108 protein-coding genes and 1 other RNA gene (2 of these 109 cut by a window edge) are annotated in these 112,018 nt (G+C 71.9%); 49 read left to right on the top strand and 60 right to left on the bottom strand.

Features of this window, described 5'->3' with window-relative positions:
• The 3 genes from glgB to ACEN8D_RS04560 form a co-directional block, all read right to left on the bottom strand.
• Window positions 1-536, bottom strand: the 5' portion of a protein-coding gene (gene glgB / locus ACEN8D_RS04570) for a 1,4-alpha-glucan branching protein GlgB (protein ID WP_495601172.1). It extends 2,221 nt beyond the left edge of the window; 536 of the gene's 2,757 nt are visible here — the first part of the coding sequence; it begins with the start codon at window positions 534-536; the stop codon falls past the left edge of the window.
• A complete protein-coding gene (locus ACEN8D_RS04565; RefSeq protein WP_413399580.1) occupies window positions 533-2,533 on the bottom strand; it encodes an alpha-1,4-glucan--maltose-1-phosphate maltosyltransferase in 2,001 nt (666 codons plus the stop codon). Before ACEN8D_RS04565 ends, glgB begins: the two co-directional genes overlap by 4 nt.
• 141 nt (window positions 2,534-2,674) lie before the next feature.
• Window positions 2,675-4,693 (bottom strand): glycogen debranching protein, encoded by a 2,019-nt coding sequence (locus ACEN8D_RS04560; protein WP_309779821.1) that lies wholly within the window; start codon window positions 4,691-4,693, stop codon window positions 2,675-2,677.
• A gap of 58 nt (window positions 4,694-4,751) precedes the next feature.
• On the opposite strand from ACEN8D_RS04560, the gene ACEN8D_RS04555 reads away from it, so the two are divergent.
• The 8 genes from ACEN8D_RS04555 to ACEN8D_RS04520 all read left to right on the top strand — a co-directional run bounded on the left by ACEN8D_RS04555 (window position 4,752) and on the right by ACEN8D_RS04520 (window position 12,682).
• Window positions 4,752-5,915, top strand: coding sequence for a cysteine desulfurase family protein (locus tag ACEN8D_RS04555; RefSeq protein WP_309779820.1), 1,164 nt, complete (start codon window positions 4,752-4,754; stop codon window positions 5,913-5,915).
• A 61-nt stretch (window positions 5,916-5,976) separates the two neighbouring features.
• Window positions 5,977-7,086 (top strand): peptide chain release factor 2, encoded by a 1,110-nt coding sequence (prfB, locus tag ACEN8D_RS04550; protein ID WP_070419094.1) that lies wholly within the window; start codon window positions 5,977-5,979, stop codon window positions 7,084-7,086.
• Window positions 7,087-7,137: 51 nt separating this feature from the next.
• Complete coding sequence (gene ftsE / locus ACEN8D_RS04545) at window positions 7,138-7,893, top strand: cell division ATP-binding protein FtsE (RefSeq protein ID WP_070416382.1); 756 nt, start codon at window positions 7,138-7,140, stop codon at window positions 7,891-7,893.
• Complete coding sequence (gene ftsX / locus ACEN8D_RS04540) at window positions 7,890-8,804, top strand: permease-like cell division protein FtsX (protein ID WP_070416381.1); 915 nt, start codon at window positions 7,890-7,892, stop codon at window positions 8,802-8,804. The genes ftsE and ftsX overlap by 4 nt, the downstream gene beginning before the upstream one ends.
• Window positions 8,805-9,009: 205 nt before the next feature.
• Window positions 9,010-9,486, top strand: a complete 477-nt coding sequence (gene smpB, locus ACEN8D_RS04535) for an SsrA-binding protein SmpB (protein WP_022907777.1) — start codon at window positions 9,010-9,012, stop codon at window positions 9,484-9,486.
• 96 nt (window positions 9,487-9,582) lie between these two features.
• Window positions 9,583-9,960, top strand: a transfer-messenger RNA (tmRNA) gene (gene ssrA, locus ACEN8D_RS04530).
• Between the two features lie 157 nt (window positions 9,961-10,117).
• A complete protein-coding gene (locus ACEN8D_RS04525) occupies window positions 10,118-10,891 on the top strand; it encodes a hypothetical protein (RefSeq protein ID WP_413398886.1) in 774 nt (257 codons plus the stop codon).
• Between the two features lie 126 nt (window positions 10,892-11,017).
• The gene (locus ACEN8D_RS04520; protein WP_413398885.1) at window positions 11,018-12,682 is read left to right on the top strand and encodes an APC family permease; all 1,665 of its coding nucleotides are present in this window, start codon (window positions 11,018-11,020) and stop codon (window positions 12,680-12,682) included.
• A 25-nt stretch (window positions 12,683-12,707) separates the two neighbouring features.
• Here the strand turns inward: ACEN8D_RS04520 and ACEN8D_RS04515 are convergent, their stop codons facing one another.
• The 11 genes from ACEN8D_RS04515 to aroA form a co-directional block, all read right to left on the bottom strand.
• Complete coding sequence (locus tag ACEN8D_RS04515; RefSeq protein WP_261647060.1) at window positions 12,708-14,012, bottom strand: LLM class flavin-dependent oxidoreductase; 1,305 nt, start codon at window positions 14,010-14,012, stop codon at window positions 12,708-12,710.
• A 3-nt stretch (window positions 14,013-14,015) separates the two neighbouring features.
• On the bottom strand, window positions 14,016-15,425 hold the full coding sequence (locus ACEN8D_RS04510; RefSeq protein ID WP_413461607.1) for an O-acetylhomoserine aminocarboxypropyltransferase/cysteine synthase family protein: 1,410 nt from the start codon (window positions 15,423-15,425) through the stop codon (window positions 14,016-14,018).
• A gap of 208 nt (window positions 15,426-15,633) precedes the next feature.
• The gene (locus ACEN8D_RS04505; protein WP_495601171.1) at window positions 15,634-16,167 is read right to left on the bottom strand and encodes an NUDIX domain-containing protein; all 534 of its coding nucleotides are present in this window, start codon (window positions 16,165-16,167) and stop codon (window positions 15,634-15,636) included.
• 216 nt (window positions 16,168-16,383) lie between these two features.
• Window positions 16,384-17,097, bottom strand: a complete 714-nt coding sequence (locus tag ACEN8D_RS04500; RefSeq protein WP_413399827.1) for a M50 family metallopeptidase — start codon at window positions 17,095-17,097, stop codon at window positions 16,384-16,386.
• Window positions 17,094-17,228: a hypothetical protein gene (locus ACEN8D_RS04495; protein WP_261647065.1), complete on the bottom strand. Its 135-nt coding sequence runs from the start codon at window positions 17,226-17,228 to the stop codon at window positions 17,094-17,096. The genes ACEN8D_RS04500 and ACEN8D_RS04495 overlap by 4 nt, the downstream gene beginning before the upstream one ends.
• Before the next feature lie 29 nt (window positions 17,229-17,257).
• On the bottom strand, window positions 17,258-19,072 hold the full coding sequence (glmS, locus tag ACEN8D_RS04490; RefSeq protein WP_413461834.1) for a glutamine--fructose-6-phosphate transaminase (isomerizing): 1,815 nt from the start codon (window positions 19,070-19,072) through the stop codon (window positions 17,258-17,260).
• A gap of 417 nt (window positions 19,073-19,489) precedes the next feature.
• The gene (locus tag ACEN8D_RS04485; protein WP_413461730.1) at window positions 19,490-22,186 is read right to left on the bottom strand and encodes a helix-turn-helix transcriptional regulator; all 2,697 of its coding nucleotides are present in this window, start codon (window positions 22,184-22,186) and stop codon (window positions 19,490-19,492) included.
• Window positions 22,187-22,849: 663 nt separating this feature from the next.
• The gene (locus ACEN8D_RS04480) at window positions 22,850-23,632 is read right to left on the bottom strand and encodes an inositol monophosphatase family protein (protein WP_083294964.1); all 783 of its coding nucleotides are present in this window, start codon (window positions 23,630-23,632) and stop codon (window positions 22,850-22,852) included.
• 20 nt (window positions 23,633-23,652) lie between these two features.
• On the bottom strand, window positions 23,653-24,765 hold the full coding sequence (locus ACEN8D_RS04475; RefSeq protein WP_413399310.1) for a hypothetical protein: 1,113 nt from the start codon (window positions 24,763-24,765) through the stop codon (window positions 23,653-23,655).
• A gap of 157 nt (window positions 24,766-24,922) precedes the next feature.
• Complete coding sequence (gene rsgA, locus ACEN8D_RS04470; RefSeq protein ID WP_070416372.1) at window positions 24,923-25,969, bottom strand: ribosome small subunit-dependent GTPase A; 1,047 nt, start codon at window positions 25,967-25,969, stop codon at window positions 24,923-24,925.
• Window positions 25,970-25,973: 4 nt separating this feature from the next.
• Window positions 25,974-27,335 (bottom strand): 3-phosphoshikimate 1-carboxyvinyltransferase, encoded by a 1,362-nt coding sequence (aroA, locus tag ACEN8D_RS04465; RefSeq protein WP_495601170.1) that lies wholly within the window; start codon window positions 27,333-27,335, stop codon window positions 25,974-25,976.
• 126 nt (window positions 27,336-27,461) lie between these two features.
• Between aroA and ACEN8D_RS04460 the strand changes: the two genes are divergently transcribed.
• The 3 genes from ACEN8D_RS04460 to ACEN8D_RS04450 are packed head-to-tail and all read left to right on the top strand — an operon-like array spanning window position 27,462 to window position 29,015.
• The gene (locus ACEN8D_RS04460) at window positions 27,462-28,283 is read left to right on the top strand and encodes a sigma-70 family RNA polymerase sigma factor (protein WP_413399205.1); all 822 of its coding nucleotides are present in this window, start codon (window positions 27,462-27,464) and stop codon (window positions 28,281-28,283) included.
• Window positions 28,280-28,522 (top strand): zf-HC2 domain-containing protein, encoded by a 243-nt coding sequence (locus ACEN8D_RS04455; RefSeq protein WP_070416370.1) that lies wholly within the window; start codon window positions 28,280-28,282, stop codon window positions 28,520-28,522. Before ACEN8D_RS04460 ends, ACEN8D_RS04455 begins: the two co-directional genes overlap by 4 nt.
• Window positions 28,523-28,574: 52 nt before the next feature.
• Window positions 28,575-29,015, top strand: a complete 441-nt coding sequence (locus ACEN8D_RS04450) for a GNAT family N-acetyltransferase (RefSeq protein WP_309888810.1) — start codon at window positions 28,575-28,577, stop codon at window positions 29,013-29,015.
• 19 nt (window positions 29,016-29,034) lie between these two features.
• Here the strand turns inward: ACEN8D_RS04450 and ACEN8D_RS04445 are convergent, their stop codons facing one another.
• Entirely contained in the window at window positions 29,035-32,784 is a 3,750-nt protein-coding gene (locus ACEN8D_RS04445) for a multifunctional oxoglutarate decarboxylase/oxoglutarate dehydrogenase thiamine pyrophosphate-binding subunit/dihydrolipoyllysine-residue succinyltransferase subunit (RefSeq protein ID WP_175475879.1), read from the bottom strand.
• A 212-nt stretch (window positions 32,785-32,996) separates the two neighbouring features.
• Here ACEN8D_RS04445 and guaB1 point away from each other — a divergent pair, with 212 nt between their 5' ends.
• A complete protein-coding gene (guaB1, locus tag ACEN8D_RS04440) occupies window positions 32,997-34,436 on the top strand; it encodes a GMP reductase (protein WP_070416368.1) in 1,440 nt (479 codons plus the stop codon).
• Window positions 34,437-34,741: 305 nt separating this feature from the next.
• Here the strand turns inward: guaB1 and ACEN8D_RS04435 are convergent, their stop codons facing one another.
• The 4 genes from ACEN8D_RS04435 to ACEN8D_RS04420 form a co-directional block, all read right to left on the bottom strand.
• A complete protein-coding gene (locus ACEN8D_RS04435) occupies window positions 34,742-35,779 on the bottom strand; it encodes a hemolysin family protein (RefSeq protein ID WP_070416367.1) in 1,038 nt (345 codons plus the stop codon).
• Complete coding sequence (locus tag ACEN8D_RS04430; protein ID WP_413399354.1) at window positions 35,776-37,155, bottom strand: hemolysin family protein; 1,380 nt, start codon at window positions 37,153-37,155, stop codon at window positions 35,776-35,778. The genes ACEN8D_RS04435 and ACEN8D_RS04430 overlap by 4 nt, the downstream gene beginning before the upstream one ends.
• Before the next feature lie 146 nt (window positions 37,156-37,301).
• On the bottom strand, window positions 37,302-38,384 hold the full coding sequence (locus ACEN8D_RS04425; protein WP_413399355.1) for an NADH:flavin oxidoreductase/NADH oxidase: 1,083 nt from the start codon (window positions 38,382-38,384) through the stop codon (window positions 37,302-37,304).
• On the bottom strand, window positions 38,381-39,022 hold the full coding sequence (locus tag ACEN8D_RS04420; RefSeq protein ID WP_309888798.1) for an HAD family hydrolase: 642 nt from the start codon (window positions 39,020-39,022) through the stop codon (window positions 38,381-38,383). Before ACEN8D_RS04420 ends, ACEN8D_RS04425 begins: the two co-directional genes overlap by 4 nt.
• On the opposite strand from ACEN8D_RS04420, the gene ACEN8D_RS04415 reads away from it, so the two are divergent.
• A complete protein-coding gene (locus ACEN8D_RS04415; protein ID WP_413461504.1) occupies window positions 39,021-39,908 on the top strand; it encodes an ADP-dependent NAD(P)H-hydrate dehydratase in 888 nt (295 codons plus the stop codon). The two genes, ACEN8D_RS04420 and ACEN8D_RS04415, sit on opposite strands and share 2 nt — an antisense overlap.
• Before the next feature lie 97 nt (window positions 39,909-40,005).
• Here ACEN8D_RS04415 and ACEN8D_RS04410 read toward each other — a convergent pair whose 3' ends face one another.
• The gene (locus ACEN8D_RS04410; protein WP_413399668.1) at window positions 40,006-40,716 is read right to left on the bottom strand and encodes a YceI family protein; all 711 of its coding nucleotides are present in this window, start codon (window positions 40,714-40,716) and stop codon (window positions 40,006-40,008) included.
• A 64-nt stretch (window positions 40,717-40,780) separates the two neighbouring features.
• Between ACEN8D_RS04410 and ACEN8D_RS04405 the strand changes: the two genes are divergently transcribed.
• From ACEN8D_RS04405 to ACEN8D_RS04390, 4 genes are all read left to right on the top strand, one after another.
• The gene (locus ACEN8D_RS04405) at window positions 40,781-42,058 is read left to right on the top strand and encodes a hypothetical protein (protein WP_413399669.1); all 1,278 of its coding nucleotides are present in this window, start codon (window positions 40,781-40,783) and stop codon (window positions 42,056-42,058) included.
• Complete coding sequence (locus tag ACEN8D_RS04400) at window positions 42,055-42,363, top strand: thiamine-binding protein (protein WP_413399670.1); 309 nt, start codon at window positions 42,055-42,057, stop codon at window positions 42,361-42,363. Before ACEN8D_RS04405 ends, ACEN8D_RS04400 begins: the two co-directional genes overlap by 4 nt.
• A 94-nt stretch (window positions 42,364-42,457) precedes the next feature.
• Window positions 42,458-42,637 carry a hypothetical protein gene (locus tag ACEN8D_RS04395; protein ID WP_139199272.1) on the top strand — a complete coding sequence of 60 codons (180 nt, stop codon included), beginning with the start codon at window positions 42,458-42,460 and terminating at the stop codon, window positions 42,635-42,637.
• Window positions 42,638-42,898: 261 nt separating this feature from the next.
• Window positions 42,899-44,164: an MFS transporter gene (locus ACEN8D_RS04390; protein WP_413399672.1), complete on the top strand. Its 1,266-nt coding sequence runs from the start codon at window positions 42,899-42,901 to the stop codon at window positions 44,162-44,164.
• Between the two features lie 170 nt (window positions 44,165-44,334).
• On the opposite strand, the gene ACEN8D_RS04385 is transcribed toward ACEN8D_RS04390, so the two are convergent.
• From ACEN8D_RS04385 to ACEN8D_RS04360, 6 genes are all read right to left on the bottom strand, one after another.
• Window positions 44,335-45,006: a response regulator gene (locus tag ACEN8D_RS04385; RefSeq protein ID WP_070416359.1), complete on the bottom strand. Its 672-nt coding sequence runs from the start codon at window positions 45,004-45,006 to the stop codon at window positions 44,335-44,337.
• A gap of 114 nt (window positions 45,007-45,120) precedes the next feature.
• Window positions 45,121-46,443: a hypothetical protein gene (locus tag ACEN8D_RS04380; RefSeq protein WP_083294960.1), complete on the bottom strand. Its 1,323-nt coding sequence runs from the start codon at window positions 46,441-46,443 to the stop codon at window positions 45,121-45,123.
• On the bottom strand, window positions 46,440-47,597 hold the full coding sequence (locus ACEN8D_RS04375) for a sensor histidine kinase (RefSeq protein WP_071296181.1): 1,158 nt from the start codon (window positions 47,595-47,597) through the stop codon (window positions 46,440-46,442). Before ACEN8D_RS04375 ends, ACEN8D_RS04380 begins: the two co-directional genes overlap by 4 nt.
• Before the next feature lie 148 nt (window positions 47,598-47,745).
• Entirely contained in the window at window positions 47,746-48,948 is a 1,203-nt protein-coding gene (metX, locus tag ACEN8D_RS04370; RefSeq protein ID WP_413398753.1) for a homoserine O-acetyltransferase MetX, read from the bottom strand.
• Window positions 48,949-49,273: 325 nt separating this feature from the next.
• Window positions 49,274-50,605: a bifunctional o-acetylhomoserine/o-acetylserine sulfhydrylase gene (locus ACEN8D_RS04365; RefSeq protein WP_336696622.1), complete on the bottom strand. Its 1,332-nt coding sequence runs from the start codon at window positions 50,603-50,605 to the stop codon at window positions 49,274-49,276.
• Window positions 50,606-50,890: 285 nt separating this feature from the next.
• Complete coding sequence (locus tag ACEN8D_RS04360) at window positions 50,891-51,979, bottom strand: acyltransferase family protein (RefSeq protein ID WP_413400136.1); 1,089 nt, start codon at window positions 51,977-51,979, stop codon at window positions 50,891-50,893.
• A gap of 80 nt (window positions 51,980-52,059) precedes the next feature.
• Here ACEN8D_RS04360 and ACEN8D_RS04355 point away from each other — a divergent pair, with 80 nt between their 5' ends.
• From ACEN8D_RS04355 to ACEN8D_RS04335, 5 genes are all read left to right on the top strand, one after another.
• A complete protein-coding gene (locus ACEN8D_RS04355; protein ID WP_413461457.1) occupies window positions 52,060-52,836 on the top strand; it encodes an SDR family oxidoreductase in 777 nt (258 codons plus the stop codon).
• Between the two features lie 111 nt (window positions 52,837-52,947).
• Entirely contained in the window at window positions 52,948-53,481 is a 534-nt protein-coding gene (locus ACEN8D_RS04350; RefSeq protein WP_175473674.1) for a phosphoribosyltransferase, read from the top strand.
• Complete coding sequence (locus ACEN8D_RS04345; protein ID WP_309779784.1) at window positions 53,478-54,197, top strand: Type 1 glutamine amidotransferase-like domain-containing protein; 720 nt, start codon at window positions 53,478-53,480, stop codon at window positions 54,195-54,197. The genes ACEN8D_RS04350 and ACEN8D_RS04345 overlap by 4 nt, the downstream gene beginning before the upstream one ends.
• A 4-nt stretch (window positions 54,198-54,201) precedes the next feature.
• Window positions 54,202-54,885 carry a uracil-DNA glycosylase gene (locus ACEN8D_RS04340; protein ID WP_413400287.1) on the top strand — a complete coding sequence of 228 codons (684 nt, stop codon included), beginning with the start codon at window positions 54,202-54,204 and terminating at the stop codon, window positions 54,883-54,885.
• Between the two features lie 10 nt (window positions 54,886-54,895).
• A complete protein-coding gene (locus ACEN8D_RS04335) occupies window positions 54,896-55,498 on the top strand; it encodes a GNAT family N-acetyltransferase (RefSeq protein WP_070416352.1) in 603 nt (200 codons plus the stop codon).
• Between the two features lie 613 nt (window positions 55,499-56,111).
• On the opposite strand, the gene ACEN8D_RS04330 is transcribed toward ACEN8D_RS04335, so the two are convergent.
• Window positions 56,112-56,810, bottom strand: a complete 699-nt coding sequence (locus ACEN8D_RS04330) for a FadR/GntR family transcriptional regulator (RefSeq protein ID WP_495601169.1) — start codon at window positions 56,808-56,810, stop codon at window positions 56,112-56,114.
• Window positions 56,811-57,016: 206 nt separating this feature from the next.
• Here ACEN8D_RS04330 and ACEN8D_RS04325 point away from each other — a divergent pair, with 206 nt between their 5' ends.
• Genes ACEN8D_RS04325 through ACEN8D_RS04315 form a run of 3 tightly spaced genes read left to right on the top strand, consistent with a single transcriptional unit; the run spans window position 57,017 to window position 59,505 of the window.
• Window positions 57,017-58,579 (top strand): GntP family permease, encoded by a 1,563-nt coding sequence (locus ACEN8D_RS04325; RefSeq protein WP_413399622.1) that lies wholly within the window; start codon window positions 57,017-57,019, stop codon window positions 58,577-58,579.
• Window positions 58,580-58,617: 38 nt separating this feature from the next.
• Complete coding sequence (locus ACEN8D_RS04320) at window positions 58,618-59,097, top strand: gluconokinase (protein ID WP_309780442.1); 480 nt, start codon at window positions 58,618-58,620, stop codon at window positions 59,095-59,097.
• 39 nt (window positions 59,098-59,136) lie between these two features.
• The gene (locus ACEN8D_RS04315) at window positions 59,137-59,505 is read left to right on the top strand and encodes a YciI family protein (protein WP_413399623.1); all 369 of its coding nucleotides are present in this window, start codon (window positions 59,137-59,139) and stop codon (window positions 59,503-59,505) included.
• Window positions 59,506-59,546: 41 nt separating this feature from the next.
• Here ACEN8D_RS04315 and ACEN8D_RS04310 read toward each other — a convergent pair whose 3' ends face one another.
• A complete protein-coding gene (locus tag ACEN8D_RS04310) occupies window positions 59,547-61,211 on the bottom strand; it encodes an ABC-F family ATP-binding cassette domain-containing protein (protein ID WP_413461760.1) in 1,665 nt (554 codons plus the stop codon).
• A gap of 65 nt (window positions 61,212-61,276) precedes the next feature.
• Complete coding sequence (locus ACEN8D_RS04305) at window positions 61,277-61,582, bottom strand: putative quinol monooxygenase (RefSeq protein WP_413400336.1); 306 nt, start codon at window positions 61,580-61,582, stop codon at window positions 61,277-61,279.
• Between the two features lie 119 nt (window positions 61,583-61,701).
• On the opposite strand from ACEN8D_RS04305, the gene ACEN8D_RS04300 reads away from it, so the two are divergent.
• Both ACEN8D_RS04300 and ACEN8D_RS04295 read left to right on the top strand, forming a co-directional pair.
• Window positions 61,702-62,262, top strand: a complete 561-nt coding sequence (locus ACEN8D_RS04300) for an RNA polymerase sigma factor (protein WP_071302559.1) — start codon at window positions 61,702-61,704, stop codon at window positions 62,260-62,262.
• Window positions 62,259-63,119: a hypothetical protein gene (locus tag ACEN8D_RS04295; protein WP_495601168.1), complete on the top strand. Its 861-nt coding sequence runs from the start codon at window positions 62,259-62,261 to the stop codon at window positions 63,117-63,119. The genes ACEN8D_RS04300 and ACEN8D_RS04295 overlap by 4 nt, the downstream gene beginning before the upstream one ends.
• 1 nt (window position 63,120) lies before the next feature.
• On the opposite strand, the gene ACEN8D_RS04290 is transcribed toward ACEN8D_RS04295, so the two are convergent.
• From ACEN8D_RS04290 to ACEN8D_RS04270, 5 genes are read right to left on the bottom strand one after another with little or no spacing between them, the layout of a single operon-like run.
• Window positions 63,121-64,005 carry a 5-oxoprolinase subunit C family protein gene (locus tag ACEN8D_RS04290; protein ID WP_495601167.1) on the bottom strand — a complete coding sequence of 295 codons (885 nt, stop codon included), beginning with the start codon at window positions 64,003-64,005 and terminating at the stop codon, window positions 63,121-63,123.
• Entirely contained in the window at window positions 64,002-64,655 is a 654-nt protein-coding gene (locus tag ACEN8D_RS04285) for a 5-oxoprolinase subunit B family protein (protein WP_413400038.1), read from the bottom strand. Before ACEN8D_RS04285 ends, ACEN8D_RS04290 begins: the two co-directional genes overlap by 4 nt.
• Window positions 64,652-65,419 carry a LamB/YcsF family protein gene (locus ACEN8D_RS04280; protein WP_413400039.1) on the bottom strand — a complete coding sequence of 256 codons (768 nt, stop codon included), beginning with the start codon at window positions 65,417-65,419 and terminating at the stop codon, window positions 64,652-64,654. Before ACEN8D_RS04280 ends, ACEN8D_RS04285 begins: the two co-directional genes overlap by 4 nt.
• Before the next feature lie 25 nt (window positions 65,420-65,444).
• Window positions 65,445-66,335 carry a universal stress protein gene (locus ACEN8D_RS04275; protein WP_413461440.1) on the bottom strand — a complete coding sequence of 297 codons (891 nt, stop codon included), beginning with the start codon at window positions 66,333-66,335 and terminating at the stop codon, window positions 65,445-65,447.
• Window positions 66,332-66,898: a DUF308 domain-containing protein gene (locus tag ACEN8D_RS04270; protein WP_413398505.1), complete on the bottom strand. Its 567-nt coding sequence runs from the start codon at window positions 66,896-66,898 to the stop codon at window positions 66,332-66,334. Before ACEN8D_RS04270 ends, ACEN8D_RS04275 begins: the two co-directional genes overlap by 4 nt.
• 114 nt (window positions 66,899-67,012) lie before the next feature.
• Between ACEN8D_RS04270 and ACEN8D_RS04265 the strand changes: the two genes are divergently transcribed.
• The 3 genes from ACEN8D_RS04265 to ACEN8D_RS04255 are packed head-to-tail and all read left to right on the top strand — an operon-like array spanning window position 67,013 to window position 68,803.
• Window positions 67,013-67,447, top strand: a complete 435-nt coding sequence (locus ACEN8D_RS04265) for an HIT family protein (protein ID WP_413398506.1) — start codon at window positions 67,013-67,015, stop codon at window positions 67,445-67,447.
• A gap of 31 nt (window positions 67,448-67,478) precedes the next feature.
• The gene (locus tag ACEN8D_RS04260) at window positions 67,479-67,778 is read left to right on the top strand and encodes a hypothetical protein (RefSeq protein WP_413398507.1); all 300 of its coding nucleotides are present in this window, start codon (window positions 67,479-67,481) and stop codon (window positions 67,776-67,778) included.
• Window positions 67,779-67,780: 2 nt separating this feature from the next.
• Window positions 67,781-68,803, top strand: a complete 1,023-nt coding sequence (locus tag ACEN8D_RS04255) for a S66 family peptidase (RefSeq protein WP_413398508.1) — start codon at window positions 67,781-67,783, stop codon at window positions 68,801-68,803.
• A 59-nt stretch (window positions 68,804-68,862) separates the two neighbouring features.
• Here ACEN8D_RS04255 and ACEN8D_RS04250 read toward each other — a convergent pair whose 3' ends face one another.
• Entirely contained in the window at window positions 68,863-69,450 is a 588-nt protein-coding gene (locus ACEN8D_RS04250) for an acetyltransferase (protein WP_413398509.1), read from the bottom strand.
• A gap of 41 nt (window positions 69,451-69,491) precedes the next feature.
• On the opposite strand from ACEN8D_RS04250, the gene ACEN8D_RS04245 reads away from it, so the two are divergent.
• From ACEN8D_RS04245 to ACEN8D_RS04225, 5 genes are all read left to right on the top strand, one after another.
• The gene (locus tag ACEN8D_RS04245; RefSeq protein ID WP_309888750.1) at window positions 69,492-70,070 is read left to right on the top strand and encodes an NADPH-dependent FMN reductase; all 579 of its coding nucleotides are present in this window, start codon (window positions 69,492-69,494) and stop codon (window positions 70,068-70,070) included.
• Between the two features lie 74 nt (window positions 70,071-70,144).
• Entirely contained in the window at window positions 70,145-70,549 is a 405-nt protein-coding gene (locus ACEN8D_RS04240) for a GNAT family N-acetyltransferase (protein ID WP_413398510.1), read from the top strand.
• Between the two features lie 109 nt (window positions 70,550-70,658).
• The gene (locus ACEN8D_RS04235) at window positions 70,659-70,877 is read left to right on the top strand and encodes a hypothetical protein (RefSeq protein ID WP_309888746.1); all 219 of its coding nucleotides are present in this window, start codon (window positions 70,659-70,661) and stop codon (window positions 70,875-70,877) included.
• Window positions 70,878-71,128: 251 nt separating this feature from the next.
• Entirely contained in the window at window positions 71,129-71,353 is a 225-nt protein-coding gene (locus ACEN8D_RS04230) for a cold-shock protein (protein ID WP_309888744.1), read from the top strand.
• Between the two features lie 119 nt (window positions 71,354-71,472).
• Window positions 71,473-72,555, top strand: a complete 1,083-nt coding sequence (locus ACEN8D_RS04225; protein ID WP_413398511.1) for a hypothetical protein — start codon at window positions 71,473-71,475, stop codon at window positions 72,553-72,555.
• Window positions 72,556-72,614: 59 nt separating this feature from the next.
• Here the strand turns inward: ACEN8D_RS04225 and ACEN8D_RS04220 are convergent, their stop codons facing one another.
• A complete protein-coding gene (locus ACEN8D_RS04220; RefSeq protein WP_413398512.1) occupies window positions 72,615-73,043 on the bottom strand; it encodes a hypothetical protein in 429 nt (142 codons plus the stop codon).
• A 145-nt stretch (window positions 73,044-73,188) separates the two neighbouring features.
• On the opposite strand from ACEN8D_RS04220, the gene ACEN8D_RS04215 reads away from it, so the two are divergent.
• Window positions 73,189-74,100 carry a phosphotransferase gene (locus ACEN8D_RS04215; RefSeq protein WP_413398513.1) on the top strand — a complete coding sequence of 304 codons (912 nt, stop codon included), beginning with the start codon at window positions 73,189-73,191 and terminating at the stop codon, window positions 74,098-74,100.
• 8 nt (window positions 74,101-74,108) lie between these two features.
• Here the strand turns inward: ACEN8D_RS04215 and ACEN8D_RS04210 are convergent, their stop codons facing one another.
• The 3 genes from ACEN8D_RS04210 to ACEN8D_RS04200 all read right to left on the bottom strand — a co-directional run bounded on the left by ACEN8D_RS04210 (window position 74,109) and on the right by ACEN8D_RS04200 (window position 76,422).
• Window positions 74,109-74,654 carry a cysteine hydrolase family protein gene (locus ACEN8D_RS04210; RefSeq protein ID WP_413398514.1) on the bottom strand — a complete coding sequence of 182 codons (546 nt, stop codon included), beginning with the start codon at window positions 74,652-74,654 and terminating at the stop codon, window positions 74,109-74,111.
• Between the two features lie 114 nt (window positions 74,655-74,768).
• Window positions 74,769-75,347, bottom strand: coding sequence for a hypothetical protein (locus ACEN8D_RS04205; RefSeq protein ID WP_139202001.1), 579 nt, complete (start codon window positions 75,345-75,347; stop codon window positions 74,769-74,771).
• Window positions 75,348-76,251: 904 nt separating this feature from the next.
• On the bottom strand, window positions 76,252-76,422 hold the full coding sequence (locus ACEN8D_RS04200) for a hypothetical protein (RefSeq protein ID WP_175475883.1): 171 nt from the start codon (window positions 76,420-76,422) through the stop codon (window positions 76,252-76,254).
• A 455-nt stretch (window positions 76,423-76,877) separates the two neighbouring features.
• On the opposite strand from ACEN8D_RS04200, the gene ACEN8D_RS04195 reads away from it, so the two are divergent.
• From ACEN8D_RS04195 to ACEN8D_RS04185, 3 genes are read left to right on the top strand one after another with little or no spacing between them, the layout of a single operon-like run.
• Window positions 76,878-77,183 carry an EthD domain-containing protein gene (locus tag ACEN8D_RS04195; RefSeq protein WP_071296209.1) on the top strand — a complete coding sequence of 102 codons (306 nt, stop codon included), beginning with the start codon at window positions 76,878-76,880 and terminating at the stop codon, window positions 77,181-77,183.
• A complete protein-coding gene (locus tag ACEN8D_RS04190; RefSeq protein ID WP_071296210.1) occupies window positions 77,180-78,079 on the top strand; it encodes an NmrA family NAD(P)-binding protein in 900 nt (299 codons plus the stop codon). The genes ACEN8D_RS04195 and ACEN8D_RS04190 overlap by 4 nt, the downstream gene beginning before the upstream one ends.
• 41 nt (window positions 78,080-78,120) lie before the next feature.
• Window positions 78,121-78,729, top strand: a complete 609-nt coding sequence (locus tag ACEN8D_RS04185; protein ID WP_413398515.1) for a dihydrofolate reductase family protein — start codon at window positions 78,121-78,123, stop codon at window positions 78,727-78,729.
• Between the two features lie 59 nt (window positions 78,730-78,788).
• Here the strand turns inward: ACEN8D_RS04185 and ACEN8D_RS04180 are convergent, their stop codons facing one another.
• From ACEN8D_RS04180 to ACEN8D_RS04165, 4 genes are all read right to left on the bottom strand, one after another.
• Window positions 78,789-79,460, bottom strand: coding sequence for a response regulator (locus tag ACEN8D_RS04180; RefSeq protein ID WP_071296212.1), 672 nt, complete (start codon window positions 79,458-79,460; stop codon window positions 78,789-78,791).
• Window positions 79,457-80,863 carry a sensor histidine kinase gene (locus ACEN8D_RS04175; protein WP_495601166.1) on the bottom strand — a complete coding sequence of 469 codons (1,407 nt, stop codon included), beginning with the start codon at window positions 80,861-80,863 and terminating at the stop codon, window positions 79,457-79,459. Before ACEN8D_RS04175 ends, ACEN8D_RS04180 begins: the two co-directional genes overlap by 4 nt.
• Window positions 80,850-81,818, bottom strand: a complete 969-nt coding sequence (locus ACEN8D_RS04170; RefSeq protein ID WP_413400222.1) for a CPBP family glutamic-type intramembrane protease — start codon at window positions 81,816-81,818, stop codon at window positions 80,850-80,852. The genes ACEN8D_RS04175 and ACEN8D_RS04170 overlap by 14 nt, the downstream gene beginning before the upstream one ends.
• 152 nt (window positions 81,819-81,970) lie before the next feature.
• Complete coding sequence (locus tag ACEN8D_RS04165; protein WP_495601165.1) at window positions 81,971-82,966, bottom strand: glycoside hydrolase family 16 protein; 996 nt, start codon at window positions 82,964-82,966, stop codon at window positions 81,971-81,973.
• 308 nt (window positions 82,967-83,274) lie between these two features.
• Between ACEN8D_RS04165 and ACEN8D_RS04160 the strand changes: the two genes are divergently transcribed.
• Complete coding sequence (locus ACEN8D_RS04160; RefSeq protein WP_413461588.1) at window positions 83,275-84,720, top strand: amidase; 1,446 nt, start codon at window positions 83,275-83,277, stop codon at window positions 84,718-84,720.
• A 24-nt stretch (window positions 84,721-84,744) separates the two neighbouring features.
• On the opposite strand, the gene ACEN8D_RS04155 is transcribed toward ACEN8D_RS04160, so the two are convergent.
• Genes ACEN8D_RS04155 through ACEN8D_RS04145 form a run of 3 tightly spaced genes read right to left on the bottom strand, consistent with a single transcriptional unit; the run spans window position 84,745 to window position 88,323 of the window.
• Window positions 84,745-86,400, bottom strand: coding sequence for an extracellular solute-binding protein (locus ACEN8D_RS04155; RefSeq protein ID WP_413399217.1), 1,656 nt, complete (start codon window positions 86,398-86,400; stop codon window positions 84,745-84,747).
• A gap of 49 nt (window positions 86,401-86,449) precedes the next feature.
• Window positions 86,450-87,343 (bottom strand): carbohydrate ABC transporter permease, encoded by an 894-nt coding sequence (locus ACEN8D_RS04150; protein WP_413399218.1) that lies wholly within the window; start codon window positions 87,341-87,343, stop codon window positions 86,450-86,452.
• Window positions 87,340-88,323, bottom strand: coding sequence for an ABC transporter permease (locus ACEN8D_RS04145; protein ID WP_413399219.1), 984 nt, complete (start codon window positions 88,321-88,323; stop codon window positions 87,340-87,342). Before ACEN8D_RS04145 ends, ACEN8D_RS04150 begins: the two co-directional genes overlap by 4 nt.
• A 120-nt stretch (window positions 88,324-88,443) precedes the next feature.
• Here ACEN8D_RS04145 and ACEN8D_RS04140 point away from each other — a divergent pair, with 120 nt between their 5' ends.
• From ACEN8D_RS04140 to ACEN8D_RS04125, 4 genes are all read left to right on the top strand, one after another.
• The gene (locus tag ACEN8D_RS04140) at window positions 88,444-89,565 is read left to right on the top strand and encodes a substrate-binding domain-containing protein (protein WP_413399220.1); all 1,122 of its coding nucleotides are present in this window, start codon (window positions 88,444-88,446) and stop codon (window positions 89,563-89,565) included.
• An 83-nt stretch (window positions 89,566-89,648) separates the two neighbouring features.
• Complete coding sequence (locus tag ACEN8D_RS04135) at window positions 89,649-90,725, top strand: hydroxyacid dehydrogenase (protein WP_413461587.1); 1,077 nt, start codon at window positions 89,649-89,651, stop codon at window positions 90,723-90,725.
• 14 nt (window positions 90,726-90,739) lie between these two features.
• The gene (locus tag ACEN8D_RS04130) at window positions 90,740-92,608 is read left to right on the top strand and encodes a heparinase II/III domain-containing protein (protein WP_413461586.1); all 1,869 of its coding nucleotides are present in this window, start codon (window positions 90,740-90,742) and stop codon (window positions 92,606-92,608) included.
• Window positions 92,605-93,273: a ThuA domain-containing protein gene (locus tag ACEN8D_RS04125; protein WP_495601164.1), complete on the top strand. Its 669-nt coding sequence runs from the start codon at window positions 92,605-92,607 to the stop codon at window positions 93,271-93,273. Before ACEN8D_RS04130 ends, ACEN8D_RS04125 begins: the two co-directional genes overlap by 4 nt.
• Window positions 93,274-93,325: 52 nt before the next feature.
• On the opposite strand, the gene ACEN8D_RS04120 is transcribed toward ACEN8D_RS04125, so the two are convergent.
• From ACEN8D_RS04120 to ACEN8D_RS04090, 7 genes are all read right to left on the bottom strand, one after another.
• Window positions 93,326-94,861: a DUF4832 domain-containing protein gene (locus ACEN8D_RS04120; RefSeq protein ID WP_413399594.1), complete on the bottom strand. Its 1,536-nt coding sequence runs from the start codon at window positions 94,859-94,861 to the stop codon at window positions 93,326-93,328.
• Window positions 94,862-94,968: 107 nt separating this feature from the next.
• Entirely contained in the window at window positions 94,969-95,751 is a 783-nt protein-coding gene (locus ACEN8D_RS04115; RefSeq protein WP_413399595.1) for an ABC transporter ATP-binding protein, read from the bottom strand.
• Window positions 95,748-96,566: an ABC transporter ATP-binding protein gene (locus ACEN8D_RS04110; RefSeq protein ID WP_413399596.1), complete on the bottom strand. Its 819-nt coding sequence runs from the start codon at window positions 96,564-96,566 to the stop codon at window positions 95,748-95,750. The genes ACEN8D_RS04115 and ACEN8D_RS04110 overlap by 4 nt, the downstream gene beginning before the upstream one ends.
• On the bottom strand, window positions 96,563-97,462 hold the full coding sequence (locus ACEN8D_RS04105; protein WP_229085666.1) for an ABC transporter permease: 900 nt from the start codon (window positions 97,460-97,462) through the stop codon (window positions 96,563-96,565). Before ACEN8D_RS04105 ends, ACEN8D_RS04110 begins: the two co-directional genes overlap by 4 nt.
• Complete coding sequence (locus ACEN8D_RS04100; RefSeq protein ID WP_495601163.1) at window positions 97,459-98,412, bottom strand: ABC transporter permease; 954 nt, start codon at window positions 98,410-98,412, stop codon at window positions 97,459-97,461. Before ACEN8D_RS04100 ends, ACEN8D_RS04105 begins: the two co-directional genes overlap by 4 nt.
• A gap of 37 nt (window positions 98,413-98,449) precedes the next feature.
• A complete protein-coding gene (locus ACEN8D_RS04095) occupies window positions 98,450-99,985 on the bottom strand; it encodes an ABC transporter substrate-binding protein (protein ID WP_413399909.1) in 1,536 nt (511 codons plus the stop codon).
• Window positions 99,986-100,042: 57 nt separating this feature from the next.
• The gene (locus tag ACEN8D_RS04090; protein ID WP_413399908.1) at window positions 100,043-100,990 is read right to left on the bottom strand and encodes an alpha/beta fold hydrolase; all 948 of its coding nucleotides are present in this window, start codon (window positions 100,988-100,990) and stop codon (window positions 100,043-100,045) included.
• A 65-nt stretch (window positions 100,991-101,055) separates the two neighbouring features.
• On the opposite strand from ACEN8D_RS04090, the gene ACEN8D_RS04085 reads away from it, so the two are divergent.
• Both ACEN8D_RS04085 and ACEN8D_RS04080 read left to right on the top strand, forming a co-directional pair.
• On the top strand, window positions 101,056-101,952 hold the full coding sequence (locus ACEN8D_RS04085; RefSeq protein ID WP_336696577.1) for a siderophore-interacting protein: 897 nt from the start codon (window positions 101,056-101,058) through the stop codon (window positions 101,950-101,952).
• A complete protein-coding gene (locus tag ACEN8D_RS04080) occupies window positions 101,949-102,776 on the top strand; it encodes an ABC transporter ATP-binding protein (protein WP_413400299.1) in 828 nt (275 codons plus the stop codon). The genes ACEN8D_RS04085 and ACEN8D_RS04080 overlap by 4 nt, the downstream gene beginning before the upstream one ends.
• Window positions 102,777-103,129: 353 nt before the next feature.
• Here the strand turns inward: ACEN8D_RS04080 and ACEN8D_RS04075 are convergent, their stop codons facing one another.
• The 5 genes from ACEN8D_RS04075 to ACEN8D_RS04055 form a co-directional block, all read right to left on the bottom strand.
• Entirely contained in the window at window positions 103,130-103,486 is a 357-nt protein-coding gene (locus tag ACEN8D_RS04075) for a Fe-S oxidoreductase (RefSeq protein ID WP_309779732.1), read from the bottom strand.
• Between the two features lie 2 nt (window positions 103,487-103,488).
• Complete coding sequence (locus ACEN8D_RS04070; RefSeq protein ID WP_413399772.1) at window positions 103,489-104,892, bottom strand: dihydrolipoyl dehydrogenase family protein; 1,404 nt, start codon at window positions 104,890-104,892, stop codon at window positions 103,489-103,491.
• A gap of 88 nt (window positions 104,893-104,980) precedes the next feature.
• Window positions 104,981-105,802, bottom strand: a complete 822-nt coding sequence (locus tag ACEN8D_RS04065; protein WP_071296230.1) for an arginase family protein — start codon at window positions 105,800-105,802, stop codon at window positions 104,981-104,983.
• Between the two features lie 45 nt (window positions 105,803-105,847).
• On the bottom strand, window positions 105,848-106,573 hold the full coding sequence (locus ACEN8D_RS04060) for a PspA/IM30 family protein (protein ID WP_070416310.1): 726 nt from the start codon (window positions 106,571-106,573) through the stop codon (window positions 105,848-105,850).
• Window positions 106,574-106,629: 56 nt separating this feature from the next.
• Window positions 106,630-108,573 (bottom strand): TPM domain-containing protein, encoded by a 1,944-nt coding sequence (locus ACEN8D_RS04055; protein ID WP_495601162.1) that lies wholly within the window; start codon window positions 108,571-108,573, stop codon window positions 106,630-106,632.
• Window positions 108,574-108,847: 274 nt separating this feature from the next.
• Here ACEN8D_RS04055 and ACEN8D_RS04050 point away from each other — a divergent pair, with 274 nt between their 5' ends.
• Together ACEN8D_RS04050 and ACEN8D_RS04045 are read left to right on the top strand one after the other, a co-directional pair.
• Window positions 108,848-109,051: a hypothetical protein gene (locus ACEN8D_RS04050; protein ID WP_022905704.1), complete on the top strand. Its 204-nt coding sequence runs from the start codon at window positions 108,848-108,850 to the stop codon at window positions 109,049-109,051.
• Window positions 109,052-109,075: 24 nt separating this feature from the next.
• Entirely contained in the window at window positions 109,076-109,639 is a 564-nt protein-coding gene (locus ACEN8D_RS04045; RefSeq protein ID WP_495601161.1) for a 4'-phosphopantetheinyl transferase family protein, read from the top strand.
• Here ACEN8D_RS04045 and map read toward each other — a convergent pair.
• A complete protein-coding gene (gene map, locus ACEN8D_RS04040) occupies window positions 109,623-110,390 on the bottom strand; it encodes a type I methionyl aminopeptidase (RefSeq protein ID WP_071296232.1) in 768 nt (255 codons plus the stop codon). The two genes, ACEN8D_RS04045 and map, sit on opposite strands and share 17 nt — an antisense overlap.
• A 45-nt stretch (window positions 110,391-110,435) precedes the next feature.
• On the opposite strand from map, the gene ACEN8D_RS04035 reads away from it, so the two are divergent.
• Window positions 110,436-110,732 (top strand): helix-turn-helix domain-containing protein, encoded by a 297-nt coding sequence (locus ACEN8D_RS04035; RefSeq protein WP_071296233.1) that lies wholly within the window; start codon window positions 110,436-110,438, stop codon window positions 110,730-110,732.
• 25 nt (window positions 110,733-110,757) lie between these two features.
• Here ACEN8D_RS04035 and ACEN8D_RS04030 read toward each other — a convergent pair whose 3' ends face one another.
• Window positions 110,758-112,018 carry the 3' portion of a M1 family metallopeptidase gene (locus ACEN8D_RS04030; RefSeq protein ID WP_495601160.1) on the bottom strand. Its footprint extends 59 nt past the window's final position, so 1,261 of the gene's 1,320 nt are visible here — the last part of the coding sequence; its start codon lies off the right edge, out of view; it ends in the stop codon at window positions 110,758-110,760.

The following is a 112,018-nucleotide window of genomic DNA, read 5'->3' as shown; positions in this document are numbered from 1 at the left end:
CCCGCCTCGCTCGTCGCGACGAGCGGGCTGCCGCCTTCGCTGGTGGGCGCGTCCGCCCCGTCGCCGGGGCCGTCCGTGTCGCCCGCGTCGGCCGACGTCGCGACGCCGGTCGCGCCTCCTGTGCCGTCACCGGCGGCCGCGGACCGCTCGACGGACTCGACCGCCTCGACCGTGACGTGCCGCGGGTGGGCCGCGTCGGACGCGTGTCCGGCGAGCGTGGCCGATTCGGCGACGTCGCGGTCCGGCGCTTCCCGTCGGGCCGGGGGTGCACCCGGCAGGTCCTCGCCGGGCGCCGAGACACGCGGCTCGTAGCGGGGCGCAGCGGGCTCCGGGGAGGCGGTCGGACGCGGTCCTCCGGCTGCCGGCGTCTCCGGTGCGACGTGCTGTGCCGGGTGCGTCGGGCGCGGGGTGTCGGCCGGCATGCGGCGGGGCAGCACGGGCGGCGGGGGCGGCGGCACCGGCGGAACGCTCGGCCCCTGCCCGCGGTCGTTCGGCGCTGCCGTCGATGCGTCGTCCTCGGGGTGGGTGTCGGTCATCGGTGGGGTCCCTCCACGACGAGCAGGTGCACGGGTTCCTGGAACGCGTCCAGGCGGACGTAGTTCGACGATCCCCAGACCCAGCGCTGCCCGGTCACGACGTCGCGGACGTCGAACGCCTGCTCCGGGTCGAGGCCGAGGGCGGCGAGGTCGAGGTGGACCGTGGTCTCACGGGCCGAGTGGGGGTCGACGTTCGCGACGACGATCACGGTGTCGTCGCGCCCGGAGCGGATGAACCGTCCGGGCAGGTGCTTGGAGTACACGACGATCGCCGGGTCCTCGGCGTCGTGCACGTGCAGGTTCCGGAGCTGGCGGAGCGCCGGGTGCGCCTGCCGGAAGCGGTTGAGCATCGTCACGTACGGCGCAAGGCTCGCACCCTCGGCCTCGGCCAGGGCGAAGTCACGAGGCTTGTACTCGTACTTCTCGTTGTCGATGTTCTCTTCCGAGCCGGGGCGTGCGACGTCCTCGAACAGCTCGTACCCGGAGTACATCCCCCACGTCGGCGCACCGGTGGCCGCGAGCGCCGCACGGATCTTGTACCCGGCGCGGCCGCCGAACTGCAGGTACTCGGTGAGGATGTCGGGCGTGTTCACGAACAGGTTCGGACGCAGGTACGCGCTCGTCTCGTGCGAGAGCTCGTCGAAGTAGTCGGCGATCTCGTCCTTCGAGTTCCGCCACGTGAAGTACGAGTACGACTGCTGGAACCCGACCTCGGCGAGGGCGCGCATCATCGCCGGGCGCGTGAACGCCTCGGCGAGGAACACGGTGTCGGGGTGCTCGTCGCGGATCTCGCGGATGACCCGCTCCCAGAACCAGAGCGGCTTGGTGTGCGGGTTGTCCACGCGGAAGATCCGGATGCCGAGTGCGATCCAGTGGCGCAGGACCCGCAGGACCTCGGCGACGATCCCCTCGGGGTCGGTGTCGAACTGGATCGGGTAGATGTCCTGGTAGCGCTTCGGCGGGTTCTCGGCCGTGGCGATGGAGCCGTCCGCGCGCACCGTGAACCACTCGGGGTGCTCGGTGACCCAGGGGTGGTCGGGCGAGCACTGCAGGGCGAAGTCGAGCGCGACCTCCATCCCGGTGTTCTTCGCCGTCTCGACGAAGTCGCGGAAGTCGTCCTCGGTGCCGAGGTCCGGGTGGATGGCGTCGTGCCCGCCGTCGGGGCCGCCGATGGCCCACGGGCTGCCGGGGTCGTGCAGGCCGGGGGTGAGCGTGTTGTTCGGGCCCTTGCGCGCGGTCGTGCCGATGGGGTGGATCGGCGGGAGGTACACCACGTCGAAGCCCATGCGGGCGACACCCGGGAGCCGTCGTGCCGCGGTGCGGAAGTCGCCGCTCTTCCACGAGCCGTCGGGGTTCTTCTTCGCGCCTTCGCTGCGGGGGAAGAACTCGTACCAGGCGCCGACACCGGCGCGGGTGCGCTCGACGTCGAGCAACTGCGTGGGCGAGTGCGTCCGGAGCGAGGTGAGCGGCGCTTCTTCGACCTCGCCCGTGATGCGCGGGTCGTCGACGGCGGCGAGTCGTTCGGCCGGGTCGAGGTCGGTGTCGCGGATGCGCGCCGCCGCACGCGTGGCGGCGGGGGAGTCGGTCTCGTCGGCGAGTCGGTCGAGGAGCGCCGCCCCGTCGAGCAGGGTGGCCTCGGTGTCGACGCCCGCGGCGATCTTCAGGCGGGCACCGTGCAGCCAGGACGACCAGTCGTCGGCGTAGGACTCGACGTGCCACGTCCACACGCCGGTGTGGTCGACCTGGACGGTCGCTTCGTAGCGGTCGGTGCCCGGGGCGACGAGCACCATCGGGACCGTCCGGGTGCCGCCGTCCGGTCGTTCGAGGACGAGGTCGGCGCCGATGACACCGTGCCCTTCGCGGAAGACGGTCGCACCGAACGTGATCACCTCGCCGTCGAACGCCTTGCCGGGGAACCCGTTGGGCGTCGTGGGGGCGAGCTCGGTGATCGGGATGCGCCCGATCTTCGGTCGGCGGGGTCGGTCTGCAGTGGCCACGGAGCCGACGCTACCCGGCGAGCGCCTCCGCGTTCCCCGGAACGTGCCGTCCGTGGAGACCCGGGCGCGCCGTGGCGCTGTGGAGGAGCACCGCGCGACCGTCGTGCCGGAGCCGACCCGCGCCTCCTGGACGGGCCGCCGTCAGGCGATCTCGAACACGTGGATGCCCGGCCCGTACGCCGTGAACACCTGACCCGCGGGCCGGAGCCGCTCGTGGTCGCGGTGCTTCTCGCTGGACCAGGCGAGCCGGTACCCGAGCACGTCCTCGCGCACGGGCAGCGTCATGTCCCGCGTGCGCCCGCTGCCGTGCACCACCACGAGGACGCGGTCGAACGGCTCGTGCTCCGGCGTCGACTCGACGAAGTACTGCAGTGCGCGGTGGATCGGCTGGTCCCACCCCTCGGCCGTCATCGGGTGGCCGTCGGGCCCGTACCAGGACATCCGGGACGCGCCGGGGGTCTCCTGCCCCTCGACGCCGAACCGGGTCGGCCGGAGCGCGGGGTGCGCGGCGCGGAGCCGTGCGAGCGCCGAGACGGCCTCGGTCATCGCCTCGGCGTCCTCGTCGTCCGACCAGTCGACCGGGGTGAGGTCCTCGGACACGACGTAGGCGTTGTTGTTGCCGTGCTGCGTCCGGCTCCGCTCGTCGCCGGCGGTGAGCATCGGCACGCCCGCGGAGAGCATGAGCGTCGCGACGAGGTTCCGCATCGATCGGCCCCGCGCCGCCCGCACGCCGCGGTCGGCGGTGTCGCCCTCGATGCCGTGGTTGAACGAGCGGTTGTCGTTCGAGCCGTCGCGGTTCTCCTCGCCGTTCGCCTCGTTGTGCTTGCCGTCGTACGACACCAGGTCGAGCAGGGTGAAGCCGTCGTGGGCGGTGACGAAGTTGATGCCGGCGAGCGGCCCGCGTGCCGTGTCGAAGAGGTGGCGCGAGCCGGTCAGGGCCCCGGCGAGCGCGCCGATGCCGGTGGCGGGGGCGCCGTGGCGTCGCTCCTCGGCGATGTCGGTGAGCCAGAACTGCCGCACGGTGTTCCGGAAGCCGTCGTTCCACTCGCTCGTCCGCGCGCCGAACGAGCCCGTCTTCCACCCGTCCGGTCCGACGTCCCACGGTTCGGCGATGACCAGGGTGTCCTGCAGGTCCGGGTGGTTCCGGATCCGCTCGAGCAGCGGGTGCGACGGGTCGAACACGTGGTCGGCGTCGCGGCCGAGCGCCGCCATCAGGTCGAACCGGAACCCGTCGACCTGCACCTCGCGCGCCCAGTAGCGCAGGCTGTCGACGATGAGGTCGGCCGTGGCCTCGACCGAGGTGTCGAGGGTGTTGCCGCAGCCGGTGGTGTCGTAGTACGAGGCGCCGTCGGCGGTCCACCGGTAGCGGTTCGCCCCGTCGATGCCCCGGAGCGAGGTCGTCGGGCCGCCGAGGCCCTCTTCCGCGGTGTGGTTGTAGACGACGTCGAGGACGACCTGGATCCCGGCGGCGTGCAGGAGCCGGACCATGCCCTTGAACTCGCGCAGCACCGCGGAGGCGCCCTCGGCCCGCGCACCGGGGGAGGCGTGGGCCGCGTGCGGCGCGAAGAACCCGAGCGTGTTGTAGCCCCAGGCGTTCTCGCGTCCGGCGTCCCGCAGCCACCGTTCGGTGTCGAAGGCGTGCACGGGCAGCAGCTCGAGCGTGGTCACGCCGATCCGGTGCAGGTGCGCGATGGTGCTCTCGTGGGCGACGCCGGCGTACGTGCCGCGGAGGTCCTCCGGGACGGCCGGGTTCGTCGCGGTCAGGGTCCGGACGTTCGCCTCGTACACGACGACCCGGTCGAGCGGCGTCGTCGGCTTGACCACCCCGCCCCAGTCGAACGCGTCGTCGACCACGACACCCGTCCAGCGTGGTCCGGTGCCGCGCACGATCCCACGGGCGTACGGGTCGAGCAGCGGACGCTCCGCGTCGAACTCGTCGAACGGACCGGCGGGACCGTCCACGAGCAGGTGGTACGTGTCCCCGGGTTCGACTCCCGGCACGGCACCCGCCCAGACGTCGCCGGACCGCGTCAGCGGGAACGTGCCGCGGCCGTCGACCACGACCGACACGGCCGTCGCCGTCGCCGTCCGCACCGAGAACCGCGGGACGTCGGCGGTCAGGAGGAACCCCGGGGTCTCGTCGATCGCCGTCTCGTGCATGGCACCAAGGGTACGAGGACCGACGAGTATCCTGGAAACGCTCGTTCAGGGGGTGCAGATGCCGGTCTACCTCGACCACGCCGCGACGACGCCGATCCTGCCGGAGGCGCTCGCCGCGTTCACCGCCGCGCTCGGCACCGTCGGCAACCCGTCGTCGATCCACAGCGCGGGGCAGCAGGCGAAGATGCTGCTCGAGGACGGCCGCGCCGCCGTCGCCGCCTCGCTCGACGCCGACCCGGTCGAGGTCGTCTTCACCTCCGGCGGCACCGAGAGCATCAACCTCGCCGTGAAGGGCATGTTCTGGGCGCGGCAGCAGGACCGTCCGCGCCCGCGCATCGTCGTCCCCGGCGGGGAGCACCACGCGACGGTCGACACCGTCGAGTGGCTCGAGCGCCACGAGGGCGCGGTCGTCGACGTGGTCCCGTTGGACGCGCAGGGTCGCGTCGACCTGGTTGCCCTGGAGGCGCGGCTCGCCGACGCCTCGGACGTCGCCCTGGTCACGTTCCTGTGGGCGAACAACGAGGTCGGCACGATCGCGCCGGTGTCGCGGATCGTCGAGCTCGCGCACGCCGCGGGCGTGCCCGTCCACAGCGACGCGGTCGCCGCGTACGGCCAGGTACCGGTGTCGTTCGCCGCCTCCGGGCTCGACGCGTTGAGCGTGTCGGCGCACAAGATCGGCGGCCCGGTCGGCATCGGCGCGCTCGTGCTCGGCCGTCGTGCGACCGTCGAGCCGCTCATCCACGGGGGCGGGCAGCAGCGCCAGGTGCGGAGCGGGACGCAGGACGCCCCGGCAGCGGCGGCCTTCGGGGTCGCGGCCGCGATGCCGCACGCGGACGTCCGGGCGCTGCGGGACCGGCTCGTCGCCGGGGTGCGGGCAGCGGTGCCCACCGCGGTGCTGATGGGGGACCCGGTCGACCGACTCCCCGGCAACGCGCACTTCACGTTCCCGGGCTGCGAGGGGGACTCGCTGCTCTTCCTGCTCGACGCGGCCGGGGTCGCCGTGTCGACCGGTTCGGCGTGCCAAGCCGGCGTGCCCGAGGCCTCGCACGTCCTGCTCGCGATGGGCCTGTCGGAGCAGGACGCCCGCGGTGCGCTCCGGATCACGCTCGGGCACACCACGACCGACGCCGACGTCGACGCGTTCCTCGCCGCCCTGCCGGACGCGGTGGCGCGCGCCGGAGCCGCGGGGATGGCGTCGAGGGAACCGCTCCTGGGACGCTGACCGGTCCACCGGGGCCGAGCCGCGCCTCCCGGGCTGGGAAGCACCGGTAGGATCGGTGATCATGGTCGAACTGGACTTCACCGAGCAGCTCTCCGCCCTCCGCGAGACCTTCGGCAACATCCGCTCGGTGGTCGACGTCGACCGCCTGCAGCGTGAGATCGCCGACCTCAGCGAGCAGGCCGGGGCCCAGGACCTCTGGGACGACGTCGAGCACGCGCAGCAGGTGACGAGCGCGCTCTCGCACCGGCAGTCGGAGCTGAAGAAGATCACCGACACCGAGCGCCGCATCGACGACCTCGAGGTGTTGGTCGAGATGGCGAACGAGGCCGACGACCAGGACTCCGCCGACGAAGCTGCTGCCGAGCTCAAGGCGATCCAGAAGACGATGGGCGACCTCGAGGTGCAGACGCTCCTCGACGGTGAGTACGACGACCGCCCCGCGGTCATCACGATCCGTGCCGGTGCCGGTGGTGTCGACGCCGCGGACTTCGCCGAGATGCTGCTGCGCATGTACCTCCGCTACTCGGAGCAGCACGGCTACAAGACCACCGTGATGGACACGTCCTACGCGGAAGAAGCGGGCATCAAGTCCGCCACGTTCGAGGTCGACGCCCCGCACGCGTTCGGCACCCTGTCGGTCGAGGCCGGCACCCACCGCCTCGTCCGGATGTCGCCGTTCGGCGCCGCGGGCAAGCGGCAGACGTCGTTCGCCGCGGTCGAGGTCATCCCGCTCATGCCGGAGACCGAGTCGATCGACATCCCCGAGAACGACATCCGCGTCGACGTGTTCCGCTCGTCGGGCCCCGGTGGGCAGTCGGTCAACACGACGGACTCCGCGGTCCGCCTGACCCACATCCCGACCGGCACCGTCGTCTCGATGCAGAACGAGAAGTCCCAGATCCAGAACCGTGCCGCCGCCATGCGCGTGCTGCAGTCGCGCCTCCTGCTCCTCAAGAAGGAAGAGGAGAACGCGAAGAAGAAGGAACTGGCCGGCAACATCACGGCGAGCTGGGGCGACCAGATCCGCTCGTACGTGCTGGCGCCGTACCAGATGGTCAAGGACCTGCGGAGCGAGCACGAGGTGAACAACCCCTCAGCCGTGTTCGACGGTGACCTCGACGGGTTCATCAACGCGGGCATCCGCTGGCGCAAGCAATCCGACGATTCCTGAGCCGCGCGCCTCGGTTGATTTCCGGGCGACGCGACCTACCCTGATCCGGTCATGATCAAATTCGACCAGGTCACCAAGGTGTACTCGGGCAACCCGAGCCCCGCCCTCGACGCCATCTCCCTCGAGATCCTCAAGGGGGAGTTCGTCTTCCTCGTGGGCGCGTCCGGGTCCGGCAAGTCCAGCTTCCTCCGCCTCGTGCTGAAGGAGGAGAAGCCGTCGCGCGGGCAGATCCACGTGCTCGGGCAGCGGCTCGGCGCCCTGTCGTCGCGCAAGGTCCCGTACTTCCGTCGCAACCTCGGCGTGGTCTTCCAGGACTTCCGGCTCCTGCCGAACAAGAACGTGTTCGACAACGTCGCGTTCTCGCTGCAGGTGATCGGCAAGAGCAAGGGCTTCATCAGCGAGGCCGTCACCGACGTGCTGAAGCTCGTGGGCCTCGCCGGCAAGGCGACCCGCATGCCGCACGAACTCTCCGGCGGTGAGCAGCAGCGCGTGGCGATCGCCCGAGCCGTCGTCAACAAGCCGGCGATCCTCCTCGCCGACGAGCCCACCGGCAACCTCGACCCGACGACCTCGGCCGGCATCATGGCGCTCCTCGAACGCATCAACCAGGGAGGCACCACCGTGCTCATGGCGACCCACGACGCCAGCATCGTCAACCAGATGCAGCGCCGCGTCATCGAGCTCTCGAACGGGACGATCCTGCGCGACGAGCAGTCCGGCGGCTACCAGACCCAGGCCGTGCCGATCCAGCGCGCGGGCGTCTCGAACACCACCGGCATCCAGACCATCCCGGGGATCATCCGATGAGGCTCGGGCTCGTCATGTCCGAGGTCGGCTCGGGCCTGCGGCGCAACGCGTCCATGGTCGTGTCCGTCGTCCTCGTGACCTTCATCTCGCTCACCTTCGTCGGCACCGCGATCCTGCTCCAGATGCAGATCAACCAGATGAAGGGGTACTGGTACGACCGGGCGCAGGTCGCGGTCTACCTCTGCACCGACACCGACACCACTGGTAACTGCACGGGGGCCAAGGCCACCGACGACCAGCGCAAGCAGGTCCAGGAGCAGCTCGACTCGTCGACCCTCAAGCCGTACATCGAGAAGACGTACTACGAGGACCAGGACCAGGCGTACGACCGGTTCAAACAGCAGTTCAAGGACTCGCCGGCGACGGAGTTCGTCAAGCCCGAGTACCTCAACGAGACGTTCTGGGTGAACCTGAAGAACCCGTCGCAGGCGGACGTCCTCGTCGAGAGCCTGTCGAAGGTCGCCGGCGTGCAGAGCGTGGTCGACCAGCGCGGGTACCTGCAACCGATCTTCAACCTGCTCAACGCCTCGTCGTACACGGCGATCGGCATCGCGGCGCTCATGCTCGTCGCCGCCGTGCTGCTCATCGCCACCACGATCCGGTTGTCCGCGTTCAGTCGACGGCGAGAGCTCGGCATCATGCGCCTGGTGGGGGCGTCGAACCGGTTCATCCAGACACCCTTCGTGCTCGAGGGGGTGATCGCCGCTGCCATCGGGGCCGTCCTGGCCGGTGGCGCGATCACTGCGGTGGTCTGGTTCTTCGTGCGGAACTACCTCGCGCAGCGGTTCTCGGGCACGGCGTTCATCGGCATGGGGGACGCGGCCGTCGTGGTGCCGTCGGTGATCGTGATCGGCATCGTGCTGGCGGGACTGTCCGCCTTCGTCGCGATCCGCCGCTACCTGAAGGTCTGACGCGTCGGCGGTCGTGCTGGCCGAGTCTCGGGCCGGCGGACACTTTCGTGCCTCCGGTGCCGCGAAGGTGTCCGCGTGGCCGAGTCTCGGCGGCAGCCGATCCCGCCCCGGCGCGGGCGGCGCGCCGGGAAGGTGCGGTGGGCGCCGCGCGTTGGGTAGTCTGTGGGGCTGCGCATCCGCAGCGACCGCACGGAAGGAGACACGCATGGCGAAGGAACGCGGCGAGAAGATCGTGGCGACGAACCGTCGCGCGCGTCACGACTACCTGATCGAGGACACGTACGAGGCCGGCATGGTGTTGTCCGGCACCGAGGTGAAGTCCCTCCGCGAAGGGCGCGCCTCGCTCGTCGACGGGTACGCCTTCATCGACGGCGGCGAAGCCTGGCTCGACGCCGTGCACATCCCCGAGTACACCGAGGGCACGTGGAACAACCACGCTCCCCGGCGCAAGCGCAAGCTGCTCCTCCACAAGCAGCAGATCGTGAAGATCTCGCACAAGACGGCGCAGGGCGGCTACACCCTCGTGCCGCTGCAGATCTACTTCCACGACGGCCGGGCCAAGGTGGAGATCGCGGTCGCGAAGGGCAAGCGGGAGTTCGACAAGCGCCAGGCCCTGCGCGAGAAGACGGACAAGCGCGAGGCCGAGCGGGCCATGCGCACCCGGAACCGCGTCGGCGAGTAGCGCCGGTGCACCTCGGTCGGCTAGACTGAGGGACTGCTCCGATCGGAGCATTGGCAACTCAAGAGCGTGACAGCGGTTCGCACGTCCGGCCCGCATGGGGATGATCGGTTTCGACATTGCCTGTGTGCCGACGGGAAGCGGGCCGAGGACCCACGGTCATCTCGTCAACGATCCGTGGAAAACAACAAGTGCCAATTCCAAGCGCACTGACTTCGCTCTCGCTGCGTAAGCAGCCCAGCACATGAAGTCCGTCGGCCAGGTGATCGTCTTCTAACCTGAGTTCCGGCGTCATCCAGAGGACTTGCTGCACGGTTGCGCCTCAGGGCCGTGCGGGACTTGCACTGAGACTGGGCCCGTCGTCCTAGAAGCCGGTAGCAAAGGACGGGGCCGAGCAGAACGAACCATCCGGATACGCCCGTAGAAGACGTCGAATTGCAGCGATGGACGGGGGTTCGATTCCCCCCATCTCCACCATTCGTCGGACGCCGCACCGCTGTCACGCACTGCCACACCGAACGCCCCGACACCCGTCCCCGGACGATGCCGGGGCGTTCGCTGTCCGGCCACCTCCGAGGACTACGATCCGCAGCAGGCGCGGGAACACGCCCGTGCCCACGAACGGGAGGTCCACGTGGTGCAGGAGATCGCGATCCGAGTCCGTCTGCGCGAGCAGGAGCGAGTGGTGCTCGCCGACTACGAGCGGGCGGTGGCCTCGGTCGCGACCGTCGCTGCGCTGGCCGCGTGGCTGCCGACGCCGGACGCCCGGTTGGTCATCCGCGGGCGTGGGGCCGAGCCGGTCCGCCTCGAGACGGTGACGTACGGCTCGGTGATCGAGATGCTCGTCGTGCTCGACCAGCGATCCGCAGCCGTCGAGCGTGGGGCCGCCGCGATCGCCGCGCTCATCGAGTCCGTGCGGCAGGCGCACGTCGAGGACGACGTGTCCGGTGTGGCCGGTGAGCTCGACCGCCTCGACCGTTCGGCGCCGCGGGGTCGTTCGGTGGTCGAACGGTCACTCCGTGCCTTCCTCGAGGGTGCCCGCGCCGACGTGCTCGCCCGGAAGACGACGACCCGCGTCCGGGCAGCCCAGGCGCTCGTCCGGCTCGCCGAGGACGGTGCGTCGATCGTCGTCGAGCGAGTGGAGGACGCCCTCGCGCCGACGCTCGAGGAGCACGAGGTCGACGTCCTCGCCGACACGGGGAGCGCGGTGGTGGTCGAGCCCGTCGACGGGGTCGAGTCGCCCGAGCCCGAGCCCGAGCCGGACAAGAAGGGCAAGCAGAAGTCCGACAAGAAGAAGTCCGGCAAGAAGCAGGACGCGAAGAAGAAGTCGGACAAGAAGTCGGACAAGAAGCCGGACGACAAGAAGAAGTCGGACAAGAAGAGCAAGAAGAAGCCCGAGAAGAAGTAGCCTGAGGGCTTGTACAGCACGTTTGTTTCCATTGTGTTAAACAATCCGACCAAAGTGCTGTCACGGTGCCAGAGTCGATGAGCGCAGCCCCCGTCCGAGGGGCGGCGCTCATCGACAGGAGCAACAGTGGCTACAACGACACAGGCGCTGCCGGACTCCGGCCTCAAGCGCAACGTCGGCTTCATCGGGCTCATCTGGGCCTCGACGGGGTCGATCATCGGCTCCGGCTGGCTCTTCGGTTCGCAGGAGGCCCTGAAGACCGCCGGGCCCGCCGCGATCATCTCGTGGCTCATCGGTGGCGTGGCGATCCTCGTCCTCGCACTCGTGCACGCCGAGCTCGGCGGCATGTTCCCGATCGCGGGTGGAACAGCGCGGTTCCCCCACATCGCCTTCGGTGGCATCGCCGGAGCCTCCTTCGGGTGGTTCTCGTGGCTGCAGTCCGTGACGGTCGCCCCGATCGAGGTCGAGGCGATGATCAAGTACGCGCAGCACTGGCAGTTCGCCCACCCGTGGCTGCACACCGTGGTCATCGAGGGGGAGACCCAGCAGCTGCTGACCGGCGCCGGGATCGCGGTCGCGATCGTCCTGATGGCCGTCGTCACGGTGATCAACATGCTCAGCGTGAGGATCCTCGCGAACACGAACTCCGCGGCGACCTGGTGGAAGGTCGCCATCCCCCTGCTGGTCATCATCGTCCTGGCGTTCAGCGGGTTCCACGGCTCGAACTTCACGGCGGCGGACGGCTTCATGCCCGAGGGTGCGAAGGGCATCCTCGCCGCGGTGTCGACGTCGGGCATCATCTTCGCGTTCCTCGGCTTCGAGCAGGCGGACCAGCTCGCCGGCGAGGCCAAGAACCCGAAGCGCGACATCCCGCGCGCTGTCATCGGCTCGGTGCTCATCGGGCTCGTGATCTACCTGCTGCTGCAGATCGTGTTCCTCGGCGTCCTGCGCTCCGACGCGATCCAGGGCTCGTGGGCGACCGCGGACTTCACGAAGTACACCGGACCGTTCGCCGACATCGCGATGGCGGCCGGCATCACCTGGCTCGCCGTGGTCATCTTCATCGACGCGATCATCTCGCCCGCCGGCACCGGCCTCATCTACGTGACGGCCACGAGCCGCATCTCGTACGGCCTCAGCCGCAACGGGTACTTCCCGAAGGCCTTCGAGTGGACGACGAAGCAGGGCGTGCCCTGGGTCGGCCTCATCGTGGCGTTCGTCGTCGGGTGCGCGTGCTTCGCGCCGTTCCCATCGTGGCAGGGGCTGGTCAGCCTCATCACGAGTGCGTCCGTCCTCATGTACGCGGGTGCACCGTTGGCCCTCGGCGCGTTCCGGAAGCGGATCCCCGAGGTCGAGCGCCCCTACCGGATGCCGGCCGCGACGCTGCTCTCACCGATCGCGTTCGTCGTCGCGAACCTCATCATCCTCTGGACCGGGTGGGACACCGACTGGAAGCTCGGGGTCGCGATCCTCATCGGTGCCGTGGTGATCATCCTGAACAACGTGTTCCGCGGCGCCTCGAGCGTCCGCCCGCGCTGGGACTGGAAGGCGGCCCAGTGGCTGCTGCCGTACCTGATCGGCATGGGGCTCATCGTGTTCCTCAGCGACTTCGGCCCGCTGACGCACCCGGTGTTCCCGCTGTGGATCGACATCGTCGTGGTGGCGGTGTTCTCCCTGGTGATCTACTACTGGGCGATCAACTCGGCGTCCGACCGCAACGAGATCCTCCGCACCGCCGAGGACGTCCGAGACGTCGAGGAGAGCGGCGTCGTGGAGCCCGTCCACCACTAGGACCCGCGCCACGGGGCGCGCGGTCTCAGAAGTCGAACAGGTTCTGCCGGATGCCTCCGGCGCCGTACTCCCGTCGCAGGAGCCCACGGCGCCGGAGCACCGGCACGAGGTCGCCGAGCATCCGGTAGACCTGCGCCGGGTGCAGGTCGCCCGAGAAGATGATGCCGTCGTTGTCCGCGTCCGCGCCGAGCTCCTCGATGAAGTCCGCGAACTCGTCGGCGGTCCCGACGAAGCCCTCGCGCGAGGACACCCGACCCTTCCGGGCCTTGCGCTCCAGGAGCGTGCGCAGCGGTGCGTCGGGGGTGTCGCCGACGAGGCCGCGGATCGTCCCGGCCGAGACGTGGTCGCCGAACGTGCCGGCCGGGATCGGCGCGTCGAGGTCGAGCGCGAGCAGGTCCGTCTCGGAGTCGCTCGACCACGCGATCGCCGCGGTGCGGAGGTCGTCGTCGGACGGGTGCCGGGAGGCGTCGACGACGCGGTCCGCCTCGGCCGCCGACGACACGATCTCGGGCTTGAGGACGAACAGGATCCGCAGGGCGTCGGCAGTGCGTCCGGCGTCGGCCGCGGCGGAAAGCACCCGCGCGCGGTAGTCCCGCACGGCTGCCGCGGACAGCGGTGCGAGCGCGAGCTGCACGTCCGAGTGCGTGCCGGCGAACCCGAGCCCGCGGCCGGAGCCACCGGGGGAGACCACGATCGGGTCGGAGTCGAGCGGGAGGGCGTTGAGCGGGCCGTCCGCGGTGAAGTAGGCGCCCTCGTGGTGGAACGCGTCGAGGGCGTCGCCGTCGGCGAAGTGCCAGTCGGAGCGGTCCCCGACGTACCCGGAACCCCACGAGTGCCAGAGCCGCCGCACGAGCTGCAACCACTCCTCGGCGCGGTCGTACGCCGCGTCGTGCGGGAGCGGGGCGAGCCCGGCGTGCCGAGCGCTCCCGGTGTCCGTCACGACGTTGACGCCGAAGCGGTCGCCGGAGAGGTGCGCGAGCGTCGCGAACTGCCGTGCGGCGAGGTACGGCGGAGTGAACCCGGCGTTCACGGTCGGGGCGATGCCGATGTGCGAGGTCGCGGCGAACAGGTACGGCGCGAGCAGGAGCGGGTCGTGCTTCGGGCCGCCGTACGCCTGCCGGATCCGCAGGTCGAGCGTCGACGGGTTGCCGAGCGAGATCGCGTCCTCGGCGATGACGAGGTCCATGCCGGCCTGCTCGAGGGCGCGGACGGACTGCTGGTACAGGTCGGGCTTCGTCCAGTCGTGCCCCCAGTCCCAGTCGGACCGGCCCCACGCCTGCGGGCCGAACCCGCGCGAGAAGAAGTACCCGAAGTGCTGCAGTCCGGCCATTGCCTAGAGTTCCTCCGCGATGACGTGGTTGCCGGGAACGGCGTGTTCGAGGGAGGCGAGCTCCGAGTCGGAGCCGACCCGCGCCTCCTGGCCGACAGCGCCGACAGCGCCCGCCCCCGCGCCGCGCACCGCGGCGAACCCGCGCGAGAGGTCGCGGACCAGGTCCGCGACGTCCTCGATGCCAACCGACAGTCGGATGAGGCCGTCGTCGATGCCCTGGTCGGCCCGTTCCTGGGGCGTCTTGCCGGCGTGCGTCGTGGTGGCGGGGTGCAGGATCAGCGAGCGGACGTCACCGAGGTGGGTCATCCGGCTGAACAGCTGGACGCTGTCGATGAAGGTCCGCGCGGCGGCTTCGCCGCCGTCCAGCGTGAACGCGAAGACGGACCCGGCACCGCGCGGCAGGTAACGCTGGGCGAGGTCGTGGAACGGACTGGAGGCGAGACCCGCGTAGTCGACGCTCGTCACCTCCGGCTGCTGCTCCAGGAAGGACGCGACGGCCAGCGCGTTCGCGCTGTGGCGTTCAACGCGCAGCGACAGCGTCTCGATGCCCTGGCGGAGCAGGAAGGAGTTGAAGGGGGAGGGCGTCGGGCCGATGCGCGAGGCGACGACGTCGCGTGCGAAGACGACGAACGCGCGGCTGCCGTAGCGCTCGACGTAGCTCTCGCCGCCGAGCGACCGTTCCGGGCTGGTCAGGTGCACCCAGCGGTCCGGAGTCGCCGACCAGTCGAAGGTGCCGCCGTCGACGACCACGCCGCCGAGTCCGGCACCGTGGCCGGAGAGGAACTTCGACGCCGAGTGGACGACGATGTCGGCGCCGTGGTCGACCGGACGCACGAGGTACGGCGTCGCGAGGGTGTTGTCGACGATGAGCGGCACACCCGCACGGTGCGCGGTGTCGGCGACGCCGGTGATGTCGAGGACGTCGTTCTTCGGGTTCGGGATCGTCTCGGCGAAGAAGGCCTTCGTGTTCGGGCGGACGAGTCGCGCCCATTCGTCGAGGTCGCGCTGGTCCGCGACGAAGTCGACCTCGATCCCGAGGCGTCCGAGGTTCTGCACGAGCAGGCCCTTGGTGCCCTCGTAGATGCTGCGCGCCGCGACGACGTGGTCGCCGGCCTGCAGGATGCCGAGGAACGCGACGGTGGCGGCGGCCTGCCCACTGCCCACCAGGATCGCCTCGACGCCGCGCTCGAGCAGCGCGACCCGGCGCTCGACGTCGGCGTTCGTGGGGTTGCCGAGCCGCGTGTAGGTGTAGCCGTCGTCGGTCCCGGCGAAGCGGTCGCGGGCCTGGTCGAAGTCGTCGAACAGGAAGCCCGAGGACATGTGGATCGCGGGGACCCTCGCACCGTGGCCCTGGTCGGGCTGGAACCCGCCGTGCACCTGCTCGGTCGCGAAACCGTGCGCCTCGTCCGTCACGGGACACCTCCTGCCGTCGTCGTGCCGGTACTCTCGCAGGCTTCTCCCCACGGTTCCCGTTTGCGGCGTTCCGTTACGGCGGGCGGCGGGCGCGTTCGCGCGGCGATCGCGACACTGCACCCGTCGATCGACGCGTGTGACGTCGGAAGGTGCGCACGCACCGGACTGGAGGCGCGGGTCGGCGCCGACCCGCGCCTCCCGTCCGGTGTCAGTCGCGGTGCGCGACCGTGGCGACCACCGCGGCCAGGCGTGCGGGCAGCCCGGGCGCGAGGCCCTCGGGCAGTGCGTCGAGGGCGAACCACCGGACGTCGTCGCTCTCGTCGCTGACGGTGGTCGCCCGAGCGGGATCGACCGCGGCGACGAAGCCGACGTCCCAGTGCGCGGCGCAGGTGAAGCCCCCGTGCAGGTCGTGCCGGTCGAGGTCGGCCACGGAGGTGTCGAGCAGGTCGAGGTCGGCGATGCCCGACTCCTCGCGGGCCTCGCGACGGGCGGCCTCGGCGAGGTCGCGGTCGCCCGGTTCGAGGTGTCCACCGAACTGCACCCAGAACCGGCCCTTGCGGTGCAGGCACAGCAGCACGCTCCCGAGGTCGGGCGAGAACACGAAGCACGACGCGGTGAGGTGCTCCGGGCCGCCGTCGCGTCGGAGTGCCGCGTCGCCGTGGGTCCGCACGAACTCGAGGAAGCGGTCGCGGTGCGGAGCGGTCGTCGCGGCGAGGGCGGTGGTCACGTCGTCGAGGTGCACGTCGTCATCCTCGCAGCGGTCGTTGCGCGTGCGGGGTTGCGACGACGTCGATGTCGTACGACGGCGGGCTCGTCGTTGCCGCGCGTGCGCAACTGTTGCGCGCGCGGGGTTGCGACGACGTCGATGTCGTACGACAGCGACGATGTCGTTCCGAGTCGGCCGCGGCCCACGGCCCACGGCCCACGGCCCACGGCCCGCCGCCCGCCGCCGCACGCGTCAGAACAGCGCGCGGACCCCGTCTGAGACGGTCGCCCACACCTCGAGCAGCGGACCGCGCGCGAGCCACACCGCGACCGCGTTCACGGCGACGAACAGCACGAACCAGACCGACGCCGGCACCCGCATCTCGGCCGCGGCGATGTGGAAGTCGGTCTGCACACGGGCCCCGGTCGCGAGCCACCGGGCGACCTGCACCACCGAGCGCAGCCCGTCCACGACGAAGAACGCCCCGACCGCGGCGACGACGAGCACGGTCGTCTCGGACGGGCGCAGGGCGACCCAGAGCGCGAGCGCGTCGAAGCCGAGGACCACGAGGATCCCGAACCAGTTCCGCACGAACGCGAGCGCGACGAGCCCGACGACGCCGAGGACCACGACGGGCACCCACCGTGACCCGTGAAGCACCCCGGTCACGAGCAGCACGCCTGCCCAGAGCGGCGCGCTGTAGCCGGCGTAGAGGTTGACGATCCGCACGAGCCACCGGATCCCACCGGGGACGCGCCCGAGCTGGACCCATGCCTCGCCCGAGCCGTCCGGGTGCAACTCGATGCGCTGGATGCGTCCGCCGAACGGCACGACGACGACGGCGTGCCCGACCTCGTGCGCGATCGTCGCGGCGATGCGCGCCACCCGGCCGACGAACGGCACGAACGGCAGGACCGCGCCCACGAGGAGCGCGACGACGACGAGGGGCGGGGCTGCGGTGGTCAAGGGACCAGGATCGCAGCACCGTCCGTGACGAACCCGGCAAGACCCTGGGGGAGCAACGACGGCACCAGCGTCGCGGCGATCACGATGACCGTCGCGACGATGGCGAGCGCCGTGAGGACGGCGAGGAACACCGTCAGGCGGTTGAAGCGCGTGTGCCTGGCTATTCGACCGTCACCGACTTGGCGAGGTTCCTCGGCTTGTCCACGTCGCACCCCAGCTGGAGCGCGAGTTCGCGGGCGAGCATCTGCAGCGGGACGACGGCCTCGAGCGGACCCCACGGTGCGGTCGCGCGACCCCAGGCGAGGTCGCCGACGATGCGACGGCCGAGCGCGGGGATGTCCGACCCCTCGCCGCCGATCGTGATGACGAACCCGCCGCGGGCACGGACCTCGGCGATGTTCGCCTGCAGTCGGTGGTCGCCGTGGTCGATGACGACGACCGGGGTCCCCTCGTCGACGAGGGCGAGCGGGCCGTGCTTCAGCTCGCCGGCCGGGTAGGCCTCGGCCCAGCGGTAGCTGAGCTCCTTGAGCTTGAGCGCGCCCTCGGCCGCGTAGGGCAGCCCGGCACCGCGGCCGAGGAAGAGGAAGCCGGTCGCGTCCTTGACGCTCGAGACGAGCAGCGGGATGCGGTCGGCGGCGATCGCGGCGGCGTGGTCGATGCGGGCGGGGAGGTCGGAGAGCTCGCCGACGAGCGCGGCCGCGCGTTCGCCGTCGATCCGACCCGAGGTGACGAGCGCGGAGATCACCGCGGCGACGCCGACGACGACCTGCGCGGTGAACGTCTTCGTCGCGGCGACACCGATCTCCGGGCCGGCGTGGCAGTCGAGCACGGCGTCCGCCCGTCGGGCCAGGGACGAGTGCACGTTGTTCGTGAGCGCGAGCACCGGGTGCCGGTCCTCGAAGCGGTCGAGCGCGCGGAGGACGTCGGCGGTCTCGCCGGACTGGCTGATGGCGACCACGAGCGTGCCCGGGCCGAGCACCGCCTGGTCGGCCTCGCTCGCGACGACGATGTCCGTCGGCACGCCGCCGATCCCGCGCAGCGCGGTGGCGATCACCTGCCCGGCGTTGAGCGAGGTGCCGCACGCGACGATCGCCAGTCGGTGGAACCCGGGGAGCCCCAGGCCGACCCACATGCTGCCGTCCGCGGCCCGGCGGGCGACCCGGTCGAGGATCGAGGCGACGACCTCCGGCTGCTCCTCGATCTCCTTCGCCATGTGGTCCGGGTGGTCGCCGAGGTCGAGCGCAGTCGCGGCGAACGGGGACGGCGTCGGGAAGGGCACGGGGACCGTGACGCCGGAGGACGACCACGTCCAGGCCTCGCCGAGTTCGACGACGTCGCCGTCGCGGAGCGCCACGAAGGTCTCGCACCACTCGGCGATCGCCCCGATGTCGCTCGCCACGAAGTCGCCGCGGGCGGACCGTGCGACGACGAGGGGGGAGCGCTCGGCGGCGACGACCATGCGGCCGTCCCGGGCGTCGAGCACCACGATCGCCCACGAGCCCTCGAGCTGCGCGGTCGCGATCTGCACCGCGAGCATGAGGTCCGGGTCCACCGCGAGCGCCCGCTCGACGAGGTGCGCGATGACCTCGGAGTCGACGTCCGACGAGAACACGTGGCCCTGGCGCTCGAGCGTCGCACGGAGCCGGTCGGCGTTCTCGACGATGCCGTTGTGCACGATGCTGATCCGGCCGGAGCAGTCGGCGTGCGGGTGCGCGTTCGCCTCCCGCACGACGCCGTGCGTGGCCCACCGGGTGTGCCCGATCCCGACCCCCGTCAGCGCGTCGCCGGAGCGTGCGGCGACGAGCGTGCGCAGGTCACCGACGCGCGACACGGACCGGATGGTCTCGGTGCCGCCGTGGGCGGTCCGGACGGCGATGCCCGCCGAGTCGTACCCGCGGTACTCGAGTCGTTCGAGTCCGTCGAGCAGGTAGGGGGTCGCGTCGTCGGTGACGCGGGCCGCGATGATGCCGCACATCTGGTTTCCCTTCGGGTGGGAGGAGCAGCTCGGGTGGGGGAGGGAGGAGCCTTGCGGCACCGACCGCCGTCGGGTCTGCCGTGCGTCCGGTCCGCCGGCCCGGGGCGCCGCCCGTCCTCGGATCAGGCGAGGACGGACGACGGCGTTCGTGGGCCGACGGTTCGGGTACCGGACGGGGTACCACGGGCGGGCTCCCGGAGGAGCACGGCGGTCGGTGCAGGAGAAGCATCACCCGCCGGTCGGTGACACGGCAACGGTCGTCGCCCGCTCTTGCGGTTCACCGCGAGCGGTCCCCCGTTCGGAGGACAGGGCGTGCGGAGTCCCGCAACCCGCATCCACGGCCCGCACCGACGACGAACGGGAGGCGCGGTGCCAGCTGGCACCGCGCCTCCCGTCCGGTGGTGGGTCGCGTCTCGACTACGTGAGCAGCGCGACCAGGTGCGAACGCGAGCGCGCCCCCACCTTGCGGTAGATCTGCGTCAGCCGCAGCTCCACCGTCCGCTGCGACATGAAGAGCGACGAGGCGATCTCGCGGTTGCGGTACCCCTCCGTCACCTTCTGCACGACGGCGCGCTCCTCCGCGGTGAGCGAGGTGAGCACCGCCGACGCGTCCGGCGCGCTGCGCGGCGTCCCGGGCATCTGCGCGGACAGCACCGGCCCGGACCGGAGCGACGTCGGCGAGCCGAAGACCGGCATCGCGACCGTCGCGGCCGGGGTGGCCAGCGGACGCCGGAGCCCCGCCGCCTCGTACGCCGCCGCAGCGGCCGCACCGAGGCGCGGACGCTCCGTTGGGGTCCCCACGGCAGCGAGCGCCGCGAAGGTCCGAGCACGTTCGAACTGCGAGTCGTGCGGCTGGAACAGCTCCAGTGCACGGCGACGCGCGGTGTCACGGGTGGTGTCGTCCGCGACCAGCGCGAGGCTCCGTGCCAGGACGAGGGCGCCCCAGCGCGACGGGCGGGCGTGGTGGTCCGCCGCCAGCCGTGCGGCGATCGCCCGGGCGTCGTCGATCCGGTCGAGTCGCGTGTACGCCTCCACCAGGTCGCCGAGGTGCCGGAGCAGCGCCGGGTTCCGCAGGGAACGACCGATCGCGTCCGCCGCCTCGAGCGAGGCCGCCGCCTCGTCGAGCCGACCGTCGAGCAGCAGCACCCGGCCGCGGAGGGCGTGCAGCTTGGCGGTCGCACCCCACAGTCGGTTCGTGGAGCGCTGCGCGAGGCACCGGTCGATGACCTCGAGCGCCTCGGGGGAGCGCCCCTCGGCGAAGTGCCGCCAGGCCAGGGCGATGGCACGGGACGGCTCGCGGAGCCGTTCGACCACCGACGACCCAGCTTCCCACACGTCGATCGCGCGGAGCGCCTGCCGGAAGTTCCCGGAGCGCACCTCGTTCTCGGCGGACAGGTAGCGCGCGGCCTCGGTCCAGACCGGCATGGCCTGCTGTCCCCGTGCGAGGACGAGGGCGAACACGCGGCGTGCGCTCCGGTACCGCTCGGCGATGCTCAACGCGTGGGCGAGCAGCAGCAGCGCCGGGTCGGACATGCCGACCAGCGTCGCGGTGGACAGCCCGTCGTGCAGGGCCGTGTCGGCCGGGAGGGTCCCGTCGACCGCGGCGATGAGCTCGTGCACGGTCCCGGTGATCTCCAGGGTGTGCGCGGACGCGGACCCCTTGAGCGGCTCGGCCCGGGCGAGGAGGTCCCTGGCGTGGTCGAGCTCCCAGGCCTCGGCCCGGAAGGAGGCGACCATCGCGAGGAGTCCGCTGAGCGCGTCCGCCTCGGCGGCGTTCTCGGGGTCGACCGGCACGAGGAGCTCGTCCGCGTGCACGGCGTCGCCGCTGAGGTACTGCACCGAGTACGACAGCCGGAGCCGCCGGGTCTCGTCCGCGGTCGCTCGGAACGGCCGGATCGCGGCGAGGTACCGCGCGGCGAAGCCGAGCAGCCGGTTCGCGAGCAGGGCCTCGGCGACACCGAGGAGCGCCGCGTGCTCGTCCTCGTGCCCGGAACCGATGTGCAGGGCGCGTTCGGTGAGCACGACCGCGGCCTGGGCGTTGCCGTCCACGACGTACGAGCGGGCTGCACGGAGCAGTGCGACCACGTCCGGGACGTCGTCGACGAAGCTGCGGTGCCACGCGGCCGCACGCGGGTCGGACTCGGCGCTCGCCGCGGCGAGTTCCGTGTGCGCGGCCCGACGGTCCCGTGCCGGCATCCGCCAGTACAGCGCGGAACGGACCAGGGGATCGCGGACCGAGACGGTCTGCCCCTTGACGGTCGTGAGTCCGGCGTGTGCCAGGTCGTCGAGCTCGTCGCGGTCCCAACCGGTGGTCTTCGCCACGGGGACGAGGGCCAACCGCGCCAGGACGTCCAGATCGCGTCCTGCTGCGGAACCGAGCACCAGGGCCGCGATGGCCTCGGTGGTCGGGGTCGGTCGGAGCGGCAGCACGAGCGGCTCGGAGCCGTTCAGCTGCTCGCGACTGAGCACGGCGAGCTGCTCGCGCAGTGCGCCGGGGTTGCCACCGGTCTCCTCGGCGAGGACGGCGAGGACACCCTCGTTCGCGTCTTCCGGAGCCATGTCTCGGGCGAGCACGAGTGCTTCGTCCGAGGGCAGCGGTTCGATCCGGAGCGTCGGCAGGGCCGCGAGCGGTCCCCCCGGCGGCACGGTGCGGACCGTGGCGACGACGCGCAGTGCCGTGCCGGCGAGCCGCGACGCGAGGAACGCGATGAGCTCCTGGCTCTCCACGTCCATGCGGTCGAGGTCGTCGATCAGCACGAGCGTCGGCGGCAGGGTGAGGGCGTGCACGGCGTCGAGGAAGTCGTGCGCCGCCGCCAGCCCCGGCGTCTGCCGGTCGACGGGTGCGCTCCCCTGGAGGAGGTGCGCGATGTGGGCCGTCGCACGGGGATCGTCGAGTGCGGTGAAGAGCGAGGTCACGCCGGCCAGGGGCCAGTGGGACTCACTCCCGTTCACTCCGACGCGTACGACGGGGAGGGAGACGCGGTTGGACACCGCGTCGAGGACGCTGCTGCGTCCGGAACCAGGGTCGCCGACGACGACCATCGCGGACTCACGAGGGAGTACAGCGAGGGTCGCGATCCGGTCGACCTCGAGACGGCGACCGGTGAGTGCCATGACTCACCGGCCTCCGGGCCCGGAAGCGGATGCAACGGAGGAGAGGGACCGGTCGGAGGCACGGCGGGTGACCGCGCGCAGAGCCGGACGTGGGGCACGCAGGGAAGAACGCGTGCCGGAGCAGTCGGAAACGGAATGCGGATGACGAGTGAGGGTGCACTCGGTTCCGCTCGGGAACGATGAAGTCATCGTCTGTATCACCCCTCGGGTTAGGGTCTTCGGACGAAGCACGACCGGTCTGGCATCCCGTTCGGAGCTAGGGACTCCGAAGCGGCACCTGACCTGTCGCCTGAAAGCAAGATAACTCAGGTTCTGGCTCGGATGGCCGGTCTCCGCAATCCGATGTCCACCCTCGGTGTCCCCAGTCCGGGGGGCCACGTGCCCCCCTCGGGGGGTGTTCCGGGATCGGCTCCGGCGATCCGCGGTACGAAACCGGGGTACAGCCGGTGTCCGCCGCAGGGCCGACCCGCTGGGTGGTCGTCGGTCGAGTGTTCGTGCCGACTCGGAACGACAACGCCGATGTCGTACGACGTCGATGATGTCGCTTCCGCGCGGCCGCAACGGTTGCGCGCGCGGGACTGCGACGAGGCCGCTGTCGTACGACGTCGACGATGTCGCACCGCGGCGCGTGCAACAGTTGCACGCGCCGGGCGTTCGGGGCCGTCAGCGGCGGATGACCTCGACCACGGCGTCGTGCACGAGTCCGTTCGTCGCGAGGGCGCTGCCGTGCCAGGGACCGGGATCGCCGTCGAGCGAGGTGAACCGGCCACCGGCCTCCTCGACGATCGGCACGAGCGCCGCCATGTCCCACGGCTTGAGGTCGGGTTCGCCGGCGACGTCGAGGACGCCCTCGGCCACGAGCATGTACGACCACATGTCGCCGTAGGCCCGGGTACGCCAGACCCGACGGGAGAGCGTCACGAGGGCGTCCAGGCGGTCGTCGTCGTCCCACTGCTGGATGCTGTTGTAGCTCAGGCTGGCCTCGGCCAGGGAGTCGACGCCGGAGACGTGCAGTGGTCCGTCGAAGGAGTGCGCGCCGAGCCCCTCGGCCGCCCACCAGCGCTTGCCCAGGGCGGGGGCGCTCACGACGCCGAGGACCGGGCGCCCGTCCACCGCGAGCGCGATGAGGGTGGCCCAGACCGGGACGCCGCGGAGGTAGTTCGCGGTGCCGTCGATGGGGTCGACCACCCACTGGCGGTGGCCCTCGCTGACGGCCTCGGCGCCGGTGTCGGCGGTGGTCTCCTCGCCGAGGAAGGCGTCGTCGGGACGCTCGGCACCGAGCCGCTCGCGGAGCGCTCGTTCGACCGCCTGGTCGGCGTCGGTGACGTGCGTGCTGTCGGCCTTCTTCGACACGTGCAGGTCGGCGGCACGGAACCGCTCGAGGCTGATCGCGTCGGCGGTGTCGGCGAGGGAGCGGGCGAAGTCCAGGTCGGCGCTGAGGTCCACGGTCGCCAGCGTAGCGGGGGCTACGCCGCTACGACCTCTTCCTCCTCGAGGGCGGTGACCTCGCGCGCACGGGCGATGCGGGCCCGGCGGGCGACGAGACCGTGCACGACGACGCAGAGCAGCACGGCTGCGGCGAGCCACAGCGCAAGCACGAGCGACGACCGACCGAGCGAGGCGCCCGGGAAGTACTGCAGGTCCTGCGCTGCCTGCAGCCAGGCGGCGCCGCTCCAGAACGTGTTGAGGCCGGCGAAGAACCCCGGCTGGAACGACGGCTGGAAGATGCCACCGGAGGACGTGAAGTTCAGCATCACGAACAGCATCGTGAGGATCGGGGTCGTCCACCGACCGAGCAGCGGGTGGAGGCCGACCCCGAGCGCGACGATGATCGCGTCGTACATCCAGGCGAACAGGAAGATCTCCCACCGGTTCGTCGTGATGATGCCGTACAGCGGACCGGCGATGAGGATGCCGATGCCCGCGACCACTCCGGCCGTCGCGAGGCCGGTGACGGCGGTCCACAGCGGTCGCAGCCGGGTGGAGAAGGCGGCCACCGCGATCGCGGACGCGTAGCCGCCGACGCTCAGGGCGACGAGCAGGAAGAACAGGCCCTGTCCGGTGGTGTCCTCGTCGCCGGAGGGCACGACGTCCTGCACCGTGAAGGGCAGGTGCGACCGGTAGGCGATCGGCATGAAGATCTTCTGGGCCGCGCTGGCGGTGGTCTCCGACGCCGCGGTCGAGACGTAGAGCGTCGCCCCGGTCGTGGTCGGCGCGTACACGGCAGCGAGGTCGCGGTCACGGACCTGGCGCTCGGCCTCGGCGGTGGAGGACACGACGTGGGTGACGAGGGCGCCGTCCGACTCGTCCGTGACGGTCTGTGCGAACACCTGGGTCGCCGCACCCTGTCCGACGATGCCGACCGGGAGGTCGTGCGGCGTCGGGGCGTGGAAGGCGCCGAGGTAGGCGAGACCCATGCCGATCGCGAGGAAGAGGGGCACGAGGATGTGCGAGCCGAAGCTCAGCAGGGTGCGGCCGAGTCCCTGAGGACGGAGCGTCGACGGGCCGTTCGGCTGACGCGGGGCCCTGGAGGCCCGAGGGGCGGCGTGCGAGTGGTTGTGGGGGGAGGTTGTGTGCACGTGCGACGTCGTTGTCGTCATGGGGGAGGACGGGGCGTCGACGGCGGGGGTCGGCGCAAAGTTGTACTTTGCAACTTCAGACACGAAGGGCAACTGTACAACGTCGGTGCACACCTGTCGACCCGGGTGCCGCCGAGGACGGTGCGGTGCGGGCGCGCTACTCCGTGCCCGGGTCCTCGGCGCCCATGCCGGTCAGCAGTGCCCGGAACGAGTCGAGCCGCTCGACCCCGGTCGACCCGAGCTCGCCGGCCTGCACCCGGTCGACGATCTCCCAGTCGTGCGCCTGGGAGAGGGGGATCCCGTCCGCCGGCTCGCGGACGGGCACGGCGTGCGAGGCGAAGGCACGGAACACGTTCGCGGGGTCGACGTGTCCGAGCCCGAACGACCGGACACCCGGGGTGTCGATGATCCACCCGCCGTCCCGCACCTGCAGCGCGATCGACGACGACGAGGTGTGCCGTCCCCGACCGGTCACCGAGTTGACGACCCCGGTGGCCCGGGAGGACCCGGTCAGCGCGTTCACGAGCGTCGACTTGCCGACGCCCGAGTGCCCGACGGTCACGGTCACCTTGTCGTCGAGGACCTCGTGCAGGGCGTCGAACGGCACGTCGTCCGAGCGGCTCGTCACGATGCGCAGGTCGAGGCAGGCGAAGTGCGCGAGGAACTCGGTGGGATCGGCGAGGTCGGTCTTCGTGATGCAGAGGATCGGGTCGAGGCCCGCGTCGAACGCCGCCACGAGGTACCGGTCGATCAGTCGGGTGCGCGGCTCGGGGTCGGCGGCGGCCACGACGATGAGCATCTGGTCGGCGTTCGCCACGATGACGCGCTCGACCTCGTCGGTGTCGTCGGCGCTCCGGCGCAGCAGCGTGGTGCGCTCGGCGACCTTCACGATGCGCGCGAGGGAGCCCGGTTCGCCGGAGACGTCGCCGGCGAGGTGGACCGTGTCGCCGGTGACGACGGACTTCTTCCCCAGCTCGCGGGCCTTCGTGGCCGTGATGACCCGGTCCCCGACGAGCACGCCGAAGCGCCCGCGGTCGACGTTCGTCACCCACCCCGTGGGGGCGTCCTCGTACGTCGGACGGACCTTCGTGCGAGGGCGGTTGCCCTTCGGGTTGGGGCGGACCCGGACGCTCGACTCGTCGTACTGCCCGTACGGCTCGTCCGCGTCGGAGTCGTCGCCGTCGACGTCGTCCCACCAGCTCATCGCGTCAGACCCCTTCGTCGCCGGTCGCGACCAGGGCCGCCCACAGCTCGGGGAACTGCGGCAGCGTCTTCGTGGTCGAGCCGATGTCGTCGACGGCGACGCCGTCGACGACGAGGCCCACGACCGCGCCGGCCGTCGCCATCCGGTGGTCGTCGTACGCGGCCCAGTCGCCGCCGTGGAGCGCGGCAGGGTCGATGCGGAGGCCGTCGTCGAGCTCGTGCACCGCGCCTCCTGAACGGTTGACGTCCGACGCGAGCGCGGCGAGACGGTCCGTCTCGTGCCCACGCAGGTGGCCGATCCCGGTGATCTCGGACGGGCCGTCGGCCAGGGCCGCCAACGCGACCAGGGCAGGCGCGAGCTCGCCGCCGCGGCTGAGGTCGAGTTCGAGACCCGGGAGGGAGGCGCCACCCCGGACCCCGACGCCGCCGTCGAAGACGAGGTCGTCGCCGTCCCGCGTGACGGTCGCGCCCCACAGGGGGAGGAGCCGCTCGAGGTCGGCACCGACCTGGGTCGTCGCCGTCGGCCAGGTGCGGATGCGGACGGTGCCGCCGGCGACGAGCGCCGCCACGGCGAACGGCGCGGCGTTCGACAGGTCGGGTTCGATGGTGACGTCGCGGGCAGCGATGGGACCGGGGTGCACGACCCACTCGCCGACCGCGGGCTCGTCGACCCGGACACCGCGGGCACGAAGGGCGGCGACGGTCATCTCGATGTGCGGCATGCTCGGCAGGCGCTCGCCGACGTGCGTGAGGTGCAGGCCCTCGTCGAAGCGCGGGGCGGAGAGCAGGAGCCCGGAGACGAACTGCGACGAGGCCGAGGCATCGATCGAGAGCGATCCGCCGCGGACCGAGCCGGTGCCGGTGAAGGAGAACGGCATCGCGCCGCCGCCGTCGTCGGTGACGTCCACGCCGAGGTCGACGAGCGCCTGGATGACGGCGTGCATCGGCCGCTTGCGCGCGTACGGGTCGCCGTCGATCGTGACCGGCCCGACCGCGAGGGCGGCGAGGGGCGGCAGGAAGCGCATCACGGTGCCGGCGAGCCCGCAGTCCACCCGCACGTCGCCGTGCATCGGCGCCGGTGTGATGCGGAGGTCGGGGCCGTAGGGGTTCGGGGTCGCACCGGGCGCCGGCGCGACCTCGTCGATCCCGACGCCGAGCTGCCGGAGCGCCTCGACCATGAGCGCCGAGTCGCGCGAGTGCAGCGGCAGCCGGATGGTCGACGGACCGTCGGCGAGGGCAGCGAGCACGAGTTCGCGGTTGGTGAGCGACTTCGACCCGGGCAGCGACACGTCACCGTGCAGCGGACCCCGCGCGAGCGGGGCGATCCAGGGCTCGGTCCGGGACTGGGAATGCGTCGTGACTGCCATCGGTTCACAAGGGTACTGAACGCACCGGGAGGATCAGTGGCGACAGCGACACTCGCACGACCGCGGACGACTCTGCCCGCCGTGCCGACGACGCTCGGGAGCACCGTCGGCCTAGACTCGACGGCGATGACGACCGACGAACCGCACGCAGCACCGCACGACCTGGTCGAGGAGACCGAGGCGCAGCTCGACGCGGTGTCCGAAGAAGCAGCACTGCGCGAGGACGAGGCCAGCGACCGAGAGGACGAGGCCAGCGACGACGAGGCCACCGTGGTCGACGTCGTCGACGCGAAGACCGTCTCCGAGGCCGAGCTCCGTTCCCTCTTCGAGGACCAGGCGCTGCCCTTCATGGACCAGCTCTACGGTGCCGCGATGCGGATGACCCGCAACCCGGCCGACGCGTCCGACCTCGTGCAGGAGACCTTCGTCAAGGCCTTCGCCGCGTTCCGCCAGTTCAAGCAGGGCACGAACCTCAAGGCCTGGCTGTACCGCATCCTCACGAACACGTTCATCAACACGTACCGCAAGAACCAGCGCAACCCGTACCAGGGCACGATCGACGAGCTCGAGGACTGGCAGCTCGGCGGCGCGGAGAGCGTGACGCAGTCGATCTCGGCGCGCTCCGCCGAGGCCGACGCCATCGACCACCTGCCGTCCTCCGCCGTGAAGGACGCGCTGCAGGCCATCCCGGAGGACTTCCGGATGGCCGTCTACTTCGCCGATGTCGAGGGGTTCTCCTACCAGGAGATCGCCGACATCATGAAGACCCCCGTGGGAACGGTCATGAGCCGCCTCCACCGTGGCCGCCGGCTCCTCCGCGGGCTCCTGGCCGACCACGCACGTGAGACCGGCATCGTCCCGGACGCAGCGTCGACGGCGACGATGCGCGGACGAGGCCGGAAGGTTGCCGCGGCGTCGAGCCGCGTCGAAGGGAAGGAAGCGCGATGAGCGGCTGCGACTGCTCGAAGGCAAAGGCCGAGCTCGAGGAGTTCCTGCACGGGGAGCTCTGCCGCGAGGACGCGGCAGACATCCGTGAGCACATGGACGACTGCGAGGACTGCACGACCGAGCACCGCGTCGGCGTCGTCCTCATCGAGACGGTCCGTCGTGCGTGCAAGGAGACGGCACCCGAGGAACTCCGCACCGAGATCCTCGCCCGCATCCGCCTGGAGCAGGCCACCCACTGAACGTCCTGGCAGCCGTCGTCACACGCACGGCGCTGTCGGTAGTGTCGCGGGCATGACCCTCTCCGTCGAGTCGATCACCACCTGGTCCGACACGGACGTCGCCGACGTCGCCGCCCTCGTCCGACTGCTCGGCCACGAGGTCGACGACGCCCCCATGCGCGCCCGCCTCGAGCGGCTCACGCCCGAGGCCGGACACCGCACCTGGGTGGTGCGGGACGACGACGGTCGTGCGATCGCGGTCGCCGGCGCGCAGGTCACGTGGGCGTACGCGAGCGACGAGCCGACGGCGCAGCTGCTGCTGATGGTGGTCGACGAGTCGGCCAGGAGGCTCGGCACCGGTTCGGCGCTCATCGGCACGTTCGAAGCATGGGCGGTCGAGCAGGGCGCGCGTCGCCTCAGCGCCGTCAGTGCTGCGGCCACGGACAGCGCGCACCGGTTCTACCAGAAGCGCGGGTACCACGACGCCGGGGTGCGCTACACGAAGATCGCGTAGCGCACCCCGGCGTCGGGCGTCAGCCCAGCGCTCGCGTGATGACGTCGGTCGCTTCCTGTGCGGAGCGCTTCGACGACCCCGTGGCCGGCGCGGCACTCGCAGGACGCGCGGCGACCGACAGCGGCCGACCGTCGAGGTGCGGCGACAGGTTCATGCACACGAACGGCCAGGCGCCCTGGTTCTCCGGCTCTTCCTGCGCCCACACGACGTCGGCGCCCGGGTAGCCCGCGAGCACCTGGAGGATCTGCTCGAGGGGGAGCGGGGCGAGCTGCTCGAGCCGGACGAGGGCGACGTCGGTGGCGCCGCGCTTGTCGAGCTCGGCGCGCAGGTCGTGGTGCACCTTGCCGGAGTGCAGGACCACCCGGCGCACCGCCGACTTGTCGGTCACGCGGTCGTCGTCGAGGACCTCGGAGAAGGTGCCGCTCGTGAACGCGTCCACCGGGCTCGTCGCCTGGCGGAGACGCAGCATCGCCTTCGGGGAGAACACGATGAGCGGCTTCTGCGGCCGCTCCCACGCCTGACGTCGCAGCAGGTGGAAGTACGACGCCGGGGTCGACGGCCGGGCCACGACCATGTTGTCCTCGGCGCAGAGCTGCAGGTACCGCTCGATGCGCGCCGACGAGTGGTCCGGTCCCTGGCCCTCGTAGCCGTGGGGGAGCAGGAGCACGAGGCCCGAGCGCTGTCCCCACTTCTGCTCGGCGGAGGAGATGAACTCGTCGATGACGGTCTGGGCGCCGTTCGCGAAGTCGCCGAACTGCGCCTCCCACAGGACGAGGGCCTCGGGACGCTCGACCGAGTACCCGTACTCGAACGCCATCGCCGCGTACTCGCTGAGCAGCGAGTCGTAGATGTACAGGCGGGCCTGGTCCTCGGTGAGGTTCGCGAGCGGCAGCCACTCCTGGCCGTTCACCCGGTCGTGGAAGACGGCCTGGCGCTGCACGAAGGTGCCACGGCGGGCGTCCTGCCCGGCGAGCCGGACCGGCTTGCCCTCGACGAGGATCGACCCGATGGCCATGAGCTCCGCCATCGCCCAGTCGACGCCGCCGTTGCGGGTCATGTCGGTGCGCTTGGACAGGAGCTGCTGGAGCTTCGGGTGCACTTGGAAGCCCGCGGGCGGGTTGCTGTGCGCGTCGCCGATGGCCCGGACGAGTTCCTCGGACACGGCTGTCTCGTGCACCTCGACCTCGGAGTCGTCGCGCTGCGCTGCCGGTCGTTCGAGGCCCTGCACGGCGCCGTCATCGTCGACCGTGATGACCGGGATCGTGCCGGTCTGTGCCTCGTGCGTCTCGGCGAAGGCGCGTTCCAGGCGGTCCTGGAAGTCGCGGTGCGCCTCGTCGTACTCCTCTTGCGTGATGTCGCCGCGGCCGACGAGGGCCTCGGTGTAGAGGGTGCGGACGGAGCGCTTCGCTTCGATGAGGTTGTACATGAGCGGCTGCGTCATCGACGGGTCGTCGCCCTCGTTGTGTCCGCGGCGGCGGTAGCAGATGAGGTCGATGACGACGTCGCGGTGGAACTCCTCGCGGTAGGCGAAGGCGAGCTCGGCGACGCGGGCGACGGCCTCGGGGTCGTCGCCGTTCACGTGGAAGATCGGCGCCTGGATCGTCTTCGCCACGTCGGTGGAGTACACCGAGCTGCGGGCCGACTCCGGCGGGGTGGTGAACCCGACCTGGTTGTTGATCACGAGGTGCACGGTGCCGCCGGTGCGGTAGCCGCGCAGCTGCGACATCTGCAGGGTCTCGACCACGACGCCCTGACCGGCCATCGCGGCGTCGCCGTGGACCAGCACGGGCAGGACGCCGAACGTGCCGGGGGCCTGCCGGTCCTGCTTCGCGCGGACGATGCCCTCGAGCACGCCGTCGACGGCCTCGAGGTGGGACGGGTTCGCGGCGATCGTCACCGGGATGGCGGTGCCGTCGCTGGCGCGGAACACGCCCTCGGTGCCGACGTGGTACTTCACGTCGCCCGAACCCTGGCCGGAGACGGCGCCGGGGAGCGACGACCCCTCGAACTCGCGGAAGATCTGGCCGTAGGTCTTGCCGGCGATGTTCGTCAGCACGTTGAGCCGGCCGCGGTGGGCCATGCCGATCGCGACTTCTTCGAGGCCGGCGGTCGCCGCGCGCTGGATGAGCGAGTCGAGGAACGCGATGGTGGACTCGCCGCCCTCGAGCGAGAAGCGCTTCTGGCCGACGTACTTCGTCTGCAGGAAGGTCTCGAACGCCTCGGCCTCGTTGAGCTTGCCGAGGACGCGGAGCTGGTCGTCCTTCGACGGCTTCGAGTACGGGACCTCGATGTGGGCCTGCACCCAGCGACGCTGTTCCGGGTCCTGGATGTGCATGTACTCGATGCCCACCGTGCGGCAGTAGGCGTCGCGGAGGATCCCGAGCACGTCGCGCAGCGGGGCGTTCGTCGTGCCGGCGAGGCCGCCGGTGACGAACTCGCGGTCGAGGTCCCAGAAGGTCAGCCCGTGGCTCTCGATCTCGAGGTCGGGGTGGGTGCGCTGCCGGTACTCGAGCGGGTCGATGTCCGCCATGAGGTGCCCGCGGACACGGAAGCTGTTGATGAGCTCCTGCACGCGTGCCGTCTTGTTCACCCGGTGCGCGAGGTCGACGTTGATGTCGTTCGCCCACTGGATCGGCTTGTAGGGGATCCGGAGCGCCGCGAAGATGCCCTCGTAGAAGCCGTGCTCGCCGATGAGCCGCTCGTGCACCTTCTTGAGGTACTCGCCCGACCCGGCGCCCTGGATGACGCGGTGGTCGTAGGTGCTCGTGAGCGTGATGGTCTTGCCGATGCCGAGCTCGACGAGGGTCTTCGCCGCCGAGCCCTGGAACTGCGCCGGGTACTCGAGGGCACCGGCGCCGATGATGGCACCCTGCCCCTTCGTCAGGCGCGGCACCGAGTGGACCGTGCCGATGCCGCCCGGGTTCGTCAGCGAGATCGTCGTGCCCTGGAAGTCGGCCGGCGTGAGCTTGTTGTCACGGGCACGCTTGACGAGGTCCTCGTAGGCGGAGAGGAACTGGCCGAACGTGAGGGTCTCGGCGCGCTTGATGCTCGGGACGAGCAGGGAGCGCGAGCCGTCCTTCTTCGGGACGTCGATCGCGATGCCGAGGTTGACGTGCGCGGGAGCCACCACGAAGGGCTTGCCGTCGCGCTCCTCGTAGAAGACGTTCTGACTCGGGAAGTCCTTGAGTGCCTGCACCATCGCCCACCCGATGAGGTGCGTGAACGAGATCTTGCCGCCGCGGGCCCGGCGCAGGTGGTTGTTCACGACGATGCGGTTGTCGATCATCAGCTTCGCCGGGATCGTCCGCACGCTCGTCGCGGTCGGGACCGTGAGCGAGGCGTCCATGTTCGAGGCGAGCGTCTTCGCCATGCCCCGGAGCGGGGTCGCCACGTCCTCGTGGGTCTCCTCGTGGTCGTCGGCCTCGTCGTTGGCCTCGGCCGGGATCGGCTGCGGCGTGGGCTGGCGCGACGTGGTCTTCGCCTGGATCGGCCCGGACTTCGCCTCGCCGGGGGCGTCACCGGTCGCGGGCTGCTGGGTCGTGGACTGCTGCTGCTCCGAGGCGGCCGGAGCAGCGGGGGCGGAGGGGGACGGAGCCGGTGCGGACGCGTCGCCGCCCTGGGTGCGGTGGTAGCTCTCGAGGACCGGCCACCAGGACTTGTCGACGGACTCCTTGTCGGCGACGAACTGCTCGTAGAGCTCGTCGACGAGCCACTCGTTCGCCCCGAATTCGCCCGCGGTCTCGTCCGTTCCGGTCAGATGGCTCGACACAGCCGATCGCCCACTCTCCGTCGATAGATGCTCGTGTGTGTCGTGCGTGGCAACCCTGCCTCGCACAGGTCCCAAGCCTAGCCGCTCGCAGATGACCGTTCGGTGTCAGGCGGAGGCGGGTCGCGCCTCCCGACCGGGTGTCGCGCGTGTCGCACCGGAGGCGTGCCGAGCCGCCCAGACCGGCCACCCTGCGGAGCCGTACAGTGGGGCCCATGAGGTTCTACGAGACGCGGCCGACACACGACCTGACCTACTCCGACGTCTTCCTCGTCCCCAGCCGGTCGGCGGTGACGAGCCGGTTCGACGTGGACCTCTCGGCGAACGACGGGTCGGGTGCGACCATCCCGATCGTCAGCGCCAACATGAACTCGGTCACCGGACCGCGCCTCGCCGCGACGCTCGCCCGGCGCGGCGGCCTCGGCGTCCTGCCGCAGGACATGCACCTGCAGGACCTCGACGCCGCGATCCGCTGGGTCAAGGACCAGCCGGTCGACTTCGACACCGCCTACGACATGGGCGCGCACACCACGGTCGCCGAGGCCCTCGAGCAGCTCCTGCCCGTCGCGGGACGGGGCGTGGTCGTCCGCGACGCCGCCGGCGAGTACCTCGGCTGCGTCCCCGCCGGGCGCCTCGGCGACGCGGGTCCCGACGCCACGCTCGGCGACCTGCTGCACGGCGCCTCCACCGCGATCGACGCCGAGGACGCCGGTACGCCCCGGCACGTGTACGACGTGCTGACCGCGGCCGAGGTCGACTTCGCGCCCGTCATGCGGCACGGCAAGGTCGTCGGCACGGTCAGCCAGACCAGCGCGATCCGCTCCGACATCTACCGGCCCGCCGTCGACGCGTCCGGACGCCTGCGGGTCGCCGCTGCGATCGGCATCAACGGCGACGTCGCCGCGAAGGCACAGGCCCTCGCGGCCGCCGGCGTCGACGTGCTCGTCCTCGACACCGCGCACGGACACCAGGAGGGCATGCTCCGCGCCCTCCGCACCGTCGCCGCCCTCGGCCTCGACATCCCGCTCGTCGCGGGCAACGTCGTCACCGCCGACGCGGTCGCCCACCTCGTCGAGGCCGGCGCGACCATCATCAAGGTCGGCGTCGGACCCGGCGCCATGTGCACCACGCGCATGATGACCGCCGTCGGTCGCCCGCAGTTCTCCGCCGTGCTCGAGACCGCCGCCGCGGCCCGGTCGCTCGGCGCGCACGTGTGGGCCGACGGCGGCGTCCGGTACCCGCGCGACGTGGCGCTCGCCCTCGCCGCTGGCGCGTCCGCCGTGATGATCGGCTCGTGGTTCGCGGGCACGCTCGAGGCGCCCGGAGTCCTCCGGCGCGACGCCGCGGGCAAGGCCTACAAGGAGAGCTGGGGCATGGCCAGTGCCAAGGCCGTCCGGGAGCGCTTCGAGCGCCTCGACCCCTACGAGCGGGCCCGGAAGGCGCTCTTCGCCGAGGGGATCTCGTCGTCGACGATCTACCTCGACCCGGAGCGGCCGAGCGTCGAGGACCTGCTCGACATGATCACCACCGGTGTCCGCAGCTCGGCGACGTACGCGGGGGCGTCGTCCCTCGCGGAGTTCTCCGAGCGGGCGCTCGTCGGCATCCAGTCGGCCGCCGGCTACGAGGAGGGCAAGCCGCTCCCCGTCAGCTGGTAGCGCAGCGCCGACGCGCCGCGCGCGGGGGCGGCGAGACTCGGCGCCGCGGGGTTTTGTCGCTTTGGCGGCAGAGGCGGTGCCGCTCGGCGGCATTCTGTCGGTTTGGCGGGGTGGTCGCGGCTACGGATGGACGGGAGGCGCGGTGCCGGTCCGGATCTGCGCCTCCCGTCCGTCGCGGGCTGCGAAAGCGACAGGCTGCCGCCGGGTTCCCGCGGGGTTCTGTCGCTTTGGCGGCAGGGGCGGTGCCGCTCGGCGGCAGGCTGTCGCTTTGGCGGCAGGGGCGGCGCCGTCTGCAGGTGCGCGCGTCAGCGCCGTCGGGTCGCGTCCTCGACGGTGCCGACGAGCTCCTCGAGGATGTCCTCGAGGAAGAGCACACCGAGCGTCCGGCCCTCGGCGTCGAACGCCCGCGCCACGTGACGACCGGCGGCGCGCATCGTCGCGAGGGCGTCCTCGAGGTCCATCTCCGTGTACAGCGAGATGAGCTGCCGGATCCGCTTCGGCGGCACCGGGTCGTCGTACTCGTCCGGTCGGAGGTCGATGACGTCCTTCACGTGCACGTAGCCCGTGGGGGAGCCGTCCTCGGCCACGAGCACGTACCGCGAGAACCCGCGCTGGGCCACGGCCCGCTCGACGTCACCGGGGGTGGCGTCCTCGGGGAGGGTGACGAGCTCGGCCATCGGCACGGCGACGTCCTTGACCTTCTTCTCGGTGAACTCGAACGCCAGGGCGAGCTTGCCGTCGTCGGTGAGGGTGCCCTCGCGGCGGGACTGCTCGACGATGGTCTGGACCTCCTCGACGGTGAACGCGCTCACGGCCTCGTCCTTCGGCTCGACCCGGAAGAGCCGGAGCACGGCGTTCGCGACCTCGTTCAGGCCGACGACGACCCAGTGCAGGCCGTGGCCGATGTACCAGAGCGTCGGCACGAGGAGGAGCGCCGCACGGTCGGGCATCGAGAACGAGATGTTCTTCGGGACCATCTCGCCGAACACCACGTGCAGGAACGACACGAGCAGCAGCGTGAACACGAACGCCACGACGCCGATGACCTCGACGCTCCAGCCCGTGAGGTGCAGCGGGACCTCGAGCAGGTGGTGGATCGCCGGCTCGGAGACGTTGAGGATGAGCAGCGAGCACACCGTGATGCCGAGCTGGGTGGTGGCGAGCATGCGGGTGGCGTGCTCCATCGCCCAGAGCGTCATCTGTGCGGCGCGCGAGCCCTCTTCCGCCCGCGGCTCGATCTGCGAGCGGCGGGCGGAGATGACGGCGAACTCGGCCGCGACGAAGTAGGCGTTGCCCATCAGGAGGACGACGAGCCAGAAGATGCCCCACCAGTCGGAGCTCATCGGGTGCCGCCCTTCGCAGTGGCCTTCGAGGCCGTGGTCTTCGTGGCCGGGATGATGATGCCGGTCGCCGGGGTCTCCGGCGGTGTGGGCGTCCATCGGATCCGGTCGATGCGGCGCCCGTCGAGGCGTTCGACGCGGAACACGCCGTCCTCGAGCGGTACCTCGTCACCGACGGCCGGGAGCCGCCCGAGGGTCGACATGATGAACCCGCCGACGGTCTCGTACGGGCCGTCCTCGGGGACCTTCACGCCGGCGCGGTCCTCGAGCTCGTCCGGGCGGAGGAGCCCCGGGAACGTCAGCCAGTTGCGCGACCGGACGACGTCGATCCGTGCACGGTCGTGCTCGTCGGACACCTCGCCGACGATCTCCTCGATGAGGTCCTCGAGCGTCACGACCCCCGCGGTGCCGCCGTACTCGTCCACGACGATCACCATCTGGTAGCCGCGACCGCGGACCTCGGCGAGCAGCGTGTCGCCGGGCATGGTCTCGGGGACGCGCTCGGCGTCGGTCATGAGGGCGCCGACGGGGACCTCGGGGCGCTTCTCGCGGGGCACGGCGACGGCCTGCTTCACGTGCACGATGCCGACGACGTCGTCCGCGTCCTCCTCGATGACGGGGAAGCGGCTGAACCCGGTCTTCCGGGCGAGCGCGATGACGTCGTCGGCGGACTCGGACACGCGGATCGTGGAGAGCCGGGGACGCGGGGTCATCACGTCACTGGCGCTCAGTTCGGAGAACGAGATCGTCCGTTCGAGCAGCGTCGCGGTGTCCTGTTCGAGGGAACCCTCGGACGCGGACCGGCGCAGCAATGAGGTGAGCTCCTCGGCGCTGCGCGCACCGGACAGTTCCTCTTGCGGCTCGATGCCCATCGCCCGGAGCACGGCGTTGGCGGTGCCGTTCAGCACCGCGACGGCCGGCTTGAACACCGTGGTGAACGCGATCTGCAGCGGCACGACGAGCTTCGCGGTCTGCAGGGGGAGCGCGAGCGCGAAGTTCTTCGGCACGAGCTCACCGAGGATCATCGACAACAGGGTCGCGATGACGAGCGCCACGATCGAGCCGACGGTCTCGACGATCGCTTCGGGCAGCCGCATCGCGAGGAACGGCGCTTCGAGCAGCTTGGCGATCGACGGCTCGAGCAGGTAGCCGGTCAGCAGGGTCGTCAGCGTGATGCCGAGCTGCGCGCTGGAGAGGTGCGTCGAGGTGACCTTCAACGCGCCGATGACGGGTACGAGGCCGGTCTCACCGCGGTCTCGTCGGGCCTCGACGTCGGCGCGGTCGAGGTTGACCAGCGCGAACTCGGACGCGACGAAGACACCGGTGCCGAGTGTCAGCAGGATGCCGCCGATCAGCATGACGATGTCGATCGGACTCATGATTCACCTCCCGCAGGGCGCGAGGCAGTGCAGCTCACCGAGTGAGCGGCGGATGAGTGAGGCGAAGAACTGTTCGGGGGATCGTCCACAGTGAGGCAATCGTACTGCCTGGCGCGCTGCCAAGCCGAGAGAACGTACAGAACGGCCTACGCCGTGACGCGTGCGCGGTGGTACTGCTGCGGCTCGTAGTCCACGGAGACGCCGAGCTCGACGGCGGCGCGGAGCGGGAAGCCCGGGTCTCGGAGGAACTCGCGGCCCACCATGACGACGTCCGCCTGGCCGGTCGCCACGATCTGCTCGGCCTGGAACGCCTCCGAGATCATGCCGACCGCGATCGTGCCGATGCCGGCGTCGCGCTTGATCGCGTCGGCGAAGGGCACCTGGTAGCCCGGGCCGACCGGGATCGGGGCGCTCGCGACGTTGCCACCGGTCGAGACGTCGGCGAGGTCGGCACCGTGTTCGGCGGCCCAGCGCGCGACCTGCGTGGTCTCCTCGAGCGTCAGGCCGCCCGGGGTCCAGTCGGTCGCCGAGAAGCGGACGACGACCGGGAAGCCCGCGCCGACCTCGGCACGGACGGCGTCCAGCACCTCGAGCAGGGCGCGGGCGCGGTTCTCGAGCGAGCCGCCGTACGAGTCGGTCCGGTGGTTGCTCAACGGCGACAGGAACTGGTGCAGCAGGTAGCCGTGCGCGGCGTGGATCTCGACGAGGTCGAAGCCGGCCTCGACCGAGCGTCGAGCGGCAGCGGCGAACGCCAGGGCCACCACGCGGATGTCCTCGGGGGCGAGCTCGCGCGGCTCGGCGTACCCGTCGAAAGCGACCGCGGACGGTCCCACGGTGTTCCAGCCGCCCTGGTCCGCCGGGACGGAGCCGTGCGTCGACTCCCACGGGCGGAACGTCGACGCCTTGCGGCCGGCGTGCGCGAGCTGGACGCCCGCGGCGGCGCCCTGCGAGTGGATGAAGTCGACGATCGGGCGGAACGCGTCGCGCTGCTCGTCGTTCCAGAGCCCGAGGTCCTGCGGGCTGATCCGCCCCTCCGGCACGACGCCCGTGGCCTCGACCACGACCGCTCCGGCACCGCCCTTGGCGAAGCCGCCGAGGTGCACGAGGTGCCACGGCGTCGGCACGCCGTCCTGCGCCTCGACCGAGTACTGGCACATCGGGGAGACCCAGATGCGGTTGCGGACGGTCAGGTCGCGGATGGTGATCGGTTCGAACAAGGCGTGCGTCACGCGGGCTCCTTCTCGGCGGTCGCCCTGGTCGCGAGTTCCTGCAGGAACGCGCGGAGTCCGGCGGGCGACGTGTAGTGGTGGCCGACCGCCCCGATCGCTTCCGCGCCGGCGGCGTTCTCGGCCCTGTTGTCGACGAACACCATCTGCGCGGCGTCGATTCCCAGGCGCGCGCACGTGTCCAGGTAGATCGAGGCGTCCGGCTTCAGGACGTGCTCCTCGGCGCTCACCACGACGGTCTCGAACAGGGACCCCATCGGGGACCGGCGGTACGGGTCACCGAAGTCGAACCCGGCGTTCGACAGCAGGGCGACCCGGGTGCCGGCGTCGTGCAGCTCCTCGACGATCGCGAGGGTCTCCGGCTCGACCTCGAACCAGCCGGTGAAGTCGATCGCCCAGAACCGGTGGATGTCGGTGATGCGCCAGGTCCGGCCGGTGCGCTCGGCGATCGCCCGCCAGTAGTCCACGACGGAGAGGTCGCCGCGGTCCAGGTCGTGCCGGAGCTCCTGGTAGACGGGGAAGAGCTCGTCCGCCGGCACACCGGTCGCCGCGACGAGGGCGTCCCGCGAGGCGTGCGGCGTCCGGCTGATCACCTCGCCGTAGTCGAAGACCACCACACGACCGGGCAGGAACAGGCTCATGCGCTCCACCGTAACGTGGCGTCTCGTGAACGACTTCGTCCCCTTCGCCCCGACCGACGCCGCCGCCTGGACCACCGCCCCGCACGGCGACTCCACCAAGTACCGGCGGGGTGTCCTCGGCGTCGCGACCGGCTCCGACCAGTACCCGGGTGCCGCCGTGCTCGGCGTCGACGCCGCCGTGCACACCGGCGTCGGGATGGTCCGGTACGTCGGACCGTCCCGCGCGTCGGACCACGTGCTCGCGCGGCGTCCCGAGGTCGTCACGGGGGTCGGATGGGTGCAGGCGTGGCTCGTCGGCTCCGGGATCTCGGCGGGCTCGCTCGACGACCTGGACGACGTGACGGCGGACGGGTTCCGGCACGCCTCGGACGACGGGGTCCCCGTGGTCGTCGACGCCGGGGCGATCCCGCTCGTCGAGCTCGGGCCCCTCGCGGTGCTGACGCCGCACGCGGGGGAGCTCGCCGGCGTCCTGCACGAGTCGCGGGAGTCGATCGAGCACGACCCGGCCGCGGCCGCGCTCCGGGCCGCCGCGCAGACCGGGAGCGTCGTGCTCCTGAAGGGCTCCGCCACGCACGTCGCGACACCCGACGGGTCGGTGCGGCTCGTGGCCTCGTCGGCGACGCCGTGGCTCGCGGCCGCCGGAGCCGGCGACGTCCTCGGCGGGGTGCTCGGGGCGCTCGTGGCGGCTCGGCAGGGAGCGGCGGAGGCGACCGGGTCGTCGCTGTCGCCGTCCGACCTGGCACACCTGGCCGCTTCGGCTGCGGTGGTGCACGGGATCGCTGCGCGACGGGCGTCCGGAGGCGGACCGTTCACGATGGCGGCGCTGGTCGAGCAGCTGCCGGGCGTGGTGCGCGACCTCGTCGTCGAGGGCGACGCCCGGGGGTAGCCGCGAGCGGCGACGGACGGGAGGCGCGGTGCGGGCCCGCACCGCGCCTCCTGGCCGTCAGGTGGTCACGTCCGGGGCGTGACGCGCGTCGTGCGCGTCAGCTCGCGGGGGTGGCGTGCACGAGGAACTCGACCGCACCCGCGTCGTCGACCTGCACGAAGCCGAGGCTCGGGGCCTGCACGCCGAAATCCGAGAACGTGATCGGGATCGAGCCGGAGACGTCGACGCCGTCGCCGTTCAGCCCGACCTCGAGCGTCGCGGTGACCGACTTCGTGACGCCGTGCAGGGTGAGGTCCCCGGTGGCCTCGACCTTCGTCGTGCCGGAGCCGGACGGGACCGCGTCCGCGATCGGCTCGGTGAGCGTGAAGGTCGCAGTGGGGAACGCCGACGTGTCGAGCGCGGAGTCGCGGAAGTAGGAGTCGCGCTGGGCCGAGTCCGTGGCGATGTCGGCGACCTGCACGGTGATGGTCGCCTTCGTGATGGCGGTGCCGTCGACGGTGGCGCTGCCGGTGACGCTGTCGGTGCGCCCGGTGACGGTGACGTCCGAGCCGTTCAGGACCTCGTGGACGCGGTATCCGGCCTCGGAGTCCCCGCCGACCGTCCATGCGCCGGACAGGTCCGCGGCGTCGAGCGTGGACGGGGCGCGGCTCGCGGCGACGCTCGGGGCGGCGGAGGCCTTGGCGTTCTCGCTGCTCGTGTAGAGGTTCGTGCCGACGATCGCGGCGACGACGCCGATGACGACGACCGCGGCGACGACCGCGATCCAGATGACGGCTCTGCGGCGCGTGCGCGGGGTGTCGGAGGTCACGAGGGGAACGGTGACACGTCATGCTCGGGGGAACCTGTGACGGACGTGCCGCTACGCTCGTCCGGTGCAGAGGACGGTGCAGCGGCCGGTGTGGGCTTCGCGGTGGTTCGAGGTCGCGGTCTTCGTCGTGGCGTTCGTCGCCGTGCACGCGGTCCTCTGGTGGTTGACGACCGTGTCGGGCAACCTGCCGCTCGGCGACGTGACGATCACCTACCGGCGGTGGATCGAGACCGGCCACCTGTCCGGGTTCTGGGTCGGGATCGACGAGGACTGGGTGTACCCGATCCTCGCGATCGTGCCGATGGCGGCAGCAGCGGTCGGGGGTGTGGCCTCGATCGGCACCGGGTGGCTCGTGCTCATGGTCCTGCTCGACGCCGTCGCTTGTGCGTTCCTGTGGCGCTTCCGCGGGCTCGGCGTGCGCGTCGTGTGGTGGTGGCTCGCCTTCCTGCTCGCTCTCGGACCGATCGGCCTCGGGCGCATCGACACCGTCGCGACCGTGCTCGCCCTGGTCGGGGTCGCCTTCGTCGCGTCGCGGCCGGCCGTCGCGTCGGTGCTGTTCACCGCCGGCGCATGGACGAAGGTGTGGCCCGCGGCGCTCGTGGGCGTGCTCCTGCTGCTCCGCCGTGGCCACCGCCGCGGGGTGCTCGTCGGCGCACTCGTGCTCACGGCGCTCATCGTCCTCGTCGACGTCCTGTACGGGGGTGCGGCCCACCTGCTCTCGTTCGTGGGACAGCAGAGCGGCCGTGCGCTGCAGATCGAGGCGCCGCTCGCGACCCCCTTCATGTGGGCGGCGGCGCTCGGCGTCCCCGGTGCCGCGGTCTACTACGACCAGCAGATCCTGACGTTCGAGGTGTCCGGCGCGGGGACGAACGCGGCAGCCGCGGTGTCGACGCCGCTCATGGCCGTGGTCGTCGTCGGTGGGGTGCTGCTCGCGCTCTGGGCCGTGCACCGCGGCGCGCACCGGGCCGAGGCCGCGCCGCTGCTGGCACTGCTCCTGGTGGCCGCGCTGGTCGCCGCGAACAAGGTCGGGTCGCCGCAGTACATCGGGTGGTTCGCCGTGCCGATCGTGTGGGGGCTCGTCGCCGGTCGTCCGAGCGCCCGGCGCTTCCTGCCCGTCGCCGTCGCGGCGATCCCGATGGCGCTGCTGACGCAGGTGATCTACCCCGGGTTCTACGACCAGGTGCTCACCGTGCAGCCCTGGGTGCTCGCGGTCCTCACGCTCCGGAACGCGCTCGAGGTCGGGGTGCTGGTCTGGAGCGTCGTCGCGATCGTCCAGCTCGGCGTGCGGGCCCGTGCCATCGCTGTGCCGGTCGTCCCGGCAGGGGGCAGGATGGACGCATGATCGTCGCGTTCTCCGTCGCCCCGTCCGGTGGTCCCTCCGCGAGCTCGGACGGGTCCGTGCACGACGCCGTCGCGGCCGCCGTGCGGCTCGTCCGCGAGAGCGGCTTGCCGAACCGCACCTCGTCGATGTTCACCGAGGTCGAGGGGGAGTGGGACGAGGTCATGGACGTCGTCAAGCGCGCCACCGAGGCCGTCGGGGCGTACGGCACGCGGGTGTCCCTCGTGCTCAAGGCCGACATCCGCCCGGGGCACACCGGCGAGATCGACGGCAAGCTCGAGCGGCTCGAGGCTGCGCTCGACGACTGAGCGACACGCCGAGCGCCTCCCACGGATGTCGGTGGTCGGGTGTGTCCTGTCGGTGTCGGACGGAACGCGTCCGCACGACGACGAGGAGCACGTGATGATGCACGACGGCTGGTGCCCCGACTGCGACCTGCGAACGGTCGTCATCGACTCGGACGAGCACGGCGACACCGCCTGGGCGAGCTGCACCGAGTGCGGCGCCGGGTGGGTCCACCGTGACGAACTCCCGGGGCTCGTCGTCGCGGCCCACGCGGAGCCGGAGCGTCGCGCCGCCTGACGCGGGTCGAATCGATTCGGCCGAGCGACTTCCGTTCGGCCTTTGGAGCGGTCTACACTGCTGGGACCGGTCGCTCTCGGCGGCCGGTCGTCCACGTTCGCCGCTGAACCAGGACCACCCTCCGCCCGACACCGGTCGCACCGTCCGCGATCCCCGGGCCGGGGGCACGGTGCGGTGACCACGCGCACCGACGGTCCCAGCCGACTCACGCGAGTCGACGTCCGGAACCCGTCCCGCTCCTCCCGTCCCGAAACAGGCACCATGTCCCAGCTCACGCCTGCGCGTCGTGCACTCGCGCTCATCGCCCTCGCCCTCGGCGGGTTCGCCATCGGTTCGACCGAGTTCGTCGCGATGGGGCTCCTGCCGAACATCGCCGAGGCGCTCCTGCCGCGCCAGTACGGCCTCGACCCGGACGCCGGGATCGCGCACGCGGGCTGGCTCGTGAGCGCGTACGCCTTCGGTGTCGTCGTCGGTGCCCCCACGATCGCGGCGATGTCGGCGAAGTTCCCGCGCAAGGGCCTGATCCTCGTGCTGCTCGTCGGGTTCGTCCTGGCGACGGTCGCGAGCGCGATCCTGCCGTCCTTCGGCCTCGTGCTCGTGGCACGGTTCGTCGCGGGACTCCCGCACGGTGCGTACTTCGGCATCGCGTCCATCGTGGCGGGCGACATCATGGGGCCGGGCAAGCGCGGCAAGGGCATCGCGATGGTGCTGCTCGGCCTGTCGGTCGCGAACGTCGTGGGCGTGCCGGCGATCACCTGGGTCGGGCAGGTCGCCAGCTGGCGCATCGCGTACGGCGTCGTCGCCGTCCTGTTCGCCCTGACGTTCCTCGCGGTGTGGGCCTTCGTGCCGCGCAGCACCCGCGACGAGCACGCGACGATCGGCCGCGAGCTCCGGGCGTTCCGCGTGCCGCAGGTCTGGATGGTCATGGGCCTCGGAGCCGTCGGCTTCGGCGGCTTCTTCGCGGTCTACTCGTACATCTCGCCGCTCGTGCAGAACGTCACCGGGCTGTCGGAGTCCTTCGTGCCGCTCGTCCTCGTGGTCGTCGGCATCGGCATGGTCGTCGGTGGCGTGCTCGGCGGGCACCTGGCCGACCACAGCGTCAAGCGCACGATCTACGTCGGCATGTTCGCGCTGATCGGCGCCCTGCTCGTCACCGTCCTCACCGCGCAGTGGGTGTGGGGGGTCTTCCTCGGGGCGTTCCTGCTCGGTGCGACCTCGTCCGCGATCCCGCCGGCCGTGCAGTCCCGCCTGATGGACGTCGCCGGAGATGCACGGACCATCGCGGCGGCGCTCAACCACTCGGCGTTCAACATCGGCAACTCGATCGGTGCGGCCCTGGGCGGCGCGGTCATCGCTGCCGGGTTCGGCTTCACGGCGCCGGGATGGCTCGGCATCGTGCTCGCGCTGCTCGGTGTCCTCATGACCATGGTGAGCTACGGCGCCGAGCGCCGCAGTACCCGCCGTGCGTCGCTCCGGTCGTCGTCGCCGACCACCGGCCCGATCACCGCGCCCGTCCCGCTGGGCTGACGCGAGTCTCACCGGCCAGGAGGCGCGGGGCGGCCCCGCACCGCGCCTCCAGTCCGTCGACGGTGCGGTAGACCGCCGATCGTGAGCAGAAGAGGTCGGGTCCCGTGACGGGACCCGACCTCTTCTGCTCACGAAGCGCGCGTGGCGCGTGGCGCGGCGCGTGCGGCGCACTACAGGCCCAGCGGGCTGCCGTCCTGGACGATGATGCCGTCGGTGATCGCGCGCTTCCGCAGCGCCACCTTCGTGCCGACGTCGAAGCCCGCGACGCGGTACTTCTCGCGGATGCGCTTGAGGTAGCTCTTCGCGGTCTCCTCGGAGATGCCGAGCTGGTACGCGACGCTCTTCACCGGCTCGCCGCCGCCGTACAGCGCCATGACGCGACGCTCCTGGGCGCTGAGCTTCGGAACGCCACCGACGTCACCGCTGTTGATCGCCAGGTCGAGCTCGGCGGAGACGTACTGCTCGCCGCGCTGGGCGGAGCGGATGGCCTCGACGATCATCTCGGCGTCCTCGCTCTTCACGAGGTAGCCGAGGGCGCCGGAGGCGAGGGCCTCGCGGACGACGTTCGGCTCCGAGTAGGTGCTCATCACGACGGTCTTCACACCGGCGGTCTTGAGCGTCGAGATCTTCAGCGAGACCGGGATCGAGTCCTTGAGGTCGAGGTCGAGCAGCACGACGTCGACCGGGAACGCCGGGCTCGTGAGGAGCTCGGGCCAGGTGGTGACGGCGGCGACGAGCGTGATGTCGTCGGCTGCGTTCCGGATCCACTCGGTGAGCGCGCCGAGGAGCATCCTGTGGTCGTCGACGAGTGCGAGTCGGATCGGTTCCTCTGGAGTCGCCATGGTGGCGTCCTTTCTCGGGGGCGGTCGTGGGCCGATCCTAGGGGGACGGACCACGGGGCACGGGCAGGCTGGTCAGGGTGTCCGGCAGTCGGGCCAGCCGGTTCCGTGCGACGACTACATCGACGGATGTCGGTCGACGACGCAGTGCGCGACGACGTGCAGGACGCCGTCGCGGACGGAGTCCTGGTACGGGCCGATCCGCTGCAGGGCGCTCCACGCGGTCGGGCCGAGTCGACGCCGGGGGACACCGCGCGACTCGAAGACGACCGGGACGTCCATCGTCTCGTCGGTGACGGGGTGCCCGTCCGAGCCGACGGGGCCGAGCGTCACGGAGACGACCGGTGATCCGGCCTGGGTCTGCTTGCCGTCGCCGACCATCTGCCAGAGCGTCTGCAGCAGGCCGTCGCGCTGCGCGGGGGAGAGGTGGCCCGCGAGCGACTGCGGATCCGCGACGCTGACCGAGCGGCCGAGGTTGTCGGACTCCGTGATCGCGTGGTAGAGCCAGGTCTCGCGGCGGCCCTCGATGAGGTGCAGGCGCAGCTCGGTGGCGAGCGAGGCGGCGACCGAGGCGGACGCGTCCGAGAGCGGCAGGGGGTCGCTGCCGTTGGCGACGGCGTCGAGGAGCTTCTCGGCGGCGAGGTCGAGCCGGGCGAGTTCGTCGGAGGCGAGCATGCCCACGGCGAACTGCGGTGCCTGCACGTTGCTCTGCACGAGGACCCGGTCGAGTTCACGCTGCACGAGCTGGCGGAACCGGTGCACCACGAAGAGCGCGATCGACGGCGGGACGGTCACGAGCGCCACGGTGGACACGATCGCGGGCAGGGTGTCGCTCGTGATCGGCGTCGAGGCGACCGCCATCCCGACGAACGCGAGGCCGAGGACGGCGATGGCGGCGGCGACCTCGCGGGCCGGGCGCAGGGTCGCGACGGGCAGGAGCGCGAAGCCGGCGGCGACGGACGCGGACGCCGAGTGGGCGATGTCGTGCTCGGGCCAGATGCCGATGAAGTCGAGCGTCACGACGCAGCCGAGGACGACGCAGATCAGCGCGAAGGCGAGCCCGGTCAGTCGTTCGCCGTACGTGAGCAGGCTGAGTCCGACCCCGACGGCGGCGACGAGGTAGAGCGCCCAGGCGGCCGCGGGCAGCCACGGGTCGGTGAACTCCGTCCAGCGGATGAGGAAGAAGACGATCCCCGCGACGGCTTCGATACCGGTCAGGACCGCGGCGCCGAGTCCGAGGTAGCCGGCGCCGAGCGAGGCGCCGGGCTTGGCGGCCTGCCGCAGCGAGCGCGCGCCGGTGGAGGTGGAGGGGAGGCCGCGCGCCTGTCGACGTTCGCTGCCCCGGTACCGCTCCCGCGCCTCCCGTCGGGTCCGCGGAGCGGGCTGCACGGTCTCGCCGGGGAGCCCGCGGCTGATGGTGTCCTCGGGGACGCGGCTCATCTGGGGGCCTCCAGGACGACGGTCGTGCCGGATCCCGGCGCGGAGAAGAGCTTCGCGTCGCCGCCGACCTCGCGGAGGCGGTTCACCACGCTCTCCTTGAAGCCGAGCCGTTCGGCACTGACGTGGGTGAGGTCGAAGCCGACGCCGGAGTCGGTGACCATCGCGCGGACCATCTCGTTGTCGTGCACGATCGTGACGTGCGCCTCGCCGACCCCGGCGTGCCGACGGACGTTCTCGAGGCACTCGCCGAGCGCGAGCAGGAAGGCGTCGAGCACGTTCGACGGCAGGAGGACCTGCCCGGTGCCGTGCCAGCTCACCTCGAGGCCCATGCGGCCGAAGCGCTGCTTGACCGACTCGAGGGTCTGGCCGAGCGGGGACTCTTCCTCGCGGGTGAGCGAGTAGTCGCCGGACTGCTGCGGCTGCGGCGTCGCACCGAGGCGGAGGTGGCGGAGGAGTCGGGCGTCCTCGGCGGCCTGCTCACGCATCGCCTGCTCGGAGACGCCCACGCCGGAGTGCGCGAGGAGGGTCAGCGTGGCGAGCACGGTGTCGTGCAGGAGCCGGGCACCCTGTCGTCGCTGCGCCTCGGTCTCGCTCGCCTGGCGTTCAGCGCGGTGCGCGGTGCCGATGCTGTAGATCCGGCGGGCGACGCGCGGGATGCTCCGGGAGATCCAGATCGTCACGACGGCGATGAGCACCCACCCGAGCAGCGCGCCGGTGACCGGGGCGGCGAGGACGCTGCCGCTCGCCCAGACGATCGCGACGACGACGGCCGCGCCGGCGACGATGGTCAGCCCGAGTCCCACGGGCTTCCCGCGCTGGGACATGAGCGGTGCCGAGATGCTGCCGGCGGCGAGGGGCACCACCGCGGAGGCGATGATCGGACGCGCTGTCTCGTCGACGCCGAGCAGCAGGAGTGCGAGCGCGCCGAGGCCGGAGGCGAGGATGAGGGCCGTCCACCACACCGAGCCGTTCCACCCGAAGACCAGGAAGCCGGCGATCATGATCGCGATGCAGGCGAGCCCGCCGAGCAGCGGGACGACCGGGACCGCGAGGGCGCAGATCACCGCGACGACCGACACCAGGGCGCAGACGATGCCGACGACACGGGTCGTCGACCGGAGCAAGCGGTCGCGTTCCTGTGCGATGAAGTCCATCGGTGTCCTGGTCGTGGCGGTGTGGCTGAGGGAAAACCGAGCCTGGTTCAGGCTGGGCACCACGCCATCATTCCACGCGCGACACCCGTTGGGGGGTGTTCGGCGCGCCATCCCGTGTCGGATGGTTCCGCGATCGTCATTGCAAGCGTTATGCGTCCAAGAGCCGCCGGAGGTGCGCCCCCACGGCCTCGTGCTCGATCAGGAACCCGTCGTGCCCGAACTCGCTCTCGATCACGGCCGCGCGGTCACCGTCGAGGGTGTCCGGCACGCCGGCCGCGATGCGGTGCTGGTCCTCGATCGGGAACAGCCGATCGCTCGACACCCCGACCACGAGCGTGCGGGCCGTGACCTGCGCCAGCGCCGCCGCGATCCCGCCCCGACCGGCTCCGACGTCGTGCGAGTCCATCGCGTGGGTGAGCGTCACGTAGGAGCTCGCGTCGAACCGACGGGTGAACTTGTTGCCGTGGAAGTCGAGGTAGCTCTCGACCGAGAAGCGGCCGTCGTCGCCGAGCGGCGAGACGTCGCTCTGCCACGAGCGGGCGAACCGGCCGTTCAGCTCGTCGGACGCCCGGTAGGTCATCAACGCCATCCGCCGAGCCAGCGCCAGCCCGCGGTGGGGGCCCTCGCCGGCGTCGGCCTCGTAGTAGTCGCCGCCCGCGAACGCCGGGTCCATCTGGATCGCAGCGCGCTGCAGCGAGTTCGCGGCGATCTGGTCGGCGGTGGTCTGCGCCGTGCTCGCCAGCACCGCGAGCCGGGACACCCGTGCAGGGTGGGTGACGGCGAACTCGAGCGCGTGCATGCCGCCCATCGACCCGCCGACGACGGCCGCGAAGACGTCGATGCCGAGCCGGTCGGCCAACTGCGCCTGCACCGCCACCTGGTCGCGCACGGTGACGAACGGGAAGCGGGATCCCCACTCGAGGCCGTCCGGCGACACCGACGACGGCCCGGTCGTGCCCTGGCAGCCGCCGAGCATGTTCGGTGCGACGACGAACCACCGGTCGGTGTCGATCGCCCGGCCGGGGCCGACGACGTCGCCCCACCAGCCCGCGGTGCGGTGTCCGGGACCGGGTGCTCCGGCGACGTGCGAGTCGCCGGTCAGCGCGTGGAACACCAGGACCGCGTTGTCGCGGTCGGCGTTGAGCGTGCCCCAGGTCTCGTACGCCACGCGCACGGCGGGGATGCGTCCACCCCGCACCCAATGCTCACCGAGGGACGCGAAGTGCCGGGAGCCGGGGTGGTCGCCCGGGCGCCAGGCGCCGGTCACCGGGGGCTTGCCGAGCGTGCCGAGTTCGGTTCCGGGCACGAGGGTGGACGGCACGGAGTCCTCGGGGGTCGTCTGCCAGTCCATCGGGTCCAGTCTGCCGGGAGGCGCGGCGCGGGCCGCCAGTGTTACGTCACGTCCGGCGCGTCGCGGGTCCACTGCGGCGGGTCGCGGGTGCTCGCGGGCGCGTGCGTGCGGGTGCGGCGGCGTGCGGGCGGGTGCGGCTGCGTGCGTGCGGTCGGGCGCCGAGTCGGAACGACTTCGTCGACGTCGTACGACATCGACGTTGTCGCTCCCGGGCGCATGCAAGTGTTGCGCGTGCAACGAACGACGTGGCCGTTGTCGTACGACAACGACCACGTCGTTCCGAGTCGCCCCCGCGCCCCCGCGACAGTGCCCGCGCCCGGGGCCGCTACGCGCGCTGGCCCTCCTGCGCGACCGCACGGGCAGCGGCGAGCCCGGCCTCGAGGTCGGCCTTGAGGTCTTCGACGTTCTCGATCCCCACCGACAGCCGCACCAGCCCCGGCGTGACACCGGTGGTGAGCTGCTGCTCGGGCGTCAGCTGCGAGTGCGTGGTCGACGCCGGGTGGATGACGAGGGAGCGCACGTCGCCGATGTTCGCGAGGTGCGAGAACAGCTGCAGGTTGTCGACGAACGCCTTGCCGGCGGGCACGCCGCCCTTGAGCTCGAACGACAGCACGGCCCCGACGCCCTTCGGCGCGTAGCGGTTCGCCGCGGCGTACCACGGCGAGGTCGGCAGCCCGGCGTAGGCGACGGTCGCGACGTCCGGGTGCCGGTCGAGCCACTCGGCGATCTCCTGCGCGTTCGACACGTGCCGCTCGATGCGGAGCGACAGCGTCTCGATGCCCTGCAGCAGCGCGAACGCGGTGTCCGCCGAGTTCGACGCACCGAGGTCGCGGAGCAGCTGCACCCGGGCCTTGACGATGTAGGCGAGCTCGTTGCCGACGGCCTCGGCGAAGACCGCGCCGTGGTACGAGGGGTCCGGCGTGTTGAACTCGGGGAACTTGTCCGGGTGCTGCGACCACGCGAACTTCCCGGAGTCGACGATGATCCCGCCGATGACGGTGCCGTGCCCGCCGAGGAACTTCGTCGCCGAGTGCACGACGATGTCGGCACCGTGCTCGAACGGACGGATGAGGTACGGCGTCGCGATCGTGTTGTCGACGATGAGCGGCACGCCGGACTCGTGGGCGACCTCGCTGACACCGGTGATGTCGAGCACGTTGATCTTCGGGTTGCCGATCGTCTCGGCGAAGAACAGCTTCGTGTTCGGTCGGATCGCGCGGCGCCACTCGTCGAGGTCGTCCTGGTCCTCGACGAACGTGGTCTCGATGCCGAGCTTCGCGAGCGTGTACTTGAACAGGTTGTACGTGCCGCCGTAGATCGACGACGAGGACACGATGTGGTCCCCGGCGCCCGCGATGTTGAGCACCGCGTAGGTCTCCGCCGCCTGGCCGCTCGACACCAGGAGCGCCCCGGAGCCGCCCTCGAGCGCCGCGATCCGCTGCTCCACGACGTCGTTCGTCGGGTTCATGATGCGCGAGTAGATGTTGCCCGGCTTGGCCAGGGCGAAGAGGTCACGGGCCTCGTCGGAGTTCGCGAAGACGTACGAGGTCGTCTTGTAGATCGGCGTCGCGCGGGCCCCCGTGGTCGGGTCGGGCTGTGCGCCGGCGTGGATCTGCGTGGTCTCGAACCGCCACTGGGCGGCGTCGTTCTGGGTCATCTCGTGCTCCTGTCCGGTGGCGGTCGTCGGGTCGTCGGGTCGCCCAGCGCTCGGCCCAGGAGGCGCGGCGCGGCTGTGCGTCGCCCGTCACGGTACGCAGGTGGTCGCGTCGGCACCAGCGCGCCCGCCTCGGGACGTAACGACCGAGGCGGAGGCGAGCCGCGCCTCCTGGCCCGTGCGTGCGCACTCACACGCCGGCGGCGACCACGGGGGGAGGTCGCGGCCTGCCGCGACGTCGCGCGCCGCCGACTGAGCGCAGCGAAGACGACGGCTTGCGCGGGGATGTCACTGCTCGCGGCGGAAGAGCCAGCGCACGTTCGGTTCGAGGAGCCAGCGCATCCCCCGGCGGACGAACGGCTGGGCGAGGAACAGGCTCACCGCGCAGGCGATCGCCACCATGAGCAGCACGTACGGCCACGCCGAGTGCTGCCCGGCGAGCACCCCGGACTCGCGGATCGGGTAGAGCACGAACGTGTGCAGCAGGTACACGTACATCGTCGCCGCGCCGAACTGCGTGATCCAGACGTTCCGACGGGGCACGAGCAGCAGGAACGACGCGGTGAGGAGGGTCGCCAGCAGCATCAGCCCGAAGCGGACCGCACCGGCCCACCAGTCGTCCTCGCCGAGTCCCGAGTAGGAGTCGTCGTAGAAGAACCAGTGGTGCAGGTCGAACTGCTTGAACTGCGGGATCCAGATCGCACACGCCACCGCCCACGCCACGAACACCGCACCGGCCGCGATGCGCACCCGGACCACGACCCGCCGCGGAGCCTCGTACCAGCGGTCGAAGACGCCCCACTGCTTCACCTGCCAGCCGAGCAGGAAGAACGGCAGGAGGCTGATCGCCCGCGACAGCGAGAGCGTGGAGTCGACGTTGTCGAAGTAGCCGACGCCGATGCTGAACACGACGGCCCAGAACAGCGGCCACCGGAGCTGTGCGAGGTACGGGAGGATCAGCTTGAAGATCCCCAGCGCGAGCAGGAACCAGAGCGTCCAGGTCGGCTGCGTCGGGTTGAACTTCTTCCCGCCCTCGACCAGGGCCTGCACGACGGTCCAGATCGTCTGCATGATGATGTACGGCACGACGATGTCCGTGATCGTCCGGCGCATGCGCTTCGCGGTCGGGGTGTCGGCGGAGGAGAAGTACCCGCTGATGACACCGAACGCCGGCATGTGGAACGCGTAGATGAAGGTGTACAGCGCAAGGGCGTGCTCGCTCGCCGCCGTCTGGCGCTGGATCGCATGGCCGATCACCACGAGCGTGACCGCCAGGAACCGCGCCGTGTCCCACATCGGGATACGGCGCTTCGCACGTCCGGGCTCGAGCTGCGAGGCGGGCGCCGAGGGCGCGGGAGGGGCGGCGTCCGTCGTCATCGCCGGTCACGTTACCCGATCGTGACCTTGCCGGATCGGTACGGTTGGGACATCCCACCCCGTCCCCCTGGAGGAAGCACATGGCATCTCGTCGCGCAGTCGTCACCGGAGCGAGCTCGGGCATCGGAGCAGCGACCGTCCGACTGTTCCGCGCACACGGGTGGGACGTGCTCGCCGTCGCCCGCCGTGCCTCGAAGCTCGAGGCGCTCGCCGGGTCGACCGGAGCCGACGTCCTCGTCGCGGACATCACCAGCGCCTCCGACGTCGAGGCGCTGGCCGCCCGTGTCCACGAGCTCGGGGGAGCGGACGTGCTCGTGAACAACGCCGGCGGCGCCTTCGGGTCCGCGTCGGTCGAGGAGTCGGACGTCGAGGACTGGCGCGCCATGTTCGAGGTGAACGTGATCGGCACGAAGCGGGTCGTCGCGGCGTTGCTCCCGCACCTTCGTCGGCGCGCGGCGGACGCCGGGAGCGCCGACATCGTCACGGTGACGAGCACGGCCGGGCACGTGGCGTACGAGAACGGCGGCGGGTACAACGCCGCGAAGTTCGCCGAGCACGCCCTCGTGGCTGCGCTCCGGCTCGAGCTGAACGGTGAACCGATCCGGGTCGTCGAGATCGCGCCGGGCCTCGTGAAGACCGACGAGTTCGCCCTGACCCGGTTCCGTGGCGACACGGAGAAGGCCGCGGCGGTCTACGACGACGTGCCGGAGCCGCTCGTGGCCGAGGACGTCGCCGAGGCGATCGTGCACGCGGTCGAGCTGCCGGCGCACGTGAACCTCGACCTCGTGACGATCCGCCCGGTGGCGCAGTCGGCCCAGCACAAGCTCGCGCGGGGGAAGCTGACGCCGCGGGTGTGATCCCCGCGGGTGCCGCGCACCCGGCCCGCACCCGGCCCGCACCCGGCCCGCACGCGCCCGGGCCGCACGTGCGGGTCGCGGGCGCGGGGTCCGTGCCGGTACCGTTGTCGGATGCCGATCAGCAGCGAATCCGGGTCACCCGCCCAGGCTCCCTCGACCGTGACCGTGACGAGCGGGCCCGAGGTGCTCGGATGGCTCGAGTTCGGTGACGCAGCACGCCTGCTCGCCAAGGACGTCTTGTCCTCCGGCTTCGAACCCGAGGTCGTCGTCGCCGTGGCCCGCGGTGGGCTCATCATCGCCGGTGCGGTCGCCTACGCCCTCGGCACCAAGGAGTGCGGTTCGATCAACGTCGAGTTCTACACCGACGTCGAGCAGCGCCTCGAGGAGCCGGTCATCCTGTCGCCGGCGCTCGACGCCCCGAGCCTCGCCGGCAAGCGCGTCCTCGTCGTCGACGACGTGTCGGACTCCGGCCGGACCCTGCGCCTGGTGGTCGACATCATCCGGAACGCCGGCGCCGACGTCCGCAGCGCCTGCCTCTACTCGAAGCCCGGCACCGTGCTCGAGCCGGACCACGTCTGGCGTCGCGTCGACGGGTGGATCACCTTCCCGTGGAGCGCCCTCGCCCCGGTGACGGCCGAGTCGTGAGCATCCACCTCGTCGGCGGCGGACCCTTCGCCGCCTCGGACGCCGCCGCGCCCTTCGTCGCCGAGGCCACGGTCCGCTCCGCAGCGGTCGGCCGCACGGTCCCGCGCATCGCCCTGCTCTCCGTCGCCGACGGGTCCGGGGTGAGCCCCTCCGGCACTGCCGACATCGCCGGGGTGCTGACCGGCCCGCGCACGGCCGAGGTCCTCGTCACCGAGGTCGCCGCCGGCCAGGTGTTCGACACCACGGTCCTCAGCGACGTCGACGCCCTCGTGGTCGGCGGCGGGGTCACGCCGGACTACCTCGACGCCGTCGCGCCGCTCGTCGACCAGATCCGCCTGCTCGTCTCCGACGGCCTGCCCTACCTCGGCTACTCGGCCGGCGCGATGATCGCCGCCGATCGTGCCCTCGTCGGCGGCTGGCGCATCGGTGGCGTCGAGATCTGCCCCGAGGAAGCCTCCGAGGGCCTCGACGAGGTCGAACTCCGCGAGGGGCTCGGCCTGGTGGACCTGACGATCGACGTGCACGCCGTCCAGGCCGGCACGCTCGCCCGGCTCATCGCGAGCGCCGAGGCCGAGTTCGTGACCGCGGGCCTGGCGATCGACGAGGACACCACGCTGGTCGTGGGCGAGGGCGCGCTCGAGGTCCGCGGCACCGGCAGCGTCTGGCGCGTCGTCGCCGGCGAGGACTCGGTCGCCGTCGCCACGATGGGCGCCTAGCCCCGTGCAGGCCCGACCGCTCGCCGACCTGATTGACCCCGGCTGGGCCGAGGCACTCGCCCCCGTCGAGGACGACGTCCACCGGATGGGCGACTGGCTCCGCGCCGAGACCGGTGCCGGTCGGCAGTACCTCCCGGCTGGCGAGCACGTCCTCCGGGCCTTCGCCGAGCCGTTCGACGACGTCCGGGTCCTCGTCGTCGGACAGGACCCGTACCCGACGCCCGGGCACCCGATCGGCCTGTCGTTCGCGGTCGACCCGCACGTGCGACCCGTCCCGCGCAGCCTGGCGAACATCTACCGCGAGCTCGAGGCCGACCTCGGCGTGACGCCGCCGGCACACGGGGACCTGCGGGCGTGGTCGGCCCAGGGCGTCCTGCTGCTCAACCGCGTCCTCACCGTCGAGGCCCGAGCCGCCGGCAGCCACCGCGGGAAGGGCTGGGAGGCCGTCACCGACCAGGCAGTCCGTGCCCTCGTCGCCCGTGGGAAGCCCCTCGTCGCCGTCCTCTGGGGTGCGCAGGCGGCCTCGGTCCGGCCGCTCCTCGGGGACACCCCGGTCGTCGCGTCCGCCCACCCGAGCCCGCTCAGCGCCTCGCGCGGGTTCTTCGGCAGCCGCCCGTTCTCGCAGGTGAACGAGCTGCTCGTCGCGCAGGGCGCCGAACCGGTCGACTGGACCCTGCCCGCGGCATAGGCTCGGACCCGTGCTCGAGGAGGAATACCAGCGACGGCGGGTCCTGCCGCGACACCTGCGCGCCCCGGTCCCCGCCGAGGCCGCGTTCACCTACACGATCCGCGCTGCCGAGCCCAGCGACCTCCCCGACGTCCGCGAGATCCACACGCACTACGTCCGGAACTCCTCGGTGACCTTCGACCCGTCGGCGTTCACGTTCGCCGCGTGGAAGCGCCGCTACGACGAGATCCGTCGTCGGGGTCTGCCGTTCCTGGTCGCCGAGAACCCCTCGGGGCAGGTGCTCGGCTACGCGCTCGTCGACCCGTGGAACCCCCGCGACCGGTCGAACCGCGTCGTCGAGGACTCGATCTACCTCGGTGCCGCGTCCGGCGGGAAGGGGCTCGGGAGGGCCCTGATGGAGGCGCTGATCGATGAGTGCCGGTCGGCCGGCGTCCGCGAGGTCGTCGCCGTCATCGCCGACCGCCAGGCCGAGGCGTCGATCCGGCTCCACGAGCGGCTCGGCTTCGAAGAGGTCGGCCGCATGGGGAAGGTCGGGTACAAGTACGACCGGTGGCTCGGCACGGTGACGATGCGGCTGCGCCTGCGCGGTCCGCGCCTCTTCGCGCGCGGGTAGCGGGCGCGGCCGGGCGGGCCGCGGCCGAGGTCGAGGTCGCACGATCGGCCGCTTCCGGCGTGCGCGCGCGGCGTGGCGTGCGACCTCGGCGGAGAACGTGCGGCGTGTCCTGCGACCCGGCCACGGTCGGACGGGAGGCGCGGGTCGGCCCCGCACCGCGCCTCCCGTCCGTCGATCGGTCGCGTCTCGGGCACGCGAGGTCGCGCGATCTGCCGCTTCCGGCGCGCGCGTGCGGCGTGTTGCGGGACCTCGGCGGAGAACGTGCGGCGTGTCCTGCGACCCGGCCACGGTCGGACGGGAGGCGCGGGTCGGCCCCGCACCGCGCCTCCCGTCCGTCGATCGGTCGCGTCTCGGGCACGCGAGGTCGCGCGATCTGCCGCTCCCGTCGCGCGCGTGCGGCGTGTCGTACGACCTCGGCGACCCGCACGTGGCGTGTTGCGCGACCTCGGCGACCTCGGCGACCTCGGCGACCTCGGCGACCCGGGCGACCCGGGCGACCTCGGCGACCCGCACGTGGCGTGTTGCGCGACCTCGGCGACCTCGGCGACCTCGGCGACCCGGGCGACCCGGGCGACCTCGGCGACCCGCACGCGGCGTGTCCCGCGCCCTCGGGTCAGGACGCCGGCGCCTCCGCGATGAACTCGTCCCGCGTCACCCGCACCAGCTCGCGCGCCGCAGCGGACGCGGCCCCGCCGTCGCCCGCGACGAGCGCCAGCCCGACGGCCTCGTGCCGGGCCGCCGCGTCGCGGGTCCAGCGCGTGATGGTGTCCCGCGACTCCGAGGTGCGGGTCCGCAGCAGCGCCTCGACGGTCCCGGCGAAGTGTGCGAAGACGGCGTTGCCGGAACCGGTCAGGAGCGCTCGGTGGAAGCGGACGTCGGCCTCGAGGTAGGCGCGGCTGTCCTCCCGACCGCAGGCGTCGGTCATGTCGGTGGCGGCGGCGAGCACCGCTGCGGCACCCGGTGTCCCCGCCGTGAGCGATGCGGCGACGGGCTCGACGCCGAGGCGCAGCTCGAGCAGTTCCCGCTGCTGTGCGAAGTACCAGGGCGAGGCGCCGCGCCACCGGATCACGGTCGGCGCGAGCAGCTCCCACGACACGATGTCGAGCACCAGCGTGCCGACGCGCTGGCGGGGTTCGACGAGCCCGAGCGACTGCAGGACGCGCAGCGCCTCGCGGACGACCGACCTCGACACGCCGAACTCCGTCGCGACGGCGTCGGGCCGGACGACGGTGCCCGGGGCGAGCACGCCGTCGACGATCCGCTGCCCGAGCGTCTCGAGCACCTGGGCGTGCAGTCCGCGGCCGGTCGCCATCGTTCCTCCGTGCAGTACGCGGCACGCACTGTGCGTGACACGGTGTCCATCGAATCGGCAGACTGCCCCGGAGGGCGGATGCCGCGCGGTGGATCGTCGTATAGTCTGATTAATCAGATTATTGACGGTCGACGCGCAGCACGCCAGACCGTCCTCGACACGAAGGCGACGGAGCCGCGCGGCAGCGGCTCCAGGAAGGGGCACCGATGCCTCACGCTCTCCCGGCCGATCCGGCCACGGTCCACGCGGCCGCGGCCCACGCGGTCACCGTCCTGGCGGCAGAACCAGCCGGCACCGAAGCCGTCGACCCGTCGGGGCCGGTCGCGCAACTGATCATCGCGGCGATCATCGGCATCGTCGTGATCATCGCCCTCATCACCTGGCTGAAGGTGCACCCGTTCATCGCGCTCACGATCGGGGCGCTCGGCGTCGGCATCGGCGCGGGTCTCGCTCCGGACAAGGCGGTGACGAGCTTCGGCAACGGCTTCGGCGCGACGATGACGAGCGTCGGCATCCTCGTCGGCCTCGGCTCGATGTTCGGCAAGATGCTCGTCGACTCCGGGGCGGCCGACCGCGTGGTCGACACCCTCGTGCGGAGGTCGTCGAAGGCGGCGCTGCCGTGGACGATGGCGCTGATCGGCGCGCTCATCGGCCTGCCGATGTTCTTCGAGGTCGGCCTCGTCCTGCTCATCCCGATCATCGTCCTGGTGGCGAAGCGCAGCTCCGTCCCGATCATGAAGATCGCCGTGCCCGCCCTCGTCGGCCTCTCCACGATGCACGCGTTCGTGCCGCCGCACCCCGGCCCGCTCGTCGCCATCTCGACGGTCGGTGCGAACCTCGGCACGACGCTCGCCTTCGGCATCGTGCTCGCGATCCCCGTCATCGTCCTCGCCGGTCCGGTCTTCGCCCGCTTCGCGGCGCGCTGGGTCGACATCCCAGCGCCCGACATGTTCGGGACGCGCGGTTCCGACGCAGGTCCCGTCGGCGACGACCCGGCACACGCGGGTCGGGAGGCGCGGCGCGGCCCCGCCACGCAGGACACCGCATCCCTGCCCCACGGCAAGAGCGACTTCACCCGCGTCATCAGCGAGCCGCGCAGCCCGTCCTTCACGGTCGCGCTCGTCGGCATCCTGCTGCCCGTCGTCCTGATGCTCGCGCAGGCCATCCGCGAGGCCACCGTCCCGGACGCCTCGGGCTCGTGGGTCAGCCTGCTCGACTTCCTCGGGTCGCCGATGATCGCGATCGGCATCGCCGCGGTCTACGCGATGATCTTCTTCGCCATCGGCGGCGGCATGGACCGTTCCGCTGTGTCGAAGTCCCTCGAGAGCGCCCTGCCGCCGGTCGCGGGCGTCCTGCTCATCGTCGGCGCCGGCGGTGGCTTCAAGCAGGTGCTCATCGACACCGGGATCGGCGGGGTGATCGCCGACGCCGTGAAGGACTCCGGCATCTCGGTGCTGCTCGTCGCCTGGGTGGTGTCCGCCCTCGTGCGCGTCGCCACCGGGTCGGCCACGGTCGCCACCGTCACGGCCGCGGGCATCATGGCGCCGATCGCGCACGACCTGTCCTCGCCGATGACCTCGCTGCTCGTGCTCGCGATCGGCGCCGGGTCGGTCTTCCTGTCGCACGTGAACGACGCCGGGTTCTGGCTCGTGAAGGGGTACCTCAACACCACGGTCGGGCAGACCTTCAAGACGTGGACGATGCTCGAGTGCCTCATCTCGGTGTTCGGCCTCGCCGGGGTCATGCTCGCGGGGGTGTTCATCCATTGAGCGACGACACCGCACTCGATGCCCGCGTCCTCGTGGTGATGGGGGTCTCCGGATCGGGCAAGTCGACCGTCGCCGCGATGGTCGCCGAGCAGCTCGGGTGGGACTTCGCCGAGGGCGACGCCATGCACCCGCAGGCGAACGTGGACAAGATGCACGCCGGCACCCCGCTGACCGACGAGGACCGCTGGCCCTGGCTCGACGTCATCGCGGCGTGGATCCGGTCGCACCTCGACGGTGGCACCCCCGGCGTGGTGACCTGCTCGGCGCTGAAGCGCTCCTACCGCGACGTCCTCCGGGCACCCGGAGTGGTGTTCGTGCACGTCGCCGGGGACGGGTCCCTCATCGAGGACCGGATGTCGAAGCGCTCCGGGCACTTCATGCCGACCTCGCTCCTGCAGTCCCAGCTCGCCACCCTCGAGCCGCCGCAGGACGACGAGGCCCACATCACCGTCGCGGCGGACCGGACCCCGCAGGAGGAGAGCGCCGAGGTCATCGAGCGGCTGGCGCTCCGCCGCTGACCACGCGCGGAGCGTCCGGCCACGGTGTAGGCCTGGCTCATGCCGCACTTCGTCGTCCTCATCCACGGTGGCCCGGGCGAGGCGTCGCCCGACGAGCTCGCCGCCCACGACCGGCACGCCTCGGACCTCATCGACTCCGGCGCGCTCGTCGCGGCGTTCGCCTTCGGCCCTGCCTCCGAGGTGGTGCGCATCGACGGCGACGGTCCGGCAGCCCGTCCCGAGGCGACGACCGCGCTCGACGGCATCGGGGTCATCGAGGCGCGGGACCTCGACGCCGCGGTCGCGATCGCCCGCCGGAACCCCGCCACGGAGCAGGGCGGCTTCGTCGAGGTGCGCCCGGTCGCCGGTTCGTGGACGCGGGACGGTGGTGCGGCCGCGGGTTCCGCGCCCGGCGTGCCGACGCCCTGACGGGGCTCGGCAGTCACGACCCCGAGCGAGCAGACGACCGGTCAGGCCTCGGTGACGCGACCGGCCTCGACGCGCCACTGCCGGTCGAGGCGGACGGTCTCGAGCATGCGGCGGTCGTGCGTGACGAGGAGCAGGGTGCCGTCGTACGAGTCGAGGGCCTGTTCGAGCTGCTCGATCGCGGCGAGGTCGAGGTGGTTCGTGGGCTCGTCGAGCACGAGCACGTTCACCCCGCGGGCCTGCAGGAGCGCGAGGCCGGCGCGCGTCCGCTCACCGGGGGAGAGCGCGTTCGCCGGACGGCCGACGTGGTCCGCCTTCAGCCCGAACTTCGCGAGCAGGGTCCGGACGTCGGCCGTCGTGTACTCGGGCACGATCGCCTCGAACGCGTCGGCCAGCGGCTGGTCACCCGTGAAGGCCGCGCGTGCCTGGTCGATCTCGCCGACCGCGACGCTGGACCCGAGCGACGCCGTGCCCGCCGTCGGCGCCTGCTTGCCGAGCAGCGCCCGGAGGAGCGTGGACTTGCCAGCACCGTTCGGACCCGTGATGCCGATGCGGTCGCCGCCGTCGACCTGCAGGGAGACCGGCCCGAGCGTGAAGTCGCCCTGGGTGAACGTCGCGTCGGACAGGGTCGCGACGACCGCCGAGGACCGGGGCGCGGTGCCGATCGTGAACTCGAGCTGCCACTCCTTGCGCGGCTCCTCGACCTCGTCCAGCCGGGCGATGCGGGACTCCATCTGCCGGACCTTCTGCGCCTGCTTCTCGCTCGACTCGGAGGCGGCACGGCGGCGGATCTTGTCGTTGTCGGGACTCTTCCGCATCGCGTTCCGGACGCCCTGGCTCGACCACTCGCGCTGGGTCCGGGCACGGGAGACGAGGTCGGCCTTGGTGGACGCGTACTCCTCGTAGGCGTCGCGCTTGTGCTGCCGGGCGATCTCTCGCTCCTCGAGGTAGGAGTCGTACCCGCCGCCGAAGAGCCGGTTGGTGGACTGCGCGAGGTCGAGCTCGAGGACGGCGGTCACCGAGCGCGCCAGGAACTCGCGGTCGTGGCTGACGAGCACGACACCGCCGCGGAGGCCCCGGACGAAGCCCTCCAGCCGGTCGAGGCCGTCCAGGTCGAGGTCGTTCGTCGGTTCGTCGAGCAGCACGATGTCGAACCGCGAGAGCAGCAGCGCGGCGAGTCCGACGCGGGCCGCCTGCCCGCCGGACAACGCGGTCATGAGCGACTCCGGCCCGACGCCGTCCTCGTCGGACCCGACGGCCAGGCCGAGGTCGGCGAGCACGACGGGGATGCGGTCGTCGAGGTCGGCCGCACCTGCCGCGAGCCAGCGGTCGAGCGCCGCCGAGTAGGCGTCCGCCGCGGCGTCACCGGCGTCGGGGTCGCCGAGCGCAGCGGCCGCGGCGTCCATCGTCGCGGTGGCCTCGGCGCACCCGGTCCGCCGGGCGATGTAGGCGGCGACGGTCTCACCCGCGAGGCGTTCGTGCTCCTGCGGCAGCCACCCGACGAACGCGTCCGTCGGTGCGAGCGACACGGTGCCGGCCAGCGGCTCGTCCACCCCGGCGAGGAGCCGGAGCAGGGTCGACTTGCCGGCGCCGTTCACCCCCACGACGCCGATGACGTCCCCCGGGGCGACGGTGAGGTCGAGGGAGTCGAAGAGCGTGCGTGCGGCGTACCCGCCGGAGAGTCCCTTGGCGACGAGCGTGGCGGTCATGCCCCAATCGTCCCATCCCCGCGACGGACCATCGACCGGAGCGGGGCCGGGTCAGCGGTGTCGGGTCAGTCGAGCGTGATCGTCCGGCCGAACCGACGGGTGACCGGCGGGGCGGCGACGACGGCGGCGAGGGCGTTCGCCGCACCCTCCGGCGTGCCGCGCCAGGCGACGTAGGCGTCGCGGGCCTCAGGCGTCGTCCAGCGCTCGACGACGACCACCCGTGACGGGTCGGTGTCGTCGACGAGGACCTCGAGCGACTCGTTGCCGGCGAACGCACCGGTCTGGGCGAGGGTCTCGCGGATCGCGGCCTCGGTGGTCTCGGTGGGGAGGTCGCTCCGGAGCTGGACCTCGAGCAGGACGGTCATCGACATGGTGCACCTTTCGTCGTCGTTGCCGGATGCAACCGCACCCGGCAGCGGGGTGTTCCGGACTCGCCGTCGACCGGTGCGGCGGGGTGGAACCGATCCGGTCGTCCCGGACACTGCAGGGTATGGACAGCGGGGACTGGGCGATGGCGCTCGAGGGTGACGGCGAGGCGTTCGGGCGGGTGTTCGACCGGCACCGCCACCGGGTGCAGCGACACTGCATGCGGCTCGTGCCGGTCGACACGGATGCGGCCGACTCGGTCGCGATCGTGTTCCTCGAGGCCTGGCGGAACCGGGCTCGGGTCCGGCTGGTCGACGGGTCACTCCTGCCGTGGCTGCTCGTCACGGCCACCAACGTCGCCCGCAACCAGACCCGCGCGGCCCGGCGGTACCGGGCCGCGCTCGACCGGTTGCCACCACCCGAACCCGTCCCCGACCACGCGGACCGGGACGATGACGGGGACGCCGTCCGGGCGCTCCGGCAGCTCGGGCACCGCGACCAGGAGATCATCACGCTGTCGGTCCTCGAGGGCTACAGCGAGCGGGAGATCGCCGCCGCACTCGGCATCGCGCCGGGAACGGTGAAGTCGCGCCTCTCCCGCGCACGGACCCGGCTCGCCGCGGCACTCACCGCGAGCGGGCCCACGACACAGCCGGCCGTCGAACGGAACGGAGCACGATCATGAGCACCTCCACGAACAGGGACACCGACGACCGCGACCGGGCACTGCGGGCATTGCTCGTCGACACGGTCGAGCACACACCTCGGCGGCGTCGACGGTGGCGGGCGGCGACGATCGCGGGAGCGGTGGTGTGCGTCCTCGGTGGCGCCGCCGCCGGTGGTGCGATCACCGCGGCGGCGAGTCCGGACCCGGCCGCCCTCGAGGCGCAGAGCCAGGCCGCGACGGTCGTCGGCGGGTCGGGCGCGACCTACCTACGGGTCGTCGGCAGCCCGGTCGGGCGGGTCGGGTCGTCGGACGAGACGATCTCGGTCGGACGCGCTCCCGCCCGTGCCGACACGTTCACCTGGGTCGCCACGTGTCGCACCGGGAGCGGCGAGATCACCGAGCGCGGGTCCGGGGTCGATGGGGGCAAAGCGTCGTGCGCCGCCGGGTCGCACGTCACGGGCTCGTACGCGGCGTCGGAGATCGCCGGGCACCGGATCCGGCTCAGCGTGGACGGGGACCTCGGGTGGACGCTGTCGTACGGCTGGCTGCGCACACCCCCGATTCCCGCGGCGAGCGCGGCGCAGGACCAGGCGACCGAGGACGGCGTCGTCACCCGGAGCGAGTACCTCGCGGCCTTCGACCGCCTGCAGGGGTGCATGACCGCCCGGGGGGAGTCGCTCGGCCGGATCCCGAGGTCGTCGTTGTTCGTGGCGCCGGTGGCCCACGACGCGTACGTGTTCGACTGGTGCAGCGCGTCGGAGTGGTCCGCGGTCGACACGCTCTGGCAGAACGAGCACCCCGCCCCGTCGTCGGACGACGACTCGTGGGGATGGCAGCCGTACGACCCCGCGTCCGATCCGCGCTACGCCGGCTGAGTCAGTCGAGCACGCGGAAGCGGACCGCGTCGCCCGGTCGGAGCTGGGCGGCGCGGTCCACCGACGCTGGCGTGAGCACCGCGACGACGGGGTACCCGCCGGTGACGGGGTGGTCGGCGAGGAACAGGACGGGGTGCCCCGCCGGCGGGACCTGCAGCGACCCGGTCTCGACGCCCTCGCTCGGCAGCTCGCGGGTCACGGCGCGGACGAGCGGCCGGGCAGCGGTGGTCCGCACGCCGACCCGGTCGCTGTCGGGGGTGACGTGGTGGACCTGGCCGGCCAGGACCGTCCGCCACTCCGGGGTGAACCAGTCGTCGCGGGGTCCGGCGGTCACGTCGAGCACGACCGCCTCGCCCGGTGGCGACCAGCGCGGCGGGGCGACGGCGTCGACGAGCGGCCAGGCATCCGCGGCGTCCCCGATCGGCAGGACGTCCCCGACCGTGACGGGAGGCGGACCGAGGCGCGCGAGGGAGTCCCACGAGCGGCTGCCGAGCACGGGTTCGACGGCGAGGCCTCCGCGGACCGCGAGGTACGTGCGGAGCCCCGCGGTTGCCGTCCCGACCCGGAGCACGTCACCCGGTGCGAGCGTGACGACCTCGAAGCAGGCCGCGCCGCGGACCCGGCCGTCCGCGGCCTCGACCGTCACCGGGCACGGTGCGCCGGTCAGGGACGCGACCACGTGCGCGTCCGAGCGGAGCGTGACGGAGCCGAGCAGCGCCTCCAGGACCGCCGCGTCGGGACGGTTGCCGACCAGCCGGTTGGCGAGTGCGGCTGCCCCGCGGTCGGCGGCACCCGCGGCGCCGAGGCCCGTGTCGCTGAACCCGGGCCGGCCGAGGTCCTGCGTCGACGTGCCGGGGCCGACCTGCAGGACGGTCAGGGTGCTCATGCGTGGCCGGCGTCGACGAACCGGATCCGGGTGCCGGCCGGTGCGAGCGCGGGCGGGTCGCGGTCGAGCGACCACATCGCCACGTCGGTGCGGCCGATGAGCTGCCAGCCGCCGGGCGACGCTCGCGGGTAGACGGCGCTGAACTCGCCGGCGAGGGCGACGCTTCCGGCGGGCACGGACGTGCGGGCGCTGGTGCGTCGGGGCAGGTCGAGCGACGGGGCAGTGCCGGTGAGGTAACTGAAGCCGGGTGCGAAGCCGCAGAACGCGCTCGTCCAGGTCTGGCCGGTGTGCCAGGCGACCAGCTGGGCGGCTGTGGTGCCGACCAGTGCGGCGACGGTGTCGAGGTCCTCGCCGTCGTAGACGACGGGGATCGTGGTCACCTCGCCGACGTCGGCTCGGGTGGGCACGACGGGCTCGACGGCCTGGAGGCGCGGTGCGAGTCGCGTGGGATCGGTGCGTTCCGGGTCGAAGCGGACGAGCAGCGTGCGGGCTCCGGACACGAGTTCGGTCACGCCCGGCACGGGTTCGGCCTCGAGTCCGGCGCGGAACGCGGTGACGTCGGCGAGCGTCCCGAAGGTCACGAGCACCGCGCGGGTACCCGCGCGACGTACGTCGAGGGCGGGGCCGGCGTGCTCGACCGGCGCGCTCACGGTGTGGGGGCGAACGGGGTGGTCGCGACCGCGTGCCGGTCGAGGAGCGCACGGATCGCCCGGGCCATCGCGACGGCGTCGGGGGAGTCGCCGTGCACGCACACCGAGTCCGCCCGGACCGGGACGACCGAGCCGTCCACCGCGGTCACGGTGCCGTCGGTGACCATCCGGAGGACCCGATCGGCGACCGCGGTCGGGTCGTGCACGACGGCGCCCGGTCGGCTGCGCGGGACGAGGGATCCGTCGGGTTCGTACGCCCGGTCGGCGAAGACCTCGGAGACGGCGCGGAGCCCGTGCGCGGTCGCTGCGCGGAGGAGCTCCGAGTCCGGCAGCGCGAGGACCGCGAGCGACGGGTCCACGTCGGCCGTGGCACGGACGACGACCTCGGCCTGGACCGGGTCGGCGCACGCGGTGTTGTACAGGGCGCCGTGGGGCTTCACGTACGTCACCGCGGTGCCGGCGACCCGGGCCGTGGCGAGCAGGGCGCCGAGTTGGTGGACGACGTCGGCGTAGAGCGCCTCGGGTGTGACCTCGACCGCGCGACGACCGAACCCGACGAGGTCGCGGTAGGCGACGTGCGCCCCGATCGCGACGCCCCGTTCGGCGGCGAGGCGGCAGGTGTCGAGCATGATCGCTGGGTCGCCGGCGTGGAACCCGCAGGCGACGTTCGCCGAGGAGACCACGTCGAGCATCGCCCGGTCGTCGCCCATCGTCCAGGCGCCGAAGCCCTCGCCGAGGTCGCTGTTGAGGTCGATGGTCGTCACGCTGTCAACCTACCGGCGGGGTCCGTCACGAACGGTGGACCACCACCGGGCAGGACGCGTGCTGTGCGCACTCCTGGGTGACCGAGCCGACGAGCAGCCCGCGGAACCCGCCGAGGCCACGACTGCCGAGCACGAGGAGTGCGGCGTCGCGGCTGGCGTCGAGCAGGACCTCGGCGGGGCGGCCCTCGACGAGGTCGGACGTGACGTCGACGTCGTCGTCGATGAGGTCCTCGGCGGCGTCGAGCGCGGGGGAGGCGGTCGAGAGGGCGTCCTGCTCGGGGGACCAGTGGTCGAACGGGGGTTCGTCGCGGTTGAGGGCCTCCGGCCACTGCCACGTCGTGATCGTCCGGACGGGGAGCCCGAGGCCGCGGGCCAGGGTGATCGCGAACCGCAGGGCGCGCCCGGACTCGGGGGAGCCGTCGACGCCCACCACGACGGCCCCGCCGGAACCGGACGCACCGCTGTCGTCCGTCCCGGTCGCCGCTCGCCCCCGGTCCACGAGCACGGGGCACGTCGCGTGCTGGATGCAGGCGGCGCTCACCGAGCCGAGCAGCAGCCCCCGGAACCCACCGCGTCCGCGGCTGCCGACGACGAGCAGCCCGGCGCCGGACGCGGCGTCGAGGAGCACCTCCGGCGTACCGCCCTCCGCCGAGCGGGTCGTGACCTCGACGGGGAGCGGGCCGTGTCGCTCGACGAGGTCGACGGCCTGCTGCCGGATCTCCTCGGCGTCGTGCAGGGGGGACCAGCTGTTCGCGACCGGCAGGGTGCTCCAGGTGATCGGCCACCGCCAGGACGTCACGACCTCGACCGCGCTGCCGAGTCGTGCGGCGAGGCCGAGGCTGCGCTCGAGCGCGGCGTCGGCCGGCTCCGATCCGTCGTACCCGACGACGATGCGTCCGATGGCTGCTGTGCTCATGTGCCCGTGCTCCCTGTGTTCCCGGTGATCCTCGTGTCGGGGGTCTTTCCCCACGTGGTGGCGATGACGAGCTGGACGATGCCGGAGACGATCAGGACGCCGCCGACCACCGCGACGACGAACACCGCGCCGAGTGCCGGCAGCGTGATGAGGACGAGTCCGCTCACGAAGCTCAGTGCGGCCGCGACGACCGTGAGCGCTCGGTGGCCGGTGTCCGGCGCGTAGAGCAGGGTGATGCCCTCGAGCAACCACGCGAACCCGATGGCGAAGGCCAGCCACCGAGCGCCGACGGGCGGGTGCACGATGGCGAAGACGCCCGCGACGACGACGAGCACGCCGACGACGACGAGCGCGACGCGTCGCCAGGCCGGCACCCCGCCCGGGACGGCGCGCACGAGGAGCGTGCCCCCGGCGACGACGAGGTAGATGCCGAACACCCAGACCACGGCGACGAGCGTCGCGTGCGGGAGTAGCAAGGCCGCGATCCCCGCTGCGAGCGCGACGGCGCCGAGGACCGCGACGGCCGTCCGCAACCGTCGATGCGGAGCACGGTTCCCTGACATGGCGTCCACAGCGTCCACCGACCTTCCCTGCAAGGTGCTTCCTGGCCTACACCCCTCGGTGGTGCGCCGGTCCGGGAACTGGCGACGGCGAACCGTCCCGGTACGGTCGAGGGCATGACCGACGACCACGACTGCGACTTCTGCGCCGCCCTCGCGGCCGATTCCTTCGAGGTCGTCGTCCGCGGCGACCTCGTCGTCGCGGTCCTCGACCGGCACCCGATCAACCCGGGGCACCTGCTCGTGCTGCCGCTCCGGCACGCGACCGACCTCGCCGCCCTCGACACCCGCGAGGTCACCGAGCTCGCCCTCGTCGCCCAGCGCGCCGACCGTGCACTGCGCGAGGTGCTCGGCGCGGCCGTCGAGGGGACGAACCTGGTGATGTCGAACGGCTCCGTGGCCGACCAGGGCGTCCCCCACGCACACCTGCACGTCATCCCGCGCGCCTCCGGCGACGGGTACGAGTTCCGCGAGGACACGAGCCGGTACCCGGTGGCGCCGCTCGACCCCGCCGACCGCGCTGCGATCGCGGCGCACATGCGCGACGGCTGAGTCGCGCGCGGCGGCCCCGTATCCTGCGACGGTGGAAACGACACAGCCGTCCGGCACGACCAAGCGTCGCGTGGAACTCGAGATCACCCGCCCGATGCTCACCTGGTTCGCCCGACCGACCGTGACGATCGACGGCGTCGGGCACCCGGCGCAGTGGGGGACCGGCACGTGGGCGGTCCCAGACGACGGCGGCACCCGCATCGGCGTCTACCTCTACAACCGCGTGTGGCGCTTCGGCGCAGCCATCAGGACGGTGACCGCGACCGACGTGTCGCTCGTGTACCGCGCCGGACCGCTGCCGGTCGGCGCCGGTCGGATGGCCCCGGCCTGAGCATGGCCGGCATCACCTACCCGAGGCCCCTGGTCGCCGGCGGGCGCGTCGAGGTCCCCGCGCCCTCGATGGGCGTCCCCGAGCACCTGCACAGCCGGCTGCAGGACGGCGCCGACGCCCTGACGGCACGCGGACTCAGCGTGCACGTGCGGCCGCACGCCACCACCCCGGGGCTCGTCCCGGGCAGCGTCGCCGAACGCGTCGCCGACCTGCACGACGCGTTCCGGAGCGCCGACGTCGTCCTCCCGCCGTGGGGTGGTGAGCTCGCGATCGAACTCGTCGGGTCGATCGACTGGCACTCCCTCGCCGCCTCGCGCGCCTGGTTCGCCGGCTGGTCGGACATCTCGACCCTGCTCCTCCCGCTCACCACGATGACGGGCCTCGCGACCCTGCACGGTGCGAACCTGATGGACGAGCCGTACGAGCTCCCCGCCGAGTTCGCCCGGTGGACCGAGGTCGCAGCGCTCCCAGCCGCCGGCACGGTCGAGCAGCGCAGCGCCCCGCGTCGTCGCAGCCGCCCGTGGGGCGCCTGGGCCGACGAGGTCCTCGACCGCGACGGCGCCTACGACACCCCGACCCGCTGGCGCGCCCTCGACGGCGCGTCCCAGGTCGCGATCCGCGGACGCCTCATCGGCGGGTGCCTCGAGACCGTGTCACTGCTCGCCGGCACCCCCTACGGCGACGTCCCCGGCTTCGCCCGGCGGGACGCGCCGGAGGGCACGATCGTGTACCTCGAGGTCGCGGAGTCGAACGCGGTCACCGCGCTGCGGATGCTCACGTCGCTGCGGCTCGCCGGCTGGTTCGACGACGCGAACGGCGTCCTCATCGGGCGCACCGAGGGAGCGGCGGTTCCCCAGCTGGACCAGGACGAGGCCGTCCGGCACGCACTCGGCGACCTCGGCATCCCCGTGGTGCTCGACTTCGACACCGGCCACCAGCCGCCGCAGATGCCGCTGGTGAACAGCGCGCTCGCCGAGGTCGTGCTCGACGGACCGGTCGGCAGCATCACCCAGCGGTTGGTCTGACGGACGGGAGGCGCGGTGCGGGCCCGACCCGCGCCTCCCGTCCGACGGTGCGCACGTCCTCACCGAGGGCGCGGCTCGAGCGTCACCCACTCCTCGTCGCGGACGTAGCCGAGGGCGGCGTTCGCCGCCGTGATCGCGGTGTTCTCCGCGGAACCGCCGGTGCGGAACCGGGTCGTGCCCGCGGCCGCCAACGCGAGCACTGACGCAGCCTTGACCGCCTGTCCGAGCCCGCGGCCGCGCAGGCCGGGGTGCACGACCGTGAAGTGGGTCTCCGTGTGGGCACCGTCCGTGTCGACGAACGTCATCGCGACGAGTTCGCCGGCCGGCGTGACCGTGCCGAACGCGGGCCTCGACGTCGTCGGGGTCGCTGCCCCGCGGTCGAGCGGCTCGTGCTGGGTCGCGACGCCGCCGGGGTAGTCGTGGGCCGTCAGCGCGTCGAGCCGCAGGACCGCGTCGACGTCGTCGGGACCGAGCGGCCGCGTCGTCCCGATGTCGGCGGTGCGGTCCACGAGCGACTGCAGCCGCTGCCGGTCGATCCGGTCGGCGTCGAGCTGGGCGCCGAACGACCGGGCGGTGACGCTCCAGCCCTGCGCTTCGAGTTCCGCGACCTCGGGCGCGTCCGCTGGCAACACTCTCGTTTCCCCCACGGCTCCGATCCTCGCACGGCCGCTCCGGTAGCGTGCTGCGGGTGGAGTCGCTGAACCTGCCCGTCGTCTCGTGCAGCCTCGATCCCGCGAGCGTCAGCCGCCGTCTTGCCGACCGTGCCGCGGAACGCCTCCGGAGCGCGGGACACCGGGGCGGTGTCATCGACCTCGTCGATGCAGGGCTCGGAGCGTTCGACAACGACCGGGTGTTCGGCACACGCGCGTTCGAGGAGCTGCACCGGGCGATCAGCGGTGCGGACGGCGTCGTCCTCGCGTTCCCGATCTACAACTGGGCGCCCTCGTCGACGGTGAAGGCGCTCGTGGAAGCCACCGGCGCGACGGGCAACGGACGCCGCGCGGCCTGGTTCGACAAGGTCGTCACCTTCGTCTGCGCAGCGGGTCTTCCGCACAGCACGATGGCGACCGGGGCACTCGCGCAGTCCCTGATGCTCGACTTCAAGTGCGTCGTCAACCCGTACACCGCGTACTTCTCGGAGCGCGACTGGGAGGGCGAGCAGCTGCGCCCGGGCCGGTCCGAGCGGATGGACAAGACCATGGACGTGCACGTCGAGCTCGCGCACCTGTTGCAGGGCCGGACGTACTCGTCGGACTGGGAGATCTGACGGCGCCGATTGCCCGTCGCCGGCCTCTGTGTGATGGCCTGGTGCAGCCGACTCGTTCATGGGAGCTTGTGACGATGCATCACGACGACGTGACCCTGACCTGGCGCTCGACGATCGGCGACGACGAGCTCGCAGACCTCACCGCGGCGCACGGAGGGACGCCCGAGGCGGGGTGGTGGGATCGGGTCCGTCCGCACTCCCTCGGCTGGGTCGCAGCCCGGGACACGCACGGGGTCCTGGTCGGGTTCGTTAACGTCGCGTGGGACGGTGCGGACCACGCGTTCCTCATCGACAGGAAGACGCATCCGTCTCGTCAGCACCAGGGCCTCGGGATCGCGGTCGTCCGCTCCGCGGTGGACGCGGTCCGCGCTGCCGGCTGCGAGTGGTTGTTCGTCGACTACGGCGAGGACCTGGTGCCGTTCTACGAGGGGGCCTGCGGCTTCCTCTCGACGCGCGCTGGACTCGTGCACCTGCGCTGATCCCGCGTCTCGGTCGTCGGTCGTCGGTCGCGGTCGTCGAGAAGAACCAGTTGCTCGCGTCGCGCTCAGGACCGCGTCTCACCCGGCATACTCGTCTCGTGGAGTTCTCGTGAAGTTCTCGTGGTGGACGTGGTGGGGCTTCATGATCATCATGCTGGCGGGGCTCGGGTTGATGGGGCGTGCTGCAGTCATCGCGATCCGCCGAGACGGGATCGGCCGGGCGAGGGCGGAGCGTGGGACCAGTGCTCCGTGGTTCTGGTCCGGGATCGGCGTGCTGATCGTCGCGGGCCTCCTGCTGATCCCGTGGGTCATCGCACTCGACAGCTGACTGCTCGGACGACCGACCTGGCGCGGTGGAAGCTCCTCCGAAGAGGCGCGAGCCGGGCCGGGTCCGTAGGCCTCACTTCGCTGCGGGCGATGTCGGAGGTCACCAACAGCGAGGCCGCCGACCCGCGCGCCAGCGGACGGGGCAGCGATTGGTCGCCGACAGGCGTGGACGGCCTCGACCGAAGATCCCGCTGTGGTTGACCTTCGGTAGCCGTTCGGCAGCCGGACGCCTCCACGCGGTACGTTGCGGTCGTGCAGGTCGTCGAAGGCGTTTGTGTTTGGTGGAGTGACGACGACGGCTGGGGCGCCCTCCGTTCGGAAGCGCTCGAGTCTGACGTCTTCGTGCACTTCTCCGTCCTGGATGGTCCCGGCTTCCTCTCGCTGCGGCCCGGCCAGGCCGTGCGGTTCGAGGTGGAGCCCTACCCTGCCGGACAGGACGGGTACTTCTTCCGAGCGCACAGCGTCACGGGCATCTGATCACTGACCGATGGTCGAACGGACGGCCGTGCGCGAACCGAGCGGCCCCCGTTCACGGTGCTGTGCGGACGGTCGAGCGCCGCTAGTGTTCGGGGACATCGACGTGAGGGAGGGCGCGCATGGCGAGCACGGATGTCGTGACGGGCACGATCGACCCACGGTGGGCGAGAGTCCGTCCACTGGTGTTCCGGACGATCATCGGTGCCGTCGTCGCTGCCGGCCTGGTCGGCATCGTCGCGGTGCTCCTCGGAGACTTCGGCCGGGTCGCCGTGCAACTCCTGCTGACCGTCGTCGTGGTCGTCGTGTTCGCGCTCCTGTCCTGGTACGACGCCGACGTGTCGTCGCGGCGGTCCGGGAGGTTCGCGTTCGCGAGCATCGTCGTCTCGCTGTACTTGCTCGTGACCGGCTTGGTCAAGGTCTGGATCGTGCCGGTCGACCCGCTCGGCGGGGACGGGATCTGGCTCGTCGGCGAACGGTTCATGCAGTGGATCGGCATCGTGTTCGTCGCACGCTTCGCGCTGCTGCACGTGCACCTGCTCCTCGTCATCCACCGGCGCTACCCGACCCCGCTGCTGCAGCTCGTCGCGAAGGCGACCGTCGGGGTGATCGCGCTCCTCGCCCTGCTGCTGTCGGTGCCTCTCCTCACTCCCGACCTCGACCTCGCCAGCGGGTTCTGGCGACTGGTGTGGGTCGTGGTCATCCTCGACCTGCTCGGAACCGTCGTCGTGCCGCTGAGCAACGCGCTGTTCCGACCGCGTGACCACGACCGAGGGGGCCAGGGTGGGTCCTCCGAGCCGTCCGCAGCCGTGTGGCTTCGACCGTCCTCGACGCCGGACGGTGCGGCCTCCACCACGCCACCGGTGGGGGAGCCCACGGCGGTGTCGGGTTCGGAGAAGCACGCTGCAGCCGTTCCGCCCGTCGGCGAGTGGACGAGCGTGCCCGGACCTGCCGTCCCTCCAGCGGCATCCGGGCGGCTCGTCGACCACGAGGTGCCTCCGGCTGAGGTAGCCCGGTCGGCCCGAGCGGACGGCGCTTCGACGACCCAGCAAACGGCGCTGACGGTCACGGGCAGCGACGGTCTGCTCTACGAACGTCGACCGGACGGCGCCCGCGCGCTCGCGTGGCCGCGCTACGTCGACGGGACGCCGCTGCCGGCGGCGCCGGACGGCTCCCCGGACTTCAGCGGCGTCGCTCGCCCCTGACCCGCCGGCTCGAAACCAGGCGACGAGGAACTCTGGGTCGAGCGCGAGCAGCCGACGAGTCAGACCTCTCCGAGCACCTTGCGCCAGACGGCCGTCAGCGTGGCGTACTCGTCGTCCGAGACGAGGTCGCGCACACCGGCCGCGAGGACCGCGGACCGGACTGCTTCCTCGGCCCCCGCACGATCCCGGAGGTGCGCCTCCGAGTGCCGCACCGCGCGTCCAGCCTCCTGCGCGGCCTCGATCTCCTCGACGCGTCCCGCTGCGCCAGCGGCCTCGAGCGCGTGCTGCCAAGCGGCCACGAGATCGGAGTTCGTGACCATCCGCCCGTCAGCGCCTCCCTGGATCGCGAGGGAGGCACTCGGTTCCGGCAGCAGGATCGCCTCGTCGGCTTTCCACGCGATGTCGAGCGACTCTGCCTCGTCGGCGGTGATCTGCCCGGCTCGGTCGATCATTGCCTGCAGTCCGGCATCGCTGATGTCGTTCGTCACGGTGTCCTCTCCGACCGACGCGCTCGCGCGGTCCGATCCATCCTGCTGGCCGTCCCCGTCTCGCGCTCAGCCGCCACCCAGAGGAGCGCGGACGGACGACCGGTCGGCCCGCAGCTGCGGTCTCCATCCGCATCACAATGGCAGGGTGGACACCAACATGGTCGACGACGCCTGGCTCATCGCGGTGATGCGGAGCGTCGGTGGAGCGCCCACACATCTCGAACCGCTCCCGGGAGGCACGGTCAACCACACGTTCCGCGTCGAACGCGCAGGAGGCAACCCCGTCGTCCTCCGGTACCCGGTCGATCCGCTCCGCGCCGATGAGTTCCCAATGGAGGCCTGGGCGGCGGACGCTGCCGCCCGAACGGGCATCGCCACGGCGGAACCCCTCGCTCACGGAGTGGAGGGCAGGGTTCCGTTCTCGCTGTCGACCTACGTCGTACCGGACGACCGCGCGGTCCTGCGGCCGTGGTCCTGGCTCGGCGTGTACGCCCGCACGGTCGGCAGGGTGCCCCTGCACGACGCCCCGCTGTCCCTCTACTCCCGGTTCGGGAAGGACCTCGACACCGCGTGGGCCGCGCACCTCGACTACAACCGCACTTCCCTCGGGCCGGATGACGTGCTCTTCACGGACGGCGCCTACGAGCAACCAGCAGTCGTCGATCGCATGTTCGCCCACCTCGCCAGTGGGATCTACGAACACGGCCTGGCACACGGCGACCTCGCGCCCCGCAACCTCATCTCCCGCGGCCCGGAGGCCCCACCCGTCCTGATCGACTGGGGAGGCGCTGAGACCGGACCAACTCCTTGGACCGACGCTCGGCGGGTCTTCGAGTGGTGCTTCATCGACGAGTCGGTCGATCGGCAGGACTACGACGACTTCGTGGAAGCCGCCGGCCTCGGCTCGGACCGGGCGCGGGATGAACTCGCGATGATGACCGCTCTGCACCTCGTCGACGTCACGCGCTGGGCGCTCGACAACCGTGCGGATCTGTACGCCGGGTACGTCCAGCGCTGCCGCGACGGCCTCGATGTGATCCAGCAGCTCATCCGGTAGCCGATCCGTCAGGGACCGGGCGCGAATTCCACTCGGTCGTGTCGCTCGGCGGCGTAGTGCCGGCCGGGGTACCTGAGCCCGCCGAAGTACATGTTCGTGTGGGCGACGATCTGCTCACCACTGATGCGGACACCGTTGTGCTCTGCGTCCGTCGTCGTGTGTGCATCGGACACCAGCGTCACGTCGAAGCCCCGCGCGGCCGCGGCCTGGGTCGTCGTCCGGATGCAGTAGTCGCTCTGCGCACCCGCGACGACGAGATGCCGCACGCCCAAGCGATCGAGGACCTCGTCGAGGTCCGTGTCCGAGAACGAGTCCCGGTACGCCTTCTTCACCAGTGGCTCGTTCGATCGCCGTTCCAGCGGCGCCGCCAGTTGCCAGTCTGCGGACCCCTCCGCGAAGTCGTCGTGATCCTGCACCCACACGACAGGCACATCGCTTGCTCGGGCACGATCAACGAGTCGGGCAGTCCGCGCGAGCACACCCTCCGCGTCGAAACAGTCCCTCATCACGCCCCGCTGCAGATCGATGACAAGAAGCGCACTCATGGTCGGCATGACCAGCATCCTGTCACCCATGTGCGATCCGGATGACTGGTCGGACAAGCGTCGGGCCCTGAGCAAGGTCTCGACATCTGATCGGCAACCGGTCGCCGCCACAGGCGCGTGGCTTCAGTACTCGAGCCGGGGCCACTCCTGCAATCGCGGGAAGCGCGGGCGCGGAGGCATCGACTCGTCGTCGTCCAAGATGCGGAGCTCGGTGATCACCGTGACCTGATCCACTCCGTACGAGCGGTAGGCGACTCCGTCACGTTCGTCGATGACAAGCGTCGTGCGTTGTGCGGGGTCGAGCTCGTGCTCGAACGTGAAGAGCAGCCAATGACCCCTGACGCGCTGGACGAGCACCGGGGCGTAGCTCGCGGGTGAGCCCCAGAGGAGGAGCAACTCAGGGGTGAGCAGGCGGACGGGAGAGGCAACCGTGCCGCTGCGAGCGAAGCTGACTTCCGAAGACCCGTCAACGGTGTGGAGGACGCCGTCCTGGTAGCGGTCGCGGTGCGCATACCCCTGCTGGTCGAACGTCCAGCTCTTGTTCCGCTCGTCGACGACGGTTTGAAACTGCGAGGGGCCTTTACGCCCGTCGCGTCGCGTGGTCACGCCTCGCGCCAGTCGACGTCCCGGGAGCCGGAGCGCAGCAACCTCAGCTCGGACGGTGGGGACGTCCGCCTCGGTCAGTACGGTATCGAGACGCACCCGACCAGTGTGGCCGATCCTCGTGGCTCTGACCACAGAGGGGCACGTAAGCCGATCCGCTACCGGCCACCTCCGGATAGCTTCACCAACACGACGACTCTTGGGCGATCAGGTCGACGCCTCCCGCTATGGACGTTGGTGCTCGTAGGGGTCGTTCTCCTGGGTGTCGCTGCGCTCCTGTTGTTCCGCGTCGACTCGATGATCGTGTTCCTGGCGATCTCTCCACTCACGATCAGTGGGCTGTACACGCTTGACTACGCTGGCGGCGAGTGGCGACAGCGAAGCGACGAACGGGACGTTCGATAGCCGATCGTTCAACGAGACGTCGGTGCCCCCGTTCCACGGGTCCATGACCGGTCCTCTCTGTCGGACCAGCGCTGCCGATGGCAAAGCGTTAGTTGCTCACAAGCTGTACAACGAGCGAGGTCGCCGCGAGAGCGAGGACGATCCCGAACACGACCCAGGTCCCCGGAGTGATGGGCTTCCGGGCTTTTCCCTCAACTCGATCACGAGCGGCATTGCCCCATCGAGTGGCGCGCACGACGATGAGCGCGAAACAAACCACCACCGCCAGGATCCCGAGAGCAACCGTCATCGGGCGACATTCGCGGTCGTTGCGACGCACGCGCGAGACAGTCGTGTTTGACGCTGAGTCATCGGAGACAATGCAAGCTTCGATCGGGGCACCGTTCCTACGCTACCGAGCAAGGCCGGGAGCAGTCGCGCACATCGCGCCCCGTTAGCCGATCCTCTCCCGCACGCGTGTTCGGTAGGCGGGGCGGGGCGTTCTGGTGATGAGTGTCACGCTGAGTTGCGCTACTCCGACCGGATTCGCATTCGAGGAACGCTGCGGTGTGGAGAAGCGAGAGCCCCAGCACCGATGGGTGTTGGGGCTCTCGTTGTCTCAACGGCGTGCTGACGTCTGCCGCTTGCGTCGAGCGATCAGGGCGTCCCCGGCGATGAGGGCGAGTGCCGAGGCGGCTCCGAGGATGGCGAGCAACCACCAACTGATGTCGGCGAGGAAACCGATCAAGCCGAGGATGATGATCGGGATCGGGATGAACTTCAGCAACATCGGTTGCACCTCAACTGCAGTTGTTCCGGGCGGTCTTCACGAAGGCCGTGCGTCGAAGTGCGTGTGTTCTCGTGTTCACGTTCGATTCCCTCATCGGTACGACGCGGCGCGCCGGTCGGAGCTTGACAGCTGCGCGAGATCCCGCGCATCCACCGAGAGGGGGAGCTGCTCCACCGGTCGGCCAGCCCGCGGTCCGCCTGGGCAGGTGGGCGTCTGACACTCGCCGTGACCAGCCACGGGCCTGCGAGCTCGGCTCGTCAGCCGATCGGCCACCGAGGCGGGCGACCGAGGGCTCGCTCGGGCCAGCCGTACCGCACGAGTCGGCGTCGCATCGCGGACCAGAACCTCCCCGAACCATCCGGTGACCAGTCGAACGCGACGGCGACGAGCGGGCGCGCAGCGACGAGATCCGACCCTTCCGGACGGCGACAGCGACGAGGGAGAACACTGGCCCCATGACGACCAAGATCACCCTCATCATCGACAACCCGGCCGACCCCGCGGCATTCGAGCAGGCGTACCCCGCACTCGAGGAAGCAGCCGGCGCCCTGCCGCAGCTCCGCCGCCTCGAGGCCGGCAAGGTCTGGCCGAAGGAGGACGGCACGCCCACCCCGGCGCACCGGACGCTCGACCTGTACTTCGACTCCTACGACGACGCCTCGGCAGCCGTCGCCGGCGAGGAAGCGGGCACGTTCTTCGGCCAGCTCGGCGCCACCGGAGCGACCTTCACCGGGCTCTTCTCCGACGTCGAGAAGGCGTGACCACCACCGTCCTCGTCGCCGGCGCGACCGGTGACCTCGGCGGACGCATCGTCCGGGCACTCCGCAGGCACGACACCCACGTCCGCGTCCTGACCCGCCCCGGGTCCACGGCGACGGCACCGACCGAGGACGACGACCACGTCGAGGTGGTCCGTGCCGACTACGACGACCACGCAGCGCTGACCTCGGCGCTCGCCGGGGCCGAGGTCGTGGTGTCCGCGGTGAGCGGCACGCGCTCGGTCATCGTCGACGCGCAGCGCGCCCTGCTCCGGGCAGCGGTGGACGCCGGCGTCGAACGGTTCATCCCGTCCGACTACGCCGCCGACTACCGGTCCATCACCCCGGGGACGAACCGGAACTTCGAGCTGCGCCGCGAGTTCGCCGCCGACCTCGACGCCGCACGCATCCGGGCCACGTCGGTGCTGAACGGCGCGTTCACCGACATGCTCACCGGGCAGGCGCCGCTCATCCTGTTCGACCGACAGCGGGTGCTCTACTGGTCCTCGGCCGACCAGGTGCTCGACTTCACCACGAAGGACGACGTCGCCCGCACCACCGCCCTCGTCGCGCTCGACCCGGGTGCACCGCGCTTCGTCGAGGTCGCGGGGGACCGGGTGACCTCGCGGAGCATCGCCGACACGATGTCCCGGCTCACCGGCACCCCCTTCCGACTGCAGTGGGCGGGGACCGCGTCGACGCTCTCGGCGATGGCCCGGGTGGGACGACGCCTGTCGAAGGCCGGCGACGACCAGCCGTTCCCGGCGTGGCAGGGCATGCAGTACTTCGTCAGCATGTTCAGCGGTGAGGCCACGCTGCGCCACGTCGACGACGAGCGGTACGGTGCAGAGGGGTGGACGACGGTGCGGGACGTGCTCGCAGAACACGTCCGAGCCTGAACCCACAACCGAGCCGGAGCCCTCGAACGGAAGCGCACCTGATGACCGACACCACCTGCCACATGTCGATCTCCCTCGACGGCTTCGTCGCCGGGCCCGACCAGCGCCTCGACCAACCCCTCGGACGCCGGGGCGGGGAACTCCACACCTGGCACATGCCCGGCGCCGACGTCGGCGAGGCGGACCGCACGGCAGCGGGCTGGCTCATGCGACCCCGCGGCGCGTACCTGATGGGTCAGAACATGTTCGGGCCGCCCAGCACCGAGCGGCCCGACGACTGGACGGGCTGGTGGGGCGACGAACCGCCGTACCACGCACCCGTCTTCGTGCTCTCGCACACGGCGCACGACCCGATCGAACTCGACGGCGGCACGACCTTCCACTTCGTCACCGACGGCTTCGACGCCGCCTACGCCCGCGCGATCGAGGCGGCCGGAGACGCCGGGGTCGACATCGCCGGCGGCGCCTCGACGGTCCGCCAGGCGCTCGCCGCCGGGGTCGTCGACGAACTCACGCTCGACGTCGCGCCGGTGCTGCTCGGCTCCGGGGAGCGGATCTTCGAGGACGGCGCCGAGTCGTTCGACTTCGAGCCCGTCGAGGTCCTGCACTCGCCGCTGACGACCCACATCCGGTACCGCCGCCGCGCCTGACCATCGGCGCAGAACACGGCCACGAGCACGAACAGACGTACGAGCACGCGCCGAGACCGTCAGGACCCGTCCGGCACCGTCACGATCCGGTTCTGGTACGCCCACACCACGGCCTGCAGCCGCGACCGCACCCCGAGCTTCGGCAGCATCCGGGCGAGGTGCGACTTCACCGTGGAGACCTCGACGACGAGCGCGGCGGCGATCTCCTCGTTCGACATCCCCTGGGCGAGCAGCAGGAGCACGTCCCGCTCGCGACCCGTGAGGACCTCGTCCGCCCGGTCGCCCGACACCGGCTGCAGGCTCCGCCGCGCGACGAACTCGCGCAGCACACGACGGGTGAGCGCCTGGTCGATGGTGCCGTTCCCGGCGGCGACCTGCCGCACGGCCCCGACGATCGCGTCGGGCTCGGCGTCCTTCAGGAGGAAGCCCGACGCACCCGCCTCGAGCGCACCGAACACGAGGTCGTCGAGGTCGAACGTGGTGAGCACGAGCACCGGGACCGCGGGGTCGGCCCCGGGCGCGCAGAGTTCGCGCGTGACCTCGATGCCGTTCCGCACCGGCATCCGGATGTCGAGGCACGCGACGTCGGGCCGGGTGCTCCGGGCGAGTGCGAGGGCTTCGCCGCCGTCGGCGGCGACCCCGACGACCTCGATGTCCGGTTCGGCGGACAGCAGGGCGGAGACACCGGCGCGGACCAGCGGCTGGTCGTCCGCCACCAGCACGCGGATCACCCGGCCACCTCCGGCGCGTGGGCCGACGTGTCGGCGTCGGGTCGCGCCTCCCGAGCCGTCACCAGCTCGACCGTCCAGCCACCGTCACCGGTGGGTCCGACCTGGAGGCGCGCCCCGACCAGTTCTGCCCGCTCGCGCATGCCGCGTAGTCCGTTCCCACCCGACGGCGAGCTGCCGACGGATGGTGCGGTGGGCACCCCGTTCTCGACGCGGACCGTCAGGTGGTCGGGATCGCGGTCGTCGACGGTCACCCGGCACGGTGCGCCGGCGGCGTGGAGCGCGACGTTGGCGAGGGCCTCCTGCACGGTGCGGTAGGCGACGAGCTGGGTGAGCGGACCGATGCCGTCCGCCAGCGGGTGGTCGCCCGGCTGCACGGTGAGCTCGACCGCGCTGCGCGTGCGGGCGGCCTCGACGAGGTCGACGATGCCGGCGACGGTCTCGACCACGGTCTCGGCGGGGGTGTCGTCGCGGAGGAGTCCGACGAGGCGGCGGAGGTCCTCGAGGACGGCCGTGCTCTGCTCGCGAACCTGCCGGACACCCTCGTGCGCGCCGTCCGGGTCGGTGTCGATCTGCCGGTCGACGACGGCCGACATCAGGGCGATCCCGGACAGGTGGTGGGCCGCGATGTCGTGCAGCTCGCGGGCCATCGCGGCGCGTTCGCGGGAGACGGCCGCCTCGACGCGGGCGTCCTGCTCCCGGGCGAGGGCGGCTGCCTCGGCGGTCCGGGCGTCGGCTGCCGCGGTGCGGGCGTCGGCTGCTGCGGTGCGGGCGTCCGACTCGGCCCGGCGTGCGGCACGGAGCTCGCGGCGGGACCGGACGATGAGCGTCACCACGAGGGGGAGTCCGACTGCACCGACGGCCTGCAGCACGCCCTGCCCGGCCGACGCGCCGAGCCCGGACACGACGCCGCTCCGCATCGCGCCGGAGCCGTGGGCCCACGTGATCCCCGTGCCGACCGCCACGAGGACCGCCGATCCCGCGACGGCCGGCCAGAGGCGGGGGAGCGGGACCCGGAGCGTGGCGAGCACGACGGCCACGACGACGGGCAGCGCGGTGAGGCCGAACGCGGCGCTCGTCGACACGAGGGCCAGGAGGATCGGCAGCGCACCGACGGCGAGGAGCACGGAGCGGGGTGCCCGGCGGGCGCCGAGCAGCAGGGCCGACTGGGCGACCAGGGTGATCGCGAGGAGGGTCCACGCGGTCCCGCCGACATCGGGGAACCCGGGGCCTGCTCCCATCGTGTCCGTGGTGTCCGGGTCCATGGCGTCGAGTGGCGGCAGGCCGAGCAGGAGTCCGAGCGTGACCACGGCGGTGCCGGTGGCGACGAGCAGGTCGGTCCAGCGGCGTCGTCGGGTGGGCACGCCGCGTGCGTCGCGTCGGTCGGGCGCGTCAGCGGGTGCCATCGTTCGATCCTACGAGTCGGGGCGTGCCGCCGGTGCGGCCGCTGCCGCCGCGTCCGCCGCCGGTGTAGCCGAGCCGCCCCCGTGTCACCACGAGCAGGACGAGGGCCGCGACGGTCGACACGATCGCGAGGCCGTGCATCATCGTGCCGGCGGTCATCCCCGGGTACATGTCGGCCCACAGTGTCGAGATGGTGTTGTTGACGCCGACGTGCAGGAGGAGGGCGACCGGCAGGCTCTCGCCGGTGCGGTTGAACACCCACGTCATCACGACGTTGAAGGTGATGGTGAACACGGCGAACACGACCGGCTCCGTCCAGTGCGCGTCCGGCCACCCGCCCCAGTCGCTGAGGTAGAGCGGCATGTGCCAGAGCGCCCACAGCGGGCCGAGGACGGCGGCTGCGCCCAGCGGGCCGAACCGCTCCTGCAGTCGCGGCAGGGCGAAGTCGCGCCAGCCGGGCTCCTCGGACAGCCCGGTGGAGAAGAGCTGCACCACGAGGCCGGGAACGAGGGCGAGCAGCGCGAGCGCACTCGGCGCCTGCACCTGGCCGCCGGCGAAGGGCAGCCCGGTGGCGACGATGATCGCGGGCACGCCGACGAGGGCGAGGGCGTACCAGTACCAGGCGACCCGCCAGCGCCAGAGCCGACCGACCCAGCGGCGGAGTCCGGGGCGGCCGTCGGCGATCGCCGTCACGAGGAAGGCACCGCCGAGGGGGCCGAGCAACGCTCCCGGCAGGACGCCGGTGAACTGCGCCGTGCCGAGGAACTCGGGGAAGTGGAGGTCCCAGACGCCGAGGCCGTGCGGCGACAGGATGTAGGGGATCCACGCCAGCCAGCTGAGGCCGAGGGCGAGGGTGGCGAAGGAGGCGAGCGGGTGCCGCGTGATGACCCCGCGGACCCCTGTCCGTCGGGGGGTGCCGGTGCCGGCGGTGTGCCGGTCTTCGGTGGTGATCGTCATGGCATCGACGCTACGAACGGGGCGTCCGACGGACGACCGGCGAAGGGACGCACTCCGCGGGGTTCCTCCGAAGGATGCAAGGACCTGGACGCGAGGACCACGGACTGGAGGCGCGGTGCCAGCTGGCACCGCGCCTCCAGTCCTTCACTCGGTCAGTCCCAGATCGAGACCCAGTCGATGTCGACGTGTCCGCTCGCGGACGTCGGAACCTCGCCGCCGATGGCGGTCTCCGCTTGCAGCGTGACCCGCATGGGATCCGTCGGGACCGCACTGTGCGTCGTCGAGACGAGTGCACCGTCCCAGTAGAACCGGACCGCGCCGTGATCCCACTCGGTGGTCGCCACGTGGTACCCGCTGCTCTGGGTGGATGCCGAGTGCTGCTGGATCGAGCTGTCGAACGTCATCATGCCGTTGCTCATGGTGCCCGGGATCGCGGACGCCGGCCGGACCGTGCTGCCGAGGTCGCCCTCGGGCCAGTCGATCTCGCCCTCGTTCCAGTCGTTGCTGCTCGGCCAGAGCATCCCGACGAACTTGTAGCCGTCCGTGTTCGTGGTCTTGTACCGGATCGAGACGCGGCCGGTCGTGTGCGGCTGGTAGCCGTCCGGCAGCACCGTGGCCACGAGCGGCTGACCATCCTCCGAGTGCAGCCAGAAGTCGAGGTTTCCGTTCGACACGCTGAGCACCTTGTCCGGCGCGTAGTACCCGCGTCCGCTGGTGTCGCTGTAGCCGGAGTAGGCCCCGAGCTGCGGGTAGGTGCTGAGGACGCTGCCGAGGGCCGCGTTGGTCGTGAAGTCCTCCGCGTACGCCTGCTTCCACGTCCGGCCGTTCGAGGTGACGTCGCCGCTGGGTACCGACGTCGACGCGGTCGAGGTGCCGGCCGCGGCGGCGGGGACCGGCGTGGCGGTGGCGGTGGCGGCCGGCGACGGTCGCGCGGTGATCCGTGCCGAGGCGGCCGACGGTCGCGCCGCCGGTGATGCGGGCGGCGGAGTGGTCGTCGGCGCGGCCGGGGCGGTGCTCGTGGCGGAGGGCTCGCTCGTCGGCGCCTCGGTCGCGGTCCGTCCCGTCGCCGCTGCGCGGGTGGCGGCGTCGGTCTCGTTCGCGTGCTGCGAGAGCCCGAGCACGAGGGCTCCGCCCGCGACGATCGCCATGCCGGCGACGACTCGTCGCGTCCTGATCCGTCCGTTCTGCTCGTGGGCGCCCCTGCGACGCCCCTTCCCCCTGTCGTCCCTGTGCCCCCCGTGGTGTTCCCTGTCGTTGTCCCTGGTCAACACGTGGCCCGTTCCTCCTGAGGTTGGTGGTGCGACGCGGAACCGTAACCCGTCCGGTCCGCAGTCCGTCGGTGGATCGTCCAGGCTCGGGGTGAGGGTGGCTCGTGGATCCCGCCCGATCGGCCCCCGAACGGGGGACGCGTCACTGAGTGGATGTTCAGGATTTCGGTCGCATCTAGGCTGAGGCGGTGTTCGAACTCCACCACCTCGCCGCGCAGGAACTCTGGGACTGGATCCGACGCGGTGAGGCGACCGCGCTCGAGGTGACCGACCACTACCTGGCGAGGATCGCCCGGCTCGATCCCGGTCTCGGCGCCTTCGTGACGGTGACCGCGGACGCCGCACGCGACCGAGCCGAGCACCTCGGCCACCGGGTGCCGACGTCGAGGCCGCTGTGGGGCCTCCCGTCCGCCGACAAGGACCTGTACGACCGCGCCGGCGTCGCCACGCGGAACGGATCCACGAGCCTGCCCGACCGCCCCGCGGCAGCTGACCACCCGCTCGTCGCGGCGCTCGACGCCGCCGGTGCGGTGAGCCTCGGCAAGACGGCGTCGCCCGAGTTCGGGATGTCCTCGTCGTCGGAGACCCGGTTCGGCGTGACCCGGAACCCGTACGACACGAGCCGCGCGCCCGGGGGATCGTCGAGCGGTGCGGCGGTCGCGGTCGCGGCCGGACTCCTCCCGGCCGCGGTGGGGTCGGACGGTGGGGGCTCCGTGCGGATCCCGGCGGCGGCGACCGGGTTGGTGGGGCTGAAGCCGAGCCGTGGTCGTGTGCCGTCGATGCCCGGGCGCTCGGGCGTCGGCGGGCTGTCGGTGGCGGGGCCGATCACGCGGAACGTCGCGGACGCGGGCATGCTGCTCGACGCGCTCGTGGCGCCGACCGGGCTCCCGGAGCCGCACCCGTACGCGCTGGTCACGCCCGACGTCGGCGAGGGGCCGTTCACCGCCGCGGCCGTCCGCGGCGAGGGGCGCTTCGTCGTCGGGCTGCTCGAGGGCTCCCCGTGGGACGACACCGTCGACGTGGTGGTCGACCCCGCGGCGCGTGCCGCCGTCGAGACCGCCGTCCGGGTGCTCGGCGAGGTCGGGCACGGCGTCGAGGACGTCCGGATGCCCCGGGCGCCGTACGCCGACGCGTTCCGGGTGGCGTGGGAGTCGAGCGCTGCCCGGCTGCCGATGGTCCCCGGGATCGACCTGTCCGGGTTGACGCCCCTGGTGTCGTGGCTCGTCGACCGCGGCCGCGCGCTGACCGGCACGCAGGTGCTCGACGCGATGACGGCGCTCGACACCTTCTCGGCGGCGCTCATCGGTGCGTTCGACCGGTTCGACGCCGTCCTCACGCCGACCCTCGCGCTCACGCCGCGGCCGCTCGGCTGGTACGGGTCCGACCCGGAGGAGGACTTCCGCCGTCAGTGCGCCTACTCGCCGTGGACGTCGATGGCGAACGTGGCCGGGCTGCCGGCGATCACGCTGCCCGTCGGTGTGACGGACGAGGAGCACCCGGACGGCGCTGGACTGCCGATGGGCGTGCAGCTCATCGGGCGTCCCGGTGGCGAACGGGTGCTCCTGGCGATCGGCGCGCAGCTCGAGCGGCGGCTCCGCTGGCAGCGGCGGCACCCGGCGGCCTGGACCGCCTGACCGGGCGCCGCCGGGGCGCGGGACTCAGCCCTGCTTCTCCATCGCCTCGGTGTACTCCTTGCGCATCTTGTCGCCTGCGGTAGCGGTCCACGTCTTCACCCCGGCCTTGACGGCGGCGAGGTTCGTCCGACCGAGCACGTAGTCGTTGCAGACGCTGTTGAACGCCTGGTTCGCCGACTGCGTGGACGTGGCCGAGGGGGAGTAGAAGCCGTCGACCGGGTTCTTCACGAGCATGTCCTGCGTGGCGACCTGCCACGCGTGCGACTGGCGGAGCTGCTCGTCGATCCGGACCGCGGTGTTGAGCACCTGCGGACCCGCCGCGAGCCGGTACAGCGAGCTGGCGTTGATCATCTGCTCGCCGGTCTTCGTGAGCACCGCATCCGGTCCGCTGCCGGTGTGGTGCACGTTCTTCTTGCCGTGGGTGAGCGTGAAGGCCTCGCGCGAGCCGAACGGTGCCGACAGGTAGTCGAGCAGCCGGAGCTGGGAGCGGATCCTCGCCGGGGTGGTCTTCTTCAGTGCGGCGAACGAGAAGCTCGACGTGCCCTGGTAGTTCGCGCCCTTCCCGCCGTCGGCACCGAACGGCACGATGCCGCCGGTCACGATCCCCTTCGGCATGGTGACGTCGAGCAGCGCCGAGATGCCGTCGAGGTGCATGAGCACGGTGCCGTTGTTGATGTACGTCTTCGCCTTGGCGCTCTCGAGGCTCGGGGTGTCCGGGTGGTAGATCCCGAGGTTCCAGAGCTTCTTGATGTACGAGAGCATCTCGAGCCAGGCACCGGTCTCGTTCTTGTGCGTGAGCGTCCCGCCCGAGGACTGCTTCCACTGGTTCGGGACGCCGAAGGTCGCGCCGATGAAGTCGTACGACCAGTCGACGCCGCTCGACCCACCGCCGCCGGCGATCGCGTACCGGCCGGCCTTGGTGTCCGTGACCGCCCTGCAGAGCTCGGTGAACTCGTCCTTGTCCTTCGGCGCGGGTGCTGCGCCGGTGAGCTGTTCGATGAGGTCGGGGCGGCAGACCATGACCGAGCCGAACGGCGGACGGTGCTCCGGGACGCCGTAGATCTTCCCGTTGATGCGGGCACTCCGCCACGACGCGGTGGGGATGTTCGCGAGGTTCGGGTAGTCCTTCACGGCGTCGCCGGACAGGTACTCCGACAGGTCCGAGAACTTCGCGTCGAGCAGCTGCGGGAACCGTGGTGGCATCGCGAAGGTCAGGAACTCGACGATGTCCGGGATGTCGTTGCCCGCCGTCATCGTGGCGAACTTCGTGTCGAACGAGTCGCCGGGGACGAACGTCAGGTCGTACTCGGTGTTCGTCAGACCACCGATGTAGTCGAGGAACGAGTTGTCGGCGGGCGGTGGTGCCGTGTACGTGACGACGAACCCGGACGTCTTCGACCCGTCGGCCACCTTCCCGGTCACCGAGGTGAAGAGTTCGCTGTCCTGGGGGTACGAGTAGTACACGGGCTGCACGACGTCGTTGCCGGGCAGGTCCGGCTTCGGACCCTTCGTGATCGGCACGTACGTCGGCAGCGCGGCGACCGTGTCGGAGATGGTCGCGGCGGTGCCGCCGGAGGAGCAGCCGGCGAGGCCGCCCGCCGCGCTGAACGCGACGAGGCCGAAGGCGGCGCCGGAGAGGAGGGTCCGGCGGCTGAGGCCGGCGGTGGTCGTGTCGGTCATGGCTTCTCCCTTGAAGCGTTCGGGTGGAGGGTGGTTCGGCGGGGCCGCGTCAGCCCTTGACGGCGCCGGTCAGGACGCCCTTGGTGAGGTGGCGCTGGACGAGCGGGTAGGCGGCGAGGATCGGGATGATCGCGATCATCACCACCGCCATCTGGATCGACTCCGCCGGCGGCTGCATGGTCGCGTCCGACCCGGCGCCGGACACCAGGCTCGATCCCTGCAGCACGTACGTCCGGAGCACCAGCTGGAGCGTCCACTTCGTCGAGTCCGACAGGTAGAGCAGGGCGTTGAAGAACGCGTTCCAGTACCCGACCGCGTAGAACAGCCCGACGACGGCGATCACCGCGCGCGACAGCGGCAGCACCATCTGCCAGAGGATGCGGAACTCGCCGGCGCCGTCGATCTTCGCGCTGTCGATGAGCTCCTGCGGGATGCTCATCATGAAGCCGCGGACGACGACCATGTTGAACACGCTGAACGCGCTCGGCAGGATCAGCGCCCAGTAGTTGTCGAGGAGCCCGAGCTGCTTGACCATCAGGTAGAGCGGGATCATCCCCGGCGCGAACAGGAACGTGATGAGGACGAACGTCAGCAGCGGCCGCTGGAAGAGCGATCCCTGCCGGCTGAGCGCCCAGGCGGCGAGGACGGTCGACGCGAGGCTGATCGCCGTGCCGACGATCGTCACCAGGAGCGTGACCACCACGGCGCGGGTGACGACCCCGCCGGACAGGATCTGCACGTAGGCGGAGAGGTCGAAGGACCGCGGCCAGACGACGTAGCCGCCGGCGGCCGTGACGTCGGCCTGGCTCGACACGCTCGTCGAGAAGACGATGAGGAACGGGAACAGCACCACCGCGAGGATCATGACGATCGCGACGGCCTTCAGCGCGAGGACGACGGGCTTGGGCTTCCCGGCCCAGACCGGACGGACGATGGTGCTCATGATCGCGAATACACTCCCTGCTCACCGAGCATGTGGGCGGCCTTGTTCGCCGCCATGATGAGGACGAACCCGACGAGGCCCTTGATCAGGCCGACGGCGATGCCCGTGGACCAGTTGCCGTCGACGACGCCGTGGTAGTAGACGTAGGTGTCGAGCACTTCGGCGGCATCGGCCCCCACGGCGTTCCGTTGCAGGATGATCTGCTCGAAGCCGACGGACAGCGCCTCGCCGAGCCGCAGGATGAGCAGCAGCACGATGATCGGCCGGATGCCGGGCAGCGTCACGTGCCAGAACCGGCTCCACGCACCCGAGCCGTCGATCGCGGCGGCCTCGTACAGGTTGTCGTCGATCGCCGCGAGGGCCGCGAGGAAGATGATCGTCCCCCAGCCGGCGTCCTTCCAGATCACCTGGCTCGTCAGCAGCAGCTTGAACGTCGACGGGTCGCTCATCACGCTGACCGTGCCGGCGTCGAGTTGCCGGAGCGCGTGGTTCACGACACCGCCCGAGCCGAGCGACTGCTGAAAGAACCCGACGACGATGACCCAGGACAGGAAGTGCGGCAGGTAGAGGACCGACTGCACGGTCGCCCGCAGCCACGGCCACACCAGCGAGTGGATGAGCAGCGCGAGGGCGATCGGCACCGGGAAGAACAGCACCAGCTGGATGAACGTGATCTCCAGCGTGTTGAGCGTCGCGCGCCAGAAGTCCGGGTCCGCGAAGAGCACCTGGAAGTTCGACAACCCGACCCACGGGCTCTGGGCGATCGGGATGTACGGCTGGTAGTCCATGAACGCGATCACGTTCCCGAGCATCGGGACGTACACGAACAGCAGGAGCAGGACCACCGCCGGCGCGACCATGATCAGCAGCGGGTAGTCCCGTCGCAACCTCGCGGTGAACGGGACCTTGCGGGCCACCGTGACGCCGTCGGACCGTGGGGTCCGCGTCTCGGTGGCCGGGTCGACCATCGTCGCGCTCATGTGGCTCCTTTGCTCACGTGGCTGGGGTCCGCGGCCGGACCTCCGGTGGCGGTTTCGTCATCCTGGGACGTCCGTATGATGACGGTCAAGCGGGCGTATTCACCCGCACACGAAACGAACATGGGAGCGACGATGCACCCGACCAGACGGCAGGAACGGATCCTGGCCGAACTCCGTGTCCACGGCAGCCTGTCCGCCTCGGACTTCGCAGCGCGCGAAGGGATCTCGGCGATGACGGTGCGCCGCGACCTGTCCGAACTCGCCGACCGCGGACTCGTGCGACGTGTGCACGGCGGCGCGGTGTCGGTCGAGACACTGCCCACCGCCGGCGCACCGCACCGTCCGGCACCGCGACCCGAGCCGACCAGGCGGACCGCGACCGAACCCGGCGCGCTGTTCACCCTCGGGCTCGTCGTCCCCGACCCGGGCTACTACTTCCCGAAGATCGTCGCGGGCGTCGCCGAGCGCACCGAGGCCCTCGGCGGACGGGTCGTCCTCGGGGTGTCCCGCTACGACCCGGACCGCGAACGACAGCAGGTCGAACGGCTCATCGCCGCCGGGGTCGACGGGCTCCTCGTGACGACCACCGTCGCGGACGCCGTCGACACCCTCGAGCTCCTCGACCGGGCACCGATGCCCGTGGTCGTCGTCGAGCGCTCCCTCACCGAAGCACCCGTCGGCACGCAGCTCGAGTCCGTCCGGAGCGACCACGAGGCCGGGGCCGGGATCGCCCTCCGCCACCTCGCCTCGCTCGGGCACCGGAAGATCGGCATGGCCGTGTTCGAGACCCCGACGACCCCGCAGCTCCGTACCGGCTACGAGCGCAGCGTCCGCCAGCTCGGCCTCGGCACCGACGCACCCGTCGAGGTGATCGACGAGACGCACGCGGTCGGCGAGGCCACACGGGCGTTCGTCCGACGCTGCATCGGCACAGGCACCACCGCGGTGTTCGTGCACTCGGACCACTACGCCGTGGAGTTCGTCGAGACCGTCACCGAGATGGGCCTGACGATCCCGGGCGACCTCTCCGTGGTGGCCTACGACGACGAGGTCGCCGCGCTCGCCGGGGTCCCGCTCACCGCGGTGGCGCCACCGAAGAACGACGTCGGCCGGTTCGCGGCGACGATGTGCTTCGAGCGGATCTCGGCCACGGCGCAGACCGGGTTCGCCCGACGGCACATGACCCTGACGCCGACGCTGAGCGTGCGCGGGTCCTCGGTCGCGCCGGTGTTCGCTTCGTGATCGTTTGCGCGGTCGTTCTTGACATCGAACACCGCGCGGCGCTGGCATGGTGATCGCCGACCGCCTACGAGGAGCCGCCGACGATGACGTCACACCCCCGCACGCACCGCGCCGCACCGCGGGTGTCCGAACCCGTGCCCCCGCCCGGAACAGGCCGCGTACCGGTCGCGTTCGTGATGCCGGAGACGACCTTCGCGCGGGTGTTCGACCACGGGGACCTCGCCGCACTCCACGCCTCCGAGGCGATCCGGCTCGTCGCCGACCGCCCGCTCGACCCGGACGACCCGCGTGACGCCGTGCTCCTCACCGAGGTCGAGGTCCTCGTGACCGGGTGGGGGAGTCCGGAGCTCGACGCGGGCCGCCTCGACCGGATGCCGCGGCTGCGCGCCGTGGCGCACTCCGCCGGGTCGGTGAAACCCGTGGTGGACGACGACGTCTGGTCCCGGGGCATCGCGGTGACCTCGAGCGCCGCTGCGAACGCCGTGCCGGTCGCCGAGTTCACGGTCGCGATGATCGTCCTCGCCGCCAAGCGCGCGTTCGCGACCGCTGCCGCCCTCGGGTCCGCCACCGGGCCCGTCGACGTCGAGGGGTCCTGGCCGGTCGTCGGTATGCACGGCATCACCGTCGGCGTGGTCGGTGCCTCCCGCGTCGGCCGTGCGGTGATCGAGCGGCTCCGGGCACACGACGTCCGAGTGCTCGTCAGCGACCCGTACCTCGACGACGACGAGGCCACGCTGCTCGGTGTCACCGTGGTCGACCTCGACACGCTCGCCGTCACGAGCGACATCGTCACGCTGCACGCGCCATTGCTGCCGTCCACCCGGGGCATGATCGACCGGCATGTCATCGGTCTGCTCCGGCCGGGGACCACCGTCGTGAACACCGCCCGTGGCGCGATCCTCGACCAGGACGCCCTCGCCGACCGACTCGACCGCGGTGACCTCGCCGCCGTGCTCGACGTCACCGAACCCGAGCTCCTGCCGCCGGACGCGCGCCTCCGCTCGACGCCGAACACCTTCATCACGCCCCACATCGCGGGCTCACTCGGCAACGAGCTCCGCCGGCTCGCCGAGAACGCGGTGCGCGAGACCATCGCCTTCGCCGCGACCGGCGCCTTCACCGACCCCATCGTCCCCGACGGCTTCGCCGTCCAGGCCTGACCGCTGGAACCCCCATGACCGTCACCGTCGACGCCCAGACCCTCACCGACCGCTTCACCGCGACCGCCCGCCGGGCGCTCCGACCGAGGACGTGGCGACCCGCGCCTCCCGTCACCGACCGCGCCGCGTGGGCCGACGTGGCGACGGCGGACCAGGAGGCGCTGCTCGCGCTGGCGAGGGACCGTCGCGACGCCGCCGCGGTCGCCTTCCCGACCCTCTCGCTCTGGGCGCGCTACAGCCGGGATGGCGACCGGCAGCCGTACGAGCGCGCGCAGCGGAACCTGCTCGAGTCGGCCGCTTCGGCCGCGCTCGCGCTCGCGGTGACCGACGAGGACGAGTGGGCGACGGTCCTCGCCGACCAGGTCTGGCGGATCTGCGAACTGCGCGCGTGGTGCCTGCCGTCGCACTACGCGCTGCCGGAGAGCGGCGAGCGGCCGTTCCTGCCGGTGCCGGGCCGGGACGTGCTCGACCTGTCGGACGCGTACGTCGGCGGCATGCTGGCGGCGATCGACGCGATCGCCGGTGAGCGGCTCGAACGCGACGCGCCGGGCATCCGCGCCCACGTGCACCACGAGGTCCGCCGCCGCGTCCTGGACCCGTGGGAACGCGAGGAGTACTTCTGGCACGGGGTCGACGGGCCGCCCAACAACTGGGCGCCGTGGATCGTGTCGAACGTCCTCGTCTGTGCTGCCGTGGTGGAGCCCGACGCCGAGCGACTCGGAGCGACGATCGACCGCGCGCTCGTCATCCTCGACCGGTTCCGGGCCGGGTACGACGCCGACGGTAGCTGCGACGAGGGCGCGACCTACTGGTGGTGGGCCGGTGCGACGCTGTTCGAGGCCCTCGACCTCGTCGAGCAGCTCACCGACGGGGCCTTCGACGGCTTCGTGGTGGAACCGGTGGCCGCCACGGCACGGTTCCCGATGGGCATGCAGATCGACGCCCACCGCCAGGTCAACCACTCCGACGGGTCGCCGGTGCTGCCCGAGAACGCGAACTGGCACCTGTTGGCCCGGTTCGGTGCACGCGTCGGGGACGACGAGGTCGTGCAGCACGCCCGGTGGATGGGGCGCCGGCACGCGTTGCGGTTCGACGGGCAGCTCGCAGCGCTCTTCCGCCGCACCCTCGCCGAGCTCCGGGCACCGGGGTGGCAGGACGCCGGACCCGCAGCGCCGGGCATGCCCACGTCGCTGTACCTGCCCGGCACCGAGGTGGCCGTTGCCCGCTCCGACGCCTTCTTCCTGTCGGCGAAGGGCGGCCACAACGCCGTCAGCCACAACCACAACGACGCGGGGTCCGTCATCGTCTCGCTCGACGGCGAACCCGTCGTCGTGGACGCCGGTGTCGGGGTGTACCGCCGTGAGACGTTCATGCCCGAGCACCGGTACGGCATCTGGACCATGCGGTCGAGCTGGCACAGCGTGCCGTGGCCGAACGGGGTCGAGCAGCACGAGGGGGAGTCGTTCCGGGCCACGGGTACCGAGTTCGCCGACGACGGCGACCGAGTGACCCTGTCCACGGACCTGACCGCGGCGTACCCCGCGTCGTCCGGGCTGGTGCGAGCGGTGCGGATCGCCTCGCTCGACCGGGCCGCCGAGGTCGTCGAGCTGCAGGACGAGTGGGCGTTCGCGGAACCGGGTGTCATGACGCTCGTGCTGTTGACGCTCCACGAACCGGTGGTGACCCCCGGCGGTCTGGACGTCGGGCCGGCACACGTGGCGGTCGACGGCGCGCGCTTCGAGGTGCGCACGGAGCGACGCGAGCTCGACGACGAGAAGCTGCGGGCGGCCTGGGGCGCGGCGCTGCACCGGGTCCTGCTCGTCGAACGCGAGCCCGCCCGCGCGGGGTCGCACACCGTCTGCATCACCCGGGCCACCGCGTGAGTGCGGTGCTGCTCGGCGGGGTCGGACGGTGGACGGACCCCTGGCACCCCTTCGACGAGACGACCGCGGCGCTGACGGTGATCGCGGCCCAGATGGGGATCGAGCTGTCATCGTCGTCGGACGTCGACCGGACGCTCGAGTCCTTCGGGGTCGGCCCGCTGCCGTCGCTCGTGGTCGTGGACCTCGGCCTGCCGCGGGACGGCCTGCCGGTGCCGTTGCCCGCAGCGGACCCGGGGTTCCGTCGGCTGCTCGCGAGCCGCGTGCCGATGCTCGTCGTGCACGTGTCGTCGACGTCCTTCGCCGGAGACGACGACTGGGAACGGGCCCTCGGTGGCGTGTGGGTGCGCGGCACGACGATGCACCCGCCGTCCGGACCGTGCACCGTGCACGTGGTCGACGACCAGCACCCGGTCACGGCGGGCATCGGCGACTTCTCGCTCGACGACGAGCGGTACTCCCACCAGCGCGTCTCGGGGGCGGTCCGGGTCCTGGTCGACCACGAGCACGACGGTGTCCGACACCCGCTGGTCTGGGTGCACGAGCGTCCGGGCGGCGGCGTCACGGTCTACGACGGCCTCGGTCACGCCGGGGCGTCGTTCGCCTCGCCGGATCACCGCCGGCTGGTCGCACAGGCGCTGGGATTCCTGACCGAGTCCGGCTCGTGACCGTTCCGGTTCGCGATCGCGGGGGATCGCGAACCGGAACGGTCACGACGGCTCAGGAGACCGTGACGTCCCCGACGACGAGCCAGCCGTTCGTCGTCGTCCCCTGCGCCGCGAGCGCGATCGCCGGGGTGTCCGACCGGGTCGTGTCCACGATCGCGACGCCCCAGCGGTAGGAGCCGCGGGCGACGCCGGCGACCGACGGCGTGTACGAGTACGCGGTGGGCGTGCCCCGCAGCCAGTCCGAGGGCTCGGACGCCGCGTCCACGACGACCCGGACGGGCGTTCCGTCCGCCCCGAGCAGCGCGAGCGCGGCCTTGTACTTGTGCTTCCAGACCGGGAGGTTCGTCGGCAGGAAGCCCCACCCGAGGTTCGTCCACTCGTGGGTGATCGCAGCGGTACCGCCGGCACGGAGCGCGTCCGGGGCGACGACCTTCGACGGGTAGAGCCGGTACCCGCCCTCGGCGTCGAAACGCTGCGTGAGCGGGGCGGTCTCGGCGGCGAACCACGAGAGTGTCTCGCCGTTCCGGAAGTCCATCATGTTGACGTGGGCCTCGACGGAGTCGTCGAACTCGCCCTGCCGCACGTCGGCGACCGTCTCGTAGCCGCGGGGGTCCTGCGTGACGTCGTGCTGGGCGGTGACCCACCCGCCCTCCATGATGATCGGGCGCCGGTACCGCCACTTCGCGGCCATCGACCTCTCCCAGTCGGAGTAGTAGGTGGTCATCCCGAAGGCGTCGTGGCGGAGGACGTACCCCTTCTCGTACGCGCCGTCGAGCATCCGTTCGCTCTCGGGGTCCGGCGCACCCCAGTCCTTCCCGCCGCCGATCATCCGGTGGTAGTTCAGCGCCAGCGGCACCGTGGTGAAGTGCCGCTGGTACAGGTCGATGATCCAGTCGAACACGGGCTCGCGGTTCGCGGCGTCCCGGTAGAGCATCGAGTGTCCCTCGCCCCACTTGCCGAGGCCGTACCCGTCGATGAAGTCCGTCGTCTCCGGGTCGTCGTACTGCGCGGCGAAGGCGGCGACGAACGCCGCGTACTTCGCCTGGAACACCGGGTCGTCCGGGTAGGGCGACCAGACCGTCTTGCTGCCGGTCTGCGTCTCGTACCCGGAGGCACCCGCGGCCCGCACCCAGTCGGGCGTGAAGTTCGACGCCTTGTCGCGGCTGTCGACCACCACGCGGAACGCCAGCCGGAGTCCCCGACGGCGGGCCTCGGCGAGGATGCCCGCGAAGGCAGCGTTCGTGTCCCATCCGTAGACGCCCTCTGACGGTTCGAGGATCGTCCACGACACCCGCATGTACTGCACCGAGGCGTGGTCGGACACGGTGATCGTGGTGCCGTCGGGCAGCGGGACGTCGTCGTACTGCGTCCAGTAGTCCGCCGCCGGGGTGGACGAGCCGTACAGCGCCCAGCCGTTGAGCGGGTTCTTCAGCAGCGTCGTCGTGTCGGCCGCGAACTCCTTCGTGACCGTGGCGGCGAGGTGTGGTCGGCCGTGCCCTGGTCCGAGGACCCCGCTCGCGGCCGATGCGGTGGCGACGATGCCGAGACCGAGTGCCGTCCGTCTGGTGATGTCGTTCGACGTGCTCATGCGTTCTCCCCTTCGAGAAGCGATCGATGCACGTCGATGCTCCCGAGGGTCCCGCACAGTGGGCAAGGAATCCCGCCCAGTCGAACAGGAGTCGCACATCGCCGGCGCTACGGCAGCGTCGGCGCAGCCTCCACCAGGGTCCGGGTCACCGGGTGCTCGGGCGCATCGAGCAGGGACACCGACCCGTGCTCGACGATCCGCCCCGCGGACATCACCGCCACCGTGTCGCACAGCCGCTGCACCACGCCGATGTCGTGCGACACCAGCACCAGCGTCAGCCCGAGGTCGTCCGCGAGCGACCGGAACAGCTCGATCACGCGGGCCCGGACCACCACGTCGAGGGCGCTCATCGGCTCGTCCCCGAACAGGATCCGCGGCGAGTGCACGACGGCCCGAGCGATCGCGATGCGCTGCCGTTGGCCGCCGGAGAACTCGTGCGGGTACCGGTCGACGACGTCGGCGGGGAGGTCGACGCGCGCGAGGACGTCCCGGACGAGCGCGTCGTGCGAACCGTCGATCCGGAGCGCCCGCAGCGGTTCCGCGACGATCGCGCCCACGCGCATCCGCGGGTCGAGCGAGGCGTACGGGTCCTGGAAGACCACCCCGGTCTCGCGACGGAACCAGCGCATCGCGGCCGCGGACCCGGACGCCACCACCGGACGACCGGAGGCGGTCACGGTGCCTGCGGAAGGCGCCTCCAGGCCGGCGAGCAGCCGCACCAGCGTCGACTTGCCCGATCCGGACTCGCCGACGATCCCCAGGCGTGCGCCGGACGCGACCGTCAGGTCGACGCCGTCCACCGCGGTCCGGACGGGCCCGCGTTCGAACGGGCCGCGGCGGGGGAGTCGGTAGGTGCGGTGCAGGTCGCGGGCGTGCAGGACGTCGGTCATGCGGAGCCTCCGGTCCGAGGGGCACGCCGGGCGGTGGCGCGGGCGGCGTCGACGAGGGCGGCCGTCGCGGGGTGCTGCGGTGCCGCGAGGAGTCCTGCGACCGACCCGTGTTCGACGACCCGGCCGGCGTCGAGCACGACGGCCGTGTCCGCGATCCGGGCGAGCACCGCGAGGTCGTGCGTGACGAAGACCATGCCCGCGGTGAGGCCCTCGAACAGCTCGAGGATCCGGGCCTCGGTCGTGACGTCGAGCGCCGTGGTGGGTTCGTCCGCCACGAGGTAGGACGGCTGACCGGCCATCGCCATCGCGATGCAGATCCGCTGCCGCTGCCCACCCGAGAGCTGGTGCGGGTACTGCCGCAGCATCGACTCGGGATCCGGCAGCCCCACGCTGACGGCGAGGTCGAGCGCGGCGGCGGCTGCGGCACGCCGGTCGAGTCCGCGGTGCAGCCGCAGCGGTTCGGCGATCTGCGCGCCGACCCGGCGGAGCGGGTCGAGCGCGGTGCCGGGTTCCTGGAAGACCATCCCGATGCCGGCGCCGCGGTGGCGGGCGCGCTCGCGGTCGGGCAGGCCGACGAGCTCGGTGCCGTCCAACAGGACGCTGCCGGTGACGGTCGCGCCGGTCGGCTCGAGTCCCATCAGGGCGAGCGAGGTCATCGACTTGCCGGACCCGGACGCGCCGATCACGCCGACGCGGCGGCCAGGAGGCACGGTGAACGTCACGTCGTCGAGGATCGTCCGACGGTCGATGCGGACCGTCAACCCCCGCACCTCGAGCCCGGAGGCTGCGGTGCCCGGAGTGGTCGCGTCGCTCATGCGGTCACCCCCGTGTTCGTCGTGGCCGGGTCGTCCGGCGTGCGGGGCGCGGGTCCGCCACCGGCCGCGCGGTCGTTCGTGGTCAGGCGGGGGTCCGTCGCGTCGCGGACGGCGTCGCCGAGCAGCGACAGCGCCGCGACGACCAGGGCGATGGCCGCACCGGGCCAGGTGGCGCTCCACGGGTGCACGCCGATGTACGTCTGCAGGTCGGCGAGCATGCTGCCCCACGAGGCCGTGTTCGAGCCGGCGCCGTACCCGAGGTACGAGAGCCCGGCCTCGGCGAGGACCGCGGTGGCCATCGCGAGCGAGAGCTGCACGGTGAACAGCGGCGCCGCGTTCGGCACGAGGTGGCGGAACAGCACCCCGGCACCGCCCACGCCCGACGCCCGTGCGGCGGTGACGTAGTCGCTGCGGGCGATGCGGCGGATCTCCCCGCGGGCCACCCGGGCGATCGTGACGCCGAAGGACAGGCCGACGCTGACGATCACGACGCCGAGCGACCCGCCGGCGATCGCGGTGAGCAGCATCGCGGTGAGGAGGGTCGGGAACGCCACGAGGATGTCGAGCAGGACGGCCGTGCCCTCGCGGACCCAGCGCGCGGTGAGCGAGCCGATCGCGGTGAGGACCATGCCGACGACGCTCGCGATGACGCCGGAGCCCACCGCGACGAGCACGGTCGTGCGGGTGCCGGCGAGCAGGTAGCTCGCGATGTCCCGGCCGGAGGCGTCGGTGCCGAACCAGTGCGCGGGGCTCGGCGGCTCCCACTGGTGGAAGGGGTCGGCGCGGAAGGGGTCCTGCGGCGTCCACACGAGCGACACCACGGCGAGGACGACGAGCAGGCCGAGGACGACCACGGCGAAGACCCCGGTCGGCCGGGCGAGGAGCCGGCGGATCACTCGGACACCTCGCGCTGTCGGGGGTCCAGCGTGCGGTGCAAGACGTCGACGGCGAAGCCCACGAGCAGCACGAGCCCGGTGAGCACGAGCAGCTCGGACTGCACCTTCGTGATGTCGCGGCGCCCGACGTCGGTGACGAGCATGCGTCCGACGCCGGGGAGCGAGAAGAGCTGTTCGACGACGACGGCCCCGACCAGGAGCCCGGCGATCTGCACGCCCAGCACGGCCAGCACGGTCAGCGCCACCGACGGGAGCCCGTGCTTGACGAGCGCCTGCGTCCGGGTGAGCCCGATCGCCGCCGCCGTGCGGACGTGGTCGGCGTCGAGCACCCCGAGGGTCGCCGAGCGGGTGAAGCGCAGGATCACCGCACCCTCGACGGCGCCGATCGTCAGCGCGGGGAGCACGAGCGCTGCGAACGCCCGACCGGGTTCGTCCCACCCGTCGAGCGGGAAGCCCTGCGTCGGCAGCCAGTGCAGCGTGACGGCGAACAGTGCCACGAGGAGCATGCCCGCCCACACGATCGGGATCGCCGCGACCGCCTGCGCCACGAAGGCGATGACGGCCCCGCCCGGGCGACGCCGCAGCACCGCCGCGAGCACGCCGAGCGGCACCCCGATGACGAGCGCGGCGACGAGCGACATGGCCGCGAGCGGCAGCGTGACGCTGAGCTTCTGGGCGATCTCGGGTGCGACCCGTCCGTCGGTGACGAGGGACCGCCCGAGGTCGCCGCGGAACAGCCCGCCGATCCAGTCGAGGTACTGCACGACGACCGGTCGGTCGAGCCCGAGCTGCTGGCGCAGTTCGGCCACCTGCGCCGGCGACGCCTGGGTGCCCGCGACGATCTGCGCCACGTCGCCGGGCAGCACCCGGAGCGTCGCGAAGATGATCACGCTGGCCACGAGCAGGCCGACGACGAGCAGGAGCACCCGCCCGATGAGGAACCGGGTCACGACACCGATGCTACGGGAGCCGTGGTCCGTGCCCGCCTCACTTGACGGCGAGCTTCGACAGGTCGAGCCGCGAGTTCGTGCCGTCGTACGGGAAGCCCGTGACGCCCTTCCGTACCGCCGTGATCGACGTCGCCGTGTAGAGCCACTCGCCGGCGGCGTCCTCGCTGACGATCCGCGCCGCCTTCTGCAGGTCGGCGACCTTGGCGGCTTCGTCCGTCGCGGCGACCGAGTCGGCGTAGAGCGACTGCACCTCGGCGTTGTCGTAGCCGAAGTAGTACTCCGGGTTCGCCCAGTTGCCGAAGTCGCGCGCCTCGACGTGGTTCACCATCGACAGGTCGAAGTCGCGCGTGCCGCTCTTCGGTGCCTCGAACACCTGCGACAGCCAGGTGGCGAAGTCGACGCGCTTGACCGTCAGGGTGATGCCGACGTCGGCGAGCTGCGACTTCAGCACGTCGCCGATCGTCGCCGAGTAGATGTTCGCGTACGTCAGCGTGAGGTCGAGCTTCGGGTGACCGGCCTCGGCGAGGAGCTTCTTCGCGTTCGCGGGGTCGTACGCGTCGATGTCGGTGAGGTCCTGGTAGCCCGGGTCGAGCTCGGGGATCGGGCCGCCCTGCTCGACGCCGGTGCCGCCGATCGCCTTGATGATCGCCTTGGCGTCGATCGCCTGCCGGATCGCCTGGCGCACCCGCTTGTCGGTGAACGGCGCCTTCTGGTCGTTGAACGCGAGCGTGTACTTGTCGGTCGTCTTGCCGGTGTGCAGCGAGATGTCCGAGCTGTTCTGCAGCTGGCTCTTGAGCGTGCCGTCGACGGCGGTCTGCACGTCGAGGTCGCCGTTCGCCATGGCGTTCACCGCGGTGGACGGCTGCGTGATGTACCGGAAGACGACCTTGGCGACCTTGGCCTTCGTGCCCCAGTAGTCGGCGTTCCGCTCGAACGTGAGCGAGTCACCCTGCTTCCAGCTCGACACCTCGTACGGGCCGGTGCCGTTGGCGGTGTCCGACAGGTCGTTCTTCGCCGCCTTCTCGAGCACGAGGCCGGCGCGCCCCGTGAGGTTCCAGAGCAGGTCGGAGTCGGGCTTCGCCAACGTGAGGACGACCGTGTCGGCGGAGGGTGACGTGATCGACGTCACGTTGGCGAGCTGCGCGGAGTCGACGTACGAATCGTTCGACTTGACCTGCTGCAGCGACCAGACGACGTCGGCCGCGGTGACGTCCTTGCCGTCCTGGAACGTGGTGCCGTCGCGCAGCGTGAACGTGTACGTCAGGCCGTCGTCCGACACCGCGTGCTTCGACGCCAGCACGTCGCGGACGTCACCGTCCGCCGTGCGGCCGACGAGCCCCTGGTAGACGTTGTCGATGAGCACCTGGTCGAGTGCGGCACCGGACTGCGTGCGGATGTCGAGGCTCGTCGGTTCGAGGACGAGACCGACGCGGACGGTGGCGTCGGTGCCGCCGTCCTCGTTCGAGGTTCCGGAGCAGCCGGTCAGCACGAGGGCCGAGGCGACGGCCACCGCGGTGGCGGCGAGGGCCGCGCGGCCGAGGCGGGAGGTGCTGCGGGCGGGGAGCGGACTCATGGGTGGTGGGTTCCTTCCGGCGCGGTGGCGACGGTCGTCGCGCGCGCTTGCACGAGGTTAGCGGCGGCCGGGGTGCTCCGGCGACGGTTCTTCGATCCGGTGCAACAAACCGTTACGTTCCGCCCATGCCCGGATCGCCGTGGCCAGTTCGAGGGGCGCCTGGTTCTGCACCGCGTGCCGGGCCTCGACCGTGACGATCTCGGCGTCGGGCAGGCGCTCGGCGAACTGCGCGTGCAGCTTCGGTGAAACGTAGCCGCGGTCGCCGCGGACGAGCAGGATCGGGACGTCGAGGGCCTCGAGGTCCGGCCACGCGTCCGCGAACCGCCCCACCGACGAGGTGCGCCCGTCGGGGAGGTGCGGGAAGTGGTGGCGCCGCACGAGCCGCCCGTCGGCCCCGAGCCGTGTGGTGTGCCGGGCCTCGCGCAGGAGCACCGCGCGGTCGTCGCCGACGCGGGCCTCCACGGCGCGGTCGACGACCTGCTCGAGCGACGTGAACGGCTCCTCGGCCTCGAGCGCGCGGGCGATCCGGTCGACGGCTCGCTGGGCGAAGTCCGGCGACATGTCGACGAGCACGAGTCCGGTGACGCGCTCCGGTGCGGTCGCCGCCAGTCGGGCGGCGAGGATCGCGCCGAGGGAGTGCCCCACGACGATCCCCGGCCGGACCCCGAGCGCGTCGAGGGCCGCGAGCACGCTCGGTGCCGTCGCGCCGGCCCCGTAGTCCGCGTCGTCGCGCCACCCGGACCGGCCGTGGCCGGGCAGGTCCACGGCGACCGCCGGCTCGCCGACGGCGAGCGCGGTCTGGTCGAAGCTGTGGGCGTCGATGCCGAGCCCGTGCAGGTAGGTGATCCGCGCCTCCTGGCCGTCCGCCGTGTCCCAGCGGATCGCGGCGATCTCCTGTCCGTCGGTGGTGCGGACCACCTGCCTGGAGGCGCGCATCGGCGCCGTCACGCCGCTCGCGTGGGCGAGGTCGGCCAGGTCTGCGAATTCGTCGTCGGCATCGGGCACGGGGACGATCCTCGCACCGTGCGGACCCTTGGGTCTCTTAGGTAAGGCATGCCATACTTGCCGTCGTGGCAGCCCGGTACCGTGTCTTCTCCGTCCGCGTGGCAGCCGTCACGTCCCTCACCCCGCACTTCGTCCGGGTGACCCTGACGGGCGACGCCCTCGCCGAGTTCTCGTCCGTCGGCCTCGACCAGCGCATCAAGATCGTGCTGCCGATCCCCGGGCACGGCTTCACGGACCTGCCCGACGGCGAGGACTGGTACGGCGCCTGGCGTGCCCTGCCCGACGCGGTCCGGAACCCGCTCCGCACCTACACGGTCCGCTCCTTCCGACCGGACGCCCGTGAGCTCGACATCGACTTCGTCGCGCACGGCGACACCGGACCCGCCTCGCGCTGGGTCTCGGCGTGCCGGGTCGGCGACGAACTGCGCATCGTCGGGCCGGCGGTGCCGTCGTCGCCCGCGGAGCTCCCGACCGGTGCGGCCGAGTTCGACCCCGGCGCCGCGAACCGGATTCTGCTCGCCGGCGACGAGACCGCCGCCCCGGCCATCTGCGCCATCCTCGAGGCCCTCGACGTCGCCACCGTCGGCCACGTCTTCATCGAGGTCCCGACCGACGCCGATCGGCTGCCGGTGTCCGCGCCCGCCGGGGTCGAGGTCCGCTGGATCGCCCGGAACGGCGCCTCGCACGGCGTCCGGATGACCGACCAGGTGCACGCCTGGGCGTCGACCGTCGCGGCGGGGCCGGCGTGCGGCGACGCGGGGGAGCTCGCGGACGTCGACGTCGACGAGCAGGTGCTCTGGGACATCCCGGCCGGCGACGAGCCGCGACCCGTCTACGCCTGGATCGCGGGCGAGGCCGGGTGCGTCAAGGAACTCCGTCGGCACCTCGTGCGCGGTGTCGGGCTCGACCGGAAGCAGGTCGCGTTCATGGGGTACTGGCGGCACGGCAAGGCCGAGAATTGACCGGTTCCGTCGACGGTGCCGGCGCTGCGTCGACTGTGCCGGCGACCGCGCTCGGGGCCCGGGGGCTGACGCTCGCGTACGACGACCGGGTCGTGGTGTCCGCGCTCGACGTCGACATCCCGGACGGTGAACTCACGGTCATCGTCGGGCCGAACGCGTGCGGCAAGTCGACGCTGCTGAAGTCGTTCGCGCGGACGCTCAAGCCGACCGCCGGCACCGTGTACCTCGACGGGTCGCCGATCTCGTCCCTCCGCCCGAAGGCCGTCGCGCGCCGCGTCGGGATGCTCCCGCAGACCCCGATCGCGCCGGACGGCATCACCGTGCGCGACCTGGTGTCCCGGGGGCGGTTCCCGCACCAGGACCTGCTGCACCCCTCGTCGGGGTCGGACCGGCGGGCCGTGCAGGCCGCGCTCGAGCAGACGTCGACCGTGTCGCTCGCCGACCGCAGCGTGGACGAGCTGTCCGGTGGGCAGCGACAGCGGGTGTGGATCGCGATGGTGCTCGCGCAGGAGACCGACATCGTCCTGCTCGACGAGCCCACCACGTTCCTGGACATCGCGCACCAGTACGACGTGCTCGAGCTGGCGTCGGCGTTGCACGCGGCCGGTCGGACGGTCGTCGCGGTGCTGCACGACCTCAACCAGGCGGCGCGGTACGCCACGCACGTGATCGCGATGCGTGACGGGTCGATCGTGGCGTCGGGGCCGCCGGCGTCGGTGGTGACGGGCGACCTCGTCGAGGACGTGTTCGGGCTGCCGTGCGTGGTCGTCGCCGACCCCGAGACGGGTACGCCCCTCGTGGTGCCGCGGCGCCCCGCGGCCTGACGCGCTGCGCGCCGCGGCGCGGGCGCGCGGGCGCTGGCGCCCGGTCAGGTCGCACGAAGTGCCGCTCGCGCGCGCCGCGGGCGGCACTTCGTGCGACCCGGGCGTCACGCCCACGGCGTGTCGTGCGACCTCGAGACGGACGTGACCCGTCGCGGTGGGCGCACACCGTTCCGGACGGGAGGCACGGTGCGAGACCGTCCCGCGCCTCCCGTCGGGGTGTCGGCGAGCTCCACCCCCGCGAGATCGCGAGAACTGCCGCTCGCGCGCCCGGCGCGCGGCACTTCGTGCGACCTCGCCGCCGCACGCGCGGCGTGTCGTGCGACCTCGGGGCGGGCGCGCGGGCGCGCCGCGCGTCAGCGGTAGTTGCCGTCCTCGAGCCCGGCCTCGATCTCGAACCGGTTCCGCAGCGGATCCTGCCCCGCCAACGCGTACACGATCGGCATGAGCATCCCGTACCGCCGCCACTGGTCGACGTGCACCCGCTCGTGCCGGAGCACCCGGTCGCCGTCGTTGTCCCGCGTGAGGTAGACCGACCCCACGCACGTGCCACCTCGGCGGAACACCCACCGCGGCAGCCCGGTGCACACGATCAGCCCGTCGACGACCCGCACCTTCCCGGTGGAGAGCGGGACGCCGACGGCGAGGCCGACCACGGTCGCGAACGCCCACCCCGCCCGGGACACGGGGGAGTCGAGCAGGGGGTTCCGCACCGCTACTCCGGGCGGCCGTAGGTCTCGAGCAGTCGCAGCCAGATCTCGTTCATCGTCGGGTAGGCGGGGACGGCGTGCCAGAGGCGGTCGACCGGCACCTCGCCCACGACGGCGATCGTCGCGGCGTGCAGCATCTCGGCGACGTCCTGCCCGACGAAGGTCACGCCGACGACGACCCCGCGGTCCTCGTCGACGACCATCTTCGCCCGCCCGGTGTAGCCGTCCGCCTGCAGTGAGGCGCCGGCGACGTTGCCGAGCTCGTACTCGACCGCGCGGACGTTCAGCCCCTGTTCGCGTGCCTTGGCCTCGGTCAGGCCGACGCTCGCGACCTCGGGATCGGTGAAGGTGACCTGCGGGACCGCAGCGTGGTCGGCGGTGGCGACGTGCGCACCCCACGGTTCGGTGTGCAGCGGCGTGCCCTGGTGCCGAGCGGCGATCGCTTCGCCCGCGGCACGCGCCTGGTACTTGCCCTGGTGGGTGAGGAGTACGCGGTGGTTGACGTCGCCGACGGCGTAGAGCCAGTCGGTGCCCTGCACGAGCATCGTGTCGTCGACCTGCAGCCAGTCGCCCGCGGTCAGCCCGACGGACTCGAGGCCGAGGTCCTTCGTGGTCGCGGCGCGTCCGGTCGCGGCGAGGACCTCGCTCGTGATGACCGTCGAGCCGTCGTCGAGCGTCGTCGTGACGAGGCCGTGCTCGTCACGGTCGACGCGGGTGGGGTGCACGCCGGTGCGGACGTCGACGCCCAGCTCGCGGAGGGAGTCGGCGACGAGCTCTCCCGCGAACGGCTCCATGCCGCCGAGCAGCCCGTGCCGTGCGACGAGCGTGACCTTCGCCCCGAGGGACGCCCACGCGGTCGCGAGTTCCGAGCCGGAGACCCCGCCGCCGATGACGAGCAGGCTCTCGGGCACCGTTTGCGCACTGGTGGCCTCGCGCGTGCCCCACGGCGTCGCGTCGGCCAACCCCGGGACGTCGGGGAGGGTGTGCAGCGAGCCCGTGACGACCGCGATCGCCGCGGCTGCCGTGTACGTCGTGCCGGCGACCTCGATCGTCTTCTCGCCGGTGATCCGGGCGTGGCCGCGGATGAGGTCGATGTCGGCGGACTCGAGCCACGAGACCTGGCCGTCGTCCTTCCAGTCCGAGGTGAAGGAGTTCCGTCGGGCGAGCACGTGCGCCGCGTCGAGGTCGCCCGTGACCGCCTGCTTCGCACCGTCGAGTCGCTTCGCCGCTGCGAGCGCGTGCCCGCTGCGCAGCAGGGCCTTTGACGGCATGCACGCCCAGTAGGAGCACTCGCCGCCGACGAGCTCGGCCTCCACGATGGCGACCGACAGGCCGCGCTTCTTGGCGTAGTCCGCCACGTTCTCGCCGACTGCGCCGGCGCCGATCACGATGAGGTCGTAGTCCGTCATGTCGCCGAGCGTACGCGGATCGGCATGGGTCATGCCGGGCGCGGTGCGTACCCGTGGAGAACGGGTCCGCGGGGGAGTGCCGGGACCGTCAGACGGTGCGGGACGCGCTCGTCAGCGCGCCGACCGCACGCAGGATGACGCCGAGGTCGTCGACCGCGCGGTCCGGGTCGACCGGCGCGAACCCGGTGAGGGCCGCGCCCGCCAGTCGTCGTCCGCGCGTGGCGGCCTGGATGCGCTCGACGAGACCGGCGCCGTCCAACCCGAACGGGACGGGCTCGAGCAGCCCGTCGACCTCCGACGGGTCGAGGACGTCCAGGTCGACGTGCACGAACACCGCCTGGGCACCGGTGGCGTCCACCGCTGCCGCGATCGCGTCCGGGGTGGCGGCGTCGACGTCGAGGTGCACGATCCCGGCACGGTCGAGGGCGCCTGCCTCGGCGTCCTCGACCCCGCGCACGCCGGCGACGACGACGGACGACGCTGCCAGGGTCGGAAGGGCCGGGAACAGGTCGTCGGGACGGTCCACGAGGATGCGGAGCACAGCGGTCTCGGCGGCGACGGGCTGGGCGCGGTTGAGCGCCCGGAAGCCGCTCGACCCCGCGATCCGCACGAAGGCGGTGTCCGGTCCGAGCCCGACCGTGGCGCCGAGCACGCTCGCACCGTCACCGCCGACGACGAGGACCGGCTCGCTCGACACCGTGGTCTCCTCGGCGACCCGTTCGGCCACCGAGAGCACCGAGGTGTACCGGGCAACGGCCGTCTCGAGACGATCGCCGGCGCCCGCCGGGACGTCGACCACGGTGGTCGACGCGCGCGGGAGGTCGGCCGCGATCGCCGCGGCTCCGTCCCCGAGGCGCATCGCACGGGACGACGCCGAACCCTGCCACTGACCGACCACGAGGAACTGCATCGTGCCAGTCTGTCAGGCGGGGTCCGGCGTCGTCCGAGGAGCGCGTCAGATGCTCGACGAACCGCCGGACTTCAGGGCGGCGAGTCGTGCCTCGACCTCGGCGTCCTTGCCCACGTCCTCGAGGCTCTCGAACTGCGAGTCGAGGCTCGACGACTGCAGCTCCTGCTGGCCGAGGACCTTCGCCTCTTCGCGGCGCACCTTCTCCTCGAAGCGGCCGAGGTCGCTCGTCGGGTCGAGCACGTCGATGTTGCCGAGCGCGTCGTTGACCTTGGACTGCGCCTCGGCCGTCTTCGACCGGGCGACGAGGTTGTCGCGCTTCGAGCGGAGCTCCTCGAGCTTCTGTTCCATGCCGGCGAGGCCCGACTTGAGCTTCTCCACCGCCTCGTTCTGCGAGGCGAGGTTCGGCTCGGCGTCCTTGACCTCCTGCTCGGCCGCGATCTGCTTGCCGATCGCGATCTTGGCGAGGTTGTCGAACTTGTCCGCCTCGGCCGTCTTGCCCTCGGTGCGGTACTTGTCCGCAGCGGAGGAGGCGTTGGCGGCCTTCTGGCCCCACTCCACCGCTGCCCGCTTGTCCTCTTCGTGGTCCTGCTCGAGCAGTCGGACGTTGCCGATCGTCTGCGCGATCGCCGTCTTGGCGTCCGCGATGTTGTTCGTGTAGTCCCGCACGAGCTGGTCGAGCATCTTCTGGGGATCCTCGGCGTCGTCGATGAGCTGGTTGATGTTCGCCCGGACGAGGGTCGAGATCCGCCCGAAGATCGTCTGCTTTGCCATTGCTGTTCCCTTTCGTGGAAGGACTGGTGTGGTGCTGTTGGTCTGTGGTGCCCGGTCTAGAAGCGGCCGCCGCCGGAGAAACCGCCCCCGCCGCCTCCGCCGCCCCCGCCGAAGCCGCCGCCGCCCCCGAAGCCGCCGCCTCCGCCGAAGCCGCCACCCCCGAAGGAGCCGCCGCCGTAGCTGCCGCCGCGACCGCCGAGCAGGCCACCGAGCACGATGCCGGTGACGAGGCCGCCGAGCTGCGCGCCGTTGCCGCCACCGCCGCCGAAGCCGCCGCCACCGCCCCAGCCGCCCATGTCGTCGTTCGCGGCGTCCATCGCGGCCGCCGCGTATTGCTCGGCCGCACGCGCTGCCTGGAGCGCCTGCCCCGGGTCCGTCGTGGCGAGCTGGACGGCGTCGTCGAGTGCTCGTTGCGCCTCGGACAGCCGCGTCCGCGCCGTCGGTCCGACCCCGCCGCGGTGCAGGGAGATGAATTCGCGCGCCTGGCTGATCCGGTTCCGGGCGTCGCGGAGCGCGTCGTCGAGCGCACGGGACGCCCGACGCTGCTGTTCCTCGGCGCCACGGGCCGCGGCGATGGCCTGGTCGATCTCGGTGTTCGCCTTGGTGAGGGCGTCGACCGCGGTGATCGGGTCCTTCGGGTCGAAGCCCTGCCGCAGCACGGTCTCGGCACGGGTGACCGCGGCGGCGAGTTCCGGTCCGCCGACGGTGAGGGTGCGCGCCGCGGCGACGTCGCCCTCGATGTCGACGCGCATCGCCTCGGCGCGTGCGGTGGCCTCGGCGAAGCTCGCCTCGGCAGCGCTCGCGCTCGACGTGAGCTGCTGCACCTGCGCGAGGGCGTGCTGGGCGTCGCGCACGGCGACGACCGCCTCGCCCTTGTCGCCCGCGGCGATCGCGGCGGTGGCCGCCTGGGACCGTTCGGTCGCGTAGGCGAGGACCTGCTCGGCCTGGTCGACGCTGTCCGACACGGTCGCGAGGGTCCGGCCGGTGTACGCCGAGCGGACCCGGTCCAGCGATGCGCTCGCCTGCTGGACCGATGCCGGGGCGGCCGCGACGGCCTGCGCGAGCGCGGCAGCGGCTTCCTCGACGCCGTCCTCGAGCGAGCGGAGCTTGTCGAACGACTCCGTCTGCTCCTCGATCGAGGCGTGCGCCTGCTCGCAGATGGCGATGATCTGGTTCGCCCAGTCGGCGCGCTGCTGCGGGGAGTCCGGGATCTCGTCGTCGAGCTGCTGCTGGAACGTGAAGGCCTTGCGCACGGCCTGCTGCGCCGCGGCGACCGCCTCGGCGAAGGGCTTCGCGGCGTCGGCCCCGAACTGCGCGGTGGCGAACCCGACCTCTTGCTCGGCGGTGCGCAGCTCGTCGTCGATCGTCACGAGGGCGCCACCGGCGGTCCGCTCGAGGTCGGCGAGGGACGCTTCCTGCGCCTTCGTCGCGGCGGCCGTCCGGCGCTTGTTCCGCGTCCGGATGACGAGCACCACGACGACGACCGCGACGACCACGACGGCGAGGAGGATCCACAGCCAGGTGAGGTCCGGCGGCGCCTGGGTGTCGGCGAGGCCGTTCGCGAAGGCCAGCGCGGCACCGGACCAGTCGCTCTGCTTGAGGGCCGGCAGCAGGTCGTCGTCCACCGCGGACTGGACGTCGGACGACGAGATGCTCGTCTCGTTCGTCTGCTGGACGTCGTAGTTCCGGTCGTCGACGGCGACCGACAGCAGGATGCCGTCGGAGTCGATCTGGTTCGCCGACAGCGTCGCGGCGCCCCACTCGGTGTGGTCCGACGGGTTCGTGAACGTCGGGACGAAGACGACGTAGAGCTGGGTCTTCGTGTCCGTGTAGAGCTGCTGCACGGCGTTCTCGATCCGGGACTGCTGCGAGGAGCTGAGCACGTCGGCCTCGTCGAGGACGTACGCGCCACGGAGGTCGACCGGCGCGGTCGCTCGCGCCGTCGCCGCCGGCGCCAGCAGGAGGAACACGGCCAGGAGTGCCGCAGCGATGCGTCCCACCAGCCCCGGCGTCCCCCTGTCGGTCCTCGTCCTGCCCGTGGCCGATCCGCCCTGGACCGCTCGCATCCGTCCTCCGTCCGTCGCCGTGGTCACGGTCCGAGTACCCCCGGAACCGCGCCCCGGAGCGCTGTTGCCCGGAGTCTATCCACGCCGCGCAGCGCTCGGACAGACTCCGGGCGAACCCTCGTGGAACCCCGGGCCTGTGCAGGTGTTGTACCCCGGACCGGGGTATGCTCGGGGAGCGTTCGACGACGAACGAGACAGGGGAACTGCAATGGAGCGAACAACCAGCACCGAGGTCGTCCCACTCGAGGACGGCTACCACCGTGTGTCGACGCCGGCGAGCGGTGTCATCGGCTTCGTGCGCGAGCACGACGGCCGCTACGAGGTCCTCCGCGGACGGGTGCGCCAGGCGACCCGGTCCGAAGGGCTCTACAGCACGATGAACGTCGCGCTCATCGCGCTCACCCACGCCTGAACCACCCGACGTAGGCTCGCCTGCGTGAGTCTCCCGCGCCTCCAGACCGTCGTGGTGACGATCCGGCGGTCCGGCGGCAGCCCCGACGCGGACCGGGAGGCGCTGCTCACCGCCGTCGCGTCGGCGGCGGGTGTCGCGGTCTCCGCCGTGCGCGCGGGGCGCGTCTGCCCGCACTGCGCCGCGACGGACCACGGCCGCCCCTGGGCCGCGGTCGACGGCTCCGCCGTCGGCGTGAGCCTCGCACGGACCACCGACCTCGTCGCACTGGCCGTCGGACCACCCGGGATCGGCGTCGACCTCGAGCGTGTGTCGCGGGTCGCAGCGGCCCCGCTCGACGCGTTCACGCCCGGGGAGCTCGCCCGGTCCGGCGACGACACTGCCCGGGCGGCGTGCTGGGCGGTGAAGGAGGCCGTCCTCAAGCGTGACGGCCGAGGACTCCGGGTGGACCCCACCCGCGTCGACGTCGACCTGGGTCGGGGCACGGCCGCCCTGGACGGGGTGTCGCAGCCGGTCTCGGTGCTCTTCCCCGCGGTCGACGTGGTGCTCGCGGTCGCGGCGGGAGGGGCTCCGGTCAGCGTGGGAGCGTGAGGACCTCGACGCCGTCCTCGGTGATCGCCACCGTGTGCTCGGTGTGCGCGGTGCGTGCTCCCGTGGCGCTGCGGAGCGTCCAGCCGTCCGGGTCGGTGACGAGCACGTCGGTGTCCGCCATCACCCACGGTTCGAGCGCGAGGAGCAGCCCGGGGCGGAGGGTGTAGCCGCGTCCGGGTCGCCCGGTGTTCGACACGTGCGGGTCCTGGTGCATCGTCGAGCCGATGCCGTGGCCGCCGAACTCGACGTTGACGGGGTAACCGGCGCCCTCGAGCACCGTGCCGATGGCGTGCGACAGGTCGCCCGTGCGGACCCCGGGGCCGGCGGTCTCGATCGCTGCGGCGAGGGCGCGCTCGGTGGCGTCGATGAGGGCCAGGTCGGCCGGGTCCGGTGTGCCGACCACGAAGCTGACGGCGGCGTCGGCGGCGATGCCGTCGAGCGAGACGGCCAGGTCGAGCGTCAGCAGGTCGCCGTCCTGCAGGGTCCGGTCGTGGGGGAGTCCGTGCAGGACGGCGTCGTTGACGGCGGTGCACACGTGGTGGCCGAACGGCCCGCGTCCGAACGACGGGGCGTAGTCGACGTAGCAGGACTCGGCGCCGGCGTCCTCGATCATCGCCTTCGTCCACCGGTCGATCTCGAGCAGGTTCGTGCCGACGCGGGTGCGGTCGCGCAGGGTCTGCAGGATCGTGCCGACGAGGGCTCCGGTGGCGCGGGCCCGGTCGACCTCGGCCGGGGTGAGGATCTCGATCATGGGATGATCATACCGGTACTGGAAGACCGGAATTAGTGTAGGCACATGGTCCGTCTCCCGCTCAGCCCCGCCGAGGTCGCCCGTGGTCGGCGGCTCGGAGCGCTGCTCCGTCGTGCCCGCGGGGAGCGCTCGATGCTCGACACGGCGCTGCGGGCCGGGATCTCGCCGGAGACGCTGCGGAAGATCGAGACCGGGCGCATCGCGACGCCGGCGTTCTCGACGATCGCGTCCGTCGCCGGGGTCGTCGGGCTGTCCCTCGACGCGGTGTGGGCCGAGGTGAACGGTACCCCGGAGACGCCCGACGTCGGCGGCGCTCCGGACCTGGTCGAGACCGCGAGCTGACGCGCGCGACGCCGCCGACGGTTCCCTAGAGCGCGGGGACGGTGGGCTCGTCGAGCCAGGGAGTCGTCACGGCCCGGACGGCGTCGACGTCGGTCCCGGCTGCGTCGGCGAACGCGGCGTGCACGTCCTCCGGTGCGACCGACCCGTACCGGTGTCGCTCGGTGATCGTCCGGAGCCCGGCGAAGAACGCGTCGTCGCCGACCGACCGGCGGACGGCATGCAGGGCCAGGGCGCCGCGCTTGTAGACCCGGTCGTCGAACATGTCCTTCGGGCCCGGGTCGGCCACGACGAGGTCCTCGGGCTGCTCCAGGAGCCCGTCGCGGTACGTCGCCGCGAGGGTGTCCGCCGAGTCGCCGCCGCGGTGCTCCGACCAGAGCCACTCGGCGTAGCAGGCGAAGCCCTCGTGCAACCAGATGTCCTTCCACCTGGTCACCGTCACGGAGTTGCCGAACCACTGGTGCGCGAGCTCGTGTGCGATGAGCCGGTCGGTGCCGTGCTCGCCGTCGACGTGGTTCCGGCCGAACACCGCCAGGCCGTGCGCCTCGAGCGGGATCTCGAGCTCGTCGTCGGTCACCACGACGCCGTACGACGCGAACGGGTACGGCCCGAACCGGTCCGCGTACAGGGCGAGCATGTCCGGTACCCGTCCGAAGTCCGTCTTCGCGGCCGTGCCGAGGTCGGCGGGGTGGTGCAGCGTGACGGGGGTGTCCGAGCCGCGGAGCTTCGTCGTGCGGTAGCGCCCGATCTGCACCGTCGCGAGGTAGGTCGCCATCGGCTCGGTCGTGGCGTACGTCCACGTCGTGCCGGCACGGGCGCGCTCCTTGCCGAGCAGCTCCCCGTTCGCGACGACGTCGTACGCGGCCTCGGCGGTGATCTCGAACCGGTAGGTGGCCTTGTCGTCCGGTCGGTCGTTGCACGGGAACCACGACGGGGCGCCGGTGGGCTGTGCCGCGACGATCACACCGTCGGTCAGCTCCTCCCAGCCGATCTGGCCCCACGGACTGCGGAGCGGGTGCGGTGTGCCGCGGTACCGCACGTGGACGGTGAACTCCGTGCCGGCGGCGACGGGCTCGGCCGGGGTCACGGTGAGCTTGTGCGTCGCGGTCGTGTGCTTCTTCGCCCGCTTGCCGTCGACGTCCACCCGGTCGACCGTCATGCCGTGCAGGTCGAGGACGACACGGTCGAGGTCCTCGTGCGCACGTCCGGTGATCGTCGCTGTGCCGTCGAGGCGGTTCGTCGCGACGCGGTACTCCAGACGGAGCTCGTAGTGGTGGGCGCTCCACCGT

This window comes from Curtobacterium sp. Curtsp22 (genome assembly GCF_059492135.1).
Note: the sequence above shows the minus strand (reverse complement) of the source record. Positions and strands in the feature narration are given on the sequence as shown.

What these genes read in the sequence shown, in the direction of transcription:
- ACEN8D_RS04560 (WP_309779821.1), bottom strand. Translation starts at nt 4,693, where the DNA reads ATGCACGAGACGGCGATCGACGAGACCCCGGGGTTCCTCCTGACCGCC.
- ACEN8D_RS04555 (WP_309779820.1), top strand. Translation starts at nt 4,752, where the DNA reads ATGCCGGTCTACCTCGACCACGCCGCGACGACGCCGATCCTGCCGGAG.
- prfB (WP_070419094.1), top strand. Translation starts at nt 5,977, where the DNA reads ATGGTCGAACTGGACTTCACCGAGCAGCTCTCCGCCCTCCGCGAGACC.
- ftsE (WP_070416382.1), top strand. Translation starts at nt 7,138, where the DNA reads ATGATCAAATTCGACCAGGTCACCAAGGTGTACTCGGGCAACCCGAGC.
- ftsX (WP_070416381.1), top strand. Translation starts at nt 7,890, where the DNA reads ATGAGGCTCGGGCTCGTCATGTCCGAGGTCGGCTCGGGCCTGCGGCGC.
- smpB (WP_022907777.1), top strand. Translation starts at nt 9,010, where the DNA reads ATGGCGAAGGAACGCGGCGAGAAGATCGTGGCGACGAACCGTCGCGCG.
- ACEN8D_RS04515 (WP_261647060.1), bottom strand. Translation starts at nt 14,012, where the DNA reads ATGGCCGGACTGCAGCACTTCGGGTACTTCTTCTCGCGCGGGTTCGGC.
- glmS (WP_413461834.1), bottom strand. Translation starts at nt 19,072, where the DNA reads ATGTGCGGCATCATCGCGGCCCGCGTCACCGACGACGCGACCCCCTAC.
- ACEN8D_RS04485 (WP_413461730.1), bottom strand. Translation starts at nt 22,186, where the DNA reads ATGGCACTCACCGGTCGCCGTCTCGAGGTCGACCGGATCGCGACCCTC.
- rsgA (WP_070416372.1), bottom strand. Translation starts at nt 25,969, where the DNA reads ATGAGCTGGTGGGACGACGTCGACGGCGACGACTCCGACGCGGACGAG.
- aroA (WP_495601170.1), bottom strand. Translation starts at nt 27,335, where the DNA reads ATGGCAGTCACGACGCATTCCCAGTCCCGGACCGAGCCCTGGATCGCC.
- ACEN8D_RS04460 (WP_413399205.1), top strand. Translation starts at nt 27,462, where the DNA reads ATGACGACCGACGAACCGCACGCAGCACCGCACGACCTGGTCGAGGAG.
- ACEN8D_RS04455 (WP_070416370.1), top strand. Translation starts at nt 28,280, where the DNA reads ATGAGCGGCTGCGACTGCTCGAAGGCAAAGGCCGAGCTCGAGGAGTTC.
- ACEN8D_RS04450 (WP_309888810.1), top strand. Translation starts at nt 28,575, where the DNA reads ATGACCCTCTCCGTCGAGTCGATCACCACCTGGTCCGACACGGACGTC.
- guaB1 (WP_070416368.1), top strand. Translation starts at nt 32,997, where the DNA reads ATGAGGTTCTACGAGACGCGGCCGACACACGACCTGACCTACTCCGAC.
- ACEN8D_RS04435 (WP_070416367.1), bottom strand. Translation starts at nt 35,779, where the DNA reads ATGAGCTCCGACTGGTGGGGCATCTTCTGGCTCGTCGTCCTCCTGATG.
- ACEN8D_RS04430 (WP_413399354.1), bottom strand. Translation starts at nt 37,155, where the DNA reads ATGAGTCCGATCGACATCGTCATGCTGATCGGCGGCATCCTGCTGACA.
- ACEN8D_RS04415 (WP_413461504.1), top strand. Translation starts at nt 39,021, where the DNA reads ATGCGCTCCACCGTAACGTGGCGTCTCGTGAACGACTTCGTCCCCTTC.
- ACEN8D_RS04420 (WP_309888798.1), bottom strand. Translation starts at nt 39,022, where the DNA reads ATGAGCCTGTTCCTGCCCGGTCGTGTGGTGGTCTTCGACTACGGCGAG.
- ACEN8D_RS04400 (WP_413399670.1), top strand. Translation starts at nt 42,055, where the DNA reads ATGATCGTCGCGTTCTCCGTCGCCCCGTCCGGTGGTCCCTCCGCGAGC.
- ACEN8D_RS04395 (WP_139199272.1), top strand. Translation starts at nt 42,458, where the DNA reads ATGATGCACGACGGCTGGTGCCCCGACTGCGACCTGCGAACGGTCGTC.
- ACEN8D_RS04390 (WP_413399672.1), top strand. Translation starts at nt 42,899, where the DNA reads ATGTCCCAGCTCACGCCTGCGCGTCGTGCACTCGCGCTCATCGCCCTC.
- ACEN8D_RS04385 (WP_070416359.1), bottom strand. Translation starts at nt 45,006, where the DNA reads ATGGCGACTCCAGAGGAACCGATCCGACTCGCACTCGTCGACGACCAC.
- ACEN8D_RS04380 (WP_083294960.1), bottom strand. Translation starts at nt 46,443, where the DNA reads ATGAGCCGCGTCCCCGAGGACACCATCAGCCGCGGGCTCCCCGGCGAG.
- ACEN8D_RS04375 (WP_071296181.1), bottom strand. Translation starts at nt 47,597, where the DNA reads ATGGACTTCATCGCACAGGAACGCGACCGCTTGCTCCGGTCGACGACC.
- metX (WP_413398753.1), bottom strand. Translation starts at nt 48,948, where the DNA reads ATGGACTGGCAGACGACCCCCGAGGACTCCGTGCCGTCCACCCTCGTG.
- ACEN8D_RS04365 (WP_336696622.1), bottom strand. Translation starts at nt 50,605, where the DNA reads ATGACCCAGAACGACGCCGCCCAGTGGCGGTTCGAGACCACGCAGATC.
- ACEN8D_RS04360 (WP_413400136.1), bottom strand. Translation starts at nt 51,979, where the DNA reads ATGACGACGGACGCCGCCCCTCCCGCGCCCTCGGCGCCCGCCTCGCAG.
- ACEN8D_RS04355 (WP_413461457.1), top strand. Translation starts at nt 52,060, where the DNA reads ATGGCATCTCGTCGCGCAGTCGTCACCGGAGCGAGCTCGGGCATCGGA.
- ACEN8D_RS04350 (WP_175473674.1), top strand. Translation starts at nt 52,948, where the DNA reads ATGCCGATCAGCAGCGAATCCGGGTCACCCGCCCAGGCTCCCTCGACC.
- ACEN8D_RS04330 (WP_495601169.1), bottom strand. Translation starts at nt 56,810, where the DNA reads ATGGCGACCGGCCGCGGACTGCACGCCCAGGTGCTCGAGACGCTCGGG.
- ACEN8D_RS04325 (WP_413399622.1), top strand. Translation starts at nt 57,017, where the DNA reads ATGCCTCACGCTCTCCCGGCCGATCCGGCCACGGTCCACGCGGCCGCG.
- ACEN8D_RS04320 (WP_309780442.1), top strand. Translation starts at nt 58,618, where the DNA reads ATGGGGGTCTCCGGATCGGGCAAGTCGACCGTCGCCGCGATGGTCGCC.
- ACEN8D_RS04315 (WP_413399623.1), top strand. Translation starts at nt 59,137, where the DNA reads ATGCCGCACTTCGTCGTCCTCATCCACGGTGGCCCGGGCGAGGCGTCG.
- ACEN8D_RS04310 (WP_413461760.1), bottom strand. Translation starts at nt 61,211, where the DNA reads ATGACCGCCACGCTCGTCGCCAAGGGACTCTCCGGCGGGTACGCCGCA.
- ACEN8D_RS04305 (WP_413400336.1), bottom strand. Translation starts at nt 61,582, where the DNA reads ATGTCGATGACCGTCCTGCTCGAGGTCCAGCTCCGGAGCGACCTCCCC.
- ACEN8D_RS04300 (WP_071302559.1), top strand. Translation starts at nt 61,702, where the DNA reads ATGGACAGCGGGGACTGGGCGATGGCGCTCGAGGGTGACGGCGAGGCG.
- ACEN8D_RS04295 (WP_495601168.1), top strand. Translation starts at nt 62,259, where the DNA reads ATGAGCACCTCCACGAACAGGGACACCGACGACCGCGACCGGGCACTG.
- ACEN8D_RS04290 (WP_495601167.1), bottom strand. Translation starts at nt 64,005, where the DNA reads ATGAGCACCCTGACCGTCCTGCAGGTCGGCCCCGGCACGTCGACGCAG.
- ACEN8D_RS04275 (WP_413461440.1), bottom strand. Translation starts at nt 66,335, where the DNA reads ATGAGCACAGCAGCCATCGGACGCATCGTCGTCGGGTACGACGGATCG.
- ACEN8D_RS04270 (WP_413398505.1), bottom strand. Translation starts at nt 66,898, where the DNA reads ATGTCAGGGAACCGTGCTCCGCATCGACGGTTGCGGACGGCCGTCGCG.
- ACEN8D_RS04265 (WP_413398506.1), top strand. Translation starts at nt 67,013, where the DNA reads ATGACCGACGACCACGACTGCGACTTCTGCGCCGCCCTCGCGGCCGAT.
- ACEN8D_RS04255 (WP_413398508.1), top strand. Translation starts at nt 67,781, where the DNA reads ATGGCCGGCATCACCTACCCGAGGCCCCTGGTCGCCGGCGGGCGCGTC.
- ACEN8D_RS04240 (WP_413398510.1), top strand. Translation starts at nt 70,145, where the DNA reads ATGCATCACGACGACGTGACCCTGACCTGGCGCTCGACGATCGGCGAC.
- ACEN8D_RS04225 (WP_413398511.1), top strand. Translation starts at nt 71,473, where the DNA reads ATGGCGAGCACGGATGTCGTGACGGGCACGATCGACCCACGGTGGGCG.
- ACEN8D_RS04210 (WP_413398514.1), bottom strand. Translation starts at nt 74,654, where the DNA reads ATGCCGACCATGAGTGCGCTTCTTGTCATCGATCTGCAGCGGGGCGTG.
- ACEN8D_RS04200 (WP_175475883.1), bottom strand. Translation starts at nt 76,422, where the DNA reads ATGTTGCTGAAGTTCATCCCGATCCCGATCATCATCCTCGGCTTGATC.
- ACEN8D_RS04195 (WP_071296209.1), top strand. Translation starts at nt 76,878, where the DNA reads ATGACGACCAAGATCACCCTCATCATCGACAACCCGGCCGACCCCGCG.
- ACEN8D_RS04185 (WP_413398515.1), top strand. Translation starts at nt 78,121, where the DNA reads ATGACCGACACCACCTGCCACATGTCGATCTCCCTCGACGGCTTCGTC.
- ACEN8D_RS04175 (WP_495601166.1), bottom strand. Translation starts at nt 80,863, where the DNA reads ATGGCACCCGCTGACGCGCCCGACCGACGCGACGCACGCGGCGTGCCC.
- ACEN8D_RS04170 (WP_413400222.1), bottom strand. Translation starts at nt 81,818, where the DNA reads ATGACGATCACCACCGAAGACCGGCACACCGCCGGCACCGGCACCCCC.
- ACEN8D_RS04165 (WP_495601165.1), bottom strand. Translation starts at nt 82,966, where the DNA reads ATGGCGATCGTCGCGGGCGGAGCCCTCGTGCTCGGGCTCTCGCAGCAC.
- ACEN8D_RS04155 (WP_413399217.1), bottom strand. Translation starts at nt 86,400, where the DNA reads ATGACCGACACGACCACCGCCGGCCTCAGCCGCCGGACCCTCCTCTCC.
- ACEN8D_RS04150 (WP_413399218.1), bottom strand. Translation starts at nt 87,343, where the DNA reads ATGAGCACCATCGTCCGTCCGGTCTGGGCCGGGAAGCCCAAGCCCGTC.
- ACEN8D_RS04145 (WP_413399219.1), bottom strand. Translation starts at nt 88,323, where the DNA reads ATGAGCGCGACGATGGTCGACCCGGCCACCGAGACGCGGACCCCACGG.
- ACEN8D_RS04140 (WP_413399220.1), top strand. Translation starts at nt 88,444, where the DNA reads ATGGGAGCGACGATGCACCCGACCAGACGGCAGGAACGGATCCTGGCC.
- ACEN8D_RS04135 (WP_413461587.1), top strand. Translation starts at nt 89,649, where the DNA reads ATGACGTCACACCCCCGCACGCACCGCGCCGCACCGCGGGTGTCCGAA.
- ACEN8D_RS04130 (WP_413461586.1), top strand. Translation starts at nt 90,740, where the DNA reads ATGACCGTCACCGTCGACGCCCAGACCCTCACCGACCGCTTCACCGCG.
- ACEN8D_RS04120 (WP_413399594.1), bottom strand. Translation starts at nt 94,861, where the DNA reads ATGAGCACGTCGAACGACATCACCAGACGGACGGCACTCGGTCTCGGC.
- ACEN8D_RS04115 (WP_413399595.1), bottom strand. Translation starts at nt 95,751, where the DNA reads ATGACCGACGTCCTGCACGCCCGCGACCTGCACCGCACCTACCGACTC.
- ACEN8D_RS04110 (WP_413399596.1), bottom strand. Translation starts at nt 96,566, where the DNA reads ATGAGCGACGCGACCACTCCGGGCACCGCAGCCTCCGGGCTCGAGGTG.
- ACEN8D_RS04095 (WP_413399909.1), bottom strand. Translation starts at nt 99,985, where the DNA reads ATGAGTCCGCTCCCCGCCCGCAGCACCTCCCGCCTCGGCCGCGCGGCC.
- ACEN8D_RS04070 (WP_413399772.1), bottom strand. Translation starts at nt 104,892, where the DNA reads ATGACGGACTACGACCTCATCGTGATCGGCGCCGGCGCAGTCGGCGAG.
- ACEN8D_RS04065 (WP_071296230.1), bottom strand. Translation starts at nt 105,802, where the DNA reads ATGCAGTTCCTCGTGGTCGGTCAGTGGCAGGGTTCGGCGTCGTCCCGT.
- ACEN8D_RS04060 (WP_070416310.1), bottom strand. Translation starts at nt 106,573, where the DNA reads ATGGCAAAGCAGACGATCTTCGGGCGGATCTCGACCCTCGTCCGGGCG.
- ACEN8D_RS04050 (WP_022905704.1), top strand. Translation starts at nt 108,848, where the DNA reads ATGGAGCGAACAACCAGCACCGAGGTCGTCCCACTCGAGGACGGCTAC.
- map (WP_071296232.1), bottom strand. Translation starts at nt 110,390, where the DNA reads ATGATCGAGATCCTCACCCCGGCCGAGGTCGACCGGGCCCGCGCCACC.
- ACEN8D_RS04035 (WP_071296233.1), top strand. Translation starts at nt 110,436, where the DNA reads ATGGTCCGTCTCCCGCTCAGCCCCGCCGAGGTCGCCCGTGGTCGGCGG.